Raw genomic sequence first — 115,343 nt, forward strand, 5'->3', positions numbered from 1 at the left:
GTGAAAGCAGCCAACAAAGCAGTAGCTTGAAAGATGAAGGGTATAAATAGTTATATTGGGTAATTGGCTAGTAACTCAATCTTATTTATTTAGTAAAGCCTTTCCTATTTGATTTTTATTAAAATGAGGAGTACGGAAATGTCAAGAACCGAAAGACTTATAGTATTATTGCAATACTTGAGACAAAGAAGGTATCCTGTCAGTGGTAAATTACTAGCGAGTGATTTAAATGTAAGCTTGCGCACGCTCTATCGAGATATTGCCTTATTAAATAGTCAGGGGGCAAATATAGAGGGTGAACCAGGTTTAGGGTATATATTACGGCCGGGCTTCATGTTGCCTCCTTTAATGTTTACGATGGATGAAATTGATGCCTTAGTTTTGGGCAATAAATGGGTTATTGAACAAAAGGATGTTGTTTTGGCTAAGTCTGCTCATAGCTTTATATCTAAGATTGCCGCAGTATTGCCCGAAGAACAGCGTGATCAGTTATATTATTCACCAATGTTTGTAAAAACAGAAGGTTACAGTAAAATTACGGATAATAATTTAATGTTATCTGATATCAGAAGAGCGATATATCATAAGTCAAAAATAGTGATAACTTTTCTTGATTTAAATAATACACATACTGTGAAAACTGCCTGTCCGCTGTCGATCTTTTTTAATAATGAATTCTTTTTAGTTTCTTGGTGTGAAGTTAGTCGTAAGTTTTTTAAGTTACAAGTAGAAAAGATAGAGAAATTGGAAGTGTTATCTGAAAGATATATACAAGATAGAATATTATTACTAAAAAAATGGAGCGAGAAAGAGGGGTTGTCTGATAATAATTTATCCTAAATAAATGATTGCGAATGAATAATTTATGTGGGTATTTATCCTGTACATGTTTAATTGTTCTTTTTATTAAGTATATAGTTGCAAATATATGGTAGATTCTGATGATTATCTGAACTTTTTGCTTTTATTTATACTGAGGGCTTGAAAAGTTTAGTGATTTTATTAGGTTTGCTAAAATTCGGTTTTGTTTACTAAAAACTAGGGATGAGATCCCTTAAAGGATCGAGTGAACAAGAACGATTATTAGGAAAAAGCCGCCCTAGAGTGCCGATTGTGAATGGTAGGATAAATCACTTAATTTGGTAATCTGGGGCAACGAACAACATAGGGCTGGCTTGAGATTGTGGAGAATAAAATTCAAGATAAGATTTTACGTCGATTGAACAAAGATCGTGATCCTATCATGATCTTTGTTTTGTCTACTTGTGAGCTTGTCTTTATGTAAGAGTGCTATTGGTATTTCCCACATGATGCATTTTACTGACGTAATAATGCAGTGGAAGAAACGCTACCATTTCCATGCATCTGGGCTGGTTCCTGTGGGTAATACACTAATGCCAAAATCACTAATGACGACAGCGACATAGATATCATTATCATAACAATTTAATTGATAACTCCTTCCCTTTGCCGTCCATTGCCAATAATCATTTTTCCAACTTTCTGGATAGAATTCTTGGATAAGTGAAGCGGTTGCTGGATGTAACCCATCAACATTGAGAGTACTCGTATTTCCAGAGCTGCTCCAAATCACATCACCGATTAAGTTTTCATTTGTAAGATTAATAACGAAAAAATAATGATTATTAATTCCAAGCATTTCACCTTTTTCTTTTTCCTCAGTCTCTCTCATCTTCGACTCCTGGTTCATGGATAAAATGGGTGATTATTATAGAAATAATAATAGTTTCTCTGATATTTCTATTTTTATTGTGATAAATGCAATAGCTTAACTAATAATTACCGCAGAAATATAACCATAATAAATATATTTTTATTTGATATTGTTTTTGTTTGGATGATTTTCATTGATCTGTTATTCACAGTATTTTATTATTGTTCTGGATGATTTGTTTTCTATAAATTAATTGTGTTTATGAGTAGTAGTCAGAAATTATATATAATATATTTTTATATTAGCGTGAAAGCACAGAATATAAAGTATATCATCATGAATGTTTTACATGAATATTAAATGAAAGTTAATTGTGCGTTGGAAAATGGTTTGAATAGCTATTTTATTGGGTTGATATCGCAGGCAGGAAAAATAGGCCATTATGATGTGGGTATTTATAATATATTGATTTTAATGATTTAGTTAATTGTTTTTATTTGGTTGAGTAAAATTTTTTGTGATATCTATCACGATTTTAATGCTAAAAATGCGCGCAAGTAACCGTATTGAACTAAAAATAGAACGTAAGGTGATAATTTAGTTTTATGATTATTTAGAATTGTTTGCTGTAGAGGGGATATAAATAGAAAATTGTCATGAAGTTATCTGAGAAGTTATGTTTTTAATCATGTGGCCTGAATGTAGGTTAGAATGGCTTTATTTTTTTCGTATAAGAATAAGAGGTGAGTTTGTATAAGTGTGAGGACAGCCATTATGGTAAAAAAGGTCTCTCGATTACAAATGGATTAATAGATTAAAAATAACTGCCAGTGAAATATCTTACGATTTTTAGATGGCAATAAATAGATTTATTGTCAAATGCCGTGAGAATTTATAACTCAAAGAGATGAAATTTACATAGGCGCATCCGTGATGAATGTTTTAATAAATGAATATAAGAAGAAAATGGACAGTGTAAGATTAGGTGATCCTGAGGGAAAGGGATTTTTTTACGATGTTAAAGAAGCAATATGGTATTGTTATTCGTATGATATTTGTTCTTATCTTCTGAATTCAGATTATGTTACAAAAAATAAATTGAGTATTCCGTTGGAAATATTTTCTGCATCAGATAAGCGTAGTGTTGCCAGATTCATTCTTTATCTTAATAATTCGCTCATTTTTAATGATGATAAACATAATAATGATGCAGTAAGTTTTATACGTAGAAAATTTAATGAGATAGATTTTGAAATAATCGCCAATGATCTTGTGTCTCCTTTAAAAGAGTTTGATGTTATAACTGCGAAGCATCTAAGGGGAGTGAATAACTTGCTGGCTGCTTCTTTAGTGGGATTGAAAGCTTCGACGTTCTTTGCTGCTCACGCCTTGAGTGTCGGTATGTTTTTTGATGGGAGGGTGAGGGGGAAGGCATATTTTGTATCGATTGCGGAATCTTTTATTGCCATATATCAGCAAATTTTACGGCAAATAACCATTAACGGTGAGGCAACGGATCTGATCTATGTTGAGAAATTTGTGGCTGATCTGTCGGTAATATTTATTGCCGCTCACGAAACGACGATGCAATTGATAGCTGCCACACTGTTTTATATCAAAAACCATGCAATCACAGTGACGGAAAACAATATTAAAAGCATTGTCACTGAAACTTATCGTATATCTAGCCCAGTGCTTTCCGTAGATAGAGTATTTAAAGAGAGATTGATATATAAAGATACCTGTTTCAATAAGGGAGATCGGGCCCTGTTTTATACCGGATTAGCCAATTTTGATGCTGCGGTTTTTGATCATCCTTACCAGTTTCAGCCTGATCGTGAAGGCTGCCCACTTTCATTTGGTGTAGGAGTAAAAAAGTGTATTGGCATGAGTATCTCGATACATTTTACCTGCCAGTTGATAACCAGAATACTCTCTTGTTATCAACTTGATGATGTTGAAATTCATGAAGTCACTGTTGGTTCGTCAGCTATTGGTTGTTCAAAATTTACATTGAGTGTATCGAAGAAATTAAAAGTCTCATTTTGAATGGATATGAAGTTTAATAGCTTTGCATATTCGGATTTATTTGCCCAAATCTTGATGATTTTTGTGAAAATCGATGTTAAATTCACTAGCAGTATATTCCGTGAGCTCCGCATAAATAATATAAGTGAGTAGTGGATGTCTATAGTGAACTAATAACCGTAATGCGGTAGGAGTAAGGCTGATGGCCACATTAGCAAATGAAAGAATCACCACAAGGGTGAATTCAGAAACGAAAGAGTTACTCGAAAGAGCATTATCAGGGTATGCAAGTTTGAATAGCTTTATTGCAAATGCTGCTGTAGCAGAGGCAAAAAGACTTATTGAACAAAATATGCGTATTCGATTGTGCCAAGAAGATGCATTGGTATTTGGTCATGCATTGGAAAGACCAGTCAAGGTAAATGAACGTTTCCTTCGTGCTGCTTGTAGACATAAGGAAACAATAACAGATGATGATAGAACGTTATAACGGCTAAATTATCGTGACACAGAATACTGAACGCCCTCGATAGCATGATAAAAAGGACTTATCAAGTGTACTAGCTCAGACTTGATCTGACATCCATTCTTGATAGCTGTCAGATCAGGTTTGAGTTCTAGTACAAGCGATTACGCCACAGAGTTTCTCCGTGTCATTCTTCGGTAATTTTCTACTCTTCCTGTCATGACATTTTCTATACCGGACAATATTCCAGAACAATTATGACAAGCAGGGAAGTCTTCATTTTTTGCACCAACGAGTCGTTGTGTGAATATATAGGTCTGACTCAAACTACTTGATATATTTTCTCCCTTTTTAGAAAGTTCAGTGACCATATAATTTAAGGATTGTACTTCAGCATGTAGGCCCGCAATACCCGCCATTTTCGGTAAAATGTTTTTGTTTTCCTTAATGTGTTCTCTGATCCTCTGCTCAATTAGAGGATGTAATGCAGTGCCTGATTCTTGATATGCTTTCTGTATACCAGATATAAATTTTCCTTCATTAGCAACACGATAGCTGCCAAGATCCATATTTGGTCTCCAGCGTTTGGATGTTTGGAGTTTATCGGGGTGGTACTGTTCGAAACCGGGCTTCGCTTTTTCGCTGATAAGTTGCACGCCAGGGAAAGTGTTTTTTGCACTCAAGCTACCACTCAGGTTTAAAAATTTATCTTTATAAGTAGTATCATGCATAATACCGGCATGGGCAGCATATCCTTTTAGTTTTGCATTTGTGAACGTCATTTCTTGGGATGTTTTTATTCTCTGTCTTTGTTTCTGTTTTATTTCCTTTTGTGTTTTCGCATCTTGCTCTTGCTGTTTCATTTCCTCTATTTTTTGCTCATTTCTTTCTGTTTCTTTTAATATTTCACCGGTACTTTTGGTGAAATATTGGTATCTCTGCTCAACCCTTGGATTTTGTTTATACAAAAGTGGCGGAATATTAGGTTTGTTTTGTGGAATGGCAAGATCAAGCCAATCTAAACTTGAGAGCCCCATATTATCCGCAAGCGTAACTGGGTTATTCATCACCATACAATAGAGATTTAATCCATCGATAGTACCGGCCGGGTCTGCACTTAACCATCTTCCTGCCCATGGCTGATAATACCGATAGCCGTAATAATACAGTCCAGTGGCATCCCGTTCTTTACCCGAATACCGGATCGTTTTGTAACTGGCTTCTGTCTGGTTTCTTGCGGCCCATAGCGCTGTACCGCCAAATGGATAGTACTCTTCTTGACTGATGATTTGCCCGTCACTATCTAGCTCAAGTTGGCTGGAGCCAATAAGATTGTCATAACTGTAACGTACCTGATTATTATTGATATTTTCCGGTTTGCCGCTTTCCCAGTGCAGAACTCGCACTTGCGCACGACCAGCTTCACCCACTGTAATGATCTGCAACGCTTCCGTTGTGGTAGCATCGTTTTGTGTTGTACGTAGTTCTAACCCTGACAGGTAAACGACTCGTTGTTGTCGGCGGATATTCTGCATTTGTTGTTCACTCACTTTTAGCAGCCGCATTCCGTCGTTGCCATAGCGATACCACTCTATGTCGTTGCCACTGTCGGTGCGGTTATCTCGTTTGACTGGTGTCATCTGTTGTAGTTCACCTCGTGCATTCCAGTTTAGGTTTTGTCCGGGTAGTAATGTCTCCTGATGACCGCCTGCCTGAAACAACGCATCCACTTTGTTCGGGTCAGTGGTTAAGGTATTCAGCACCGCCCGGTTGCTGCGGTTCGAGACGGTTATGTCTGTGGTGTAGTTGTTTTGGCTCGCGGGTGAGTTATGCCGGATTTGGGTCAGGTTGCCACCACGGTCATAGGTATAAGTACGAGTGTAATTGGTATAAGTGTTGTTATCGGAAGGGAGTGCTGGAGAGGGGAGCTTCTGATTCTGCTGGCCGATATTCGCCATTTCGCGCCCTGTTGCGCTGATAAGCTGATACAGGGAATCGTAGGTATAGATATTCTCCGGCACCATTTTCTGATTGCGCCAGAAGCGGGTCGCTTCTGCATCGTTACGGAGACTGATTATGTTGCCAACTGGATCATATTCATAACGTAAGTCTTGCAGGGCCTTGTTATTGGCTGAACGACGAGTAGTGATGCCAATCAGTCGCTGAGTTTCCGGCTCGTAAGTGTATTCAGTGATGATACCGTTACCGTGCTCTTCGCGTAGTTTTTGTCCTGCGGCTGAATAGGTTAGGGATTTGATAATCACCTGTTCACTCTGGCCTTTTACCGTTAGCCAACTGCCTTTTAACTGACCGGCTACGTCATACGCCAGACGCTGGATGTTTCCTTTGGCATCGGTTTGTGTCAACAGAGCGCCGGTGGCGTCGGTTCTGCTTTCGGTGGTGTATGCATCGCTATTTAATTTCTTATCCCAAACCTTTTTATCATCTCCGAACCAGTTTTCCTCTTGACCATCAGCCAGTAGCTGACGGGATTGTGATAAAACTGCTCCAGTCAGGGAAAGGCGATTCAGTTGGGTCACTCCTGCTGTGTCGTAGTGATGTACACACTGACCAGCAAGATTTTGGTCTTTTTCTGCTGGTGTGTTTCCAGCCCAGATAAGACGTTCAGTGATATGGGATGCCCTTTCCTTTGGTTCTTGTTCGGTTACGGATAACAGACGACCGGGCAGAGAGTTGTCTTCATATTGCCGGGTCTGCTTGACACCCGTTGCAGTTACCGTCAGGACAAGACGGTTTTCAATATCATGAAGCGTAACAGTATTGCCTGCATCGACACTCTCTGTACGCAGGACGTTGCCCGTTAAATCATACTGCCAGAGAAAATTGGGTTTCACCGAGTTATCTTTCTGCCAGGCGTCATACAGGCGTGGATCAATACTTTGGTGCAGATGTCCGAGAACATCATACTGATGACGGGTGATACGGATATCACTATTTTTTTCTGCGGTAGTTCGGTGATAACGGATTTCACGGACATCCAGCCCACGGTTATCGTGAACCGTGATAGTGGGGGTATGTTGATAAATTTTGGCGTCAAAGTTGTTCATAATTTACCTCTTTGTGGTGTTGAATAATTGTGGTGTTGAATAATTTTTTATCTGCATAGCAGCGAACAAATGCTAAGTACAGCTTCTCCATATAATGAGGATAACCTTTCTATTCGGTATACCAGCGGTATGCGAGATTTCAGGAGATAAGCAGGAATAATCTCATTCAGAAATGCTGCTCAAAGGTGCTGTTGCAACCGAATAACAGTAACAAGTATAGGCAGACGAGTACAAGTATCGTAGAAAACAGCGTTAGGATCTTTTGCTATCGCTCATGGCTGTTTTTTTATGTTAATTGGTGAATTTTTCAATAAAGGAGAAGTAACCTATCCTTATTTAACATACAGTTATGTATTGATGGAATGTTAATTGGAAGTTCAGTTATCTGTTATAAGTGTGAGTTATTTTATTGGCTAAGTAATTTTTGATGTTCGTCCATATACGAAATTCGGGTTAGTTAGTCTGGCGTCAATTAATGACGCCAGACTGCTCGGATGTATCGGATTCTCGTGTCAGGCAGATATTCCAATCAGTATCACTGATTTAAACTTCATCTTGTGCGTCAATTGCGTCGGAATAAATCTATTGTGCCTTCAGTATGATACTTTTATCTATCACATCATCCAGGTAGTTTTGCTTAATCGTCTGTCTGTTTCTTTATCTGCTGAATATTAATTGAATGCTCTAATGCAATAAAATATATACCCTTCATCTTTCAAGCTGCTGCTTTGTTGGCTGCTTTCACTCACCCCAGTCACATCGTTATCTATGCTCCTGGGGATTCATTCACTTGCCGCCGCGCTGCAACTCGAAATCTATTAGGTATAATTTATTAAATTCACTAATAATATTTTTCAGGAAGAACTATTCTATTGCAATGATTTAATTGTGTTTTTTTAAAGTAATATATGATTTTAATTCTTAATTAAATTATATAGATTAAATTTGATAATATCTGGTTGTCTGCTGAATTCCTTAAATAAAAATTATTTAAAATGAAAAAGCCAGATTTCAATTTGTATGAGGTTTATATTGCATTTATATAATGATATAAAATAATAAATTTGCTAAATAATGTGATTATTACATGGGTTAATATTGAAATACATTATGAGTCAGATGTTGGTTAATTTAACATTGTTATTTTAACAATACAAATAATATTGGATTGTAATTCTTGGTTAAATTGTGAAATAAAGCATGGATGTCGGCAATTATAAATGTAAATGTTATATTTTTAGTATTATAAATTGAGATTTCCTATAAAATTAAGTGTTATATTTTGTATATTTTGGATATTGATAAAATAAAAACTTTTGGTTTTTTATTGAAATATCATTATATATAATATTGCTTATTGGCAATTCTTATTTTGGTTGTTATTGAAATATTTTATTCTTCCCGGGAGTTATAATGGTTGATAAAGAAATATTAACATGAATGATTAGTAAGATAGGTAAATTAATTATATAAAAGCAAATTTCTATCATGTGTATAGAAATATGTTTTTTATTTTTAACTTTTTGATGGGTTTTTATTTTAATAAAAACTTGATTGGTGTTGGTAATATCATAAATTGCTTACTTTTAGGTATTGTAAATATCGATAATATAAATGTAGATCGTTAATCTGCTTTTCTTAAAATAATTCTGAAAATTTCTCATCATTGAATAGAAATAGACCATGTAATGTTTTACCCGAAATGGCTTTCGCGTTGAAAATAATAAGCTTGCTACTTTGAATTTGATGGTTTTATTTCGGGTTTGGCGACTTTACCTATTGGAAAAATTGACGAGAATAAAGAAGTAACATTGTTGATTATCATGCTAAATATTAATTACGTGAATATCTCAGTATTCTATTTGTTTTTTAAATGTTAAATATTGACTATAAATTCATATTTGATGAGTGATTATATGATCTTTTGCTGTTATTTGCGCATATACCCGTTATCTTTCAAGCTGCCTCTTTGTTGGCTGCACTCACTCACCCCGGTCACATAGTTCTCTATGCTCCCGGGGATTCGCTCCCTTGCCGTCGCGATGCAACTCGAAATCTATTAGGTATAAATAATGATGTAAAAATTCGTTGATAAGGTTATTAAATATAAATTGGTTATTACATTAGCGTTTATTAAATCATAATTGTTATGTTTTTATTATTTTTCTTACAAGGAATTAACAAAATTAAATGTTAGTTTTACCAGAACGGTGACCTGTTTTTATTTGGTTAAGGAGTTGTATTCAACATGTCATTATTTTTTCTTCGGCAGAATTTATTTGCCGGAGGTTGAAACAACGTACCTATTATTTTAAGGGAGTAAATGCCCTTTTTCTTTAATTTCTGGAGATGACTTTTGACCTCTCTTGCTTATGTTGACGCCCTTTGTGCGCTTGATCATCCTTATCGGGTCGATAGTGTTTGCGACCAACTATTTGATGCTGCCATGCGTGAGTTGACTCTGTACCACTGTGAAAATACTCCCGGTTACTCTCAGTGGTTGAAGGCTAACGGTCTGGAAGTGGAAAGACTGGAGAAACTGGATGATTGGTCGCGTTTGCCGCCTATTTTCGCTAATTATTTCAAACGCCGGTTGTTGCTCAGTACCACGGGTAGGAATGCATTGGAGTTGACCTCTTCCGGGACAACCGGCCAAAAGAGCCGTATGCGTTACGATGCACGTAGTATGCGTGCAGCTCAAAATATGGTTGAACGGATTTTCGAGTATTACGGTTGGAATACGCCGCAGCAGCCTTGTAATTACTTGCTACTAAGCTATGAGCCTGCCGGCACGGTTACGTTGGGAACCGCGTATACCGATCAGTATCTGTGTAAGTATGCACCGGTAAACCAAGCCTATTATGCATTGCGCCACAATGGAAAAAGCAATGAGTTTGATCCTTTTGGTGTGATCCGATCCTTACAAGAGTTTGCTGCACAAGGGTTGCCGGTGCGTATCTTGGGCTTTCCGGCATTCTTGTGGTTCACACTGGAGCGGATGCAGGAAATGGGGTTGCCGCCAGTGCAGTTGCATCCTGAGTCACTGGTATTTTTAGGTGGAGGCTGGAAAACGCACGCTGATAAAGCCATTCCAAAATCCTTACTGTATCAGCGTTTGGGGGAACAACTGGGTATTCCTGACGAGCGGTGCCGGGATGGTTACGGCTCGGTTGAACATCCTGTGCCTTATGTTGAGTGCCGAAATCACCATTTTCATGTGCCGGTCTATGCCCGTACCTATATCCGCGATACAGCTAACATGGCAGTTCAACCCTATGGTAAGCCAGGTTTTCTGCATCTGGTATCACCTTACATCACTTCCAGCCCGGCACACAGTATTGTGGTGAGTGATTTGGCGGTGCTGCATCCCTCTGCTGAATGTGGTTGTGAGTTAGCTACCGATTGGTTTGAGTTATTGGGTCGTGCTGGTACCAGTAAAAGCCGCAGTTGTGCGATTGCCGCTTCTGAGTTGATAAAGGAGTCCTGAAATGTATTTAGTGAATGGTAAGGTTATCTCTGACTTGGAGCCCGCTAGCGTATTGGCGGAACTTAAAGGTAATTTGGCTGAGGCGCTGGCGGGTCCTCCAAGTGTGCAACAGGTATTGACGTGTGCTGGGCGCTTTGTTGATGGTCTCGATGCTATTGCTGCTAAGCTTGAGTTGGATGCAGCCGCAATCACCACGTTACGTCACTTTTGTCATCGCGATTCTTTAGAGGCAAAGTTGCGGCACGAACTGGGGGAACAACCTTTTTCTCTGCGTCGTTTTGACTATACACAGCCCCGTTTTGAAACTTGGCAACCGTTGGGATTGGTGGTGCATATTACGCCGGCCAACGCGCCTTTGCTGCCATTTATGGCAGTGCTGGAGAGCTTGCTAGTGGGTAATGTCAACTGGTTACGTCCTAGTAGCAGTGATCACGGCCTTAATGCGCAGATACTGGCTGAATTCCTACGTCATGACCTGAGCGGCACGTTGGCACCTTATGTATCCGTGTTGCCTTTGCCATCTGATCAATTATCAGAATTACTGGCGTGTGCTGATGCAGTATCCGCCTGGGGCAGTAATGGCGCCCTGACCGCTATCCGTAGCCAACTACGGCCCGGTTGCCGTTGGATAGATTGGGGACATCGTATCAGTTTTGCTTATTTGGACCCAATGGTTGCCAGTGATGCTGATTACGATGCATTGGCTGATGATGTTTGCCGTTTTGACCAACAAGCGTGTTCCAGTCCACAGTGTTTGTTGGTAGATAATGCTGACGAGAACGTTTTACGGGCAGTCGTTGGTGCTGTGGCCGCCGCACTGGAACGGCGCGCGCCAGTATGGCCAGCCTTACAAACAGACATACAGGAAGCGGCGGAAATCAGCAGTCAGATGGCATTTTTAAAGTTGGATCACACTTTTGCTGAACTCTGCGGTTCGGTAGAAGAGGGCAATGGCTGGCGGATAGCCTGGATACAGCGTCAAGAGCTGGCACCCTCACCGTTGTACCGTACTCTGCAAATTCGTCCGGCACCGCAGGCACAATTGGTCGAGATTTTGTTGCCATGGCGTCCCTATTTGCAAAGTTGTGCTTTGATAGCGCAAGAAAAAGAGCTACCGATGTTGAGTCGTCAGTTGTTGGCCGCCGGTGTTAGCCGGATATGTCAAGCCGGGACGATGCATGATGGCTATGAGGGTGAGCCCCATGATGGTGTTTACGCATTGACTCGGCTGGCGCGGCGAGTCTCCGTCAGCTTAAAACCTGAACAACTACCAGGCCATGTCACGTTGGATAAATTGCCGGCCAATCCGCCAGAGTTGGCAGGGATTCCAGTGATGGATAAAGCCAAGTTTCAGAGCGGCGGTGTGACTGCAAAAGCACAGGTGTTTTTCCGTAGCGGTGGCAGTAGCGGCGAACCGAAGCTGGCGGGTTTCAGCCATCAAGATTATCACAGTCAAATGCAGGCTGCGGCAGATGGCTTATTTGCTGCTGGCTTGGACCCATCCCAAGACCGGGTCATGAATTTGTTTTATGGTAGTAACTTGTATGGCGGTTTGATGAGTTTCTTCACTATTCTGGATAAATTATCCGTGCCTCATTACCCGATGGGTGGCCCAATAGACGATGATTTTAGCCAAATCAGGCACTTTATTGTCACTCAAGGGGTCAATACGCTGGCGGGAATGTCAAGTACTATACACCGATTGTTTGAATGTGAAGAGGCTGCGTTGCGCGCTTATGGTGGGATACGCAAAATTTTTACTGGTGGTGAGCATATTGGTGAAGAGCGACGTCGGTTTCTGTCCAGTTTTGGCGTACAGGTAATTCGTTCGGCGATTTACGGTTCCGTGGATGCTGGTCCGTTAGGTCATGCTTGTGCTTGTTGCCAAGAGGGAGAGTTCCATCTGTTATCTGATATTCAATGGTTGGAAATCTTGGCTCTTGATAGTGATCAGCCTGTTCCGATAGGGGAAACCGGTCGACTGGTGTTTACCTCTCTGGCTCGCGAAGGGCAGGTGGTTCAGCGTTACGATGTAGGTGACTTAGGTTATTGGCTTTCCGACTCCTGTGCCTGTGGATTACCAACGCCGCGGTTTAAACTGGGAGGTCGTCATGGTGTGTTATTACGGGTAGGTTCTATTTTTTTGAACCCAACAGAATTATCAGCCGGGCTGCCATTTCCGATGCAGTGGCTGGTAGGGAACAACTCCAGTGGTTGTGATTATATCCATATATTAGCCGACGGAGATGTTGATCAGGTACGTGTGCATCTGCTGCAACATAAGATGATGAATCAGGTTGTCAGCGGTGGATTACTGCAATTGGACGTTATCCCTACACCTGTTGGACAGTTCCGCCGTCACCCGCAAAGTGGCAAAACGCCGCTAGTGCTGGATAGCCGATTCTGAGAACAATAATACTACTTTTTGGGTAAATCATGACACTATCATTACACGATTTGGTTGAGTACGCCCGCAATCATGCTCCTTTTTTTAAAGATCTTTATCGTGATCTGCCTCGATCTGGTTGGACGTTAACTGATCTGCCATTGATCAATTCTGCTGACTATTGGCAGCAATCGCAATCGCTGGAAAATTGGCCGGTATTAACCGGCCCTGTCAATGGTGGTCATGTTTTTAAAACCGGTGGCTCTACCAGTGATGGTCGATTGTCGGTATTCAGTTGTAGCGAATGGCGTGCTTTTGTACGCGCATTTGGTCAAGGGCTTGCACAGCAATTACAGCCTGGTGACCACGTTGCTAATCTGTTTGTGGCGGGTGATTTGTATACCAGTTTATTGTTTATTCACGGTGCCTTGTCCTATTCACCGGTGCCGGTGGTGGAGTATCCATTTACCTGGACAATTGATGATCGGGTACTGGCGGATGCGATTGTTAGCTTGAGGATTAATGTTCTGGCCGGGGTAACGGTGCAACTATTACGTTTTGCCAGTACCTTGCAGCAGTGCGGCCAGTCTATACCCGGCATTGATCGTCTGTTGTACGGCGGTGAAAGCCTGTTTCCAGAGCAATTGACACTGTTGAGTCGCGTATTTCCTAATGCGCGTATTGGTTCAGTTGGTTGTGCCAGCGTTGATGCGGGTCTCATTGGGGCAGCGTCTCCCGATTGTTGTTACGGCGAACATCGGGTTTTTGATACGGATACCATTGTCGAAATTATTGATGAATCCAATGGTCAGCCGATTACCGTGCCTGGACAAAATGGCCTATTGGTTGTGACCAACTTGCAACGGCGTCTGATGCCGGTTATCCGCTATCCTACCGGTGACATGGCCTGTTGGTGTGAAGCGCCAGGGCAGCCGCGCCGCAAGTTCGCTTTGCAGGGGCGAGCGGGCAGTGCTCACCGAGTTCGAGTATGCTCACTGTCCATTTTTCCTGACCATATTGCGCGTTTACTGCAACAGCAAGAGGGCATACTGGCTTGGCAGTTATTGCTGAGCCGTCAGGGTGGCATAGATAGGATAGAACTATTGTTAGCTGGCGATTCATCACTGGCGCCATCTACAACATCAGTACACCAGGCATTGTTGGTGGCACAACCCGCTATGGCAAAGTTATGTGATCAGGGGTTACTGCATGTGGAGGTCACTTACTGTGCTTTGGAAAATATGGTCACTCATCCACGCTCCGGTAAATTGATGCGGGTAGTTGATCATCGTGGTTATGGTGCTGAAGAGAAGGCAGCATGAGGATGAATTCAGGAATACCATTAATTCGATTATTCCGGGCAGAGGATGCTACCGGTGTTAGTGCGTTATTTCGGGCGGTTTATGGTGAAGATTATGTCTACCCGGAAGTCTATTTACCTACCATGCTTGGCCGCTATAACGCGGCAAAACAGTGGTATTCCGCTGTTGCGGTACAGGATGGACAAGTGTTGGGGCATGCGGCACTGTGGCGGGATGAACGTTGTCCATTAAGCGCTGAACTGGCGTTGATTGCGGTACACCCACAGGCACGTGGGCAGGGTATTGCCACTGTATTGGGTCGATATTTGTGTGATCAGGCTAAGAAAATGGGGCTAAGTATACTCACGATTAAGCAAGTATCGTCACATAACCACAGCCAGCGTCTGGCTCAAAATCTGGGTTTTCACACCACGGGTTTGCTGCCGGACTATGTAACATCACCATTTGATCAGGCACGACCGGAAAGCATCGTACTGGGTTGTTTGCCTTTGCAAAGCTGGCCGTTTCCAGAGTTACATTGGCCTTCCGGTTGGCAAGGGTGGTTGACATCGGTGACTCAAGTGTTTGGTCAAGAACCTCTGCAACCGGAGGAGTTGGCTGATGCGGATATCCGTATAACCAATCATGGATGCCGGCTGGAAGTGTGGATAGAAAAGCAGACAACCGAACGGGTAAAAGAGGTGGCGGAGTTACCGGCACATAAACTGGTATATGTGAAACTGCCGGTAGGGGAAGGGACGCTTCAGGCAATGGAAATCTTGCAGCAGGCGGGATTTGCCTGTACCGGGTTTGTGCCGGGTCATCATCACCATTGGGAAGCTTTATTGGTTCGGGGACATAGTAGGAAAGAGTTGACCTTAGATTGTCAGTTTGCTCGTCGTTTGCACCAGCAAAGCATGTTTGCTTGTGCAGGCGCATAGCCCTTGCCATTGTCAGAGGTAATCTAGTAAAGCCCATCAAAGCCTGAATAGTTTTGCAGATTATTGACAAAGTGTTGGTCTTTTGGTCAGCACTTTGAACGGATATTCAATTTATTCGTGATGCCCACCTTTGCTGCAAAATTGTATCCAACTTGTTATAAAACATGATGAATTACAGGCATTAATCAACCACATTTCTCTAAATTTCAGAATATTCCTATATATTTTTAAGTGAAATTCATTGCACTATTGAACACTTATTAATCCATAAGTGGCAATAACATGATGATGATTTTAATTAGAGCCACTCTTCATACGGTGAATCAATGGAGATGTGAATAGATGGCAATAGGGTATTTCCTGCTCGTAGGTGACAAAACAACCTGTGGCGGCCAGATTATTACTGGTGACCACACCATGACATTTGATGGACGGGCAACCGCTCGTGAAGGGGATAAGGTTACCTGTGGTAAACATCCCGGTACTTATATCATTGTCGGTGGTGTATCCGATGTGTTTGACATGGGGCGTAAGCTGGCTGGCACGCTGGATAGTGTCAGTACTTGCCCCTGTCGGGCCCGATTTATTAATTCTGAGATGGACAGCTATGAAAAGCAGGATAAGGCTGCTGACCGAGTTGTCGCTCCTGCGAATATAGTGATGCAGCGTTTCTCCTCGCCGACAAAGGAAGCGGGTGGTATTCAGCCAAAGCCGCCTGTAACGCCGACACCTCCGCCGCCGATACCGGTATTTACGAAGTCCTGTCAGCGGGGTAAAGGGTGTACCGATGCTGGAACTGAGGCTGAACCCGCAGATAACTTCGGCAGAATGGCGATATATCAGGTTCCGTCATCTCCTGCTCCTGCCACGCAGCAAAAACCAGAACAGCCTCCACAGGGCAAGCAACACCCGCCAGAACCGGATAAGCCGCGGGATAAAAAATTACCGTGGTATAAGCGGTGGTTTCGTAGTGGAAAAGATAATGCCGAAGCGGCTGCTACCGCTGTGGCCGCCACTGCCCGTAGCGCGGTAGCGGATGGCGAGACGCTGGCGATGCGTTACATTGGTGGTGGCGCTATCAGTGCTGGACGCTGGCTGGCAGCACCGAATCCGGTAACGGTTGGGTTAATGGGGCTGTTTTATTCACCCTCTTTGAATCAGGGTGAGGAGGATTACTTAGATCCGCATCGCTTGAGACAGATAGCGGAACAGTACGGTAAAGCGCCAACTCGAGTACGTTTTCGCTGGATCAGAGATGAAAAAAGCGGCAGGATGACGGTTCAGGGATATCATGTCAGCCCGGAAGGCGGTTTGGATAAAGTGCCGGTTCGCATGATGACGCTGAATCGGACCACGGGTAATTACGAATTCTGGGAACCGGGAGAAACCCGGCCGACAATTTTATGGACGCCGAACGAGCAGGAGTTTCAGGTTCCGGCGCATACCGGGAATGAAGAACAGCCGTTTATTCCGTCGCAAATAACTGTGTTGCCGATCCCGGATAAAGTAGGCAGTGATATTGAATCGTTGCCGATGCCGGAAGAGAAGGATTTCCGCGATTATATTCTGGTATTCCCCATTCCGAATATGCCGCCGGTGTATGTGTATTTGAGTAAACCGCCGGTGAAATTATTTGAAGTGGATTTGTATAGAAACTTTGCGGGCAGGCTAAGAAATGGAACACATGCGGATCATATGCCTTCGGCTGCTGCGATTCAGGCTAATTTAATGAAGTTATATCCAAATATATCACCTGCTGAATTAAATGAAGCAACTAAGGATGCTGCTACTATTATTATTCCGGCAGAGGTACATCAGAAAATCAGTGCCACATATGGAGGTCGAAATACTCCCGCTCAAATAGAGCAGGATTCAAAGGATTTACGGGCAGCTGTTGATAGAGACTTTGATACGATAACTCCAGCATTGAAGGATTATGGTGCAACAGAAGTACAGCTTAAAGATGCTCGGGCCAAAATGCACAAACTTAATGAAGAACAGGGGTTATACAAATGACAATTAATATAGAGGCATTAATAAATAGTCTGGGAAAATCTTATCAGGAAATTTTTGATGAAGGATTAATCCCTTATAAAACGAAACCAACAGGATATCCTGGAGCTTCGTTCATTGCTCTGAATATGGCTAAAGAGGGTATGCATTTAGCTTTTAAAAGAGATGGTAAGATTTTATTTGCTGTAGAGCTTTTTCTGCTTGATAAGAAGAGGCCTTTATATCAATTTCCTAATGAATTACCTTCTCCCTTGAAGCCTTTGATGTCTAGGGAATGGGTTCATGAGCAGTTTGGTAGTCCTGAAAAGGCTCTTCCGCCGAGAAAATTTCTCAAGAAAGACGTTGGCTGGACGGAACTGTATACGCTATTGGATTTTCGGATACCAACTAGTATGCAGGTTGATTATGACCTGTTTGAGCGTGTTGATTCTGTAATGTTTTTACCTACCTCAGAAGTGCGTTGGTAATCAACAATAGATGGACGGTTATCTTTGAACGTCAATTCATTTGCAAGCAGCTTGGAAAATTAAATTTCAGATGAATTGGCTAAATCAAGAACGGAGGTTATATAAATAATGACTATCAACGTTGAAGCCCTAATTAATAGTTTGGGGAAAACTTATCAGGAAATTTTTGATAAAGGATCTATCCCTTATAAAACCAAACCAGTTCTGTCTTCACTGATTTATGTTCACACATAACACCCATTAAAGGGGGTTTAATGTGGAGATGGAGAATTGGATAAGGTCACTGCAATTAAAACATTAGACGAATTCGGTAAGATGGGTAAAAACATCTTTCTTTTGCGGGATTTGGAAGTCATTTTTGCTGATGAAACATTACGAACATTGAAGAAATCCATTGACCGTCTTATCAAAGCTGGGTTATTGGTGCGCATCACCAAAGGGATTTATGCAAATGCTCGCGCGAGCTTGGGAGCGTATCCGCTGGAAAGTATTGCAATCAATATCAGGCGTGGAGAATACAACTACATCAGCCTTGAGTCTGCACTGTCCCAATATGGAGTTATCTCGCAAATCCCTATCGATAGACTCACAATCATGTCAACAGGCAGATCAGGGGAGTTTGAAACGCCCTGGGGTGTCATTGAGATTACGCACACGAACAGGAAGCCAAGCGAAATTCTGAAAGGAACACTGGAAAGCCGGGGGCCGATGCGTATCGCCAAAAAAGAAACAGCTCTTCGTGATTTAAAGCGAGTAGGCAGAAATACACACCTGATCCAACAGGAGGAATTGGAATATGCCTGATAAAGCTGATTTTAATATTATTGTCGATGAAATCGTTACTCAGGACGGGCTTGCCAACATTAGGCCCGTAGTTGAGAAAGAACTGCTCATTACAGTGCAAAAAGGGTTGTATGCAAAGGAAAACAACGACACTCCTTTTAAGATGTAAGGATTTTGGGCATAAAAAGGTCAGTTACAGCTCTGGCTGAGCTTGTAATTTGATTTATTCACTTCTCATTTCCTTTCAGTAAACTATATTGTTTAAAAAAATAATGAATATACACCAAGAATATTCATCACATTGATATAAAAGACTATTATCCTGCCATTATCTCCGTCATGCATTAATATTCCGGCACACTGGTATTACCTTATTCAAAGTGTGATCTCGCGAACTATTATTGATTATTTTGTGAATCAATCATCAATATAAGTAAATATTCACCCTGCATACTTACTCTAAATAATTATATAAAAGGTAAAGTTATTTTATTGTCTGTATCTTGTTTTTTAATGTAAGCAAGTTTTGTGATTTATTATATTTTTCCTCACACATCGTCACTGTATGTGACGTCTTTAGAGGGAAGTGACCTGATGTTCTAAAGGCGTGTGTTTGTTCTGGTACCTTTCTTACATATAACGACGGTGATTATTTGTTTGCACGAAAAAACTGTTTCTCATGATAAGCCTCAATTCAGGAGTCCGTATGAATCAACTTGTCAGTCCCCTGATTTCTCGCACCGAAGAGATCTATAACCTACCCGGTAAATTGACTAACCTTGGTTATGCCTCAGTGTTTGATGTGGTACGTATACCGCGTGAGCGTTTTATTCGTGAGCATCGTGCTGCTCTAGGGCGCAATGCTGAAAAAATGTATGATCTGGCGGTGGGCTATGCCCATCAGGTGTTACACCATTTTCGCCGCAATCCTCTTAGCCTGGCAGTTCAAGTTAGCCTGAGAAGCCCGTTCTCCGTATCAGGTCCAGATTATGCTAAACAGTTTTTGGATGCGAATACCGGCTGGAAAGATAAAGCACCCAACGGGTCACCAGAAGCCAACGATGCGCCGGTAGCCTATTTGACACACATTTATCAACTGGCCCTTGAACAGGAAAAGAATGGCGCCAGTGCCATTATGAATACGCTGGCGGAACGTCGTCCCGATTTGAGCGCTTTGTTAATTAATGATAAAGCGATCAATGAAGTTGTACCGCAATTGCAGTTGGTTAATGAAATTCTATCCAAGGCCATTCAGAAGAAACTGAATCTGACTGATCTGGAAGCAGTAAACACCAAACTTTTCACCACCCGTTACCCGAATAGCCTGCCATATCATTATGGTCACCAGCAGATTCAGACAGCTCAGTCAATATTGGGTACCACGTTGCAAGATATCACCCTGCCACAGATGCTGGATCTGCCGCAAAACTTCTGGACAACAGCAAAAGGAAAATTGAGCGATACGACTGCCAGTGCTTTGACCCGACTGCAAATCATGGCGAGTCAGCTTTCGCCAGAGCAGCAGAAAATCATTACGGAGACCGTTGGTCAGGATTTCTATCAGCTAAATTATGGTGACAGTTCGCTTACGAAGAACAGTTTCAGCGATATGACCATACTGACTGGCCGAACAAATTTGACTGTGCCTCAGGTAGAACTGATGTTGAGCTCAACTGTTGGGGGTTCTACGGTGGTTAAGTCTGGTAATGTCAGTTCTGGTGACACGACTGCGACGCCATTTGCTTACGGTGCCCGCTTTATTCATGCTGGTAAGCCAAAGGCGATTACCCTGAGTCGCAGTGGAGCAGAGGTGCATTTTGCTCTGACGGTTAACAATCTGACAGATGACAAGCTGGCTCGTATTAACTGCATGGTGCGCCTGCAAAAATGGTTGAATCTGCCCTATGAGGATATTGATCTGTTGGTGACTTCTGCTATGGATGCGGAAGCAGGAAATAGTGCGCTGTTGATGAACGACAATACGCTGCGTATGTTGGGGGTGTTCAAGCATTATCAGACAAAATACGGTGTTAGCGCCAAACAATTTGCTGGCTGGCTGCGCGTGGTGACCCCGTTTGCTATTACACCGGCAACCCCGTTCTTAGATCAGGTGTTTAACTCCGTCGGTACCTTTGACACACCGTTTGTGATAGATAATCAGGATTTTGTCTATACATTGACCATAGGAGGAGATGGTGCGCGTGTTAAGCATATCAGCACTGCACTGGGCCTTAATCATCGTCAGTTCCTGTTATTGGCGGATAATATTGCCCGTCAACAGGGGAATATCACGCAAAGTACACTCAACTGTAATCTGTTTGTGGTGTCAGCTTTCTACCGTCTGGCTAATCTGGCGCGCACATTGGAGATAAATCCAGAAGCTTTCTGTACTTTGGCTGATCGATTAGATGCAGGCACAGGAATTGTCTGGCAGCAACTGGCAGGAAAACCGACGATCACGGTACCGCAAAAAGATTCCCCGCTGGCGGCGGATATCTTGAGTTTGTTGCAAGCGTTAAGTGCGATCGCTCAATGGCAACAACAGCACGATTTATCCGTTGAAACCTTACTTTTACTGTTGAGTAGCAATTCTACCTTTACCGGTCAGGGCACTGACAATCAATTGAATTTTATCCGTCAGGTGTGGCAGAACCTGAGCAGTACGTTTGTGGATGCAACATTGTTATCCCGTAGTGGTGCGCCATTAGTTGATACCAGCGGTCACGTCATTGACTGGTTTGCTCTGCTCTCGGCAGGTAATTGCCCGCTTATCGATAAGGTTGGTCTGGTGACCGATGCCGGCATGGAAAGTGTCATGGCAACTGTGGTCAATGTACAAAGTTTGTCTGATGCAGATAAGAAGCTGGCAATCACTACTCTGACGAATACGCTGAATCAAGCACAGCAAACTCAGCAAGGTGTCGCTGCCAGTTTATTGGCGCAGACCCTGAACGTGAGTCAGTCGTTGCCCGCATTGCTGCTGCGTTGGAGTGGAAAAACTGTCTATCAGTGGCTTAGTGCGACTTGGGCATTGAAGGATACCGTTAAGACCGCAGCTGATATTCCTGCTGACTATCTAAATCAATTACGTGAAGTGGTACGCCGTTCCTTGTTAACTCAACAATTCACTTTGAGTCCTGCAATGGTGCAAACCTTGCTGGGTTATCCAGCCTATTTTGGCGCTTCCGCAGAAACGGTAACCGATATCAGTTTGTGGATGCTCTATACCTTAAGCCGTTACAGCGATCTGCTGCTCTTGGTGGGTAAAGCTGGTGGTACGGAAGATGATGTGTTGGCCTACTTACGCACAGCTAATGCTGCCACATCGTTGAGTCAGGCTGATGCGGCACAAACGTTGGCAACGCTACTGGGTTGGGAGGCTAACGAGCTGCAAGCCGCTTGGACAGTATTGGATGGGATTGCCAAAACCACACCGCAACTGGATACGCTTCTGCGTCTGCAACAGGCACAAAACCAGACTGGTCTTGGCGTTACACAGCAACAGCAAGGCTATGTTCTGAGCCGTGACAGTGATTATACCCTTTGGCAAAGCACCGGTCAGGCGCTGGTGGCCGGTGTATCCCATGTCAAGGGTAGTAATTGAGCATGGCGGAAGCTCACTACCTGAGTGGATTTGATTTTTCCGTATGGTCCCATGAGGCTGTTTTTAAACCGCCATTTAAGTAAGGCAGGTGTAATTATGTTATCGACAATGGAAAAGCAACTGAATGAATCCCAGCGTGATGCGTTGGTGACCGGCTATATGAATTTTGTGGTGCCGACGCTGAAAGGCGTCGAGGGTCAGCCAGTGACGGTGGAAGATTTGTACGAATACTTGTTGATTGATCCAGAAGTGGCTGATGAGGTTGAGACCAGCCGAGTAGCTCAAGCGATTGCCAGCATACAACAATATATGACTCGTCTGGTCAACGGCTCTGAACCCGGACGTCAGGCGATGGAATCCTCTACCGCTAACGAATGGCGTGATAGTGATAGCCAATATGCTATCTGGGCTGCGGGTGCCGAGGTTCGAAATTACGCTGAAAACTATATTTCTCCCATTACCCGGCAGGAAAAAAGCCATTATTTCTCGAAGCTGGAGACCATGTTAAACCAGAACCAATTGGACCCGGACCGGGTGCAGGATGCTGTTCTGGGGTATCTCAATGAATTTGAGGCAGTGAGTAATCTGTATGTGCTCAGTGGTTATATTAATCAAGATAAATTTGAACAGGCCATTTACTATTTTATCGGCCGTACCACCACCAAACCATATCGGTACTACTGGCGCCAGATGGATCTGAGTAAAAATCGTCAAGATCCGGCGGGAAATCCGGTGACGCCAAATTGTTGGAATGATTGGCAGGAAATCACCTTGCCGCTGTCTGGTGATACGGTGCTGGAACATACGGTTCGCCCGGTATTTTATAACGACCGACTATATGTGGCTTGGGTTGAACGTGACCCGGCAGTGCAAAAGGATGCTGACGGGAAAGATATCGGTAAGACCCATGCTTACAGCATAAAGTTTGGCTATAAACGCTATGATGATACCTGGACAGCACCGAATACTACCACGCTGATGACGCAGCAAGCAGAGGAAAGTTCAGAAACACAGCGATCCTACCTGCTGATTGATGAATCGAATACTACACTGCGGCAGGTCAATCTGCTGGCTACCACCGATTTTAGTATTGATCCGACGGAGGAAACTGACAGTAATCCGTATGGTCGCCTGATGTTGGGGGTATTTGTGCGTAATTTTACGGGGACTCCACATCAAAACAGTCCTGCTGTGTATGGTTACTTGTATTGTGACTCAGCCTTCAATCGCCATATTCTCAGGCCCTTGAGTAAGAATTTTTTGTTCAGTACTTACCGTGATGAAACAAATGATCAGAACTGCCTGCAATTTGCGGTATACGATAAAAAGTATGTGGTCACTAAAGTTGTTACAGGTTCTACAGAAGATCCCGAAAACACGGGTTGGGTAGGTAAAGTTGATGACTTAAAACAGGATACCACAGGCGCTTATGTGTATATTGATCAAGATGGTTTGACACTCCATATCCAAACTACGACTAATGGGGATTTTATTAACCGCCATGCATTTAGTAATTCTGACAGAGAAAACAATTCTACGTCTGGCTATGGTTTCACGTGGCAAAAGGATGAAAGTTTTTATCTGGATTACCATGATGGAGATTATTATACCTTTCATAATGCAGCAATAAATTATTATCCTGCCGGATATGGTGGAGGATCTGTTCCTAATGGAAAGTGGGATCTATTTCAGCTGATGAGTGATGGTCTTATATCTAGTGAATGGAGTGGTGCAACCCTGCTTTGTGATTATCAATCCGTGACTGTGATGGATAACTATATTGCTTGGAAAGGAGATACACCGGACAGTTATTACCTGCCTATCCCAGACGGTGCACGGTGGTGCGATGGGGTTGGTGCAATAAATAAAGCTATCGGAATTGATACATTTAAAGCTGCATTTGGAACTATATTCTCATCATCTTGGCCGGTACTAACCAGTATCAAAAACTTCAGTAAAATCGCCGATAACCGTAAATTCTCTCAGGAAATCAATGTTGACACTGCGGATGGCCGCAATCTGTTCAGACACTATGGTAGACAAATATTCGAACTCTCCAGCAGCGCAACTTACTCTACAACTCATACCTTGTCCGAAGCGGATTTCTCCACCGATCCGGATAAAAACTACCTACAAGTTTGTTTGAGCGTTGTATGGGATCATTATGACCGCCCGTCAGGGAAAAAAGGGGCTTATTCTTGGGTTAGTAAGTGGTTCAATGTGTATATCGCATTGCAGGATAGCAAAGCACCTGATGCCATTCCTCGATTGATTTCCCGTTACGATAGTAAACGTGGTTTGGTGCAGTATCTGGATTTTTTGACCTCATCATTACCTGCGAAAACCCGTCTTAACACTACTTTTGTGCGTACTTTGATTGAGAAAGCCAATTTAGGGCTGGATAGTTTGCTGGATTACACCTTGCAGGCAGATACTTCCTTGGAAGCAGATTTGGTTACCGATGGCAAAAGTGAGTCAATGGACTTTAACGGTTCAAATGGTCTCTATTTCTGGGAATTGTTCTTTCATCTGCCGTTTCTGGTTGCTACGCGCTTTGCCAGCGAACAACAGTTTTCACCGGCTCAAAAGTTTCTGCATTATATCTTTGACCCAGCGATGAAAAACAAGCCACACAATGCCCCGGCTTACTGGAATGTACGTCCGTTAGTTGAAGGAAACAGCGATTTGTCACGTCATTTGGGCGATCCGATAGATCCGGATACTCAGGCTTATGCTCATCCGGTGATATACCAAAAAGCCGTGTTTATCGCCTATGTCAGTAACCTGATTGCTCAGGGAGACATGTGGTATCGCCAATTGACCCGTGATGGTTTGACTCAGGCCCGTGTCTATTACAATTTGGCTGCTGAATTGCTAGGGCCTCGGCCGGATGTGTCGCTGAGCAGCACCTGGACACCTCAAACCCTCAATACCTTGGCTGCCGGGCAGAAAACGGCTTTACGTGACTTTGAGCATCAGTTGGCTAACAGTGATACTGTTTTACCCGCATTGTCGGGCAATAATATTAGCCATTTGAAACTGGCAGATAATGGCTACTTTAGTGAACCGCTCAATGTCCTGATGTTGTCCCACTGGGATACGTTGGATGCTCGGTTATACAATCTGCGTCATAATCTGACCGTTGATGGTAAACCGCTTTCGCTGCCGCTGTATGCTGCGCCTGCTGATCCGGTAGCTCTGCTGGCTCAACGCGCTCAGTCCGGCACTTTGACGAATGGTGTCAGTGGCGCCATGTTGACGGTACCACCATACCGTTTCAGCGCTATGTTACCGCGAGCTTATAGCGCCGTGGGTACGCTGACTGGTTTTGGTCAGAACCTGCTTAGCCTGTTGGAACGTAGCGAACGGGCCGGTCAAGAGGAGTTGGCGCAACAGCAATTGTTGGATATGTCCAGCTATGCCATTACATTGCAACAACAGGCGTTGGATGGATTGGCGGCGGATCGTCTGGCGCTGCAAGCTAGTCAGGCGACGGTGCAACAGCGTCATGACCACTATTACACCTTGTATCAGAACAACATCTCCAGTGCGGAACAACTGGTGATGGACACTCAAACGTCAGCACAATCCCTGATTTCTTCTTCCACCGGCGTACAAACTGCCAGTGGGGCACTGAAAGTGCTCCCGAATATCTTTGGTTTTGCTGATGGTGGCTCGCGCTATGAGGGGGTAACAGAAGCGATTGCTATCGGGTTGATGGCCGCTGGGCAAGCCACCAACATAGTAGCCGATCGTCTGGCAACCACGGAGAATTACCGCCGTCGTCGTGAAGAGTGGCAAATTCAGTACCAGCAAGCACAGTCTGAGGTAGAAGCATTACAGAAACAGTTGGATGCGCTGGCGGTGCGAGAAAAAGCGGCTCAGACTTCCCTGCAACAGGCGAAGGCGCAGCAGGCGCAAATTCGGACCATGCTGACTTACCTGACTACCCGTTTTACCCAGGCGACTCTGTACCAGTGGCTGAGTGGTCAACTGGCAGCGCTGTACTACCAAGCGTATGACGCGGTGGTCTCTCTGTGTTTGTCCGCCCAGGCTTGTTGGCAGTATGAATTGGGGAATTACACGACCACTTTTATCCAGACCGGTACCTGGAATGACCATTATCGTGGTCTGCAAGTGGGGGAAACACTGCAACTTAACTTGCACCAGATGGAAGCAGCATATTTGGCTCGTCATAAGCGCCGTCTCAATGTGATACGCACTGTGTCGCTCAAAAGCTTATTGGGTGATGATGGCTTTGGTAAGTTAAAAAACGAGGGTAAAGTCGACTTTACATTAAGTGAAAAGCTGTTCGACAACGACTATCCGGGGCACTATTTGCGCCAGATTAAAACCGTGTCGGTGACATTGCCGACGCTGGTTGGGCCGTATCAGAACGTGAAGGCAACGCTCACCCAGACCAGCAGCAGTACGCTACTCACAGCAGATATCCGGGGTGTTAAATATCTTAATAATCCGGCAGATAAAGAGGGTGATGCGACGCATATTGTCACTAACTTGCGAGCCAGCCAGCAGGTGGCGCTCTCTTCTGGTCTGAATGATACGGGTAGTTTTGAGCTGCGTTTGGACGATGAGCGCTATCTATCGTTTGAGGGAACTGGGGCAGTTTCCAAATGGACGCTTACTTTCCCGCGTGCTGTAGATGAGCATATTGATGGCAACATATTGAAGGCGGATGACATGCAGGTGTCACTGTTGGTGAATATGGACGATGTACTGGTACAGGTACATTATACCGCCTGCGACGGCGGTGCCAGCTTCGCAAACCAAGTCAAGAGAACACTTTTTTAAATCAACTTTTAATTAATACCTCCCACTCTGTTCGCCAGAGTGGGAGAGAGTCTGGTCATACCTGAAATTAATTGTGCAATCTTTCTCCATTTCATTGGAAAGGAAGCTTTAAAACAAAACAAAAGGAATATGATATGAGTACATCTGATACTACTCTTTATACTCAAACCCCAGCAGTCAGCGTGTTAGATAATCGCGGTTTGTCCATTCGCGATATCGGTTTTCACCGTGTTGTGGTAAGGGGAGATACTGACACCCGCGTCACCCGTCACCAGTATGATGCTCGTGGACACCTGAACCATAGTATTGACCCACGTTTGTATGATGCAAAACAGACTAATAACTTGGTGAAGCCTAATTTTGTCTGGCAGCATGATCTGGCTGGTAATGCCCTGCGGGTAGAGAGTGTTGATGCTGGCCGTACTGTCACATTAAATGATATTGAAGGTCGTCCGGTAATGACGATTAATGCGACAGGTGTTTGTCAGTCTCATTGCTATGAAGGCAACACGTTGCCCGGTCGCTTATTATCTGTGAGTGAACAAGTTTCCGATCAGGAAACTTCTCAAGTGACAGAGCGCTTTATCTGGGCTGAGAATACCACAGCGGAGAAAGAGTATAACCTCTCCGGTCTGTGTATACGCCACTATGACACGGCGGGAGTGACCAGATTGATGAGTCAGTCATTGGCTGGCGTCATGTTATCCCAATCTCACCAATTGCTGGCCGAAGGGCAGGAGGCTAACTGGAGCGGTGACGACGAAACTGTCTGGCAGCGGATGTTGGCGAGTGAGGTTTATACGACACAAAGTACAACCAATGCCGTAGGGGCTTTACTGACCCAAACCGATGCGAAAGGCAATATCCAGCGTCTGGCTTATGACATTGCGGGTCAATTAAAAGGGAGTTGGTTAACCGTGAAAGGCCAGCGTGAACAGGTGATTGTTAAGTCCCTGAGCTGGTCAGCCGCAGGTCATAAGCTGCGTGAAGAGCACGGTAACAGCGTGATTACGGAGTATAGTTATGAACCGGAAACTCAACGTCTGATAGGTATCACCACCCGACGCGCCGGAGAGAGTCAATCAGGCGCGAGAGTATTGCAGGATCTACGCTATGAGTATGATCCGGTGGGGAATGTCATTAGTATCCATAATGATGCGGAAGCCACTCGCTTTTGGCGTAATCAGAAAGTGGAGCCTGAGAACCGCTATGTTTATGATTCTCTGTATCAGCTTATTAGTGCGACAGGGCGTGAAATGGCCAATATCGGCCAGCAAAGCAACCAACTTCCCTCACCCGTAATACCTGTTCCGGCCGACGACAGCACCTATACCAATTACCTTCGTATTTATGCTTATGACCGTGGCGGTAATTTGGTTCAAATCCGACACAGTTCACCCGCGACTCAAAATAGTTACACCACAGACATGACTGTTTCAAGCCGCAATAACCGGGTGGTATTGAGTACATTAACGACAGATCCAACCCAAGTGGATGCATTATTTGATTCTGGCGGTCATCAGAAAACGTTAATGCCAGGACAAAATCTGGATTGGAATATCCGTGGTGAATTGCAACGAGTAACACCGGTGAGCCGCGAAAATACCAGTGACAGCGAATGGTATCGTTATAGCAGTGATGGAATGAGGCTGCTAAAAGTGAGTGAACAGCAGACGGGTAACAGTATTCAGGTACAACGGGTGATTTATCTACCGGGATTAGAGCTACGCACAACTGGAGTTGCGGATAAAATAACCAAAAATTTGCAGGTGATTACGGTAGGTGAAGCGGGTCGTGCACAGGTAAGGGTATTGCACTGGGAAAGCGGTAAGCCGGCAGATATCAATAACGATCAGGTGCGCTACAGTTACGATAATCTTCTTGGCTCCAGCCAGCTTGAGCTGGATGGTGAAGGTCAGATTCTCAGTCAGGAAGAGTATTATCCGTATGGCGGCACTGCGGTATGGGCAGCGAAAAATCAGACAGAAGCCAGCTACAAATTTATTCGTTACTCCGGTAAAGAGCGGGATGCTACTGGGTTGTATTATTACGGCTACCGCTATTATCAGCCTTGGGTGGGCCGATGGTTGAGTGCTGATCCGGCGGGAACCGTGGATGGGCTGAATTTGTACCGGATGGTGAGGAATAACCCAATCACATTGACTGACCATGATGGATTAGCGCCGTCTCCGAACAGAAATCGGAATACATTTTGGTTTGCTTCATTTCTGTTTCGTAAACCTGATGAGGGGATGTCTGCGTCAATGAGACGGGGACAAAAAATTGGCAGAGCTATTGCCGGCGGGATTGCGATTGGCGGTCTTGCGGCTACTATTGCCGCTACGGCTGGAGCGGCTATTCCTGTCATTCTGGGGGTTGCGGCTGTAGGCGCAGGGATTGGCGCATTGATGGGATATAACGTGGGTAGTCTGTTGGAAAAAGGCGGGGCATTACTCGCTCGGCTCGTACAGGGAAAATCGACGTTAGTGCAGTCGGCGGCTGGCGCTGCCGCCGGTGCGGGTTCAGCTGCGGCTTATGGTGCGCGAGCACAAGGCGTTGGTGTTGCATCCGCCGCCGGGGCGGTAACGGGAGCGGTGGGATCATGGATAAATAATGCTGACCGTGGGATAGGTGGCGCTATTGGGGCCGGGAGTGCGGTAGGCACCATTGACACCATGTTGGGTACTTCCACCACCTTGACACATGAAATAGCGGCCGCCTCGGGTGGCGCGGCTGGTGGGATGATCACCGGTACACAAGGGAGTACCAGAGCAGGGATCCATGCTGGTATTGGCACCTATTATGGCTCTTGGGTTGGTTTTGGTTTAGATGTTGCCAGTAACCCCGCCGGACATTTAGCTAATTACGCAGTGGGTTATGCTGCTGGTTTGGGGGCGGAAATGGCTGTCAACAGAGTAATGGGGGGCGGATTTTTGAGTAGGCTCTTAGGCCGGGCTGTCAGCCCACACGTTGCAGGTTTAGCCAGACAATTAGTGCATTTCGGTGTCGCCAGACCTGTTTTTGAGCCTATCTTTAGTGTTCTCGGCGGGCTTGCTGGTGGCATTGGAACTGGCTTGCACAGAGTGATGGGAAGAGACAGTTGGATTTCCAGAGGGCTAAGTGCTATCGGCAGTGGTGTAGATAATATTGCTGGCATGATTGGTAATCAGATCAGAGGCCGGGTTCTGACCACAACAGGGATCGCCAATGCGATAGACTATGGAACCAGTGCGATAGGAGCCGCCCGACGGGTTATCTCTTTGTAGTAAACATCGTTGGAGATCTTCGCCCAGTATTGGGCGGAGATATCAGGCCGGATCAGTGAATTACATTCGGCAATTAATTATCAAAGTCGCCTGCGATACGACAGGCGATAGTGTAGAAGAATTAATCGGGTGCGGACGGCTGGAGATTCCTCCACGCGATGCGATTGAATTTATGGTACGACTGGAAGCACTGTTCGACTGTACCTTGGGATGGTTGCGATATGAGCCTTTGTCAATAGAGATCGATGAATTTTCGGCAATCGTGAACAATGCTCTTAACGCGCACGTATCGACTGCATCAACATTATTCTCACCCCAAGAACAGGTAAAACAGCATGAAAAATTCTGAAATCCAAAGCGTTGAGCTACCGTTGGAGAAGAATGCCCTGTTGCCTGATGAAAACAGCGACTTATTAGCAATGCCGCCGTAAGCCCTTGTATCTTGAAAATTGATTACTATATAAACATGATTAGGTTTGGCACTAAGTACGATTAAAAAGGCTGAAAAAATTTATGAGAATTATTGCATGAGCTTGTAAATAGATTTTGCCATTGCTTGTTTTTGATAGGTTCAATCATCTTATGGCAGGTGGATTTATGAACGAATAACCGTTGCAGGTATTGGCTACAATGAAGGGCCGACTATTAGCTTGACTAGGAATTTTGTATCGCCAGAGATTGCTCATAAAGCAGCCAATTGTGCACGAGCCCTAGAGTTTCATCAGGAAATTAGCATGTGTACCTCCTTAGTTTTCGTGTCTTAACAATGGTGGGGAAATGTGATCTGGTATTACTATTCCGTGAGTTTTTTAAAAATATATTATTGTTCAAATAATAACTTTTGTTATTATATTTATAATAATAATAACTTTATTTTTAGTATTATATGTTGTGTTTTGTGTTTTTTTTATTTGTTTTTGAATTTAAATTTCATTTTTTTTTGTTTACTAAAAAATGATATTGATGTTATTATGTCCTTAGTTAATATTTACATGAATTTATTTTTATAAGAGTTAATTATTAAAGAGTTTGTGTAAAAGTATATCACTATTTGGGAGGGTATTTATAGAGTAAAAAATTCTTCATTCAAAGAATGAATGGGATTCGATTTTTATGTTGTTATGAAGTGCTCTTAATTCTTGCAGCACAAGGTGATGTGCAAAGTGATTTATTGTTTTTTACATACAAGGTATTAATTGTTTATCAAACTGAGCTGAATTTTATTATCTAAAAATAGGTGGGTGTTTTTCTTTGAGTTAAATATGATCTGGTGCTTTAATAACTACGCCAATGTGAAATTAAAATTGTTTTAATGTTATTGATTTATTCATTAAATGAGTGATTGTGTCCATTTAATGTAAATTTAACTGGTGCGTGGTTTTATATTTTATACGGAATTTATTCTGGGATAATGTTTATTATATTGATTGGTTAATGGTCCATGAGCAATAAATCTTCATCTTTATTATTTATCGTTTTAATGGCTTTTCTTTCTATGGGAGGGCTGGTTTCATCGGATATATTTCTACCCGCCTTGAGTAAAATGGGAAACTATTATCACGTTAGCGAATCTAGTATACAAAGTGCAATAGCTATATTTCTATTTGGTATAGCTTTTTCTCAACTTATTTATGGGCCATTAAGTGATTGTTTAGGAAGAAAAACGGTTCTTATTTCTGGAATGATTATATGGCTGATTTCGACAGTCGGTATTTTTTACAGTACGCATATTAATGAGTTGCTATTATTGCGTTTATTCCAGGGAGTCGGAGCTTGTGCTGGTATTACATTAAGTCGTGCCATTATTAACGATTTGATGGGGAAGGAAGAAGCAGCCAATTTGTATCTGATTATTTTCCCTTTTGTGGGAATGTCACCCGCTATCGCACCAATGATCGGCGGTGTGTTAAGTGAATATTATGGCTGGAAAGCCTGTTTTTTATTTCTTACTTTATTTATAACAGTCACGCTTATGTTGTGTTTGCTAGTTCTGAAAGAATCACTACCAATAAAAAAACGCCAAAAATTGAGTGTTAAAAATGTATTAGTCAGTACTTACCAGGTGATAATAAATAAAGAGTTTCTTTACTATGCAGCAATACCTTGCTTCGCTTATACGGCATATTTTTCTTATTTGATTGAATCTCCATTTATTCTTACAGCTATGGGATTACCAGAAAAATATGTTGGCTACACCTATATAATGCTCTCTTTGAGTTATGTGTTGGGTAATCTTACTGCTAAAAAATTAAGTCGCCAGCAGGGCATTAGAAAGACGATTTCTCATGGCTATCTCATCTTTGCTGTTGGAGGTATTGCTTTCACGATACAAATGTTTTTCAGTTCCTACCCATTGATAACTTCTGTACTAACAATATCAGTATTGACTTTCGGTAATGGTTTTTTGCTGCCACTAGGTACTGTATCGGCAATTGCCACTCATTCTCAAGCGGCCGGGACAGCTTCCGGCGTAATGGGAACATTGCAATTAGGTAGTGCAGGACTGGCATCATTGCTTATTGGTTATATATCTCACCATGAACCTATTAAAGTGGCATCTATCATCACAGTTGTTTCCTTGGTCGGTAGCATTATTTATATAACTGGTAATAGAGGCAATAAAGAAATAAGTAAAAAACAAACAATAGAAACTAAAATAGGAATGAAAAATGGTTAATAATATAGATGTCACATTACGTGATGGTGGATACCTGAATAATTTTAATTTTACAACAGAATACGCTATAAAGCATGTTGAAGCGTTGAATAAAAGTGGCGTGGAATGGTTTGAAATCGGTTATCGCAATGGTTCTTTCAAACCTATCTCTAATATTGGCCTAACAGGTATGTCGCCGGATAGTTATATCCGAGATATTCATCAATCGGTACCTGAGGCAAAATTGGTCGTCATTGCCCATCCTCACAATATCAATGCTGATGATATCTATGCAATGAAGACGAATGGCGTTAGCTTGCTTAGGTTATGTATTAAAGCTGATAACCCGCAGCCATGCTTAGAGTTGTGCGAGATTGCTCGATCTACTGGAATGGCTGTGGGTATTAATTTTACACGAGTGAGTCAGCTCTCTATCAGTAAAATTATTGAAGTTGCCAAACAGTGTGAACAAGCTGGTGCTAATATTATTTACCTGGCGGATTCAAATGGTAGTTTGTTCCCTGAACAGGTAGCGCAGATGTTTTATAAGTTAAAGTCTGCCACGCAATTGCAATTGGGATTCCATCCTCATGATAATCTGGGTCTTGCCACAGCGAACAGTATTGAAGCTATGAGAGCTGGAGCCAATTTTATTGATAGTTCTCTATCAGGGATGGGAAAAGGCGCCGGAAATCTCAATTTGGAAAGCTGGCTATCATTTCTCAATCTGAGCCAAAATAGTAAACAATATGACCTTGAACGAGTATTTAATCAACTCAATGAACTGCAATCCCATCATTTTTTTGCCGCCTCCAGGCGCGATCTTATCGATATAATGATGGGCATGTACAACTTGAGTGTGGAAAATAAAACAGCTCTCGAAGAAGGGTTACGAAATGGTATTAATTATGCGTTTCAGGTTGTTAAATCTTTGCGAGGAGCAACGGCATGACACGGCATAATAATGCCGGATGTTTCAGTCTCGAAGCGGTAATTCTTGCACCTGTAATGCCGCTTTGGGATCATGGCGATTTTTGCACTCCATTGCGCATATTATTACAGAAAGTGGGATATCAGGTGTCTATTATTGATACATTATCCTTAATTAATTCATCTGATCCCGACCACGCTATTAATATTATCGAATCTGAACTCAATCAACGTTTTTGCCAGCCTTATTTGCTTATCGGTTTTGCGATGTCAGGTACTCTGGTGCAATTGCTTGCGTCGCGCTTGAAAAATCTCACGGGAGTAATCTCAGTGAGTGGTCCTGGATATGCTGATTCGTTGCTGACCAATAGGCTGGAACAATTAATAGCATTACTGAATAGAAATCAGCTAGATGAAGCGATTTCTGTGTTACATGACTTTGTTATTCCTGAAGGTGGGACTCTACTTCCTAAGATGCCTGCGGTACCTGACCATTTAAGAAATACGGCTCGGGAACGCATGATAGTGGGATTTTCACTGTTGCTACAACTGGATGCCAGAACAATATTGTGCAATTACAAAGGAAAATTTCTGAGCATAGTTGGCGGATGTTCGCAATTAGCCACAGAATGTAATCAGGTGGTCAATACTAATTCTACGCACTGTTTTGTTGTCGTGGATGGAGCAGGAATGCGGCCCTGGGAAGATAAGCCGTCATTTATTAACAATGTAATTAACGATTGGCTCAAAATCTTATGAATAAAAAAATTCTTGTATTGCCCGGGGATGGTATTGGTCAGGAAGTATGCGCTGCTGCCCTTCCGGTTTTTCAGGCCCTAAATCTTCCTGTGACATTGGAAATTGGGGATATTGGTTGGACTTGTTGGGAAAGAGAAGGTAACCCAGTACCTGCCAGTACTTGGGAAAAAATAGCTTCAGTAGATGCGGTGTTACTCGGCGCTATTACTAGTAAAGGTAAAGAAGAAGCACAACAAGCGTTGCCGCCGCATTTGCGTGAGAAAACGAGAAATTATGTGTCACCCGTTATCCAATTACGCCAGCGTTTGGGATTATATGCAAATATCCGACCAGTACGTTATGTAGAAGGGGACCGTAAACCATTTCGCTGTTGTGTTATCAGGGAAAACACCGAAGGACTATATGCAGGGTTCGATTTTAAAGGAATTCCCGTGACTGCAACGACTTGGTTACAGCACCCAAATATAGATAAATATGGTCCTGAAGAAGCTGCATGGACAGTCCGTTTACAAACCCGTTTTGGTTTAGAACGTTTGTTTATCACTGCATTTGAATATGCAAAGGAAAATAACTACTCCCGTGTAACCTTTGCGGATAAACCAAATGTAATGCGGGAAAGTGGGCACTTTGCAAAAGGTATTTTCGATATCGTTGCGGCACGTTACCCTAAAATAAAAGCAGATATCCACAATGTGGATGCAGTGGCTTTATGGATGGTAAAAAAACCGCATGAATTTGGTGTCATTGTCGCTGAGAATATGTTCGGTGATATCTTGTCTGATTTGGCAGCGGGCGTAATGGGAGGGCTTGGTTTAGCGCCTAGCGCTAATATTGGTAGTGATATTGCATACTTTGAACCTGTACACGGTAGTGCGCCTGGTATGGCAGGTAAAAATAAAGCCAATCCGGCAGCGATGTTTTACACAATCGCATTACTACTGGAACATCTTGGCTTTGCTGATGCAGCACAGCAAATTAACGGTGCAGTAGATAATGTGATACGTGCAGGACGAACTGTTACTTATGATCTGGGGGGGGGCGCAACAACCCAACAAATGGCGCAGGCTATTATTAGTACTCTAAGTAAAAAATACACTAACTATTCTGCATCGGTTATTACTGTTGGTGATGAACTCCTGAGTGGTAAATATCCTAATACTAATCTTCAGGATATTAGTGAATATCTCACGGAGCAGGGATATAAGGTGAAGCAACATCAGGTTTGTGCTGATGATATTAACCAGATTGCTACCGCAGTGGTTCGCAGGCTGGGGCAGGATACTCTCATTGTTGTGTGTGGCGGTCTTGGCCCGACACCGGATGATAAAACCCGTGAGGCGATAGCAAAAGCGGCAGGAAGCCCTCTGGAAATACGTGATAACGTCTGGGTGGAAATACAGCAACAATTGGAAAAACTGGGAGTATATTGTGATCCCTCGAATCGATTCCAAGCCATGTTTCCGTCCGGAGCAAAGGTTATTCCCAATGTTACAGGTACAGCACCTGGTTTCAGCCTTAATGTTGATGGTAGCAAAATAGTTGTGTTGCCAGGGCCTCCGTCTCAAATGCGGTTAATGTTGTCAGAGGAACATTCTATCCCTCCAGTAGCTGGCATGAGAGAGCTAAACTACCATTGGACACTCATCGGCGTTAGCGAAAGTCAAGTAGGTATGATGGTGAACGCATTCTTTGATGGTGTTGAGTGTGATATTCACTATCTGTGGAAAGCGCCTTATGTAGTAGTACAAGTTATTACTCCTGCTGATTCCCCTCTTTCCGTACAGCAATTGGTTAACTTTGGCGCCATGTTTGAAAACAAATTGGTTAGTGATTGCCAGATGACTGCTATGGAAAAACTCAGTGAACAATACCGTATTAACTGGTTCACAGATGATGATGAATTAAATACATATCTACACACAACATATGCAGTAAATAATCCTTCAAAATCTCTTTCGGTGAATATTACAGCGTTTCCTTCTATAAGTTCATTTTTGTCTGGTGAAGAAATGCTTGGGCAGATGACCCTGACGACCATAGATGATAAAGGACGACAATATTCGGTGGATTTTCCATGTAATAAATTGCTACTGCAACAATCTATACCAGAGTATGCCGCCTGGAGTGTCCTGCGCGCACGTGCATCCAAAGAGGAAATGTAATGCAAACTATACAAATTGATCAAATCAAAAAGCGTTTAATGGAGCTTGATAGTGCGGCCATATCGGATGCAATGGATAGTTTGCATATTCCTGCTGGACTGGCTGGAATTGTGCCACGTAGTAATGTCGGGATTAAAATGGCCGGACCCGCTTTTACTGTGCGCTATGAACCTATCATTCCGGAACAGGGCAAGTTTCTTAATGCTGGAAACTACATTGATGAAGTACCTGCTGGATATGTAATAGTAGTTGATAACCAAGGGCGTACGGATTGTACCAGTTGGGGGAATATCTTAACTTTTAAGGCTGTACAAAAAGGAATCGCAGGTTCTGTGATTTATGGGTCAGCCAGAGACTTGTCTGAGGTTCGCAGATTGGAATATCCCTTATTCACGACAGGGGTTTATATGGTATCCGGAAAGAATCGTGCCAAGGTTGCTGCAAAACAATGCACTCTGGATATTGGCGGTGTAGCGATATCCCCAGGAGATTGGATTTTTGCTGATGATAATGGTGCGCTAGTCATCCCGCAGCAGCATTTGCTTACCGTTATTGAGCGTGCGGAAAATGTTGATAGAACTGAACAAGCTATTATTGAGGCTATAACTAATGGAGAAGATCTGGTTAACGCCCGCGAAAAACTAGGATATGCCGTACCTTGGAAAGCTGTGCAATGAGTCAGATGTTTATAGAATACTGGAAGAAAAAACTTCGTTTTTTGGATGTACATTATCATGCCCGCCCCGATAGTTACATTCGGCGGTACAATGTACTTGAAGCTGGAAGGGAATACGCCCGCCATGGTGGTGGAGTTGTACTTAAAAACCATCTGGGGAGTGTTACTGCTTTGTCGTCACTGGCTCAGGAGGCAGGGCTTCCGGTTTTTGGTTCGGTAGTATTGAATGCAACCGCTGGAGGGCTGGCAATTAAATCTGTTGTCCAGTCACTGAGTCAGTACCAGTTCTGTAAAGCTCCGCGGCTGCTGGTTCATCTGCCGACTATTGTCCCGACAAGCCATAAAAGTGTAATGAAACGTGCTTGGGCAAATACTTTCGCGCAAACTTTCGCACAGCAACCTTTGTCTGTTGTCGATAGCAATGGGCGGTTGCATAACGAGATCCATGAGTTAATTAGTTTTGCACAGCAGCATAATGTTGTGTTGTCATCCGGCCATGCTTCACGTAATGAAGTTATGCAACTTATTGATGCGATTACCACTGCGGGTGGTTGTAGGTTCATGCTGAACCAACCTGCCAGTCCTATGACAGGATTAAAAGCGAAAGATCTTAAGGAGTTGGGTGAACATGATTGGCTTTATGTGGAGCAAACGGCGTTAACTGTTTATCTTGGTTATCAGACAACTGAGGATTTTTTTGAAGTGTTATCGGAGGTGAATAATGTTGTCTATAGCTCCGATCTTGGACAGCCGGTTCAGCCAGATGTTGAGCAATGGTTGAGTGATAGTGAACGCTGGTTTAAAACTGCTGGCCTTGGTGAAGAACACATCCGAGATATCTCTTTACTGAATCCACTGCGGATGTTGGCTCCGGATTAGATGTTAGATTCATCGACTGAGAAGACGATAATTATCCGTTGTTGGTTGAATATGGAAAGTTGCAACAAGGATCTATGAAACTAGCCGAAATTATTTGGTTACAACACCACTAGAACATGACCATGCTCGCACTTTCAAAAATGATATAGCAATATCCAAATCATTTGTGAAGTTGACGGGTAATGGTCTTGATTTTGTTACAAGAAAAATAAATGCAGGCTCTGTGTGTGAGAACCCTCTGGTACAAGTTATAGATTATAGAGTGATGTGTATTAGTCGCGACTAGATCTGGCATAGCGCTTGAAAGGTTGAGAGTTACTGGTTTTGATATCGGTGTTGAATCTTTATGCAAAACACAAGAGGTCACTCTCATGATCCATGCTAACAACCCTATCATTAAACACAAAGCCGGTTTGTTGAACCCAACGTCGTGTTAATTTATTGATTTATTTTGGATGGCTTGACAGTTGCAATAGGACTTGTAAGTATTGCGTTCTAACAAAAAAAGGACATCTGATTTCTCAGATATCCTAATCTTAGAACCTTTATACTTATATCTAAGTAGCGCAAAGCTGATCAATCTACAATTATGCACTTTTAGGTTCCGGTATCGAACGCTCGTTGAGTTTTCTCATCTCTCAACCAACGCGTTTTGAATTGGTGCCCGGAGGCGGAATCGAACCACCGACACGAGGATTTTCAATCCTCTGCTCTACCGACTGAGCTATCCGGGCAACGGGGCGAATTAAACCGTATTCAGCCTAAGTCGTCAATGCCTTTCTGATAAAAAATGATAAAAGCGGATTGTTTGCTTTCTTTTTGCCCAGGATTTGTGTGGTTGTTCATCTTAGGCTGATTTTTGTTAACTTAACGCACCATTTTTGCGACATAAGGCAATAGCTAAAACATCTTCTGCCAGCAGTTTTGCCGTAGCGATATCATCAATATCCCGTTTAACTAGTAACTTACTCAGGCAACCTTCCAGAATCAGTTCCATCTGTTTGGCAACGAGTTCGCAATCTTCAATATCTAATTGATGTAATAGTTCGGTAGTGTAGCGGGAAGAGTTCTGTTTTTGTAATTCAGCTAATTGATGAATAGGGTGGTCAGGTTCAGGGAATTCGCTACAGGCCGCGATAAACAGGCAGCCTGGGTAGCGTTTCTCTTTTACTTTTTCATCAAGGGCTGCATAACGAGCCAGTAGCTTCTGTTCTGGTGTCAGATTTTCATCCAGTAATATTTGTCGTTGCCAGACTTCAATCTGTTGGCCGTGATAACGTAGACAGTCATAAAGCAGAGCTTCCCGATCGGGCCAGAACTGCTTGAGATATTCGATATCCATGTTAAGCGAGCCAAAAAGTATCTCAGTTGTGATGGATAAGCCATGTTGCTCCAGTAAGTTTAAGGCATGGCTAAGAACTTGTTCTCGTTGCACGGTGCTCTCCTTCAGATCATTTTGGTAGATGCTGCAAATGCTCGTTAAAACGGGTTGCATTCATAAAACCATTTACCCGTGAATCGGGGATCTCTTTTCCTTGAGAATCGAAAAACAGAATAGTCGGTAATCCCCGAACGCTAAGTTTTTCTAAAAGCTGTTTCTGTTGCGGGCTGTTGTTCGTGACATTGGCCTGTAACAGTAAGGTATCACCCAGTTGTGACTGGACTTGTGGATCGCTGAAAGTATATTTTTCAAATTCTTTACAAGCAGTACACCAGTCAGCATAGAAATCAAGCATAACGGTTTTATGGCTGTTTTGTGTCATTATCTGTTCTAATTCCTGCCAGTTATTTATCTGGCGGAAGTTGAGACTATGTTGCGATTGTTGTGTGACCGTTGTACCCCAAAACCAATCTTGCAATGGACGGGTAGCTATCAGCATCAGAATTAATAATATCAGTTGTATGATTCGTACCCAACCGTTTTGGCTTCTAATCGTCAGAGCAAATCCCCATCCCAGGAAGCTGACCGCCAGCAGGCTCCATAATCGTATTCCCCATGTATCACCGATAACCCTTTCCAGCAGGAAAACGGGTAGCGCAAGAATAATGAAGCCAAAAGCTTCTTTAACATACTGCATCCAAGGCCCACTGCGTGGTAGGAGTTTGTGACCAAATAGGGTGACGGCAATGAGCGGTAATCCCATTCCCAAAGCGTAAAGATAAAGGGTTAGGCCACCTGCCACGGTATTACCACTTTGAGCAATGTAGAGTAGAATTGCACTTAAAGGTGCGGTAGTACAAGGCGAGCAAATTAATCCTGCTAACGCACCCATAGCGAATACACCGAGAAGTGAACCGCTTTTTTGCTGGTTGCTCCAGTTGACTAAACGCGTCTGAACAGCGGAAGGCAATTGCAGAGAATAGAGGCCGAACATCGACAGAGCCAGCAGAATAAACAAGACTGATAAGCCAATCAGCACATATGGATGTTGTAGTGCGGCCTGAAATTGTAGACCCGCCGCTGCGACAATCAATCCAAGTAGCGTATAGGTGATTGCCATGCCTTGAATATAGCTTAGCGCTAACCAAAATATCTGTTTTAGGCTTTTAGGACGTTGGCTGCCAAGAATAATGCTGGAAATTAATGGATACATCGGTAATACACAAGGTGTAAAGGCGATACCGATGCCAATCAAAATTGCCCAGAGTGGTGAGAAAGGTAAATGGTGTTGGTCATTCGATGCACTTTCTGGCGTTTTCTGAACAGGTTCAGCAGGTGTAGCGTCAGTTGTTTTTGATGGAATAACTGCACTCAATGGAACAAGGCGGGTTTCAGGTGGATAGCAATATCCTGCGGCGGCACAGCCTTGATAAGTGACAACGATATTAGAATTATTGTTCGCCTCTGTAACAGGAACATTGACGATGAGTTGCTGGAAATAAACTTCAGTTTCACCAAAGAACTCATCTTGATGAGCTGTACCTTGTGGCAACGTGATTTTACCCAGTGTGGCCTGTTGTGGCTCAATATGAAGTTGTTTGCGATAAAGGTAATAACCCGGTTTGATCTGCCAGTCTAACGTCAATTTGTCGCCTGTTTGCTGAAAATCAAACATGAATGCCTGATCTACTGGCAAATATGGATTTTGCCCCGGTTGTTCAAACAGGGCGTTCGCTGCCATTGGGCTAAAGAGAGTGCTGCAAAGCAGCAAAAATAGCATCAGAGTACGTTTAATCATAAAGATAATGATCGCTAATCGAATGAAACAGATTCAGCACTATAACCGAAGGCAGCCAGACCAGAAAGTGCTCTGGTCAAGATTAAAACAGTTATCGAAGGTTTTCAGAGAAAATATATCGTTTAGGAGAGAGTATGCAGGGGCGGTATACGCCCCTATATTAAGCGGTTATTGGCAGGCAGAATTAGAGGATCATATTGCCGAATAGGAAGCCGAAGGCAACAGCTAGAGCAACCCCAATGGTGCCAGGGATAAAGAATGGATGATTAAATACGAAACGGCCGATACGGGTCGTGCCGGTGTCATCCATCTGAACTGCGGCAACCAAGGTTGGATAAGTAGGCAGAATAAACAACCCAGAAACTGCGGAGAAAGAAGCAATGGCGGTCAATGGTGTGACGTTCAGAGCCAAAGCCATCGGCATCAATGCTTTTGCGGTGGCCGCCTGAGAATAGAGTAGGGCGGAACAGAAGAAGAAAATAATCGCTAGCAACCAGGGTTGAGAGTGGATTAAGTCTCCAGCGGTGCCTTTAATCCAATCCATGTTCGCCTGTACAAAAGTATCTCCTAGCCATGCAACACCTAGAATACAGATACATGCGCTCATACCTGCTTTAAAGGTACTGGAGTTCAGAATGGCGTCAGTATCAACTGAACAGAACGTAGTCGTGATAGTTGCGACACTCAACATAATGATCAGAATGGCGTGAGTGGTGTTCATCAGGGGTTCTTCAACCAGACCGATGCTTGGGCTGTTGACGATAGCATAAATAACAACACTGATAACACCTGACAGGAATAACAGAACGGAAGCTTTAGCCTTTGGTTTAACTTCAATTTGTTTACTGCCCCGCAGAGTTACCAGGTTGTCTTCCAAGCGCTTTAAGTAAACGGGGTCATCAGACAACTTGGAATTAAACGTCCAGGAGATGATGAAAGACATCAGAACGATAGCGGCGAAAGTGGATGGTAATAGCACCATTAACAGATGGATATAGCTAACGCCGTGGCCTTCCATCAGAGAAGACATATAAACGACCGCCGCGGAAATTGGTGAGGCGGTGATGCCAATTTGGGCCGCTACAACCGCAGTGGAAAGTGGACGGCATGGCTTAATGCCTTGCTCTTTCGCAACTTCAGTAATAACAGGCAGTGCTGAGAGAGAGATGTTACCTGTACCTGCAAACAGTGTCAGGAAATAGGTAACGATAGGTGCGAGTATCGTGATGTATTTTGGATTTTTACGCAGCAGTTTTTCAGTTTGCTGAACCAGATAATCCAGACCACCGGCAACCTGCATTGCAGAGATAGCGGCAATAACTGCCATAATGATGGAAATAACATCGAATGGGATATGCCCTGGTTTAACGCCAATTACAGCCAGCACCAGAACGCCAAGACCACCGGCAAATCCAATGCCAATTCCCCCTAATCTTGCACCCAGGAAGATGGCCAGCAGAACGATAATCAATTCTACGGCTAACATAATAGTGACTCCTTGAAATAATTAAAAATTTGAAAATTTTAGGTTAATACTTTGTGCATGTAGGGAAGTAAAAAGGCACGCTATCCAGTTGGAGTTGCGTGCCTTGTTGCTAAGAGCTATTTTTTATTATATTCAACAACTTAATCGTCAAAACGTTTTGCCTTATAAGATGGGCATTTTAGGTTCTCTACAGAGAAGATGTCATCCAATTGAGTTTCGGTCAGTAGGCCGCGTTCCAGCACGACTTCACGGACACTCTTACCAGTTTCAGCACAAATCTTACCAACGATGTCACCATTGTGGTGACCGATGAATGGGTTCAGATATGTCACGATACCGATCGAGTTGAATACGAAGCTTTCGCAAACTTCTTTGTTAGCCGTGATGCCATTAACGCATTTTTCTACCAGGTTGCGGCAAGCGTTGCTTAGCAGGGAGATAGATTCAAACATAGCCTGACCGATAGCAGGTTCCATTACATTGAGCTGTAACTGGCCTGCTTCGGATGCCATAGTAACACAAATATCGTTACCAATAACTTTGAAGCAAACCTGATTCACAACTTCTGGAATAACCGGGTTCACTTTTGCTGGCATAATAGAAGAGCCTGCCTGTAATTCTGGTAGGTTGATTTCATTCAGGCCAGCACGAGGGCCAGAAGAAAGCAAACGCAGGTCATTGCAGATTTTAGACAGTTTGACAGCCAGGCGCTTCAGAGCACCGTGGACCATAACATAAGCTCCACAGTCAGAGGTTGCTTCAATTAGATCTTCGGCTGGTATGCAAGGAAGACCTGAAACTTCAGCCAGTTTTTCAACCGCCAATTTCTGATAACCTGGCGCGGTATTCAAGCCGGTACCGATAGCAGTAGCACCAAGGTTAACTTCCAGCAGTAATTCAGAGGTTCGGTTTAGGTTTTTAACTTCTTCTTTCAGCAGGATCGAGAATGCGTTGAATTCTTGCCCCAGTGTCATAGGAACAGCATCCTGTAATTGGGTACGACCCATTTTTAGGATGTCGTTAAATTCTTTAGCTTTTTTATCAAAGCCCGCAATTAACAGTTCAATAGATTCGATCAGTTTTAGGATGGCGTTATAAACTGCGATACGGAAGCCGGTTGGGTAGGCGTCGTTAGTTGACTGGCTTTTATTCAGATGGTCATTGGGATTCAGGTACTCATATTCGCCTTTTTTATGGCCTAACAGTTCCAGACCAATGTTTGCCAGAACCTCGTTGGTATTCATGTTGAGTGAAGTACCGGCACCGCCCTGAAACACATCGACTGGAAACTGATCCATGCATTTGCCGGTATAGAGCACTTCGTCACATGCTTTGATGATGATATCTGCAATTTTTTTAGGAATAGTTTGCAGTTCTTTGTTAGCTAGGGCTGCGGCTTTTTTTACCATCACCATGCCACGGATAAATTCGGGTACATCATTAATGGTGTTGTTACTGATATGGAAGTTTTCAATCGCACGTAAGGTGTGAATACCATAATAGGCTTCAGCAGGGACTTCTCGTTTACCTAACAGGTCTTCTTCGATACGAATGTTGTTTGACATGAGAACCTTCTTATTAGATGACGTTTTTACTGTCTAATTATGCATTTATTAAATCATTATGTTGCCAACAGCAATAGTTATGATATGAACTCTTCATCACCAGATTGCCCGCGTGATCATATGCTGGTTAGCAATAAATGCATTGAATCTGGATCACTTTATAGTGGTATTTGTTTAGTCTGATTTGATATATGTGATGTTTATCACAATTACGAATCTAATCGGTAAAATTTTCAGAAGATTGAAAACGATAACTGTGACCCCAATTATGTCTTTAATAAACTAAAAAAATGTTAATTTGGTTGTCCCTTGGATTTTGTTGATATGATTTATTCAGGATACAACCTGTTCATCCAAATCAATTGAAGGAGCACCAAGTGCGTTGGTTGCCATTTATCCTGATATTTTTGCTTGTCTATATCGAGTCAACCTTATTTGTGCGTGTTGCCTCTGAACTAGGTGTACTGTTAACCCTGTTACTGGTGCTGTTTACTTCTTGTTTCGGTATCTCTTTGGTACGCAGTCAGGGCATAAAGAATTTTATCCAGATCCAGCAGAGGCTGGTTAATGGAGAGAGCCCGGCAGCAGAAATGATAAAAAGCGTTTCCCTTTTACTGGCGGGTTTCTTGTTGCTTCTTCCCGGTTTTTTTACGGATTTCCTTGGATTGCTGTTGTTACTGCCACCGGTTCAAAAAAAATTAGTGATGAAACTGATGCCACATATCAATTTCTATCGTCCTCATAATAGCGGTGGATTTAGACGGGATAGTAATACTTTTGAGGGGGAATATGAGCGTAAGCAGGATGATCCCTCCCGAACATTGAAAGATCATAAACCCGATGATGACGAGCATAAGCCTCATTGATAAGCAGTCATTTTCTGAATGCTCGGTTTAATCATCGGTTTTTTTCCGTGGGCAAGAAAAAAGTAAAATATTTTTTTGCCTGCCCTTGAAGTACCATAAATAAGTCCCCATTTGATTTATTATGATACTAGTTTAATGAAAGCATACTGGTATCAATCCTCTTACCTGATATGGACTTTCTTATAGGAGAGTTATCAATGAATATTCGTCCATTGCATGATCGTGTAATCGTCAAGCGTAAAGAAGTTGAATCAAAATCTGCTGGCGGTATTGTGCTGACTGGCACTGCTGCGGGTAAATCCACTCGTGGTGAAGTTCTGGCTGTGGGCAATGGCCGCATCCTTGAAAATGGTGATGTAAAAGCACTGTGTGTGAAAGTTGGAGATATCGTTATTTTTAACGATGGTTACGGTGTTAAGTCAGAGAAGATCGACAACGAAGAAGTGTTGATCATGTCTGAAAGCGACATTCTAGCAATTGTTGAAGCGTAATTGTTGCGCTTAGATCTTCTTAACTGAACGAATTTAAAGGAAAGAAACAATGGCAGCTAAAGACGTAAAATTTGGTAGCGACGCTCGCGTTAAGATGCTACGTGGTGTGAATATTCTTGCTGATGCAGTAAAAGTAACCCTGGGCCCTAAAGGCCGTAACGTTGTGCTGGATAAATCTTTCGGTGCTCCTGCAATCACTAAAGACGGTGTTTCCGTCGCTCGTGAAATTGAACTGGAAGACAAGTTCGAAAACATGGGTGCTCAGATGGTGAAAGAAGTTGCCTCTAAAGCGAATGATGCTGCGGGCGACGGTACAACGACTGCAACTGTATTGGCTCAGTCTATTGTTACTGAAGGTCTGAAAGCCGTAGCCGCTGGCATGAACCCAATGGATCTGAAACGCGGTATTGATAAAGCCGTAGTTGCAGCAGTTGCAGAGCTGAAAAAGTTGTCCGTACCTTGCTCAGATTCCACCTTTATTGCTCAGGTAGGTACTATCTCCGCGAATTCCGACAAAACTGTGGGTGAATTGATCGCAAAAGCGATGGATAAAGTTGGTAAAGAAGGTGTAATCACCGTTGAAGAAGGTACCGGCCTGGAAGACGAGTTGGATATTGTTGAAGGTATGCAGTTTGACCGTGGTTACCTCTCTCCTTATTTCATCAACAAACCAGAAAACGGTTCTGTTGAATTAGAAAACCCATATATTCTTCTGGTAGATAAAAAAATCTCCAACATCCGTGAACTGTTGCCAGTTCTGGAAGGTGTAGCTAAGGCAAGCAAGCCTTTGCTGATTGTTGCTGAAGATGTTGAAGGTGAAGCACTGGCTACTCTGGTTGTTAACACCATGCGTGGCATTGTCAAAGTTGCTGCGGTTAAAGCGCCTGGCTTCGGTGACCGCCGTAAAGCTATGCTGCAAGATATCGCTGTCTTGACTAACGGTAATGTTATTTCTGAAGAGATCGGCCTGGAGTTGGAAAAAGCAACTCTGGAAGATCTGGGTCAAGCAAAACGTATTGTTATCAACAAAGATACCACAACTATCATTGATGGTGTTGGTGAAGAAGGTGCAATTGCAGGTCGTGTTGCTCAGATCAATCAACAGATCAAAGAGTCCACTTCTGATTATGACCGTGAAAAACTGCAAGAGCGCGTAGCTAAACTGGCTGGTGGTGTTGCTGTTATCAAAGTTGGTGCTGCAACAGAAGTTGAGATGAAAGAAAAACGTGCTCGCGTTGACGATGCTCTGCATGCAACTCGCGCAGCAGTAGAAGAAGGCGTGGTAGCGGGTGGTGGTGTTGCACTGGTTCGCGTTGCAGCTGCTATTGCTGATCTGAAAGGCGATAACGAAGATCAAAACGTAGGTATCCGTGTTGCAATGCGCGCGATGGAAGCTCCTCTACGTCAGATCGTTGACAACTCAGGTGAAGAGCCATCTGTTATTGCAAACAACGTGAAAGCAGGTGAAGGCAACTACGGTTATAACGCAACGACTGAACAGTATGGCGATATGATCGCAATGGGTATTTTGGATCCAACCAAAGTGACCCGTTCTGCACTGCAATTTGCAGCATCTATTGCTGGTTTGATGATCACCACTGAATGTATGATCACTGATCTGCCTAAAGATGATAAAGCTGATTTAGGTGCAGCAGGTGGTATGGGTGGCATGGGCGGTATGGGCGGCATGATGTAATAGTCGCGTAGGTTGCTAGCCGAGCGGGTTACACGTCCATATTGGTCACTAACTAATGTCGTAGTGAACAGTTCCATCCCGCTAAAAATAGCATTTAAGAAAATCCGATATTCGGGCTGAGGTCAGCCTGGATATCGGTCTCCGTATGGGCTCTGATTTCAGAGAGGGATGAAAGCCCGTATTCCCGTAATATATGAAAAATACACGTTGAAGCGATGTTGTTCCCTATGATGTTGTTCCCTATGATGTTGCTCCCAATATTGTGATGAATTGGTACCGTGTCTATCGAGTGATAAGTCCACTAGGATAGCTGAACTGCTTTCCCGTCAGCTTTGTTTTTGCTGACGTTCCGATAAACGACACAAGAGGCCGCTCTTGTTATAACGTTCTCTTTCCCTGCTTCCCTCTGTAATACCGCTGTATTCGTGATTAAAGTTTGTACAACACTGTTTATGTTCTTGCTCCTGCACCATGTGAAGCAGCGGCTTTACAAAGTGATTGTCCTCTTCATTAGCTTAAAAAACGATTCAAGGTGTTAAGTAATAAAAACGATTGAACATAGAAAATTCCTAAGAAAAAAATATCTCCTTAAGTTTAGAAAAAATGAGCTTATTAGACTAGAATTCATTTATTCATAGTACTTTGGAAAAAAATTCAAATATCTATGCACAAATTTAATCGATCCACGGAAATGGCTGTATTCGTTCAGGTAATTGAGTCGGAAGGTCTCTCTGCTGCCGCTCGTAAGCTCGACATGACGCCATCAGCAGTCAGTAAGCTTATCAATCGACTGGAGATGCGACTTGGTGTACGGTTGTTGAATAGAACGACACGTAAACTTCAGTTAACGGCTGAGGGTTCTGTTTTCTATGAACGTAGTGTCAGAATTTTGGAGGACATCATAGCCGCAGAACAAGAAGCAAATCAGGGAACCGCGCTACGTGGACGGATACGTGTGAATTGTCATGTTGCGTTTGGAAAACATTGCTTGATGCCTTTACTCCCGGATTTCCTGCAACGCTACCCAGAGATCACACTCGACATCTCATTATGTGATTTGATAGTGGATTTACTTGATGATCGTAGCGATGTGGCGATTCGTACCGGTCCTATGGACGATTCGTGTCTCATGGTACGCAAGTTGGGGGCAAGTCGAATGGTTGTGGTAGGATCGCCTTCATACCTTGAAAGGATGGGGATACCCTCTATGCCTAGCGACCTAGGGCGCTACAATCGACTTGGTTTTGGTTTTACCCGTCATATGAAAGTTTGGCCTTTCATCGATTCGGAAGAGTGGGGGCAACAATTGCCTTCAGGGAACTTGCTACTTGGTGATGGAGAAACCATGCGTAAAGCCGCAATAGCAGGACTTGGCTTAGCACGATTGGCTCGTTTCCATGTCAATGCTGATATTCAGGCCGGTTTGTTGTTACCTCTCCTTGAGAACTATAATCCTGGCGATAAGGAAGAAATATATGCAGTTTTTGTCGGCCAAGGTAGGCAACTCCCATCACGGGTACGGGTATTCCTAGATTATCTGACAGAGCGTATCCACATTGGTGATGGATGGTGATAGTTCGGAAAATATGATGCCACGAGAATGTTTGATGGCGCATTATCGTGGTGTCAATGGAGGTATTTCTATCCAAATGAGGCATAGTTTCTTGAATCCATGTTAAAAAAATATCATTATTTACACATAATAAGATTCACATGAAATTCATATAAGTATAATCTCTTAACCCTATTAATATGTGGAGTTTTTATGGGATATAACGTCAGATAATTGCTCAATAAAAAATTGTCGTGAGATATTATCAACTCAAAACTGTTGTCAGAGGTTTTAATAGTATTTTTAGCGAGGTAGGTTAAGTTTAATATCATGTACAACATGGGAATTGAATTTACCCGATAGAAAAAACATAAATATGCCAACGGGAAATTTAATATTGCGGATAAATTTTTTTTAAATTACAGGTGATAGGTTTTGCGCTTATATACCTAATAGATTTCGAGTTGCAGCGCGGCGGCAAGTGAACGAATCCCCAGGAGCATAGACAAACTATGTGACTGGGGTGAGTGAAAGCAGCCAACAAAGCAGCAGCTTGAAAGATGAAGGGTATAGTATTGTTAGTGTTCTATCTGGTCGTCAATATAATGGATAAAAGGCTTTTTGGATAGATAATTTATGTATTGATTAATGAGTTATGTTTTTTGAAGATAAAGTATTTATCAAACTTATTCATGTTATTTATTCGATCATTTTTATCTATTTTCTTACTGTATTCACCTTTGTATAAAATATTTTTGACCTAAACACTTTACTGAAGGATGACTTTATAAATTATTTTTTGCGATATTGGTGTACAACAAGGTATATTGATGATTAATTGTCGAATTTCCAACAATGAGTGAGGAAAAACATGGGAATTAAAGTTTTGTTCAGTGCTTCAGTATTGTTACTATTGGCAGGATGTACAACCACTAACCAATTAACTTCTGGTGGTTCACAGGTTCGATTTGTTGATACTAAGCCAGGCAGCGAGTGTCAGTTATTAGGTGAAGTAACAGGTACTCAAAGCAATTGGATGACTGGTGTCAGTAATGAAAGCAGCTCAATGCGTGGGGCAGCCAATGATTTACGCAATAAAGCCGCAGTCATGGGGGGAAATGTGATTTATGGCGTCACCAGTCCGAGTGAAAGTCTGTTATCGAGCTTTGCTCCATTGGACAGTAAGATGATTGGTCAGGTCTATAAATGCTAGTAATAGCATTCAGAATTTGAATGGTATGCCCGGCTGAAAAGTATCCGGGCATGAATTTTTTGTTAGTTTTGTCTTAATCCCAAATCAAGAGGTGTCTTACTCGGCTCTCCGCCGATTTCCCTTGCCAGACGTGGTACTAAATAACCTGAAATTTTTGTCAGCAATTCCCGGATAAGCCCCTTGGCTTCTTCATCACTGACCATAAAGTGAGCGGCTCCTTGTACTTTATCCAGCACGTGAATGTAATAAGGTAGAATACCTGCATTAAACAGAGCATTGCTCAGATCAGCCAGAGTATCAGGATGATTATTGATACCGCGTAACAGCACACTTTGATTTAGTAACGTAATACCTGCTTGTTTCAGCAACATCATACTGTTCCGTAAGGATTGGTCGATCTCATTAGCGTGATTGATATGTGTCACCATGATCACCTGTAATCTCGATTGTGCCAGTCGATCGCAAAGCGTTGTTGTGATCCGGGTAGGAATAACCACAGGCAGACGAGTGTGAATGCGTAGTCGTTTGATATGGGAAATCTTTTCCAGATTGCTGATTAACCAGTCAAGTTCGTGATCTTTTGCCATTAAAGGATCGCCACCAGAGAAGATAATTTCATCAAGTTCAGGATGTTGCTGAATGTAATCTAATGCTTGTTGCCAATTGCGTTTATTACCTTTGTTATCTTCGTATGGGAAATGACGTCGGAAGCAATAACGGCAGTTAACCGCACATCCTCCTTTAACTAGCAACAGTGCGCGATTACGGTATTTATGTAATAGACCGGGAACAGCACTGCGCTGTTCATCTAGAGGGTCGGTAGAAAAACCCGGCGTAAGCGTGAATTCCTCTGGTGTCGTTATGACTTGAAGTAATAGCGGATCGTTAGGATCGTTTGACTGCATACGGGCAGCAAAAGCTCTAGGTACCCGTAATGGAAACAGGCGACGTGCGTCGCTACCTTTACTCAATGTCGGGTGTTTATCTAAAGATAATAATTGTAATAATTCATCAGGATCGGTAATAACATCTGTCAGTTGTTTCAACCAGTCTTCTCTGATGAGGATCTTTGGGGTTATAATATGCGCCATTTTTTGGCTAAGCCATTTTGTTTAAATTAGAGGGTCTCCATGGCTACTTATAGTACCAACGAATTCCGTTCAGGTCTTAAAATCATGTTAGATGGCGAGCCATGCTCTGTTATTGAGAGTGAATTTGTTAAGCCGGGCAAAGGCCAGGCGTTTGCCCGTACTCGTATTCGTAAGCTGATTTCTGGCAAACTACTAGAAAAAACGTTCAAGTCTACTGACTCTGTAGATGCCGCAGACGTAATGGATATGAACCTGACTTACCTGTATAACGATGGTGAGTTTTGGCACTTTATGAACAACGAAACCTTCGAACAGTTAGCAGCTGATGAAAAAGCAGTTGGCGATAATGCGAAATGGTTAGTGGAACAAGCTGAATGTATCCTGACGTTGTGGAATGGTCAGCCTATTTCTGTAACTCCACCAAACTTTGTTGAACTAGAAATCACTGATACTGATCCAGGTTTGAAAGGTGATACCGCAGGTACGGGTGGTAAACCAGCAACCTTGAGCACTGGTGCTGTAGTTAAAGTACCTCTGTTCGTTCAAATCGGTGAAGTGATTAAAGTGGATACCCGTTCTGGTGAATACGTTTCTCGCGTAAAATAATTACCGACTGTATTTGATAAAAGCCGCAGTTCTGGAAGCAGACTGTGGTTTTTCTTCTGAACACATAATGCTGTGTTATTGATACTGCAACTTTTCGCGATTATAATTTGCCTCTATTTCTTTCTAATGGTTATCCGGGACGACTTGGATATACTGCCGTTTTCTGGGGACGACCTCTCAATTATTAGGGGCTTTGATATGTCCTGGTTTATTCTTGTTATTGCTGGTTTATTCGAAGTCGTCTGGGCGATTGGCCTGAAATATACTCATGGTTTTACCCGGTTGATACCGAGCCTTATTACAGCTAGTGCTGTAGCGCTCAGTATGGGGTTGCTTGCTTATGCAATGAAAGGCTTACCAATAGGTACCGCTTATGCGGTGTGGACTGGAATAGGTGCAGTGGGTACTGCTATTTTTGGCATTATAGTGTTCGGTGAATCTGCGAGTTTTGCCAGGATTCTAAGTTTTGCTCTGATTATCGCCGGTATTATCGGGCTGAAATTGTCCAGTTGATATTGAACCGCACTCCAAAGGTTTTATACCCTTCATCTTTCAAGCTGCTGCTTTGTTGGCTGCGCTCACTCACCCCGGTCACATAGTTCGCTATGCTCCCGGGGATTCGCTCCCTTGCTGTCGCGATGCATCTTGAAATCCATAGGGTATACATTTTGGCAGTGCAGCTTCTACACGTTTCATGTATTTACGCACATAAATCTTTACGCTCAGAGTATTTATAACTTCGGCTCGTTGCTATTCGATTACAGAGTAAAAACGCCGATGATAGCGACAATACTCAGAATCGCTGCCAGGCCGTAGAAAATCCATTTACTCGCAGGGATATGAATTTTCAGGTCATGCATACCGTGGTGGATACGGTGTGAACCGCACCATAGCGGTAGAATAATCATGAGTAATAGGAACGCACGACCAATAAAGCTCTGACAGAAAGCCAGAATTCGCTCGTAACTTAACGCTTCCGGTGCTACTCCCAATGGTAAAAGGATGGCTACCAGTAAAATAATGGCTGGAGCCACAATTGCGCCCCACATACCACCGGCACCAAATAATCCCCAAAAAATCGGTTCATCGGAACGTTTAGGTATTTGATTCATTAGATCCTCCTTGAAGTTAAAGTAAGGCTATACCTAAGATAATCGTGGTGACGATAATAGTGACGGCCCATAGCAGTTTGATTACTGGCTCAGGTCCCATCTTTTCGCCTTTTATCACTACGTTAGCTGCCTTCGGCGCTAGCTCAAACCAGGTTTTAGTATGCAGCAGAGCACCTAGCAGAGTGATGATATTAATCAGCAGGATGACGGGATTTTGTAGGAACGTGACAAATTCATCCCAGCTTTGGGCGCCACCTTTTAGAGCGAATAGACCGTATATCAGCAAGATACTGAACCACATAGTCGTAGCTGCGGTACTTTCGCGCAGAATATAGAAGCGGTAAAAGCCCAGTTTCTGCCACCAGTTGGGAGCCATGCTGCGGATATAAGGTTTGCGTTTAGTCGTCATTACTTTCTCCCCTTATTGTGGTTTTAGCATGGCGATCATGAAGTCTTTCGCGCTTTCGATCTTGCCTTGTTGGATAGACGCTGCTGGATCGACATGTTTCGGACAGACCTCAGAACAGTAACCAACGAATGTACAGCTCCATACCCCATTCTGGCTATTAAGTTGGGGCATACGCTTCTTCTTACCGTGGTCGCGGTTATCGAGGTTGTAACGGTGAGCCAGCGTGATCGCCGCCGGGCCGATAAATTCAGGGTTCAGACCAAACTGAGGGCAAGCGGCATAACATAAGCCACAGTTAATACAGCCGGAAAATTGATGATATTTTGCCATCTGTGCTGGAGTTTGAATATTTGGGCCTTCAGAAGGTCTACGGTCATTCCCGATGATGTATGGTTTGATAGCTTCCAGGTTTTCAATGAAGTGGGTCATATCTACTACCAGGTCACGTTCAATAGGGAAGTTAGCCAGCGCTTCAACTTTCATTCCTTGAGGATAATCACGCAGGAAGGTTTTACAAGCCAGTTTCGGCACACGGTTAACCATCATGCCGCAAGAGCCACAGATAGCCATACGGCAAGACCAGCGGTAAGAGAGGTCGGGAGCGAGATTGTCTTTAATGTAGCCTAGGGCATCAAGTAGAGAAGTCTGCTCATCATAAGGAATCTCATAGGTTGTAAAATGGGGTTTATGGTCACTTTCCGGGTTATAGCGCATGACCTCCATTCTCAAGGTGTTCATATCAACCATTCTCCTGCTCCTTATATTTTTTCTCTTGTGCTACAGCTTCACCGCCGTATACACGTTTTGCGGGTATGGATTTGGTGATTTTCACATCACTGTATTCTAGGTGAGGAACACTCTCAGGGTTATAGAAAGCAAGCGTATGTTTTAGGAAATTTTCATCGTCACGTTCGGTACACCCTTGATCCAGACGTTGATGAGCGCCACGGGACTCTTTACGGTTTATTGCAGAGTGAATCATACATTCAGCCACATCTAGGCTAAAACCTAGCTCAATGGTGTACAGTAGATCTGTATTGAAGACATTGGTGTTATCAGTGATCTTCACTCGTTTGAAGCGATCTTTTAGTTCAGCAATCTTATCGATCGTTTTTAGCATGAGTTCAGGGGTGCGATAGATACCGCAGCCTTCTTCCATCGAGATGCCCATTTCATCACGGATCTTCGACCAATTTTCCGTCCCTTTCTGTTTCAGTAAGTTGTTCAAACGTGCGACTACATCATGTGCCTGGGCATCCAATGCGCGGTCATTAACGGGTTTGGTTTGTTGAACATGTTTTACTGCTTCTTCACCAGCCAGACGGCCAAAGACCACCAATTCAGCCAGAGAATTGGAACCAAGGCGGTTTGCACCATGCAGGCCAACAGAAGAACATTCACCAACAGCGAACAGCCCTTTAATCCGGGTTTCACATTTCTGGTCAGTTTCGATACCGCCCATAGTGTAATGTGCAGTAGGTCGGACCGGAATGGGCTCTTTTACGGGATCAACACCGGCATACGCTTTTGCCAGTTCACAGATGAAGGGTAGGCGTTCAAGTAATTTCTTCTGCCCCAAATGGCGTAGATCCAGATAAACCACATTGCCACGCGGAGTTGAAATAGTACGACCGGCACGCCATTCATGCCAAAAAGCCTGAGAAACTTTGTCACGGGGACCCAGTTCCATATATTTGTTTTCAGGTTTGCCTAATGGAGTCTCGGGGCCGAGGCCATAATCTTGTAAATAGCGGTAGCTATCTTTGTTGACCAGAATTCCGCCTTCACCACGACAACCTTCTGTCATTAGGATACCGGAACCTGGCAGGCCGGTTGGATGATACTGAACAAATTCCATATCACGTAGTGGTACGCCGTGACGGAATGCCATGCCCATACCATCACCGGTCACGATACCGCCGTTGGTATTGTAACGGTATACACGGCCTGCACCACCGGTTGCCATAATAACGGCATTAGCCCTGATCTGGATTTTGGTACCTTCCATCATATTTAGCGCAACCAAGCCGCGTGCTTGCCCTTCATCCACCAGAATATCGAGGACAAAATGCTCATCAAAGCGTTGAATTTGAGGATACTTAAGAGAGGTTTGGAAGAGCGTATGTAACATGTGGAAGCCAGTTTTATCCGCAGCGAACCAGGTACGCTCTATCTTCATACCACCAAAACGACGCACGTTGACGGAACCATCTTCTTTACGGCTCCACGGACAGCCCCACTGTTCTAGTTGGATCATTTCTGTCGGGCAATGTTCGACGAAATATTCAACAACATCTTGCTCGCATAACCAGTCACCACCGGATACCGTATCGTTGAAATGAAAGTCATAGGAGTCGTGAGCTTGGGTGACTGCGGCTGATCCACCTTCCGCTGCCACAGTGTGGCTACGCATTGGGTAAACTTTTGAGATCAGAGCAATCTTCATCTGAGGATTAGCCTCAGCGGCGGCAATTGCGGCACGTAAACCAGCGCCTCCGGCTCCGATAATAGCGAGATCGGCATTAAAGATTTGCACTGTGCTTCTCCATTTTTTAAGTGAAATTAATTAGTAAGCAAAATCGTCGTAACTTTCCTAAGGATTGTTGTTATTTTTCATATGCAAAATTCTGTAGGTAAAATCCGGTGCTTTAACGATCAAGGGAAGCTGTTTATTACTGTTTGTATTAAATTAAGTATAGCGGGTTCCTAGTGAGGTAAATTTGATATGAAAGGGTATTTTGTCGGATTTGCTCACTAAAACTTGATCTAAGACAGGAATTAGTGACTTTATTTATCATTGACCGACAGAGCTATTACCTAGAGAGGGAAATAGTGAGGGATCACTTGTGGAGTTGACCATCAAGTCCATACAATCTGAATTTGGCTTGCTTGGTATTTTTTTGTCGATATTAGAAATTATTTAAATGCAACGAGATTTAAAATTTTTATTTTACCTTGGTAATATTGTAGTTAATGATTTTCAATCATTTTTTATTCTTAACTGAAAACCACCTCCGCAGGAGGTGGTTTTCAGTTAAGAATAAAATAGCACTTCGTGCAAGCAATGGCCTCTATTTAAATCGGGTCTCTCTGGCGGGTGGCGATTATATTGCGGCGACAAAATCAGATATTGATATTTATTCTACTTTTACTTTAGAATATATCGACGATAATGTAATAGCTTTGTGTGCAGATAATGGGAAATATCTGAGTCGGATCAATGCAGGTGGTATTTTTAACTATATTAGACCGGATAAGTACGACTTAGATCTGTATTGCCAGTTTAAAGTTATAAAATTGTAATTGGACAATGGATGATTTCTGTTTACATAGTATTGTGGTGGTCAAGTAAAACTGACCACTATTATTTTAATAATAAAACAATAGAGTTAGTCACTTAATACACCGGATAAGATATTAATTATATTTCATAATGATTTGATTATTAATTTATTGGTAATGTTATAATTATCGTTTTAAATTATTTTTCAGTTTTCTGATAATATCTTACTTTTAATTTAAATATGATAATTGCTTCTGGTTGTTTAATAATTATACGTGATAATTGGCTATATCTTACATAATAAAGAGAGAATATATTTTATTGTTTAACGCTAATAGTATATATTCAATAAGGGAGTTTTATTTCTATGGGCATAGAGAGTCGATATGAGGTTTAAATGGTATTCTATAAGTAATTAATTATATTTAAACGGAGGGTATGATGGCATTATCAGAGCACACTATCGCATTGATGGCAGATAATGGACTTTATTTGAGTCGATTCAGTCAAGGGAAGGTTAATTACATTCAAGCTGGAAGATATACACTTGGTACTTCTTCCCGGTATGTAGTGACGCTATTTAATGCTTATACGATGGCACTTCGGGCAGACAATGGGCTCTATTTGAGTCGGGTTGAACGGCCTGGTGGTAATTATATTGAAGCTGCAAAATTGAATATTGATGCTTCTTCTACGTTTACTGTAGAAGATGTTGACGATAATGTGATAGCGTTAAAGGCAGATAATGGAAAATATCTGACTAGGCTTAGCATAAAAGGTATTAATTATATTAAACCTGATAAAACCAATATGGATGGATTTTGCCACTTTAAATTGATAACTCTGTTAGAGTAAATAGTGATTTTGTTTGGTATTAGCTTTGTTGTGTCAGGCAAAATCGATCACTATTTTATTGTTTATCTGACGGTAATAATTTGTCTGATATGTGTGATGCAGGTAGACTGCACGTTTTGTTTTATTTTGGAGTCATTTACATGAGCGAAACAGCAAACTGGCAGCCAAGTGCACCTATCGCCAACTTGTTGAAACGAGCGACTATTTTAGCAGAAATACGGCGCTTTTTCGCAGATCGTGGGGTGTTGGAAGTTGAAACACCTGCGATAGGTCAGTTTACAGTGACTGATATTCAATTGTTTTCTTTTCAGACGGAGTTTGTTGGTCCAGGCGCTGCGGATGGTATGACGCTTTATCTGATGACAAGTCCGGAATATCACATGAAACGCTTGCTGGCAGCAGGAAGTGGCCCTATTTATCAGCTCGGTCGCTGCTTCCGTAATGAAGAGGCGGGTCGTTATCATAATCCTGAATTTACTATGCTGGAATGGTATCGGCCTCACTATGATATGTATCGTTTGATGAATGAAGTTGATGATTTACTCCAGCAGATCCTTGACAGTGAAAGTGCGGAGTCACTCTCTTATCAACAGGCTTTCCTGCGTTATCTGGATATTGATCCGCTATCAGCAGAGAAAGAAAAGTTGCGTGAAGTCGCCGCCAAGCTGGATCTGAGTAATATTGCTGATATAGAAGAGGATCGGGATACTTTATTACAACTTTTGTTTGCTGTTGGTGTTGAACCGCATATTGGTACCGAAAAACCAACTTTTATCTACCATTTTCCGGCTTCTCAGGCTTCTTTGGCGGAAATCAGCAAAGAAGATCATCGGGTTGCAGAGCGTTTTGAAGTCTATTTTAAAGGCGTTGAATTGGCAAATGGCTTCCGTGAGCTAACTGATGGTAATGAGCAGCGTCAGCGTTTTGAACAGGATAACCGTAAACGTGCAGAGTTGGGTTTACCTGTTCGACCGATTGATGAAAACCTGATTGGTGCCTTGAAACAGGGGATGCCTGAGTGTGCAGGTGTGGCGCTTGGTGTCGATCGTTTGGTGATGTTGGCTTTGGGGGCTGAAAAGCTCAGTGATGTTATGGCCTTTTCGATAAGTAAGGCGTAATTGTTAAGCAACAGGAACAGGGCACTAGATTAAGGCGCCCTGTTTGCATCTTATTTATGTTGATGCTGTTTTTGTAGAAATTTCACGCCTAAGTCAGGGAAATCGGTGAATACACCGTCTACACCCGCTTGGTTATAAATAATATCGAAAAGTTGATCGCCGCTGGTGACGTATTTAGGCAGTTGATCAACTCGAATCGAATATGGATGGACTTCCAGATTATTGGTGTGAGCTTCTTTTACCAGACTAGTTAACTTAATATTGGTTGGTGTGGAATACTCCGCCACAATCATATGGTAATCAGGGCCGATGCCATCAGCGTATTGTGCCACTTCTCTCATAGCACCTGGTTTGAACATCCAGTCATAGCTGTAATTTATCCATTTGCCGTCGGATTGTTTTTCATAAGTTTCATTCCAGTCGGTGTAGGCGATAAGTTGAACCAGTTTCAGATCCATGTCTAACTTAGGTTCCAGTTCGTTTTTGATGCGTTTGAGTTCGTTGGTATCAAAACATTGCAGGTAAACTTTGTCGCTTTTCTTGGTGTAACCATACGCTTTCAGCACGGTTAGCACTTTAGTGGAAATATCTTTTCCCTCCTTCTGGTGGAACCACGGTGCTTTGATTTCAGGGTAAATACCGATATTTTTGCCGGTAGATTTGTTCAATCCTTGAATAAATTCAATTTCTTCCTGAAAAGTGTGGATTCGGAAATCAGATTTCCACATCGGGAAACGATTGACGTAGCTCTGTACCTGCTGATTATTTTTAATATTGAAGCCTTCCGTGAATTTTAATGACTTGATTTCGGACAAGGTAAAGTCGATAGCATAGTAGCGTCCATCTTGACGAGCACGGCCAGGGAATTTATTGGCAACGTTAGTTACACGATCAAGGTAATGGTCATGTAAGACTATCAGTTCATCATCTTTAGTCATGACCAGATCTTGTTCCAGATAGTCAGCACCTTCGGCATAAGCCATAGCTTTAGCCGGTAGAGTATGTTCAGGCAGATATCCACTCGCGCCTCGATGGGCGATAACAATCTTATCTGCTGCTTGAGTGATACCTGACATCGATGAAGTCAAAATAATACCCATTATCATTGTTTTGATTGGAGCTTGCATATGTGTATCTCCGTTTTAGCGATGAGATAAAATTTATCTCATTAAACTGTGTGTTTGTCTGTGTTAATAACACTGACTGACATAATCTCTTAACTTAGATACTGAAAAAAGCCGCAGCATATATAATGCTGCGGCTTAATTAATATTATCAGTGATATGTCACAGTTTAATGACAGAGGTTAGCCATGTTGTTGGGCGATTTCTTGTTTATGTTTTTTTTCGGTAATCGTAACGATTAGCAATAGAATAACGGACAAGATACTACCACCAATCATCACCATAAAGCCGCTGTCCCAGCCGAAAAAATCAACGGTGTAGCCGATGATAGCACTTGCAGCAACAGAGCCACCTAAGTAACCAAATAAGCCGGTGAAGCCGGCGGCTGTACCGGCAGCTTTCTTTGGAGCCAGCTCAAGGGCATGTAGACCAGTTAGCATCACTGGGCCGTAGATAAGGAAGCCAATAATCAACATGCAAGCCATGTCTACAGTAGGGTTACCTGCTGGGTTCAACCAGAATACGATAGTTGCGATAGTCACCAGCGTCATGAAGAACACACCGGTTGCACCACGGTTACCTCTAAATACTTTGTCTGACATCCAACCACATAGTAACGTGCCTGGAATACCGGCATATTCGTACAGGAAATAAGCCCATGAAGATTTATCTAGTGCGAAATGCTTGGCTTCACGCAGGTAGGTTGGTGACCAGTCGAGAATACCGTAACGTAACAGATAAACAAATACGTTAGCCATAGCAACCATCCACAGTAGCTTGTTCGGTAATACATACTGCATGAAAATCTGTTTAGCTGTTAACTCTTTTTCATTTTTCTCTGTATAATCAGAAGGATAGTCGTTTTTATACTCTTCTATTGGTGGCAAGCCACAGGATTGTGGTGTGTCACGTATCAAGGCAAACACAATCAATGCAAGGAGAATGGCGGCGAAAGCCGGCATGTAAAGCGCGGCTTTCCAGTCATTGAACCACGCCATGCCTAACAGGAATAGCAATGGTGGTAAGCCACCACCAACATTATGTGAGCAGTTCCAGATAGAAACGATACCGCCACGCTCTTTCTGTGACCACCAGTGCACCATAGTACGACCACAAGGAGGCCAGCCCATACCCTGGAACCAACCACATAAGAACAGCAGTACGAACATGATAGTGATATTGGAAGTTGCCCAAGGGACGAAACCCATAAACAGCATAACAATAGCCGCGAGGATCAGACCCGCTGGTAAGAAGACTCGTGGGTTAGAACGGTCGGATACGGAGCCCATGATGAATTTGGAGAAGCCGTATGCGATAGAGATCCCTGATAGTGCGAAACCGAGTTCACCTTTGGAAAAACCTTGCTCAACCAGATAAGGCATTGCAAGTGTAAAGTTTTTCCTTACCAGATAGTAAGCTGCATAACCAAAGAAGATCCCCATAAAAATTTGCCAGCGTAAGCGACGATAGACTGGATCTATCTGTTCTGTTGACAGTCGGGACCTATGAGGTGCCGGCTTGAAAATACTTAACATATTTTGCCTCCGATGGCATTTTTGGTTATATAAACAGCTTGCCGGTTGACTGGTGACACCGGATGGGAAAATGAAAGGTTTTGTAAGTGGTTATTTTCCATAACGAAAATTATGATAGTCGAAATCACTCAACCTATCTGTGAAACAACACTCAGTTGTTAAAGTTGTTTTGCCCTGGCGGTAATTCTGAGTGATTTGTTAGCTTTTTAAAATGTGATTTACCAATGAAATTGTGACTGTTGTCACAATAACGATCTTTACTTAATTGTTGGTGAGCGTTTTTGGTTCGTTTTTGTTCTTTATCAAACAAAAAACATAGTTTTTATGCATCTTCTATTTATTACTCTGTATGTATCCTTCTAAACGAAGGGATTTTTTCAATTTATGGTGAATGGGTTGCTAATCGATTTTGATGATAAACATACTGTTTTGACGGTATGCCAATAATCTGCCAGACTCATAATTTATACAATTGTATAGCTGATATACCCAGTGGAGGAACCATGACGACACGTTATGACAGCGACTTTTATGGTTGGACGCAGGAGCAGGCAGGCTTGCTTCGTTCCGGTAATCTGAATCAATTGGACCGGGAAAACCTTTCGGAGGAAATAGAAAGTATGGGAAATAGCCAAAGAAACGAGCTGGAATCTCGTCTTGAGGTACTGTTTCTTCACCTCCTAAAATGGCAATTCCAATCTGAACGGCAAGGTCGGAGCTGGAAGCTCACGATTGAAGAACAGAGAAGAAAAATATTCCGTCGTCTTAAAAAAAATCCCAGCTTAAAGTCAGAGCTTGGCGAAATTTCCTCTGATGCTTATGGTGATGCCATTATTGCTGCGGAGAGGGAAACTAATATTAGGCGTAGTGTATTTCCTGAAACTTGTCCTTGGACGTTTGAGCAAATAATGGATGAAAATTTTTGGCCTGAATAGACTCGATAAATTTATTCTTCCAAATGAAAGGGTAAAACCCCCGGCTTTAAGCTGCAATACTGTGTTGTACCTTGTATGGTGAATGGGGTGCTAATCGATTTTGATGATAAATATACTGTTTTGACGGTATGCCAATAATCTGCCAGACTCATAATTTATTACAGTTGCATAGCTGATATACAAGTGGAGGAACCATGATGACACGTTATAACAGCGACTTTTATGGCTGGACGCAGGAGCAGGCAGGTTTGCTTCGTTCCGGTGATTTGAGCCAGTTGGATACGGAAAATCTTCTTGAGGAAATTGAGGCTATGGGGCGAAGCGAGCGTAGAGAATTACGATCCCGGTTGGAAATTTTACTCGCACACTTACTGAAATGGAGATATCAGGCAGATCGCAGAGGGCGGAGTTGGGAACTGACTATTGAAGAACAGCGTGATAAGGCAATTGACTGTTTGCAAGAATCTCCCAGTTTGAAAAATAAGTTGGATGAACATTTGGGAAAAGCTTACACCGCTGCTCGTCGATTGGCAGAAAAAGAAACACTCATTAATCGGAATATATTTCCTGAAACTTGTCCTTGGACATTTGAGCAAATAATGGATGAAAATTTTTTGCCTGAATAGACTCGATAAATTTATTTCCTAACGCACTGGTTTTGAACAGTGCGTTTTCTTATCGCTGTGGCTATACTCAAGACAATGGTAGGAGCTAAAATAGTAACGCAAAATGCCAACAGTTCTAATTTCTTATCGAAGAATATAATAATGAAGTAATAGTAAAGATAAAATATTAGCAAACTATTAATTTAGTTTTTTGATATGGATTTATAAAATTTCAGTAGTGATATTGATAATTATTTCCATTTGCAGTAAATTGTCTTCTCTTTAATTTGTCAAAGAAAATCATGGAAATTTTCAATAGGGAAATAACTATGCCAAGTAAAGACTATGGGTTAGTTGATAAAATTGTTAACGAAAATTTTAAAGGAATGCATGTAGAAACAATAACGGTAAAAATAGCACCTTCAGGTACTAAATATACTAATGCGGCAGGAGACGTTAGCAAATCTACTTTTGGACATGTATGGGTTGAATTTCAGGGTGAATCAATCGGGTGGGGCTTAGGTGATAATAAGCAAGTAGGAGGAATTGAGAATATAACTTTTAGAGACTCAATAGCATACGATAAATCAAAAATTTCCAGTGTTACATATCCAATATATTCAGAGAGTGTGGTTCATAATATGAAAGGCTACATCTCTGATTTAAAAAATGGAAATTTCTATGATTTTAAACCGAATTACAACCTCCTTACCAATAACTGTATAGATTTTGTAAACTCAATTATTCGAGTTTCACATTATGATAATGATAAAAATGGTATAGATTTTATTCAAGAATTACGAGGAATGAGTCCAAATGCTGTATTAGATAATCTTGAAGAAATTGTTGAAGGTCAGAAAGATACAGAAACACCACTTATTATTGATTTAACTGGAGATGGTATTATTACCATCGCGGAAAATGGTTCTATATATTTTGACCATGATAATGATGGTATTGTTGAAAGTTCAGGATGGATAGAAGCCAATAATGCATTTCTGGTATGGGATAAAAATGGAGATGGAAAAATAAATAACGGAAGTGAGTTATTCGGGAATAATTATATATTAAAAAATGGAAACAAATCAGCAAATGGGTTTGCTGCATTAGTAGATCTTGATGATAATTGTGATGGTATTTTTGATCAAAATGATAGTCTATGGAATTCATTAGAGTTATGGGTTGATGCTAATAAAGATGGTATAACTGATGACGGAGAGTTGTATAAATTAAGTGAGTCAGGAATTTCAGCTATAAATCTTACATATAAAGAAAATGGATTTAAGGATATCAATGGTAACATTCATGGGTTGGAAAGTTCAGTGCTCTGGAATAATGGGAATACGACTAAGATAGTGGATGTGTTTTTTACTGTGGATAAAAACATACAGATGGCGTCACTAAATTCAAATATTGACATAATAGGGATAAATGATACTTTTAGCGAGATTATGTTATGAATAATTTTTTTGTAAAAAATAAGAAATATTTTCTCTATTCAGTGTTATTTTTTTCTTTTATTGCTCAGAGTTCAGGCATGAACATACAAGATACCCCATCGATTGTCTTCAATCATTCGGATGATTTTTTAGCAGAATTTTCTATTCCAATGCCTAAAAATGAAAATGAATATCATGCGTTAATAAAGAAAGCAAATAATGGGAATGTAGATGCAAACTGGATGCTCGCTGTAATACAACAAACAGAAGGTTATCGTCAAGAAGCCAGTGAAAGATATAAGTTATCTATATCAAGAAAGGATAAATATAAGTTAAGATCTATGGTTAATTTGGGGTTTATTTTAGAGGATGAAAATAAATACTCAGATGCGAGAGCGCTTTTCGAATTGGCTGGAAAAAGTGGATATTTTGAAGGCTATCGCACCATTGGAACGAATTATTTAAATGGGATCGGTGTAAATCAAGATTTTAATAAGGCAAAAGAGTATTTTAATAAAGGAAGTCAAATTGGGTGTCATGAATGCACATTTCTTATTAATAATTGGAGTGATGTTATTAAATTGAAAAAATCAGAATAGTAAATTTATATTTTGAGTTAACCTGCTAGTACTCAGTGAGATCTTTTCAGGAAGAAAAATTTGGGAAGGCGGGGTTCTTAATATGGCGACAGGTTCTGTTTGATGAACGAAATTTCGTTAAAAAAATGGTTAGATAAAAAAATCGGTTTTTTATCAACAATTTGAGCGGACAATTTGCCCGCTCTTGTCAAATTTAATACAGCCAGTCGCGTCCCATCCGGTCAGCAGCCATAATAGCGGAATACACTTTTTCCGGTGTCACTTCAAAAGGCATATTGTGAATGGTTTCGTCCTCGGCGCAACTCGCTTTCGCCACTGCCATCACTTTTTCTTTCAGTTTTTCACCATCTTTCACACCAAGTTGATCCAGAGTAACCGGTAGTCCCATCTGTACACAGAAATCAAGTAAAGTATCTAATTCTTCATTTGGGCTATTTTCCAGTATTAGTTGAACTAATATCCCGAAGGCGACTTTTTCGCCGTGGTACATGTGGTGGCATTCTTCCAATACAGTAAAGCCATTGTGTACTGAATGAGCGGCGGCTACACCCGTATTTTCAAAGCCTAGGCCGCTTAAGTAAGTAATAGCTTCGATGACATTTTCCACCGCAGGTGTACTGACGTCGGCTTCAACAGCCAGTTTTGCTTTATAGCCTTCTTCCAATAAAGTTTCGTAACAGAGATGAGCGAGGGCTATTGCGGTACGGGATATCCCGCCATCTGTCATTCGAGGTTTATGGCCGGAGCCACAAACGCGGGCTTCGAAGTAAGTTGCCAGTGCGTCGCCAATTCCGGCAATGAGAAAACGAGTTGGGGATTTAGCGATAATGCTGGTATCGATTAGGACAATATCTGGGTTTGTTGGGAGAAACAGATAGTCTTCATATTTGCCATCATCGCTGTAAATAACAGAGAGAGCACTGGTTGGGGCATTAGTGGAAGCGATAGTGGGGGCAATCAGAACAGGTAATCTGGATTCGTAAGCGACCGCTTTTGCGGTATCTTGTACTTTGCCGCCACCGATACCAATAACGGCTTGGCATTCATGTTTTTTAAGAATGTCAGACAGGTGTTTAATCTCATTCCGACTACATTCGCCGCCAAACAGTTCAAAATGGCGGGTGATTTCATACTGTTCCAGACTGTTATGAACGGTATCTCCCACCAATTTCATCGCGGAATTACCGATGATAACCAAAACGTGATCAGCGATGGTTTTTGTGTATTTACCAATATGGAGCAGGGCATCAGGTCCTTGAATATATTTGGATGGGGATTGAATAATTTTCAGCATAAAACTACTCCTTTTGTGGAAACTCAATATCTGCTTGCTGTATAAATTTTCTTAACAAACAGGGAGCAATATGTGACAGGCCAGTAAACTGGCTTCGGATGAAAAAAGTACTTAAATTACTTAACAGACTAACACCACCTGTAAAAATTAATGGTTGGTTATGGATAAATAAAGTTGTTATGCCCGTTTTATAGTGGGAAATGTGTGTTTTTTTGATCTATGCCCGATCTCTGTACTGGAACAGGCCCTTCTTCTCCATTGGGCCTGGCTGCGTTTGGGGAAGCTAGCGGGTTGGACAGGTATTTGCTGGGCGTATAAAGATCAGCGAACTTGAATGTGGGTATTGTTAGTTTGATAGGCAAAGAAGTACTTGAGAATCAGGTTCAACAAAATGCCGTAAGCGGGTAGAAAAAAGAGTAAGCAGATTAATAATTTAAAGCAGTAATCTACTAGCCCAATCTCGATCCAGTTAGCCGCCATGAAAGCATCGGTACTGCGATAGAAAGCGATAGAGAAAAAGGCAATGGTATCAAGTAAGTTGCCGAAAAACATAGCCGCTGCGGGAGCGACCCACCAATTACGTCTCCGGCGCAGACGATTGAAGACGTATACATCCAGTATCTGCCCAAGGAAATAAGCCATAAAGCTGGCGCAGGCAATACGGGCAACAAAGAGATTGAATTCAGACAGCGCAGTAAACTCTTGCCACTTTCCTTGGAAAAATAGAGCAGAAATAATATAAGAGATCAGCAAAGCAGGGATCATTACGGTAGTGATGATTCGCCTTGCTAGTGGTGCGCCGTAGATACGAACCGTCAAATCGGTTGCAAGAAAAATAAATGGGAAAGTAAAGGCTCCCCAAGTGGTATGAAAACCGAAAATAGAGACAGGTAGTTGCACCAGATAATTACTGGAAATAATAATCAGAATATGAAATAACGAAAGCCAAATTAAAGCAGTAGCGCGCTGTTGTATAATTGTAGCTGATGAAAACATATTGTACCTTTTTGGATAATGGGGTGAGGGAACCCAATGAAAGATCTGCCGTTTTAACGGACGGCGCCTCACATGATACGTCGGTTATGCACAAATTCAAAACGCCTGTCTGTAAAGTTAATTTTTGCTAGCTTTTTTATAATATAATTCGGTCTAATAGACTGACTGAAGTAGAGATAAGTTATGCCCGATGTGTTTACTAATCCAGACAAGACCCTTGATACACAAGGGCTTCGCTGTCCTGAACCAGTAATGATGGTGCGGAAAACCGTGCGTCATATGGAAGCAGGACAGATGTTATTAATTCTTGCTGATGATCCGGCAACTACGCGTGATATTCCCAGTTTTTGCCGTTTTATGGAGCACCAGTTAGTTGCCCAAGAAACGGAACAAATGCCTTATCGCTATCTGGTTAGAAAAAAAGAGAATCAATTCTGAATATAACCACCGAGTTGAGAAATGAACGTTTTTGTTTTTCTACCGTGCCTTTGAATGCCAATGAGTTTTTACTACTGAACTTATCTGGCTATAGTACAGGATATGCGCCGGAAATAAGGCCCATATCCTTAAATAGCTAGACGATTTTCATTATTTCAGTTTAATCCTCAGTAACCTTACCGCGTTCGCTGTTACAAGAGCGGTTGCGCCAGAATCCGCCAGTACTGCCATCCACAAGCCTGTGATGCCTAATAGGCTGGTGACAAGGAAGATCCCTTTGAGCCCTAGGGCAATAGTAATATTTTGGCGGATATTATTGTGCGTTGCGCGGGAAAGGGTGATGATTTCCGACAAACCTGTCAGGCGGTTATGAGTTAATGCTGCGTCTGCGGTTTCCAGCGCAACATCGGTTCCACTTCCCATTGCTACACCGATACTGGAAGCTTTCATTGCGGGTGCGTCATTGATGCCGTCACCGACCATCATTGTGTTGTGATCTTTATTCAATGCAACGACAGCTTTGACTTTATCTTCCGGCATTAACCCGGCGCGGAAATCTATTCCTAACTGACCTGCAATTGCAGCTGCTGCACGTGGGTTATCCCCCGTCAACATCACTGACTTAATGCCTTGATCTTTCAGGAAACGGATAGCATCAATTGCATCTTGACGTAACGTATCTTGCATTGCGATAAGGCCAGTAAATTGTTCATCATGCATCACGGCAACAACAGTTTTACCGCAATCTTCTAATTGAACAATTTTTTGTTTCCAACGATCAGATAACGTGTTTTCCGGCAGTTTTCCGGGCGAACTAACGAGAATACGCTTACCGTCTAACTGACCTTCAACACCTACCCCCGCCAGCGCTTTACGGTGTTCAGCTTCGGTAATATTAACGTTTTTACTTTTTGCGTATTGCAAAATGGCTTTAGCCAGTGGGTGGTGGGAGCCGCTTTCTACTGCGGAAGCCAAAGTTAATAACTGAGATTCGCTGATATTTTCTGCTGGTTGTATATCTGTGACTTGTGGTTTACCGGCAGTCAGAGTACCGGTTTTATCGAAAGCGATTGTGGTAATTAGTCCCAATTGCTCCAGCGCCGCACCCCCTTTAATCAAGGCCCCTCGGCGGGTTGCTGCTGCAAGGGCAGAGGTAATTGCGGCGGGTGTGGAAATCACCAAAGCACAAGGGCAACCGATCAGTAGCAAAGTAAGACCACGGTAGATCCATGTTTCCCAAGGTTGACTGAATACAATGGGTGGAATAATGATAACCAACGCAGAGAACAGCATAATCAGCGGAGTGTAAATTCGGCTGAAACGGTCAATAAAGCGCTCAATCGGGGCGCGGCGTTCTTCGGCTTCTTCAATCAGTTGCAAAATGCGGTCAATGGCATTGTTGCCCTGTTCAGACAGCACTTTCATCTGTACTGAACGATCCACGGACAGACAACCTGCCGGGACTTTTTCTCCCTGTATGTGTTCAACCGGAATGGATTCACCTGTTAGCGCACTTTCATCAAAGCTGGCGAATGAACTGAGTAATTCTGCGTCAGTGGGTAAACGTCCGCCTGGTGCAACCTCAATAATATCTCCGGGGCGTAGATCTGCGACTGGGACAGTTTTTTTCTCACCATTTCTTACCAGCAGTGCTTCTTCCGGGACCAATGCCATCAATGCACTCACCCCTCGACGTGCACGGCCGGCGGCGTAGGATTCCAGCATTTCACCAAGCATAAACAGCAGCAGTACCATTGCCGCTTCGGCGGTGGCATCAATAAATAGCGCACCGATTGCGGCAACACTCATCAAGGTTTCAATGGCGAATGGCGTGCCTGATCGTATGAGTTTCCAGGCTTTGGTGACAATAGGCACCAATCCAATCACGGTGGTGATAATAAAGGCAATACGGCCAAATGAGGGGTTGGTGCTGGAGATTCCCCAACTTATCAGCATCATCAGTGAAAGAGTGATGATTGGTGCAAATTCTTTCCAACGGCTGCTTTTGGGCGCTTTCTGATTTGAATCTGGGTTGTGTAAGTCAAATCCAGCCTGATTAACGGCTTGGATAACTGCCGAACGTATATCTATATCGGCATCCACGACCAGTTTTTCAGTAGCAAATAGAACCTTGGCTTGTTTCACTTCTGGAATTTTGCTGACCGCGGTTTCAATTTTGCGCGCACAGCTCGGACAATCCATGCCATTAACAATCCAACTAAAACGCTGGTTTGCTAAAAGCTCAGGCGCTTGTGTTTCTTGTGTTCCATGAGAATGGTTGTGCTCATGTGAATAAGACTCATCATGTTCATGGTTATGTGAATGCTCACTAACTTGTTTAGCCTGATCTGGACAAGTGGTAGTAGCGCAGCAGCTTCCATGCTGGTGGTTATGCTGATGAGCACTATTTTTGTTTGAATTTGAGTACATGGGCTCCCCCTGGATAAAGTTTACTCAAAGATAATGATCAAACTCTACACTTTGGAGCCCACTCCAGAGTCAAATAAAAAAGAGAAAATAAGTTGGTAAATTGTGTGGCTGAATGTTGATATTCATTTTCAACTTAATTTTTTTATTAAAGATAAATAGAACGAATAATCAGAAAATGGCCGATAAAATAACAGGTTGCTACAACCGCCTTAGAAGATTTGAATTGGAAACGGTAATGGTTGATCAGCCAGAAACTATGTGACAGTAGCAACAAGATACTGCCTGCCAATAGGGAGAAACTGTATGCTGTATTGAGAGCGAAGTATTGTTCACCTGCCATCCACACCATGATCAGGAGCATGATGACTGAGGCAACGACCAGCCAGCGCATTTCCTCCAGTTTATTCCAAATAACCAGCAGAATAATGGAGCCCAGAACCAGTAAAATTAATGGCAATGGGAAGAAGAAACTGAAATTCATCTGTAATACAAAGCTTATCGTGTAGAGCAGATAACAGAGGAATAATGTGCTTATAGAGAGTAGTGAATACTTACTGGGGAGCATGCGCAGAGCATCTGATATTAAGGCAGTAAATAACCCAAGACAGATTAAATAGCCTGAAATATGCAGCTCAGGCGCTTGCCATGCCCATAATAACAACAATAGCAGAGTGACTGGCCTGAATAGCCATCTTTGCCAGTTTGGACCACGGTAAGCTGCATCAACATACAACCAACCAGAAAAAAACACCGCAATAAATGGCCAGCTCATATTTGTTCCTTAAAATAAGTGATGGGTAATGGATCTGCTCTTTTATTAGCAAAATATAGACTTAAATAATAGAGATTGGTTTAAGTATCTGTGCGGAAATAGGCAGTGAATTAGGAAATGATTTATTTGTTCAGCAAAGAAAGCAGGCACTAAGCTGTGCTGAGACAGATAGTGACAGCTTTTTAATGCATAACCGGAAGGGGGAATGAAATGAATCATTCCTCACATATTCACATAATTGTATATACTTTCCAGGGGTTAGGGCCGTGTCCACTATTTAAGGCGATGGCTTTTCTCTTTCAGTTGCTTTTTCTGCGTTGACAGTAGCTCAAAGACACCAAAAAAGAAGATTTTGGTTTGCATTAAGCCAGAGAGTTTTTGGTCTTTTGGCTGACTGGCTTTCAGAAGCAGCATTTGAAATGCATGCATGACCACCATGAAAATCATGGCGACATCCATAAAATACTTCAAGGGTTTTGGAAATGGATGGATCAGGTTAAAGATCAGAAATCCCCAAACGCAGATCATTAACAGCTTGCCCAGTTGAATAAACATCAGAGTGTACTCCTAGATAATAATTATGTGGGTAAGTAGCGGATATAGAGCCGGTATGCCACTTGCCCGGCAACTTTTTCGCGATGAAGTTGCCAGTTAACGGGCACATCAGTCGCCGCTGATTCAGATTCAGCCTCAACATAAATCCAGCTTTCATCTGCCAGCCAATTCCGTTCTTCCAACAATTTTATTGTTTCGGCAAGCATTCCTTTACGAAAAGGAGGATCAAGGAAGACTATATCGTAGGGTTTTCCTGGTTGAGATAAATAGGTTAATGCACTGTCGTTAATGACCTCGGTATTTTGGGCACTGAGCAGATCCAAATTCGTGGAAAGCTGTTTGGCTATATTACGTTCATATTCAATCAGGGTAACCTGTGCTGCATAACGAGAAAGTGCTTCTAATCCAAGCGCTCCGCTTCCTGCATAGCAATCCAGGCAGTGTGCTTCCTGAATAACCGGAGCTAGCCAGTTAAATAGCGTTTCTCTGACGCGATCTGTCGTTGGGCGTAATCCGGGACTATTTGGTACAGGTAATTTCCGGCCTCGCCATTTTCCACCAATAATGCGGATTTGTCCCATAGATTGCCGTTGTGGTTTTTTTGCCATAATTTGCGTAACAGTTGTTAAGACTTACAGGCATTAATTTACCACGAAATTCGTGATTGATATGTGTTGAGCTATTACGAAAATGTTAGACTGCTTCTAATTTCGTTATTATTCCCCGTTATAACGCCATGATTTAACCTTGAGGAGTGTAGTAGCTAATGGCAAAAGAGAAAAAAAGAGGTTTTTTCTCCTGGTTTGGGCGTGGCCGTCAGGAAGAGCAGCAAAAAGAAGAACAATTGGCAGCAGAGCAGGCAGAACAGCAACGTCTTGCAGAGGAAGCCGCAAGGTTGGCGGCAGAGCAGGCAGAACAGGAACGCCTTGCAGAGCAAGCCTCGAGATTGGCGGCAGAGCAGGCGGAACAGCAACTTCTTGTTGAAGAGTCTGCAAGATTAGCCGCGGAGCAGGCAGAGCAGCAGCGACTTGTTGAAGAGTCTGCAAGATTAGCCGCGGAGCAGGCAGAGCAGCAGCGACTTGTTGAAGAGTCTGCAAGATTAGCCGCAGAGCAGGCAGAGCAACAGCGCCTTGCCGAAGAGTCTGCAAAATTAGCGGCGGAGCAAGCGGAACAACAACGCCTTGTTGAAGAAGCAGTCAGATTAGCCGCAGAACAGGCAGAGCAACAGCGCCTTGTTGAAGAGTCTGCGAGATTAGCCGCGGAGCAGGCAGAACAACAACGTCTTGCAGAAGAAGCCGCAAGATTAGCTGCACAACAGGTACAAACTGAACAGCCAAGGCCAGTTATATTAAAAGAGCAAGAGCGCCCGACTAAAGAGGGTTTTTTCTCTCGTTTGAAACGCAGTCTGGTTAAAACCCGTCAGAATCTGGGTTCCGGTTTTCTTAGCCTATTCAGTGGCAAAAAGATCGATGATGATCTGTTTGATGAATTGGAAGAGCAGTTATTGATTGCGGATGTTGGTGTCGAGACTACCCGCAAAATCATTGGCAGCTTGACGGAGCATGCTAGCCGTAAAGAGCTAAAAGATGCGGAAGCATTGTATGCCAAATTAAAAGAAGAGATGTCTGGCATTCTGGTTAAAGTCGATAAACCGCTGGATATCGAAGGAAAAACACCGTATGTCATTCTAATGGTTGGTGTTAATGGTGTTGGTAAAACGACAACAATTGGTAAGTTAGCACGTCAGTTTCAGGCGCAAGGTAAATCTGTCATGCTGGCGGCCGGGGATACTTTCCGTGCCGCTGCGGTTGAACAGTTACAAGTGTGGGGGGATCGCAACCATATTTCGGTGGTGGCGCAGCATACTGGTGCTGATCCCGCTTCCGTGATTTTCGATGCTATTCAATCAGCTAAAGCGAAAGGGGTAGATGTACTGATTGCAGATACCGCAGGTCGTTTGCAAAATAAATCTCACCTAATGGAAGAGTTGAAGAAAATTGTCCGGGTGATGAAAAAACTGGACGAAGATGCGCCACATGAAATTATGCTGACATTGGATGCCAGCACCGGCCAGAATGCGATAAGTCAGGCTAAATTGTTCCATGAAGCTGTTGGGCTGACAGGTATCTCACTGACAAAACTGGATGGGACTGCCAAAGGTGGGGTGATTTTTGCCATTGCTGATCAGTTTGAAATTCCTATCCGTTATATTGGTGTCGGTGAAGGAATTGAAGATCTGCGACCATTTAAGGCAGATGATTTTATAGAGGCACTTTTTGCCCGAGAGGATTAATTACCATGATTCGCTTTGAACAGGTCAGTAAAGCTTATCTGGGGGGACGGCAAGCCCTGCAAGGGGTGAATTTTCATTTGCGCCCTGCGGAAATGGCATTTCTAATTGGTCACTCAGGGGCAGGTAAAAGTACCTTGCTGAAACTCATCTGTGGCATTGAGCGACCTAGCGCTGGGCATATTTGGTTTGCCGGTCATGATATCAGTCGGTTAAAAAGCCGTGAGGTACCTTTTCTACGTCGTCAGATTGGTATGATTTTCCAAGATCATCATCTGCTGCTGGATCGGACGGTATACGATAATGTGGCAATGCCGCTGATTATTTCAGGTGCAAGTTTTGAGGATATCCGTCGTCGGACTTCCGCTGCTCTGGATAAGGTTGGTCTGCTGGACAAAGCGAGAAATTTCCCAATTCAGCTTTCAGGAGGAGAACAACAACGTGTTGGCATTGCTCGTGCGGTTGTGAATAAGCCAACTGTTTTGTTGGCGGATGAACCGACCGGTAATCTTGATGGTGAATTGTCAGAGGGCATTTTACGGCTGTTTGAAGAGTTTAACCGGGTAGGGGTGACAGTGCTGATGGCGACCCATGATATGGCACTGATTGAAAGACGGAAATATCGTATTTTGACTCTGGGCCAGGGCCGTATGGTGGGAGAGCATCATGGTTAAAAATGTGCGTAAGGCAGTGGGGAAAGTAACAAGATCGAAAAGTAAAGTTTTACAAGGAGGATGGCGTGAACAGTGGCGCTATGCCTGGATGAATGCGCTGACAGATATGTTGCGTCAGCCACTGGCAACTCTGTTGACGATTATGGTTATTGCGATATCTCTGACATTACCAAGCGTTTGTTACATTGTGTGGAAGAATGTCAGCCAGGCTGCGGAAAAATGGTATCCCACCCCTCAATTGACGGTGTATCTCGATAAATCACTGGATGATAACAGCGCTCAAAAATTAATAAGCGAACTGAAAGCACTTGATGGGGTGGATAATGTTAACTATCTCTCGCGTCAGGAAGCGATGACAGAGTTCCGCACTTGGTCTGGTTTTGGCGGTGCGCTGGATATGTTGGAAGAGAATCCACTACCCGCAGTCGCTATCATTACGCCGAAAATTGATTTTCAGAGCTCACAGACTTTGACTACATTGCGTGACAGGGTTTCTCAGGTCAAAGGTATTGAAGAAGTTCGGATGGATGATAGCTGGTTTGCCCGTTTGGCGGCGCTGACGGGGCTTGTCGGTCAGATTGCGGCAGTGATTGGTATTCTAATGGTCATGGCGTTGTTTCTGGTCATCGGTAATAGCGTGCGCCTCAGTATTTTCAGCCATCGTGATACGATTAACGTGATGAAGCTGATTGGCGCGACTGATGGTTTTATTTTACGTCCATTCCTCAATGGCGGCGCTTTGTTAGGGGGGCTTGGTGCGATGTTATCATTGATACTCTCGGCCCTGTTGGTATGGAAGCTCTCTGATGTTGTCACACAGGTTGCCAGTGTGTTTGGTACCACGTTTAATTTACATGGGCTTTCATGGGATGAATCCCTGCTGCTAGTTTTAATTTCCGCGATGATTGGTTGGGTAGCTGCTTGGTTGGCGACAACCCAGCATTTGCGCCACTTTACGCCAGAATAATTGACTTAATGTTTGTTATGGCTGGTACAAATAAAGTTACTTGCATAAATATAAAACAATCTGCTATTTTTTGTTCCGTGATTCCACGGTGGATGTTATCTGTCCTGAAATTATTACAACCCCACGCATCTGTAACTTGAATATGCACATTCTGGTGATAGACTGTACCGCTGTATGTTGAGCATTGGTTTATAAATACTGATGTAATCTGTACTAACGATTTGAGCCTTATTTGAGAGGATTTGAATGGCCAAAGAAATGCAAACCTTAGCGTTAGTTCCTCAAGGAAGTCTAGAGGGCTATATTCGTGCCTCTAATACCTACCCAATGCTGACAGCAGAGGAAGAGAAGGAACTGGCTGAAAGGCTGCATTACCAGGGAGATCTGGATGCAGCTAAGAAGCTGATTCTGTCTCATCTGCGCTTCGTTGTTCATGTCGCTCGCAGTTATGCTGGTTATGGCCTGCCCCAGGCGGATTTAATTCAGGAAGGGAACATTGGCTTGATGAAAGCAGTACGTCGTTTCAACCCAGAAGTGGGGGTGCGTCTGGTTTCTTTTGCTGTTCACTGGATTAAAGCTGAAATCCACGAATATGTACTGCGTAATTGGCGTATTGTTAAAGTCGCGACAACTAAAGCACAGCGCAAGCTGTTTTTTAATCTGCGTAAAACTAAACAGCGTTTAGGTTGGTTTAATCAGGACGAAGTGGAAATGGTCGCCAAAGAACTTGGTGTGACCAGTAAAGATGTGCGTGAGATGGAATCTCGTATGTCAGCACAGGATATGGCGTTTGATATGTCTGCTGATGATGAGAGTCAGGAAGGCTTGCCGGTTGCCCCAGTTCTGTATCTTCAGGATAAAGCTTCTGATTTTGCAGATGGCATTGAAGAGGATAACTGGGAAAACCATGCCGCTGATAAATTGTCGGTAGCGATAGAAGGCTTAGATGAGCGCAGTCAGGATATTATCCGTTGCCGCTGGTTGGATGATGATAACAAATCTACCCTGCAAGAGTTGGCTGATAAATATGGTGTTTCTGCGGAGCGTGTACGTCAGCTTGAAAAGAATGCCATGAAAAAACTGCGTGTAGCAATTGAAGCATAAATAAAGTGATTTTGCGTTAATGTATTCATAATGAATAAGTTAAAAGGGCGATAATGATTTATCGCCTTTTTTATTCCTTCTTTCAGAGTCTTACAACCAAGCTAATCCGATGAAAATTGTTATTGCACCTGATTCATTTAAAGAGAGCCTTGGTGCCTTGCAGGTTGCTGAAGCGATAGAACAGGGATTTCGTGAAATCTATCCACAAGCTGAATACATTAAACTGCCGATGGCTGATGGTGGTGAAGGTACGGTTGAATCAATGGTAGCAGCCACCGATGGGCAAGTTATCCATTTGCCTGTTACCGGTCCGTTAAATCAGCCGGTGGATAGTTTTTTTGGCGTGCTGGGTGATGGAAAAACCGCTGTTATTGAAATGGCGGCGGCTTCTGGTTTACATCTGGTTCCGATGGAAAAGCGTAATCCGCTGATAACCACGACGTATGGCACCGGAGAGCTGATACTGTCTGCTTTAGATAAAGGTGTCAGTAAGATAATCCTCGGTATCGGTGGTAGTGCGACTAATGATGGTGGTGCCGGTATGATGCAGGCGTTGGGGGCTTGTTTGCTTGATTTTGATGGAAAAGAGTTGGCGGCTGGCGGGGCTGCGCTAAATCGGCTTGCTAAAATCGATCTTTCTGGTTTGGATGCTCGTTTGGATCGGACTGAAATTATCGTCGCCTGTGATGTGTCTAACCCGTTATGTGGTGAGTTTGGTGCATCTGCTGTTTTCGGACCACAAAAAGGGGCGACCCCAGAGATGGTGAAAGAATTGGATGCTGCTTTGCGTCATTACGGTGAAAAAATTGAATTCCTGACAAAAATGAAGGTCATTGATGTACCGGGTACAGGAGCCGCCGGTGGTATGGGAGCGCCTTTACTGGGTTGGCTTAAAGCGAAATTACAACCGGGAATTGATATTGTTATCTCCACGCTGGAACTGGAGAAAGTAGTACAAGGTGCTGATTTAGTTATTACTGGGGAAGGCCGGATAGATAGCCAGACTATTTACGGTAAAACACCCATCGGCGTTGCCCGTATTGCCAAAAAGTATGCTATTCCAACCATTGCATTGGTTGGCGGTATGAGTCAGGACTATAATGTCGTTCATGAGCATGGATTGGATGCTGTTTTCTCAATTATGCCCGGCGTTTGTTCTCTTTCGGATGCTCTTGCTTGCGGACGTGAGAATTTGCGGGTGACAGCCCGCAATGTGGCTGCCGTCTGGAAGATGAGTCAGCCCAAATAATAGCTTGAAGTGGTGTCATAATGAAAACCACAGGCGTTTATAAAACCTTTTAACGCTGGTTCGTTGGCATCAGGGAAACCCTTGAGACTTAGCTTCCACTGTTTAACAGCAGGATGCCGGGCCTTGATTTCATTGACCAGATATAAACCCACACCCCGGCGACGTGTTATTTCACGAACACATAAATCTTCAAGCAGGCCGGATTGATTGCTGAGAGTGATTTTTACTGCGGCCAACAATCTGTCATTGAAACGGGCGGCGAACAGTTTATTGCCGTTTTTTAGATGGATTTGCCATTGTTCTGGCGTTTGTTGAGGCCAGATTTTCCCCAAATCAATCATATCTTGTGCTGATAAAACAATCAGTTGTTCGATAGTTAACTTCATGGTTTTTCCATATCCATTGTAGATGCATAAATAGTCGGAATGTTGTGTGACTATTTTTATACGTTACTGGAAAAAATGTTTTTAATGTGATCGATCTTTCGAGTTAAAGATTGCTTTACTAATATTTAACCAGAATATCACACTATAATTAGTCTAAATTACAACCTGCTTTGGCGGTGTTTTATTCTGTATTTAATGCTTTTTGCTACCTTGTCAATTTGATTTTAAGCATGAAATGCTATTTTAATAACATGAAAAATAAAATCTTATTAATAAAAATCACTTTATCTAATCATTAATCACAAACGGTCATGATTTCCAGCCAGATAATGAAAGATCTTAAAGGCAAATACAATCAGCAGACCAATAACAATACGGGGATAAATAAATGAAAATCGTAACAGGTAAGGCATTATTAACCGGTTGTATTGCTATGGTGATGAGTTATTCACTGTGGGCAAAAGAGATTAAAATAGCGATTGTGGGGGCGATGTCCGGCCCGGTTGCTCAGTATGGAGATATGGAATTTACTGGCGCACGTCAGGCGATTGCGGATATTAATGCTAAAGGTGGCATCAATGGCGATAAGCTAGTGGGCGTTGAATATGATGATGCCTGTGATCCAAAACAGGCTGTTGCAGTTGCTAACAAAGTGATTAATGACAACATTCGTTATGTTATTGGTCATCTTTGCTCTTCATCGACTCAACCTGCATCTGATATCTATGAAGATGAAGGTGTCATTATGATTACACCCGCGGCAACTAATGCTGATCTGACAACTCGTGGCTACCAAATGATTCTGCGTACCACTGGGCTGGATTCTGATCAGGGCCCAACGGCAGCGAAATATATTGTTGAAAAGATCAAACCTCAACGGCTAGCAATTGTTCACGATAAACAGCAATACGGTGAAGGATTGGCTCGTTCTGTTCTCAATACACTGAAAAAGGTGGGAATCAATACGGTATTGTTTGAAGGTGTTACTGCCGGTGATAAAGATTTCTCAGTGCTGGTTGCCCGCCTGAAAAAAGAAAATGTGGATTTTGTCTATTTCGGCGGTTACTACCCTGAAATGGGACAAATTCTGCGCCAGGCTAAACAAGCGGGTTTGAATATCCGTTTTATGGGACCGGAAGGTGTCGGTAACTCTTCGCTATCTAATATTGCCGGTGTAGCTTCTGAAGGAATGTTCGTAACACTGCCTAAACGATACGATCAAGTTCCGGCAAACAAAGCTATCGTTGATGCAATCAAAGCTAAGAAAGAGGAGCCAACGGGCCCATTCGTCTGGACAACTTATGCCGCCCTGCAATCTCTGACAACGGCAATGAGCCGTACCGGCAGTATGGAACCTGCTGATTTGGTGAAAGACCTGAAAGCGAATCCAGTGGATACCGTGATGGGAACACTGAGTTGGAATCAGGCTGGCGACCTGAAAGGGTTCGAGTTTGGCATTTTTGAATGGCATGCAGACGGTTCTTCTACTTCTGTGAAGTAAAGCCATCCGAATGGCCGTCAGCCCCTGCTTGACAGGAGCTGCTATTCCAGAGGTACAAGGTATGTCAGAGCAATTTCTCTATTTTTTACAGCAGATGTTAAACGGGGTTACCCTGGGTAGCACTTATGCATTGATTGCCATTGGCTATACGATGGTTTACGGCATTATCGGGATGATTAACTTTGCTCATGGTGAAGTTTATATGATTGGCAGCTATGTCTCCTTTATTGTGATTGCTGCTCTGATGATGATGGGAATTGATCTGGGCTGGTTGCTGATTACTGCTGCTTTTTTAACATCAATTGTGATTGCCAGCGCTTATGGCTGGAGTATTGAACGGGTGGCTTACAAACCCGTTCGTCATTCCAAACGTCTGATTGCGTTGATTTCCGCAATTGGGATGTCCATTTTCCTGCAAAATTATGTCAGCTTGTCACAAGGTTCCCGCGATCTGGCATTGCCAAGTCTGATTACCGGGCAGTGGCTATTGGGTGAAAGCGATGGGTTTTCTGCCAGTATTACCGCAATGCAACTGACTATCTGGATAGTGACATTTCTTGCCATGCTGGTACTGACGATGTTTATCCGCCATTCCCGTATGGGGCGTGCCTGCCGTGCCTGCTCGGAAGATCTAAAAATGGCCGGTTTGCTGGGGATCAATACTGACAAAGTTATTTCTTTGACCTTTGTTATCGGTGCAGTAATGGCCGCAGTAGCCGGTGTTTTGTTAGGGCAGTTTTACGGCGTGATAAATCCGTATATCGGTTTTATGGCAGGAATGAAAGCTTTCACCGCAGCAGTCTTGGGAGGGATTGGCAGTATTCCGGGTGCGATGATTGGTGGCTTGGTCTTGGGAATTTCTGAAGCCCTGACTTCTGCTTATTTGAGCACCGAATATAAAGATGCCGTTTCCTTTGCTCTGCTCATTGTTGTGCTGTTGTTTATGCCGACTGGGATTTTAGGCCGTCCAGAGGTAGAAAAGGTATGAAACATGCCAATTGGGTGAATGCTGTTATTGCCTCAGCCGTTTTATTTGTATTGTCTGCCTTTATGATGGGGATGCAGTTGTCGTTGGACGGTACGAAGTTGGTTGTTCACCGCGCCGATGAAGTGAGATGGTTATGGATTGGTATTGGCTGTACGGTTGTTTTTCTGTTCCAGTTATTGCGCCCGGTTATTCAACAGACGATGAAAAAAATACCCGTTAAAAGCGGGTCGCTGCCAGATTTCGATGGCTCAACTAAAGGGCAAAAACGACTGATAATATTGCTCATTATTGCTTCGATTATCTGGCCGTTCATAGCCTCCCGTGGTAGTGTTGATATTGCTACGCTGACGTTGATTTATGTCATGCTAGGATTGGGTTTGAATGTGGTGGTTGGCCTGTCGGGGTTGTTGGTGCTTGGGTATGCAGGCTTTTATGCTATCGGCGCTTATACCTATGCTTTACTAACTCACTATTACGGGTTAGGGTTTTGGCAGAGCTTGCCACTGGCGGGGTTAACAGCAGCTTTATCTGGGCTTTTACTGGGCTTTCCTGTATTACGATTGCGAGGTGATTATCTGGCAATTGTTACGCTTGGTTTCGGTGAAATTGTTCGCATTCTACTGTTGAATAATACTGAAATAACAGGTGGTCCGAATGGTATCAGCCAGATCCCAAAACCGACTCTCTTCGGGCTGGAATTTAACCGCAGTGTGAAAGAGGGAGGTTGGGATACTTTCCACAACTTCTTTGGTTTGAAATACGATCCAAGTGATCGGGTCATCTTCCTCTATCTGGTGGTGTTGTTGTTGGTAATACTGACAGTATTTATTATTAATCGATTGCTACGTATGCCGTTAGGTCGCGCCTGGGAAGCATTGCGTGAAGATGAAATTGCTTGTCGCTCTCTTGGTTTGAGTCCAACCCGCATTAAACTGGCCGCGTTTACTATCAGTGCGGCATTTGCTGGTTTTGCTGGCACTTTATTCGCTGCTCGGCAGGGATTTGTCAGCCCGGAGTCCTTCACTTTTGCTGAATCTGCTTTTGTGCTGGCTATTGTGGTACTCGGAGGGATGGGCTCACAGATTGCGGTGATTCTAGCGGCCATTTTGTTGGTGGTTTCCCGTGAGATGATGCGTGATCTAAATGCTTACAGTATGTTGCTGCTAGGGGCAATGATGGTGTTGATGATGGTTTGGCGCCCTCAAGGGTTGCTACCGACAAAACGTCGTCATGTTAAATTGAAATGACAGGTACAGGGAGGAAAGCAAGCATGAGTGCAACACCATTATTGCAGGTTTCCGATCTGACCATGCGCTTCGGTGGCTTGCTAGCGGTCAATAACGTTGCCCTGAGGTTAAATCAGGGTGAAATTGTTTCTCTTATTGGGCCTAATGGTGCAGGGAAAACTACGATCTTTAATTGTCTGACAGGATTTTACTGTCCGACTAGCGGTACTATAAAGCTACGGGAAAAACATCTGGAAGGGTTATCTGGGCAGGCTATTGCTCGTATGGGCGTTATCAGAACATTCCAGCATGTGCGGTTGTTCCGGGAAATGACGGTGATTGAAAATCTATTAGTGGCGCAGCATCAGCATCTGAAAAGTGGCCTTTGGGCTGGTCTTTTTAAAACGCCGGCATTCCGCCGTGCGGAATCTAAGGCCGTAGATTGGGCCATAACTTGGTTGGAACGGGTTGGTTTGTTACCACTGGCAAACAGGCAGGCAGGTAATTTGGCATATGGTCAGCAACGGCGTTTGGAGATTGCCCGCTGCATGGTAGTACGTCCGGAAATTTTGATGCTAGATGAACCCGCTGCGGGTCTGAACCCGAAAGAGACAGGAGAGCTTAATATCCTAATTGCTGAACTGAGGGAACATCATCAAGTTTCTGTGTTGCTGATTGAGCATGATATGAAATTGGTGATGGGAATTTCAGATCGTATCTATGTTGTTAATCAGGGAATGTCTTTGGCGCAAGGACGGCCAGAAGAGATTCGTAACAATCCGGATGTTATCCGGGCATATCTGGGCGAGGTGTATTAATTATGTTGGAATTTAAGCGGGTATCTGCCCATTATGGGGAAGTTCAGGTATTGCATCAGGTCAGCCTGAATATTCAGCAGGGAGAAATCGTCACTCTGATTGGTGCAAATGGCGCCGGAAAAACAACATTGCTCAGTACCTTATGTAGTGAACCCAGAGCGACAGAAGGTTCCATTATTTTTCGTGGTAAGGATATCACCCAATGGCCGACAGCTCGTATTATGCGTGAGGCCATTGCGATTGTTCCTGAAGGTCGCAGAGTGTTTGCTCGTATGACAGTGGAAGATAATTTGGCAATGGGCGGCTTTTTTGCTGATAAGACTCAGTATCAGCAGCGCATTGAGCGGGTTTATGATTTATTTCCTCGCCTACAGGAAAGGCGTAACCAGCGGGCTGGAACGATGTCCGGTGGTGAACAGCAAATGTTGGCAATTGGCCGTGCTTTAATGAGTCAGCCACAGTTATTGTTGCTGGATGAGCCTTCATTAGGGTTGGCACCGATAGTTATCATTCAGATTTTCGACACTATTCAACAGTTAAGAGAAGAGGGGATGACAATCTTTCTGGTTGAGCAGAATGCAAATCAGGCATTGAAATTGGCTGACCGAGGATATGTATTGGAAAACGGTAAGATCGTACTAGAAGACAGTGGGGCTGCATTATTGGTTAATGAAGCTGTGAGAAATGCGTATTTGGGAGGATAGAGACGTATTCTTTTTCGCAGAAAGGGAATTCTGATGGTTGATTATCCTCGTAGTACTGGGAAGGTTGTTTTTCCCAAGGTGAGGACGCCATTAATGATGCTTTAAGTTTGGTATTATCTGGGGTCGGGGCAACGGGGGGTGGTTTCAAATGTTTTGAAATCTGCCCTCATTTTTTTCTGTGTTTTTTCGTCATATTTTAATTTAAGCGATATAGTTTATTGGTGGCGTAATGAAAGGCCAATGAGTTGTATTCAGCATATTTGAGTAGTTAAAATCTCCCGTCAAAATTGTTTTGTTATTATTAAGTTAATTTTATTTCATCAGAAAGGGAGCGCTTTTAAGAATATTCATCTGTTATCTTATAAGAGATATAATCAATTGGTAATGAAAGTATTATTTATTAGGATGTAATGAAAATATATGGTCAGGATAATAGACTGTTTTATTAATTGTCATTTTAACATTGTGAGTGAATTTGTGAATTATTATAGTCACTATATAAAGGCAAAGTTGAAAAATAAAAACTAGAATTATATAATGCTATGGAAACCAATATTAATATTATTAATTCCAGGTGAATAACGTAATTACAATAATTTCCATTTTAATGTTTTTGTATATATTGTTTATATCTCATATAATTTCAATAATTCTTAAATAATAGTGATTTCATTGAATCAGGAAGTTGATACAAACTATATCTCTGCTATAGTTTTATATTGTTGTGATTTGTTTTAGATATGTCTCATTAATAACTAACTTATAATATGGATGTCTTAATATTCTGGTGATTTATTGTGGTATGTAAAGTCCATGTAATATATTGGGGAATTAAGTTTCAAAGGTAATAGTGGTTCTATGATAGTTAAAGAGTATCTTTAATTAAGTGTAATACTGTTTTTTGAAAATATTTATATGTAAGTTGAGTATGTTTTATTTAAATCTTGATGAGGAAAATAAATATGTCTAGAATAACCATTGTTGTTGATTCAGATACACAGAAAGCAGAAGTTTATTCTGATTCTCCTGTTCCAGTACATAGAGATTTAAATGTAGTTGGTCCTTTGAGTGATGTGACTATATCACCTCATGCTAGTGTGGAAGTATTTAGAGTAGACACCCCAATAATTCCAGAGTCCAGAAGCTCTCTGAGAGTTGTAAATACAGGGCTAGCAAATAGTGTTACGGCTAAATTTTACTGGTCTCATAGTTTTACCTCTGAATGGTTTGAGGCTGGTTCTATAGATGTAGGATTAGGAGAAGATAAGGTATTAAACGTGCCTAGCAGCTCTTTTTATTATAGTAAATTTGTTATCTATAATAATACGGATAGAGTTGCTTATGTTACGGCAAATTTGGTTTAAACATCTTATTTTAATTTAAGGATTTCATTATGCATACAGAAAATGTTTTAGACCTCAGAACCATTGTGGCTAATGAATATGCGGTAAAAACGAGTGCATTAGAGTGGGATGTTACTGATATTGTAAAAAATTCAATCATAGGGGGATTATCTTTTATACCTTCGGTTGGTCCTGCTATATCTTTTTTAGTTGGTTTATTCTGGCCTCAATCGAAAGAAAATATATGGGAAGGGATTGTCAAACAAATTGAAAGGATGATAGAGGAGTCTGCATTAAAGACAATTAAAGGTATCCTTGCGGGTGATATTGCATATATACAAGAGCGAATGGCAACTGTTGCTGATCTTCTTGATAAGCATCCAGGATCTGAAGAAGCGAGGAGTGCTTTTAATAACTTGGCAGAAAGTATAGATGGTTACCACAAAAAATTTAATAATTTTTCGAATGATGTTAACTATCAGATATTACCCATGTTTTCTACTACGGTTATGATGCAGATAACATATTGGGTTGCTGGTTTAGAGAGAAGAAATGAAATTGGGCTTAGTGATATTGATATTGAAAAAGTCCGAGGTTTAATCAAAAAGACGGTAGAACAAGCTAACAGTTATATTAATAATCTCTATGATAGAGAGCTTAATGACGCTCTTAATAACTCGACGGCTGACACTGTCGCAAATAATGTTATGTCTGTTCATGGTCACTGTCGTTTACATGGAATTGAATATATCAGTATTTGGGATAGATTAAGTGAATCTGAGTCTGTAAATAATAGAATCTATGTTGATGTTTTAAGTTATTCTACTTTCTTTGACCGTCAAACAGCAAAAGCCAGAATTCAGGCATTGACTCCAGAGCAAGATATGGCTCCACCTCTCAAACCAGCTCTTAATGGAGGGAAGAGAAGAAAGATAGAGTCTTTGATGGGGCATATTGTGCGTATTGGAGGGGCTCCGAGAGTAGGAGGGCTGACAGTTGTATTTGATGATGGTAGTAGCCATCGATTAGGTACAATATCTGTTGAGACGGCATCTATTTCTCTGAATGGTAGTCGAATTACCAGTTTGGAAGTATGGGGCAATGGTGCTGTTGATAGAGCCGTATTTACTTTGAGTGATGGTCGGTTTTTGTTATTTGGCGATCCTGGAACATCTCGATATAGGAAATTTTATGTTGGTGATAGTCACTATATTTCAGGGATATATTTGTCCAGTGATTACAACCCATTAGCAGGTCAGGCAGCAAATATTGCTGTATCTTATCAGCTTATAAATGATGATGAAAAATAGTAGCTTTTAATAAGTATATTTTATGTATGTAGAATGTTATTAGCTTTTATACCCGTCATCTTTCAAGTTGCCTCTTTGTTGGCTGCACTCACTCACCCCGGTCACATAGTTTGCTATGCTCCCGGGGATTCGCTCCCTTGCCGTCGCGATGCATCTTGAAATCCATAGGGTATATTTGATTATCTTCTTTATTTGATGCACTTGCCGACGTCTATGTTCGTATGGTGAATAGTTCTTTTGATGTCGGCAATTTTTGTATATTATCTCAATAATTACGCTCCTTATAAGCAGACATATATTCTCTTGGTGATCGACCGGTCATTTTCTTGAAAAATATTGCAAAGGCGCTATCACTGGCAAACTCTAATTCATTAGCGACAGATGACAAATTACCCTGTTTTGCCAGTAATTCTATAGATTTGATCAGACGCCATTGTTGTCGCCATTGCTGATAATTGAGTCCTGTTTCTCGGCGAAATATCCGACTAATAGTTTTCTCACTGGCTCCGATATTCATTGCTAGTATTTTGAGCGGTGGTGGCAGTGTGGTCATGGGGATACAGGCTAAACGACGGTCGAAAGGGAACGGTAATAATGTCGGCTCTCTTTTTGCCAGGCGGATTTCATCAAGACAAACGGCCAATAAGTTAGCAGCAGATCCATGTAACCAGTCCGTGTTAAAAGGTGATAGCGCGATTCGCTCTAATACTTCACGTAATAGAGGTGTAACTTCCAATACTTCAATCTGTTCTGCTAAACATCCGGTCCGATTTATATTTAGATAAATCGAGCGATATCCGACGGATTCTTTTATCTCTGCTCTATGAATAATACGCGGTGGAATCCAGGCAACTCGAGTTGGTGGAAGTATGCATAAGTGATCTGCCAGGGTGATATTGATGCACCCTTGCTGGGTAAATAATAATTGCCCCATTTCATGTTGATGAAATCCTGAGTCATGTTGACCTAGTTCAGCCGCAATCCCCACTACTGGTACTCCAAGGCTATCAGGATCAAAGCTATCATCACGGGAAAGCCATGCCATATTTTTGTCCTATTTAATAAATAAATTGTCTTTATTATTGTAATACGACAATTGAGAGCATGCTAATTTACGTTTTATTGTCTAACTGATTCATAAAAATACAATGCAACGTAAACTTGGACTTACTCTGGCAACAGCGCTGATGATGTTTCCACAAATTGTAGAAACTATCTATAGCCCGGCATTAACCAATATTGCAAAGGAATTTAAGGTGAGCGCTGGACAGGCCGCTCAAACTTTATCTTTATATTTTTTCGCTTTTGCTATTGGTGTGGTCGTTGGGGGCGTCTGTGTGATCTCATAGGCAGACGGCCAACGATATTGAGTGGATTGTTACTTTATAGCGGTGCTTCGTTGATGGCATTACTAAACAGTCAATTTGAGTTATTACTGATTGCCAGAATGTTATCTGCATTTGGGGCCGCGGTGGGCTCGGTAGGAACGCAAACAATGCTGAGAGACTCTTACCAGGGAAGTGAATTAGCTCGGGTGTTTTCTATTATGGGAGTAGCCTTGGCGGTAAGCCCGGCTGTTGGCATGATAAGTGGTTCTATTTTGGTGTACTTCTGGGGGTATAAAGGTGTCTTTTCCGGCTTGTCTTTACTTGCGGTATTATTATCAGGTTGGTCTGCTGTTGGGCTGCCTGAAACCCGCCCAGTGTCAATGGTAACAATACCGCTAATAGGTACTTCAATTATAATGCTTAAGGATGTAGCAATTTGGTGCAATGCGCTGTTGATAGCCCTCTTTAACCTATGTTTGTTCAGTTATTATCAATTAGCTCCATTTAATTTCGAGCGGTTAGGATTCTCTCCTGAGATGTTTGGTTACACGGGATTATTTTTGGCATTGGGAGTAGGCATTGGTGCTTGGTTGAATAAACTCTTGCTGAATAAACAGTGGAATTCATCAAACTTAGTGTTACTGGCTTCTGTTATTGTCCTGATTGGAGGTGGGTTGATAATGGTTCTGGAAGATACTTGGTTGTTTATTCTGCCTATGATGTTGATTGTTGTGGCCTACGGAATTGCAATTCCTAACATCCTGGCTTCTGCATTGAGCAATTATACGGATAGATTGGGAACGGCAGGAGCATTATTGGGCTTGCTATATTATGTGATGTTAGGTGGAGGTTTGGCGCTAGCAGGTTGGAACCAACATCTTGGTGTTGTCTTGATATGTTGTGGTTGTTTTATCCTATTGTTGGCTGTAACCCATTATTCCATATTCATGAGAGCTGAAAATAACCTATCAGTTATGGAATAACCTGACATTGGCAAATTTAGAATTATGGTAAATCAGTCAATCAGGTAGGGTAAAAGAGAGATTGAATGCAGATGATGTAGGTTTTGGGGAACGAATATAGCGTAGACTTTGCCATGCATGTCAGATTCGTACATTTACAGGGTATTTTTGGTTTGGCAAAAAAGGCACTTTACCAAGAGGTACAGCGCCTTTTTTAATGAACTAACTTGAGTGATTAGTTCATGCCATATTTTTTCAATTTCTTACGCAGTGTGCCACGGTTGATGCCCATCATCAGGGCAGCACGTGTTTGGTTGCCACGGGTGTATTGCATCACCATGTCCAACAATGGCTGTTCCACTTCAGCCAGTACCAGCTCATACAGATCATTAACATCTTGACCGTTTAATTGAGCAAAATAGTTCTTCAGTGCTTGTTTAACTGAATCACGTAAAGGTTTTTGGGTTACCTGATCTTGTGAATTTACAGTAGCAACGGTTAGTACGTCAGAATTTACGCGTTGTTCGAACATAGTTCTGTCAGCTCTTTTCTTTATATTACGCAAAATTTTCGAAATATGCCCCCAACACCTCCAGCTGTTCGCTGGCATCCTCTATGGTGTTGAATGTGCGCCGGAACTGGTCATCAGGAGCATGCTCCCGGAGATACCAGGATACATGCTTACGTGCGATACGGGCTCCCTTGCCTGGACCATAAAAGTCGTGCAATTCCTGTATATGCTCGTTCATTAAATGCTGCACTTCGCCAATCGGCATCGGTGACAGCAGTTCTCCTGTTGCCAGATAGTGCTGGATTTCCCGGAAGATCCAGGGTCTTCCCTGAGCAGCGCGGCCTATCATCAGGGCATCAGCCCCGGTGTATTCAAGCACTGCTCTGGCCTTAAGCGGGTCAGTAATGTCACCATTGGCAATAACCGGGATGGCAACAGTCTGCTTAACTGTCCGAATATTGTCGTACTCTGCCTCTCCGTTAAACAAACAGGCACGAGTCCTGCCGTGGATCGTCAGAGCTTGGATACCACAATGCTCGGCCAATTGGGCAATCTTTACACAGTTTCGTTCTTCTGGCGACCATCCAGTGCGGATTTTCAGCGTAACAGGAACATCTACTGCGTTTACAACGGCAGAAAGGATCTTTTCGACCAATTCTGGGTAACGTAGTAAAGCCGAACCTGCTAGCTTACGATTCACTTTCTTGGCTGGACACCCCATGTTGATATCAATGATCTGAGCACCATTAGCGACGTTGATCTTCGCTGCTGCCGCCATTTCATCGGGATCACTGCCAGCAATTTGCACGGAACGAATTCCCGGTTCGTCGCTGTGAACCATACGTAGCCGGGATTTGTCTGTCTTCCAGACCTGAGGGTTGGAAGAAAGCATTTCCGATACTGTCATACCTGCACCCATTTTGTAACATAGTGACCGAAACGGACGGTCAGTTATGCCAGCCATTGGGGCCGCAATAAGACAGTTTTTCAGCTGGTATTGTCCGATACGCATAGACGAAGAAAGAGTGGCCATACTGTGACTGCAAGGGCGCGTATATTACGCATTTTTCGCAAAATATGAAAGGCCAAACTTTGAGCAAATCGTCATTTGTTACAACATTTTTCCAGCTTTTCTGCTGGGATAAATATAATTATTCATAAATAACATAGTGTTATATGTTATTGGTAAAGTTTATCACTCAGGATTTTTCTATCAGTAAGTTTGCTGATAGCACGGATTATCATCAATAAGTGATTAAAATCTACACCTTGAATTATAACAAAATAAAATAATTTCAATTTGTTGCTATTTTTACCCCAGATATCCGACACCATTCCTCCTGCTCCGCAACAGGATCGATTACGAATTTATCAGTATAGGCTTGAATAACACTTTCTGCCTGATTTGTTAAAATACCTGATAGACCTAACAGGCCACCCGGTTTTGGTAGTGCGCCAATTACAGGTGCGAGTTCACGCAGGGGGCCTGCTAAAATATTAGCAATTACTATATCAGATTCAAGATCGGTTGGTGTATTTTTCGCCAGATATAGTGTTAAACGCTCCAGAACGCCGTTACGTTCTGCGTTGTCTCGGCTGGCCTGAATAGCTTGTGGATCGATATCTATGCCAATGGCGTGCGTTGCACCGAGTTTTAGCGCAGCAATTGCCAGTATGCCGGAACCGCAACCAAAATCGATAACTGTTTTACCTTCCAGATTGAGACTGTCTAGCCATTGCAGACATAACGATGTGGTTGGATGAGTACCTGTACCAAAAGCCAGTCCAGGGTCTAGTATAACGTTGACAGCATCTGGATCAGGGACGTCGCGCCAGCTTGGACAGATCCATAGGCGGTTGCCAAAACGCATTGGGTGGAAGTTATCCATCCATTCACGTTCCCAGTCTTTGTCTTCCAATTGCTCGATCTTATGAATGAATCCTTTACCCAACTGAGGAACTTGTTCGAGCTGGCTGATAACGGCTTTCATATCTGTTTCAGCATCATAAAGCCCGATGACATCTGTGTCTCCCCATAAACGAGTCTCGCCTGGTAGGGGTTCGAATACAGGGTTATCGTGGCTGTCTTGAAAGGTGACTGATACTGCTCCATTTTCCATTAGCGTATCTCCAAGGGATTCAGCGAGCTGTCCTGTAGTATTTAATCGAAGTTGTATCCAAGGCATAAAAAATTCTCCTTATTGAAAATAGATTAAAAAGTGACCGAATTAGTGTGGTCTGACTGCTTTTGGCGGTAATCGCTGACCGATGGTATTGCCCATCCAGAAAGCCAGTAGGCTAAGTAGCAATGATGGCACGATCGGATGGAAGCCCAATAGATGGATATTGAAACTAGCGAGCAGAGTGTAACTTGTTGCCCCTGTGATCATCGAACTAATAGCGCCGTAGGCATTGGCCTTTTCCCAATACAGGCCGAGTACTAATGGCCAGAGGAATACCGCTTGTAAGCCACCGAAAGCCAGAAGATTCAGCCAGATAATCATCTCGGGTGGGCGCCAGGCGGCTAAAAGTAGCAACAAACTAAGAATCAGGGTAGAAAAACTGGAAATCCGGGCGAGTCTTTTTTCCCGTACGATTTGTTGTGGAAACAAGCTTAGGTAGAGATCCTTGACAATGGTTGCAGAAGATTGCAGTAGTTGCGCGTTAATTGTAGACATAATGGCAGCCATCGGTGCAGCTAGAAAAATTCCGGCAGCGAATGGTGGCAATACGGTGATCATCAATGTTGGGATCACCTGATCGGGAATGGTCAGATCGGGAATAATCGCTCGACCAAGTGCTCCTGCCAGGTGCATACCAAACATGAGGATCGTCATGACGATGGTTCCGATGATGATCCCACGGTGAACAGCTTTGCTATCGCGGTAGGAGATGCAACGAACGGCGGTATGAGGTAACCCAATTACGCCGAAACAGACCAGTATCCAGAACGATGCCATGAAAGGCCCGCTGAGGATATGGTCCGCGCCTTGTGGGGAAACCAGCTCAGGATTAATTGCTCGTAATGTGGTAACCGCTTCCGACAGACCTCCCGCTTTATAGATAATTGCTACCAGCAATAGAGCAGTGCCTAACAACATTACCAGCCCTTGTAGGGCATCATTGAGGACGCTCGCTCTGAAGCCTCCAAAAGCAGTATAAAGAGCGATAGAGATACCGAAAATCATTAATCCCGTGCCATAAGGGATACCCGCGGCAGTTTCCAGCAGGCGTGCACCGCCAATAAATTGAACGGTCATCGCGCCAATAAAAGCGACTAAAAGGCTTAGGCTGGCAAACCAAACCAGAAAACGACTGCCATAACGGGCATACAACATGTCATTAAGGGTGACGGCATTATAGCGACGGGCGAGAATGGCAAATTTTTTACCTAACACTCCTAGGGAAAGCCATATTGCCGGCAACTGAATCAGCGACAGTAATACCCATCCTAAACCATATTTATAGGCTGCTCCTGGCCCGCCGATGAATGAGCTGGCACTGATATAGGTGGCAGTAATGGTCATTGCCAATACAAAGCCACCCATTGAACGGTTGCCAAGGAAATACTCAGTCAGGAAGGCGCCTTTTTGGTGGCGTCGATAAGCGTAAACTGACAAGAGAAATACCAGTGCAAGATAGCCAAGCAAAGGTAAGATAACGTCACTTTGCATTCTCATCCTCCAGCGGGACTTCTTTGAAAATAAACGTCACCATTAACCAGCAGAGGATGATGAATACGACTGGTAGTAACAAACATGCCATTTCAAACCAGCGAGGTAAGCCGGTGACACCGGGAGCATCACTGGGTAAATAGGCAGTCAGTAGCCAGCCAATAAGGTAAGCAAGTGTTAGGAACACAGCCCAAAGTGCTTCTTTATGGGATTGAACAAATCGTCTGTCCATTCGTTCTTCCGGTAATTAAATAAATTAGGATGGGAAGGGAAGGATTGTACGGCAAGATGCGAATTTATTCAGGAAAAATGTGATATAGAGTAAATAATCTGAGTTTCGCTTAAATAAATTATCCATTTTCTTTTACCATAGCCATACATAAGAGAATTCATTTTCTTAAATATATTGATCGCATTTTCATCATATTTCTTCGGCAAGATAATTTGTAATGTTATATACACGTTTAGACTGTTTATTTATTGGTGCCTATTACTGTGAAATACAATCAAATCAAATTATTGCTGGTAGTAATCAGTCTGATATTTGTCATCATATATGCGCTCACTACACATTTGTAATGCGTCTTCACCAGCAGCAACTGCTTCAATTGAAATAGGTCGTGAAATCGTTCAGCAGTATTTGCCTGTGTGAATGCGAGATAATTATAGAAATAGTTATGATTCTGTGAAAAGGAGCGCTTAAACGCTCCTTAAAAGATATTGATGTTATTAAACCGGTTTTAAGTTTCCTGTAATCCCAGTTTTTTCTCCAGATAGTGGATATTAGTGCCACCATTCTGAAAGTTTTCATCATTCATAATCGTCTGTTGAAGCTCGATATTTGTCTTGATGCCATCAATGATCAATTCTGCCAATGCGTTTTTCATACGGGCAATGGCATTGTCACGATTTTCACCGTAAGTAATCAGCTTACCAATCATGGAGTCATAGTAAGGTGGTACGGTATAGCCGGCATAAATATGCGATTCCCAACGTACGCCAAATCCACCCGCTGAGTGGAAGCGGGTAATTTTACCTGGACTTGGTAGGAAAGTGCGCGGATCTTCGGCGTTGATACGACACTCAATGGCGTGACCACGAACAACAACGTCTTTCTGTTTAATTGAAAGTGGCATACCGGCTGCAATCCGCAATTGCTCTTTAATCAAGTCAACACCGGTAATCATTTCTGTTACTGGATGTTCAACCTGAATACGGGTGTTCATCTCAATGAAATAGAATTCACCGTTTTCATATAGGAATTCGAAAGTACCGGCACCGCGATAGCCAATTTCAATACATGCGTTGGAGCAGCGTTCACCAATGCTGCGACGCATTTCTGGCGTGATGCCTGGTGCAGGAGCTTCTTCGACCACTTTTTGGTGACGGCGTTGCATGGAGCAATCACGTTCAGCCAAATAAATGGCTTGACCTTGACCATCGGCCAGTACCTGGATTTCAATATGACGCGGGTTTTCAAGGAATTTTTCCATGTAAACCATATCGTTATTGAAAGCAGCTTTTGCTTCCGCACGGGTCATATTGATTGATTGTTCCAGATCTTTATCACTGCGGACAACGCGCATACCGCGACCGCCACCACCACCGGATGCCTTGATGATGACAGGATAGCCGATGCGTTTAGCGATGGCTTTATTTTTCTCTGTGTCATCAGACAATGGGCCATCAGAGCCAGGTACACAAGGAACGCCCGCTTTTTTCATCGCATTGATAGCAGAAACCTTATCACCCATCAGGCGGATCGTTTCTGCTTTTGGGCCAATAAAAATAAAGCCGGAACGTTCAACCTGTTCAGCAAAATCTGCATTTTCAGACAGAAAACCATAGCCAGGGTGAATGGCTACTGCGCCGGTAATTTCTGCCGCAGAAATAATCGAAGGGATATTAAGATAGCTTTTTGCAGAAGTTGCCGGGCCAATACAGACAGTTTCGTCTGCCAACAACACGTGTTTTAAGTCACGATCCGTAGATGAATGGACCGCAACAGTTTTTATCCCTAGCTCTTTACAAGCTCGTAGGATACGCAGTGCGATTTCACCACGGTTAGCAATTACAATTTTATCAAGCATGGGAGCGCCTCGTTACTCGATGACGACCAATGGCTGGTCAAATTCAACAGCTTGACCGTTTTCCATAAGAATCGCTTTAACCACACCGGCTTTATCGGCTTCGATCTGGTTCATCATTTTCATTGATTCAACGATGCAGAGGGTATCACCTACATTGACATATTGACCGATTTCGATAAACGGTTTCGCATCCGGGCTAGGAGTACGATAGAAAGTACCTACCAGTGGAGAGCGAACAATGTGACCATCGATTGCTGCCGATCTGTCGCTGATTGTTTCTGGTAGAGCTTGAGAAAGCGCAACAGCACTAGCCAGAGCAGGTTGTTGTGCTTGGACGGGGATATATTGTTGAGCTGCCGGAAAACTCTGGGGGGCTGCGCGGCTGATGCGCACTGACTCTTCCCCTTCAGAAATTTCCAGTTCAGAAATGCCAGATTCTTCAACCAGCTCGATCAGTTTTTTTATCTTACGAATATCCATGAGTGTGATTCCGTACTCTTCTTAATTTAGTTGAGTTTTGACAAGCGGTTTACCGCTGCCTGTAATGCAAAGCTATAGCCATCTACCCCTAAACCGCAGATTACACCAACAGCAAGATCTGAAAGATATGAGTGATGACGAAATGGCTCGCGTGCGTGAACATTGGAGAGGTGGATCTCAATAAATGGGATCTTCACTGTCAGCAATGCATCGCGCAGTGCCACGCTGGTATGCGTGAATGCAGCAGGGTTAATCAAGATAAAATCAGTATTACCCTGTGCAGAATGAATTCTATTTATCAGCTCAAACTCTGCGTTGGATTGCAGGTGACTGAATTTAACCCCTGATTGATGGGCTTCTTCAGACAATTTGCTGACGATATCATCAAGCGTTAAGTTGCCATAGATATCAGGTTCCCGGGTTCCCAACATATTCAAGTTAGGGCCGTTAAGGAGTAAAATGTGAAACTTTCCTGCCATTGTGCTGGTATCTCCGGCAATTTGTCAACAATTGCCCAACATAATCCTATATTAACGATTTGTCATCTTTTTATAACAGCTACAAGTTCATTTCGGCGACAAAGCGCGACATTATAATGATATCGTAGCATTTAGCAGCTAAATACTGGTCTTATCAGAAAAAATGTCAAGAATAAAACCATTGTACTTTAGAGGCTAATCACAATTCTTAACGAACTCTTACTAATGTACGTCCTGTAACCTGGTTAGCTATCAATTTATTGGCGTATTCCACGGTTTGTTCCAGTGTTATCTCCGTGGTTGCTTGCTGATAAAAAGAAGCAGGTAATAGCTTTTGCAGGCGTTGCCACACGGCGGGGCGTTTGACTGATGGAACAGTGACGGACTCTACGCCTTGCAGACGTACGTTACGTAAAATAAATGGCATCACTGTTGTTGGCAGATTTGCATTACCGGCGAGGCCACAGGCGGCAACGGTACCGTTATAGTGAGTTTGGGCCAGTATTGTTGCCAGTACATTATCGCCTACAGTGTCAATAGCTCCGGCCCAAAGTTGTTTTTCCAGTGGGCGAGGTGGTTGGCTAAATTCATGGCGTGGTAAAACCTTTTTTGCCCCTAGGGATAACAAATATTCATGATTTTCTTGTCTACCGCTAACAGCAACAACGGAATAGCCAAGTTGTGAAAGTAGTGCTATCGCCGTACTTCCTACACCACCACTAGCACCTGTCACAATAACATCACCATTTTCTGGCTTAACGTCACCTTGTTCCAGGGCGATAACGCATAACATTGCGGTAAAGCCAGCAGTACCAATGATCATTGCTTGTCTGTTATCCAAACCGGCAGGTAAAGGTGTCAACCATTCGCCTGAAACTCTGGCTTGTTCTGCCAGTCCACCCCAATGATTTTCTCCTACTCCCCAGCCGGTTAATAATACATGCTGACCGATATGAAAACGGGGATCTTCGGTACTGTGTACAATACCAGAGAAATCAATCCCCGGTATCATTGGGAATTGGCGGATAATTTTCCCTTTACCTGTGATTGCTAATGCATCTTTATAGTTCAGGGTTGACCAGTGAATATCGACGGTAACGTCTCCCACGGGAAGATGAGAAGCATCAATTTCTTCTATGGATGTTGATAATTGATTCTGTTGTTGTTTGAGTAGCAAGGCTTTCATTATCGTTCTGTTCTCTGTAATTGATTTTGTCATTAAATAAGGATAGATAAAAACGGGTAATTTACATAAGGTAGATAAGAAAAAATAAAGTGTTGATGGATTATAAAACAGAGTTTATTCGCATTTTTACCTGTAGTCTTGTTGTCATATTCCAGCTTAGTTGCATATGGTGCTCTATTTCAGAAAATTCTGTTTTTTATTATTTTTTAGCAGAAAGTATTGTATTTTAGTCGCAGTTTATTACATCATTAATTTGCTTACTACACAGACTACGTACTTGTAGTTAAGTATTGGTAATCGTGAGCAGAGGTATGGGTCTGATGTGAACTTACCGGAATAGCTACTGGTCAAAAAGCAGCAGTGAATTTAGCCGGTACGATACCAGTGGCTCCATCCAGTAGCACCATAATGTTGAATTATGCAAAATCAGGTGGTTTTTGCATTTCGTTATGGAACAATTGGTAAAATTAACCCATTTTTATGCAGTTTTTTTCTGCTCCGTTTGGGAGAAGTAACGTAGAATATTGCGTTGTTGATATGAATAACGTAGCCACTTTTTTATTGAAGCAGGTGCTTGTGCGCCTTGTCGCTGCTTCATGTGGTTGGTAGAGTAGACGGGTTTCGTTCCGTCCCCAGCTTGCAGGATTATCCTTTCGCTATGTTTAAAAAATTTCGTGGCATGTTTTCCAACGACTTGTCTATTGACTTGGGTACCGCCAATACCCTTATTTATGTCAAAGGTCAGGGTATTGTATTGAATGAACCTTCTGTTGTCGCAATCCGTCAGGATCGTGCTGGTTCATCGAAAAGTGTTGCTGCCGTTGGGCAGGAAGCAAAGCAAATGCTGGGTCGAACTCCGGGTAATATTGCTGCAATTCGTCCGATGAAAGATGGGGTGATTGCCGATTTTTATGTTACTGAGAAGATGCTGCAACACTTTATTAAGCAAGTTCATAGCAATAGTTTCATGCGTCCAAGCCCGCGAGTTTTGGTTTGTGTACCGGTTGGTGCAACTCAGGTTGAGCGTCGGGCAATCCGTGAATCTGCACTCAGTGCTGGCGCTCGTGAAGTGTTTTTGATTGAAGAACCTATGGCTGCGGCGATTGGTGCTGGCCTACCTGTTTCTGAAGCCACGGGCTCAATGGTTGTGGATATTGGTGGTGGCACTACGGAAGTGGCGGTTATCTCTTTGAACGGGGTTGTTTATTCATCTTCTGTACGTATCGGTGGTGATCGCTTTGATGAGGCTATTATCAATTACGTTCGTCGTAATTATGGTTCACTGATTGGTGAAGCAACGGCTGAGCGTATTAAGCACACGATCGGTTCTGCTTATCCTGGTGATGAGATGTTGGAGATTGAAGTTCGTGGTCGTAACTTGGCTGAAGGTGTTCCACGTGGCTTTACGCTTAATTCCAACGAAATTCTTGAAGCTCTGCAAGAGCCTTTAACGGGTATTGTTAGTGCTGTCATGGTCGCTCTTGAGCAGTGTCCACCAGAATTGGCTTCTGATATTTCAGAACGAGGCATGATCTTGACTGGGGGTGGTGCATTATTGCGCAATCTTGACCGTTTACTGATAGAGGAAACGGGTATTCCTGTCATTGTTGCGGAAGATCCATTGACGTGTGTTGCTCGTGGTGGCGGAAAAGCACTTGAAATGATCGACATGCATGGCGGTGAACTCTTCAGTGAGGAGTGAGTGTTAACTTGCAAGTGAGGGGGGGAATGACGGGCAGCTCAGACCTCCTTGCGATTGCTGTTTGGGAATTCCATTGTTTATGAAACAGTACAGTTTGGAATAGCGCAGCTTATGAAGCCAATTTTTAGCAGAGGGCCTTCCCTGCAATTACGACTTTTCTTTGCTGTTATTGTTGCCATTGCTTTGGTTGTGGCAGACAGCCGCCTTGATGCTCTCAGTAAAGTTCGTAATTATATGGATACGGTAGTCAGTCCATTTTATTTTCTCGCCAATGGCCCGCGTCAAGTGCTTGATGGTGTGTCAGAAACCCTTGCCTCCCGTGAACAACTTCGATTGGAAAATCGTGCTTTACGCCAAGAATTATTGATGAAAAATAGCAATATGCTGTTGTTAGGCCAACTTAAACAGGAAAATTCCCGCTTGCGTGAGTTATTGGGATCACCTTTACGTCAGGATGAACACATGATGGTGACGCAGGTGATCTCCGGTAGGACTAATCCTTATAGTGATCAGGTCGTCATTGATAAGGGATCAAGAGAAGGTGTTTATGAAGGGCAACCTGTTATCAGTGATAAAGGCATTGTTGGTCAGGTTGTTGCTGTCAGTCAGTTTACTAGCCGGGTATTACTGATTTGTGATACGACTCATGCTTTACCAATCCAGGTCTTACGTAATGATATCAGGGCTATTATTGCTGGTGCAGGTTGTACTGATGATTTGCAGTTTGAGTTATTACCAAGCAACACAGATATTCGGGTTGGGGATGTGTTGGTGACTTCTGGGTTAGGTGGTCGTTTCCCGGAAGGTTACCCAGTTGCTGTAGTTTCGTCAGTTAAAGTCGATAATCAGCGGGCCTATACTGTGATTCATGCTCGGCCAACGGCAGAATTACAACGTTTGCGTTATTTGTTGTTGTTGTGGGGGGCGGATAATAATCCATCCGAACCATTGCCTCCATCAGAGGTTTATCGTGTAGCCAACGAACGTTTAATGCAAATGATGCCTCAGGTATTGCCATATGCAAATGAAATGGGACCACCAGCACCATCGTCTGTTTCTGATGAAGCAACCAAGACAACAGAAAGAGTGAAAGATGCTGAATCGACAATAATGTCTGCTAAATTTATAAATTCGGGAAATCGTTAATGAATCAATACCGGAGTCATGGGCGTTGGATCATTTGGTTATCTTTCTTGGTTGCAATGGTGCTGCAAATTATGCCGTGGCCGGAGCAAATTTATATGTATCGGCCAACTTGGTCGGCACTATTGTTGATTTATTGGGTGATGGCGTTACCGCATAGAGTCAGTGTGGGTACCGGTTTTGTATTGGGGATCATCGTAGATTTGATTCAGGGAGCGACACTGGGTGTTAACGCTTTGGCTTACAGCCTTGTGAGTTATTTGGTGTCATTTAAGTTTCAATTACTTCGCAATATGGCACTTTGGCAGCAGGCTTTGGTTGTCATTGCTTTATCGGTACTGATGGATCTCAGCGTTTTTTGGGCAGAATTTTTGTTATCAAACGTTGCTTTTCATCCAGAAGTATTTTGGAACAGTTTGGTCAATGGTATTCTTTGGCCGTGGTTGTTCCTGTTAATGCGAAAAATCCGTCGTCAGTTTAATGTGCATTAGTGGCCGGATCGCAGTTTTTGACAGAGCTTATTCCAGTAGGCGTTACTGATGCAGGCCATTCTTTCCTATAACTTGAGGATACGAGTAGTGTGTATAACCAGAGCGTACTTAGAGTACGTGAGGATTAAGCTCTGCTCCAGGTTCAAAATGGCAAATGAAATAGCCTAATGAGATAGGTAGTAGTAAGGACGATATCATCATGAAAACCCTTTATCTGGCTTCCGGCTCACCAAGGCGGCGTGAGTTGGTTGAATTATTGGACTTTAAATTTGAAATTCTTTCTCCTCAGGTAAAGGAGCAATGGCAAGAGGGTGAAACTCCGCGTCAGTATGTTAGCCGATTAGCAAAAGATAAATCTCTAGCGGGAGTAGCTATTGCACCAGAGGATTTTCTGGTGTTGGGAGCGGATACTGTTGTTGTATTGAATGGTAAGATTCTGGAAAAACCGCACAGTGAACAACATGCTGTTGAAATGCTCGGGGCACTTTCCGGTCAGTGTCATCAGGTGATTACGGCTATTGCTTTATCAGATAGTCAGCGTACCTTAAGTGATATAGTCGTTACAGATGTAACCTTTCGCCAATTATCCTCGCAGGAAATTTTGGATTATGTAGCAACCGGTGAGCCGATGGACAAAGCGGGTGCTTATGGTATTCAGGGAAAAGCGGGTTGCTTTGTTAAAACACTGAATGGTAGTTATCACTCAGTTGTTGGTCTGCCATTGGTGGAAACGCATGAATTAATCACAAAGTTTTTTGCGTTAGTTGATGGAAAGGGGAACACATGACAGCAGAGTTATTAGTCAACATCACACCATCCGAAACGCGCGTTGCCTACATTGATGGTGGGATTTTGCAAGAAATCCATATTGAAAGGGAAGCCAAAAGAGGAATTGTCGGTAATATTTATAAAGGTCGTGTAAGTCGGGTATTACCAGGAATGCAGGCTGCTTTTGTTGATATTGGGCTGGAAAAAGCCGCTTTTCTTCATGCTTCAGATATTGTGCCTCATACGGAATGTATTGCCGGTGAGGAGCAAAAGAACTTTCATGTCAAAGATATTGCTGAGTTGGTTCGCCAGGGACAAGATTTAATGGTTCAGGTAGTGAAAGATCCTCTTGGCACCAAAGGCGCTCGGTTAACTACCGATATTACCTTACCTTCCCGCTATCTTGTATTTATGCCCGGTGCATCTCATGTCGGAGTTTCACAACGTATCGAAAGTGAAGAAGAGCGTAATCGCCTGAAAAATATTGTTGCTGACTATTGTGATGAACATGGTGGTTTCATTATTAGGACGGCTGCCGAAGGCGTTGGTGACGAAGAATTAGCTCAGGATGCGGCTTTCTTGAAACGATTGTGGAGTAAGGTGATGGAGCGTAAAAAGCGCAATGTCACTAAAAATAAACTTTATGGTGAATTGGCTTTGGCCCATCGTATTTTACGTGATTTCGCCGGAGCAGCTCTTGATCGTATTCGTGTGGATTCTCGTTTGACGTTTACTCAGTTACAGGAATTTATTTGCGAATATATTCCTAAAATGACAGCCAAATTGGAACTTTATAACGGTAGTCAGCCTATTTTCGATCTGTTTGATGTAGAAAATGAAATTCAGCGAGCACTCGATCGCAAAGTTGAATTAAAATCAGGTGGTTATTTGATTATTGACCAAACTGAAGCGATGACCACAATTGATATTAATACCGGCGCATTTGTCGGCCATCGCAATTTGGAAGAAACTATTTTTAATACCAATATTGAGGCGACGCAAGCTATTGCCAGACAATTAAGGCTGCGTAATCTAGGGGGTATTATTATTATCGATTTTATCGATATGAATAGCGAGGATCATCGCCGACGGGTATTGGCTTCTCTTGAGCAGGTGCTGAGTAAAGATCGTGTTAAAACCACGATTAATGGTTTTTCACAACTCGGACTGGTGGAAATGACCCGTAAGCGGACTCGTGAGAGTATAGAACATATACTTTGTGACGATTGCCCTACTTGCAAGGGAAGGGGAACCGTGAAATCTGTTGAAACTGTCTGTTATGAGATTATGCGTGAAATTGTGCGTGTGCACCGGGCCGTTGACGCAGATCGTTTCCTTATTTATGCCTCACCAGCAGTGACCGAAGCGCTGAAAGGGGAGGAATCTCATGCACTGGCGGAAGTGGAAATTTTTGTCGGCAAACAGGTAAAAGTTCAGACAGAACAGCTCTACAGTCAGGAACAATTTGACGTAGTTATGATGTAACCATCTGATTTGCTGACATAACAGCATTGGCAACCAAGGAGATGCGTGTGAGGCGACTGCCGGGAGTATTATTAGCGACAGCCGCAATAGTTATTATCATTGTGGCTTTGCTTGTGAGTGGACTACGTTTTCTACTGCCACATATTAATGATTACCGTCCACAATTATTCGCTAAAGTTGAGTCAATTATTGGTGTACCTATTGATGCTGGATATATTGCAGGAGAATGGGAATCTTTCGGGCCTGTTTTTGAATTACGTGATATCAGTGTAAAAACTGCAAATGCAGATGTGAAAGCCAAAAAGATCACGGTTGCATTGGATATCTGGTTATCTTTACTAAGAATGCGTTGGAATTTCCGCGATCTTACTTTTTATCAGTTACAAGTAGATTATTATCAACCGCTGTTTAATGATCAAAGCGGTAATATGTTTTCCCAATCGGATCTATTTTCTGATCTGTTTCTGGAGCAATTTGATCATTTTAATCTGCAAGATAGCCGTTTTACTTTTCTTACTCCCTCTGGTGAACGCGCTGATCTTCTGTTACCACAATTAACTTGGCTGAATAAAGATAATCGTCACCGTGCTCAAGGGAAAATTAGTCTCTCTTCGATCAATAATCAGCATGGGGATATACAAGTTAAATTTGATTTGCATGACACTAATGGCGTATTGGATAACGGTACCATTTATTTACAGGCAGATAATGTTGATGTTCATCCGTGGTTAAGCCATTGGTTGCAGGATAATACTGGGCTGAAGGATGCTGAGTTTAGTTTGTCTAGTTGGATTATGCTGAAAGATGGTCGGATTGATGGTGGTCAACTGCAACTCCGTCAGGGAAAAGCTAATTGGAAAGTTGCTAACAAATCCCACAACCTTTCTGTCAGTGATTTGGTGTTACGGATGCGTCGCCAAGAGGGTGGTTGGCTGTTTGATGCACCTGAGCTGGCAAATTTGATCACTGATGGTCAGCAATGGTTGTCGGGAAAAGTATCAGTGCTCTATCTGCCGGAAGCCAAGAGAGCTGATGGTCATGATTATTGGCGTATCCGAGCGAAAAACATTCAACTTGAACGGCTAAGTAGCATTTTACCGACTTTTTCTTTTTTGACGCCTGATTTTGTGAAGGATTGGCAGTATCGTCAGCCACAAGGATTGGTAAAGTATCTTGCCCTCGATATTACACCCAAAATGGCCGATGATTCCCGAATCAGTATGCAATGGCAGAATGTCAGTTGGCAGCGTTGGCAGGAATTGCCTTCTATTGATAATTTCTCTGGTTCTTTTAATGGTAGCTTGCGACAAGGCAAACTGAGTTTTGCATTGAAGGACAGTGTCGTTGATTATCGAGATATGTTCCTGGCACCGTTTGAGATATCCCAAAGTCATGGCGAAATACTCTGGCGGCAAGATGAGCTAGGCTTACAACTTTGGAGTCAAGGATTGGATTTGCAGGCGAAATCATTGTGGGTCAATGGTGATTTTCGTTATCAACAGCCCAAAGAACAACCTCCTGAGCTGAGTATTCTGGCGGGAATACGGGTTTATGATGCAGGTGATGCCTGGAGATATTTTCCAGAACCTTTGATGGGGAAACCTCTGACTGACTATTTGACAGCTTCAATTATTCAAGGGCAGATAGAAAACGCGACTTTTGTTTTTCAAGGCAATCCAAAAGATTTCCCATTTGCAAAGAATAATGGCCAGTTTCAAATTTTTGCTCCATTGCGTCATGCGACTTTTCAGTACCAACCAAACTGGCCGGCATTGCTGGATCTCAATATTGATCTTAATTTCCAGAATAACGGTTTATGGATGCTTGCTCCGCAAACGGCACTTAGTAGAGTGAAAGCGAATAATCTTTCAGCGGTAATTTCTGATTATAGTAGAAAGAAATTGTTAATCGACGCTAATATTCTGGGAGATGGTAAAGATATTCATGAATATTTTACCCGTAGCCCGTTAGCAAATTCTGTTGGTGAAACGCTGGATACATTGCAGGTTGGTGGCAAGGTCGCTGGTAATTTGCATTTGGATATTCCACTCAATGGTGGCAATGTGGATATCCGTGGTGAGGTGACTTTAAAAAATAATCACTTGTTGATTAAGCCTCTGGATAGCGAAATGAAAAATGTGAGTGGCCGGTTTCGCTTTGATAATGGTAATTTACAAAGCGGCAAATTATCGGCCCAATGGCTTGGACAGCCTGTTACGGTTGATTTTTCTACTAAAAGTTTACCCAAAAACTACCGAGTAAATGTTGGTTTGAATGCGCGTTGGGCTGTTGCAAAATTATCTAAATTTTCACCGGCGATTGCTAAAGCGTTTTCTGGCTCTGTTGATTGGGAAGGTAAGATCGGTATCAGTTTGCCGTTTCAGGGCAAGCCTCAATATGATATGAAAATCGATGTTGATTTATCACAAGTGGATAGTTATTTATCTGCTCTGAAAGTGGATGAACTGCGTGCTCTTCATATTCTGGCTGATGGTGATATGGAGCAGTTGCAAGTAAAAGGCACTCTGGATAAACAGTATGCATTTAATACTCAATGGCGTTTGGCTGGGAGAAGTACTCAACTGTCACGGGGAATTTTACAAAGTAACAGTAACAACATTCCTGACTTACCTGAAAAATCGCTATTGGAATTAAATCTTCCGGCAATTGAGGGGGAAGAGTGGTTAGGGCTGATTGCGCCTCTGACTTCTGGTTCTTCATCGGCAGGAATGTCAATGTTGCCACCGCATTTGCATATATCACTTCCATCACTGGATGCGGGAGGACAACGTTGGAATCAATTATCGTTGGATGTGGAAAAACAGCCTTGGGGAACGCAGATCACGGCTAATAGTCGGGAAGTTAACGGTAAACTTAATATCCGTAATAGTGGCCCTTGGCAAATGAATTTGAGCCATCTTTACTATGGTCCTCTACAAAATGGTCCTCTGCAACATAGTTCTCAGCAAGCTGAATTAGATTTATTTAAGCAATCTCAGGCAGGTACAACTCTGCGTTATTCGTTGAACCAATGGCCTTCATTAGACATCATCTGTTCTGAATGTTGGATTATGGGATTGAAGCTTGGGAAGGTGTCTGGTTCCCTGATTCCAGAAGGTAATTCGCTGGTATTAAGAGATGGGATAGTAGAAAACAGTGTCAGTAAACTAAATTTGGCAGGTCGTTGGCAAGAAGGGGCTGTAGGGAATAATACGCGTATTATGGGGCAATTTTCTGGTGAAAAGTTTGATGAGATGGCATCTTACCTTGGTATAGTTGTACCGATTGTTAATTCACCGTTTACCTTCCGTTTTGATTTTAATTGGTGGGATACGCCGTGGAAACCCAATTTCCAGACGCTGAATGGCAATCTTAAAAGCGACTTAGGCAAAGGTGCTATTGAAAAATTGGGTGGGGGAAGTGCTAGCCAATTACTAAAATTAGTCAGTTTTGATGCTTTGTTGCGTAAATTACAGCTCGATTTCAGCGATACCTTTAGCCAGGATTTTGAATTTGATTCAATTCGTGGTGATGTTTCAGTAAAAAATGGGATACTCAAGACTGAAAACTTACGGGTCGATGGGTTGATTGCCGATGTGATAACGAAAGGTGAGATCGATCTTGTTCGCCAACAGATCAATATAGAAGCCATCGTCACGCCGGAGATTTCTGCTACTGTGGGGGTAGCGACGGCTTTTGTCATCAATCCGATGGCGGGTGCTGCATTATTCGCGGCGACCAAGGTTTTGGGGCCGTTATGGAATAAGATATCCGTTATTCGTTACCGGATTACTGGTAATCTTGAACAACCGAAAATTGATGAAGTTCTGCGTCAGCTTAAGGAGAATAGAGGAACATGAGAAACGTTAATGTTGCACTCTTGCAGTTATGTAGCGGTGAGAATATCAAACATAATTTGGCGCAAATTGAACAACAAATTAAGCAGTTGCCAGATACTGTCAAGTTTGTCATGACCCCGGAAAATGCATTGTTGTTTGCTAGTGCTGATAGCTATCATAGGCATGCGGAACAGCAGGATCATGGGCCTTTGCAGCAAGCTGTCAGTGAGATTGCACGCCGTTATGGTGTTTGGTTATTAATCGGTTCTATGCCGCTTATCAGTCGTGAAAATCCTGAACGACTTACCAGTAGTAGTCTATTGTTTGATGATCAGGGCAAGATTTGCGCACGTTACGACAAAATCCATATGTTTGATGTCAATATTAATGATGAACATGGATCATATAATGAATCATCTGTTTTCCAGCGCGGGGAACATATTACCGTTGTAGATACACCTGTTGGTCGTCTCGGAATGACCATATGTTATGATCTGCGCTTCCCAGGGTTATTTCAGGCGCTACGTGAGCAAGGTGCTGAGTTGATATCTGTTCCGGCGGCATTTACTCGTTTAACAGGAAAAGCTCACTGGGAGCCACTGTTACGGGCTCGCGCTATTGAGAACCAGTGTATTCTGTTAGCGCCAGCTCAGGTTGGTGTACATGGAACCCGTCAGACGTGGGGTCACTCAATGGCAGTGGATGGTTGGGGGAAAGTGATTAAGAAAAACCCCGATGCAGTCAGTGCACTACAACTGAATGTCAGGGCAGATAGCTTGAAGATTATGCGTGAGCAGATGAAAGTGGTGAGACATAACCGCTTCCGGCCGCAGTTGACTTCCTTGATTGAAAAAATACCGCAAATTAAAGAGTAGCAATTATGAGTTTAACTTCTGTCAGTGAACACTTACTGGCTGCAAATAAATTAAGCCATCAAGATCTGTTTTCAGTACTCGGTCAACTGGCTGAACGTCGGCTGGATTATGCCGATCTCTATTTTCAGTCCAGTTACCATGAATCTTGGGTGTTGGAAGATCGGATTATTAAGGATGGTTCCTATAATATTGATCAAGGGGTTGGTGTTAGGGCAATCAGTGGTGAAAAAACGGGTTTTGCTTATGCAGACCAGATCACGTTGAATGCGTTGCAACAAAGTGCACAGGCTGCCCGTAGCATCGTCCATGAAAAAGGGAATGGTAAAGTCCATACCTTTGGCGAAGTGAACTATTCTCAGCTTTATGCAGCAATTGATCCGCTGCGAAGTTTCTCCCGTGAAGAGAAGATTGCGTTATTGCACCGAGTGGATCAGGTCGCTCGTGCCGAAGATCCGAGAGTGCAGGAAGTGAATGCCAGCCTGACAGGGGTCTACGAACAGGTCTTGGTCGCGGCAACCGATGGGACCTTGGCGGCTGATATTCGTCCTCTCGTTCGCTTATCTGTCACGGTACTGGTGGAAGATAACGGCAAACGTGAACATGGTTCTAGCGGTGGTGGTGGCCGTTACGGTTATGAATATTTTCTGGAAGTGGTTAGTGGTCAGATCCGTGCAGAACAATTTGCGCGTGAAGCTGTTCGTATGGCACTGGTGAACCTTTCCGCTGTTGCTGCACCTGCTGGTACCATGCCGGTTGTTCTAGGGGCTGGTTGGCCGGGAGTGTTGTTGCATGAAGCTGTTGGTCATGGGTTGGAAGGCGATTTTAACCGCCGTGGTACCTCCGTATTCTCTGGTCAGATTGGTAAGAAAGTCGCTTCTGAACTTTGTACGGTGGTTGACGATGGCACGATAAAAGGTCGCCGTGGCTCATTGGCAATTGATGATGAAGGTGTTCCTGGGCAATACAATGTATTGATTGAGAATGGCATTCTGAAAGGTTACATGCAGGACAAAATGAATGCGCGTCTGATGGGGGTTGCGCCGACAGGCAATGGCCGCCGTGAATCGTATGCCCATCTGCCCATGCCTCGTATGACTAACACCTATTTGCTGGCAGGTCATTCCACACCGGAAGAGATCATCGGTAGTGTAGAAAATGGTTTATATGCGCCAAATTTTGGCGGTGGTCAAGTGGATATCACTTCCGGTAAATTCGTGTTCTCGACATCTGAAGCTTATCTGATTGAGAATGGCAAGATTACCAAGCCGGTGAAAGGTGCGACCCTTATCGGTTCCGGTATTGAGGCTATGCAGCAGATCTCTATGGTAGGAAACGATCTTGAACTGGATAAAGGTGTTGGGGTTTGTGGCAAAGAGGGCCAGAGCGTACCTGTTGGTGTTGGTCAGCCTACTTTGAAACTGGACAACTTGACCGTTGGAGGAACAGCCTGATTTTTGGCTGGTTAGTCTTCTTGTTTGAAGAAGCGGAAAAGGCGCTGGAAGGGGAACTTAGTTTTAAAATTTTCCCCTAACAGAATTAGCGTCTTGTATGTTTTAGATAGTTAGGCTGATTCGGCCATATCTTTAAGATACTGAAAAATCTGACGATAAGATTTAGGTGGCTTATTAGCCGCCTTTTCTTTTTTTGCATTGCGGATCAGCGTGCGCAATTGCTGGCGATCGGTTTGTGGGAATAATTCCACAACGTCATCAATAACATCATCATTGCCATCAATCAATTTATCACGTAATTCTTCCAACTTATGGAACAAAATGATTTGCTGATTGTGACGATTTTTCAGTTTATCAATTGCCGTGGTAATAGGCTCGACATCCCGGGCACGTAGCATTTTACCAATTAATTGTAATTGGCGACGGCGGCCTTCTCTTTTTATCTTCTGTGCAAGTTCAATGGCTGCCAGCAGATCCTCATCCAACGGAATGCGTTCAAGCGCATTTTTACTGAGATCAACCAATTCTGCCCCCAGCTTTTTCAATGCCTCGGCATCACGTTTAATTTCGCTTTTACTGACCCAAATTATCTCTTCTTCTTCCTCTTCAGCAGGATAATCATTGAGCCAATCTTCAGGCTGCTTTGCCATGGTAGTTTTCCTTTTAAAAAGGCCGGATCTGGCAGGTTGATTTTTGGAACATGACCTGTAGCCCGGTGGGTGTTAACATCCTAATATTGGGTATTGTAACTGGGAAAAACGCCTGATTACCACTCGGCATTACTTTTGTGGATAAAATGGTTCTATTTTCCTGACAGATTTTCCCTTTATTCATCAAATTACGGGTAATTAATGAAAATCACTGATCAAATCGCGGAACAACGCAAACAACTGGAAAATGCAGTTTCACAGGCATTAGAACTGGCAACCGAAGGTTGTGATGCTGCGGAAGTTGCTGTTAATAAAACAACGGGTATTGGTGTCAGTACCCGCTTTGGTGAAATAGAAAATGTAGAATTTAATAGTGATGGTGCGCTAGGGATAACCGTATACCATCAGCAACGTAAAGGGAGTGCATCATCAACAGATTTAAGTCCGGATGCTATTGCCCGTACTGTCCAGGCTGCTATCGATATTGCCCGTTATACTTCTCAGGATCCCTGTGCTGGTCCGGCGGATAAAGAATTACTGGCGTTTGATGCGCCGGATCTTGATTTGTTCCACCCAACAGAATTGGATACTGATAAAGCAATTGAACTGGCTGCCCGTGCGGAACAAACGGCATTACAGGCAGATAAACGTATTACCAATACTGAGGGCGGTAGTTTTAACAGCCATTATGGTATCCGGGTGTTTGGCAACAGTCATGGTATGTTGCAAAGCTATTGCTCTAGTCGTCATTCGATGTCGAGTTGTGTGATTGCTGAATTTAATGGCGATATGGAACGGGATTATTCTTATACCATTAGTCGTCGTATTGAAGATTTAAAATCGCCGGAGTGGGTTGGACATGAGTGTGCTCGCCGTGTGTTATCCCGTTTATCTCCGCGTAAATTACCGACCATGAGGGCGCCTGTGCTGTTTGCTGCGGAAGTTGCAACGGGTCTTTTCGGACATTTGGTTGGTGCTATTAGTGGTAGCAGTATTTACCGTAAATCTTCTTTCCTGCTTGATCATTTGGGTAAACAAATCCTGCCATCATGGCTGACGATTGAAGAGCGCCCACATTTGCTGGCAGGGTTGGCATCTTCTCCATTTGATAGCGAAGGTGTGTGCACCAGTAACAGGGATATTATTAAAGATGGCGTATTACAGACCTGGCTTCTGACAAATTATTCTGCTCGTAAATTGGGAATGGCAAGTACAGGCCATGCTGGTGGGATCCATAACTGGTGCATTGCAGGGCAAGGTGAGGATTTTGCTGGTTTACTACGTCAGATGGGAACAGGATTAGTGGTTACTGAACTGATGGGGCAGGGTGTTAGTGCAGTAACCGGTGACTATTCCCGTGGTGCAGCCGGTTTCTGGGTAGAAAATGGTGAGATTCAGTATCCTGTCAGCGAGATTACTATTGCAGGCAATCTAAAGGATATGTGGGCCAATATGGTCACTATTGGGAATGATATTGAAACGCGTAGTAATATCCAGTGTGGTTCAGTCTTACTGCCGGAAATGAGTATCGCTGGTCAATAAGAGATACTCGTTTCCGATTACTTTAGTCAGCCCGGATCAAATGGGCTGGCTGAATTAACGGTGGAGCTCACCGGCAGCTTCTGGTTGGTAAAGCAATTCTAATACTTTGACTCGGGTTTCTTCGCCGTTTGGCAATTCCCAACTGATTTCGTCACCGATACGAAGGCCCAATAATGCAGCTCCCAGAGGAGCCATAACAGAAAGCTGGTCTGAACTGTCTTGCAGTGACGCTGGATAAACTAAAGTACGTACCCGCTCTTCATTGCTTGTCAGGTCAATAAAACGAACCCGGCTGTTCATCGTCACAACATCTGATGGAATTTCTGCTGGCGGTACAATCTCTGCACGATCCAGCTCCTCATTCAAAGCGTCAGCGATACTAGTATCTGCAAACGCTGGCTGTTCCAACAGGGAATCTAAACGTTCTGCGTCTAATTCGTTGATGATAATTGCTGGTTTAGTCATACCACACTCCAAATGGATTCCAATACAAAATAACACCCCGCACCATGAGGAGGGGGGTGTTATTTAAAATGATTAACCTGATAGTAGGCTGTTCTTACTGGAAAATAAAGAGATCATGATCACGAACTGTTTTGTGCTGCTAATGAAAACAGTGAAGGATATGATAATCCACAGGTGAGTGAGCGACGTTATTCTTCGTCAAATCCCGAATTAAATAGATCAATAATAGCTGCAAGAGCCTGTTCTTCATCTGGGCCACTGGCTTCAACTTCAATATAGCTGCCTTTTTCTGAATCCAGCATCAGCATAGCAATTACACTGCTGGCCTCGGCTTCAACATGGCTATCATTGCGTAAAATAACATGAGATTCAAAGAGCTGTACTAGATCATACAGTTTCATTGCTGGCCGGGCGTGCATTCCCAGCCGATTTTTGATTTCAAGTCTTTGCTTGACAGTCATTATTTTCGCTTTTCGAGAGTACGGTGGCGCGACTGTACGTTTTTTCCTCTGGAGCGAAAATAATCGGCCAACTGTTCTGCCACATAAACAGAACGGTGTTTACCGCCGGTACAGCCAATAGCCACGGTCAGATAGCTGCGGTTATTGGTTTCAAGCATAGGTAGCCAGAGTTCAAGATAACTGCGGGTTTGATAGATGAAGTTATGCACTTCCGTATGACGGTCGAGGAAAGCGGCTACGGGGCGATCAAGACCGGTCATTGGCCGTAATTTGGGGTCCCAGTGTGGGTTTGGCAGGAAACGTACGTCAAAAACATAGTCGGCATCAATTGGAATGCCATGTTTGAAGCCGAAAGATTCAAAGACCATTGTCAACTCACGTTCCCGTTTGCCTAGCAGACGCGTTCTTAGCATCTCAGCCAATTCATGGACTGACATTTCGGAGGTGTCGATAATCAGGTCAGCTCTTGAACGAAGGGGCTCCAGCAGATCACTTTCTTGATCAATCGCGCTTTCCAGAGAAAGATTTTTGCTTGATAGCGGATGCAGACGGCGGGTGTCGCTATAACGGCGGATCAACGTATTACGTTCAGCATCAAGGAATAGTAATTGCGGTGAGAAACTCGCTGGTAGTTTAGTCAGGGCTTCTTCGAAAATCTCAGGTGATTCCGGCATGTTTCTTACATCAATACTAACCGCAGCAGAAATATCGCGGTCAGCTAGCGTATTTGCTAATTCCGGTAGTAATACTACCGGCAAGTTGTCTACACAATAAAAACCCATATCTTCCAGTGCGCGTAAGGCAACGGATTTACCTGAACCGGAACGGCCACTGACTATCATCAGCACCATGAGGCGACTCCCCTTAATTTCTTAGTGGTTATTATGAGCCACTCTTATCTATTGCTATCCATGCATTGCAACAGTTATTCAGTGATAATTGCGTATAGTTCTTCATCACTTTGTGCCGATCTTAAACGACGGCAGAGATTTTTATCTGCAAGACGTTTGGCAATCAATGACAATGTGTGTAGGTGTGTTTGGCATTGATCGTTTGGAACCAGTAAAGCAAACAGCAAATCGACTGGTTGATTATCAATGGCATCGAAAGCAATAGGTTGTTTCAGATTTAGGAAAACGCCAACCGCTTGATTTGAGCTTTCTTCATCCAGCTTACCGTGAGGGATAGCAATACCACTGCCAATTCCGGTAGTACCTACTTTTTCTCGGGTTAATATTGCTTCGAATACGACATTTTCTGGTAACTTAAGCTGCTTAGATGCTAGCTCACTGATAATCTCTAAAGCCCGTTTTTTGCTCGAACAATGTACATTATTACGCGTACATGCGAGGGAAAGCACAGAGCTTAGTAGTAAATCTGCTTGATTATTCATTTTCCTATTCACTTAGGTGCTTATTGATACAGGATGCCGTAGGTTATCTGTGGCACCCTGTATTTGCACACTGTTTTACAGCAAAACTCCGCTGTTGTTACTACATTCTTTGTTAAATAACTGTCAATGATGTCTCAGTTTGTCTTTATGTTTGGTTAATTGACGCGCTAGTTTATCGACCAGTCCATCAATTGCTGCATACATATCTTCATGTTCTGATGATGCGTGCAACTCACCTCCGTTAATGTGTACAGTAGCTTCGGCGATTTGTTGTACCTTTTCCACTCGGAGGATTACCTGAGTCAGGTTGATCCTATCGAAATATTGATCCAGTTTGCTGCATTTTGCAGTGATAATCTCGCGTAATGCATCAGTAATTTCAATATTGTGGCCGGTTATTTTGAGTTGCATATTGTCTTCCTTCTCTGTTCATTTCAAACCAGACGCTTACGTTGGCTTGATGGCGGAATGGATAACGACTCTCGATATTTTGCGACAGTCCGTCGGGCAACCATGATGCCTTGATCGGCTAGTATGCTCGTCAGTTTGCTGTCACTTAATGGTTTGGCGGGGTTTTCCGCTGCTACCAGTTTTTTCACCAAAGCCCGTATTGCAGTTGAAGAGGCTTCGCCTCCACTTTCTGTATTGACATGACTGGAGAAAAAATACTTCAATTCAAAAATACCACGTGGGCTGTGCAGGAATTTCTGGGTAGTCACCCTGGAAATGGTGGATTCATGCATATCAACTTGGAAAGCAATGTCTGCCAAAACCATAGGTTTCATATATTCTTCACCATGTTCAAAAAATTCCTGTTGCTGCTCTACAATGCAGCGCGTAACTTTCAGCAGAGTATCATTTCGGCTTTCCAGGCTTTTGATAAGCCACTTGGCCTCTTGTAGATTATTGCGGATAAACTGACTGTCACTTTCATTGCGCGTATGTTGCCCAAGCTCTGCATAATGCTGATTAATGTGTAAACGGGGGATACTATCTGTATTCAATTCTACTTGCCAGTGTTCACTCTCTTTTCGAACCAGTACATCGGGGATGACATATTCTGATTCGCCGGTGTTTATTGCCAGGCCAGGCTTCGGTTCAAGTGACTGGATTAAATTTATGGCCTCTTTCAGTGTATCTTCTTTCAAGCGACTCAGGCGGATTAAATTGCGGAAATCCCGATGACCTAATAGCTCCAGATATTCGCAAGCGATCAGTTTTGCCTCTTCCAGATAAGGTGTTTCTGGCGGAAACATGGATAGCTGGACTAGTAGACAATCTTTTAGATCACGAGCGGCGACACCGATAGGATCGAAATGTTGTACCTGTTTTAGCACGGCTTCCACTTCTTCCAGAGTGAGTTGATCGTCTCCAATGCTGGCAAGGATATCTTCTAATGGTACAGTGAGATAGCCAGTGTCATCTACGGCATCAATGATTGATGTTGCAATTGCTGCATCTGTTTCCGTGAAAGGAGTGAGTTCTGCCTGCCACATCAAATAGTCTTGCAGGGTTTGAACGGTTTCACCTTGGTAAAGTGGCAGTTCGTCGTCGTTATAGTCGTTGCGTGTCCCGGAAGGTGTGCCAGCGGTGTAAATTTCATCCCAACTGGCATCCAGGGGTAACTCATCTGGCATATCCTTTTGTTGCAAGGCATCAAGCGTATCCATAGCTTCCGTTTCGTTATCGGGAAGTTCCTGATTGCTGATTTCTTGATGATCTTCATCCTGTTCAAGCAAAGGGTTCGCTTCTAACGCTTGCTGTATCTCCTGTTGAAGTTCAAGCGTAGAAAGTTGCAACAAACGAATAGCTTGTTGGAGCTGTGGTGTCATAGCCAGTTGCTGACTAAGCCTGAGTTGCAAACTTTGCTTCATAGCGTTAAATCAATTCTCCTGGCCAAATTAGAGCCGGAAACCTTCGCCTAAATAAACGCGCTTCACCTGTTCATTATTAAGAATATCATTAGGTGTGCCGTGAGCAATCAGATGCCCTTGGCTGACAATATAAGCACGTTCGCATACATCCAATGTTTCACGGACATTGTGGTCTGTGATAAGGACCCCGAGCCCATAATCTCTCAAATGCTGAATGATTTTTTTGATATCGATGACTGAGATCGGATCTACGCCGGCGAAGGGCTCATCCAGCAAAATAAATTTCGGATTAGCTGCCAGTGCTCTGGCAATTTCTACGCGGCGACGTTCA

The 115,343-nt window shown here is 43.0% G+C and carries 95 protein-coding genes, 1 tRNA gene and 2 pseudogenes (1 of these 98 cut by a window edge); 59 read left to right on the forward strand and 39 right to left on the reverse strand.

Features of this window, described 5'->3' with window-relative positions:
* Positions 1-138 precede the first annotated feature (138 nt).
* Positions 139-840 carry a helix-turn-helix transcriptional regulator gene (locus tag KZ793_RS12075; protein ID WP_225815570.1) on the forward strand — a complete coding sequence of 234 codons (702 nt, stop codon included), beginning with the start codon at positions 139-141 and terminating at the stop codon, positions 838-840.
* A gap of 508 nt (positions 841-1,348) precedes the next feature.
* Here the strand turns inward: KZ793_RS12075 and KZ793_RS12080 are convergent.
* Entirely contained in the window at positions 1,349-1,693 is a 345-nt protein-coding gene (locus KZ793_RS12080; protein ID WP_225815571.1) for a hypothetical protein, read from the reverse strand.
* Between the two features lie 915 nt (positions 1,694-2,608).
* Between KZ793_RS12080 and KZ793_RS12085 the strand changes: the two genes are divergently transcribed.
* Together KZ793_RS12085 and KZ793_RS12090 are read left to right on the forward strand one after the other, a co-directional pair.
* Positions 2,609-3,724 (forward strand): cytochrome P450, encoded by a 1,116-nt coding sequence (locus tag KZ793_RS12085; RefSeq protein WP_225815572.1) that lies wholly within the window; start codon positions 2,609-2,611, stop codon positions 3,722-3,724.
* A 181-nt stretch (positions 3,725-3,905) separates the two neighbouring features.
* Positions 3,906-4,193, forward strand: a complete 288-nt coding sequence (locus KZ793_RS12090; RefSeq protein ID WP_225815573.1) for a type II toxin-antitoxin system TacA family antitoxin — start codon at positions 3,906-3,908, stop codon at positions 4,191-4,193.
* A gap of 140 nt (positions 4,194-4,333) precedes the next feature.
* Here the strand turns inward: KZ793_RS12090 and KZ793_RS12095 are convergent, their stop codons facing one another.
* Complete coding sequence (locus tag KZ793_RS12095) at positions 4,334-7,237, reverse strand: RHS repeat-associated core domain-containing protein (protein ID WP_225815574.1); 2,904 nt, start codon at positions 7,235-7,237, stop codon at positions 4,334-4,336.
* A 2,356-nt stretch (positions 7,238-9,593) separates the two neighbouring features.
* On the opposite strand from KZ793_RS12095, the gene KZ793_RS12100 reads away from it, so the two are divergent.
* From KZ793_RS12100 to KZ793_RS12190, 19 genes and pseudogenes are all read left to right on the forward strand, one after another.
* Positions 9,594-10,724 carry a LuxE/PaaK family acyltransferase gene (locus KZ793_RS12100; protein WP_225815575.1) on the forward strand — a complete coding sequence of 377 codons (1,131 nt, stop codon included), beginning with the start codon at positions 9,594-9,596 and terminating at the stop codon, positions 10,722-10,724.
* Between the two features lies 1 nt (position 10,725).
* A complete protein-coding gene (locus KZ793_RS12105; RefSeq protein WP_225815576.1) occupies positions 10,726-13,131 on the forward strand; it encodes an acyl-CoA reductase in 2,406 nt (801 codons plus the stop codon).
* Positions 13,132-13,160: 29 nt separating this feature from the next.
* Positions 13,161-14,432, forward strand: a complete 1,272-nt coding sequence (locus KZ793_RS12110) for a phenylacetate--CoA ligase family protein (protein ID WP_225815577.1) — start codon at positions 13,161-13,163, stop codon at positions 14,430-14,432.
* Positions 14,429-15,352, forward strand: a complete 924-nt coding sequence (locus tag KZ793_RS12115) for a GNAT family N-acetyltransferase (RefSeq protein WP_225815578.1) — start codon at positions 14,429-14,431, stop codon at positions 15,350-15,352. Before KZ793_RS12110 ends, KZ793_RS12115 begins: the two co-directional genes overlap by 4 nt.
* A 342-nt stretch (positions 15,353-15,694) precedes the next feature.
* Complete coding sequence (locus KZ793_RS12120; protein ID WP_225815579.1) at positions 15,695-17,368, forward strand: S-type pyocin domain-containing protein; 1,674 nt, start codon at positions 15,695-15,697, stop codon at positions 17,366-17,368.
* The gene (locus KZ793_RS12125) at positions 17,365-17,832 is read left to right on the forward strand and encodes a DUF6392 family protein (RefSeq protein ID WP_225815580.1); all 468 of its coding nucleotides are present in this window, start codon (positions 17,365-17,367) and stop codon (positions 17,830-17,832) included. Before KZ793_RS12120 ends, KZ793_RS12125 begins: the two co-directional genes overlap by 4 nt.
* Before the next feature lie 108 nt (positions 17,833-17,940).
* Positions 17,941-18,033, forward strand: a pseudogene (locus KZ793_RS12130) (DUF6392 family protein); the annotation flags it as partial.
* A 69-nt stretch (positions 18,034-18,102) separates the two neighbouring features.
* Complete coding sequence (abiEi, locus tag KZ793_RS12135; RefSeq protein WP_225815581.1) at positions 18,103-18,636, forward strand: type IV toxin-antitoxin system AbiEi family antitoxin; 534 nt, start codon at positions 18,103-18,105, stop codon at positions 18,634-18,636.
* Entirely contained in the window at positions 18,629-18,784 is a 156-nt protein-coding gene (locus KZ793_RS12140; protein WP_225815582.1) for a hypothetical protein, read from the forward strand. The genes abiEi and KZ793_RS12140 overlap by 8 nt, the downstream gene beginning before the upstream one ends.
* Before the next feature lie 537 nt (positions 18,785-19,321).
* Positions 19,322-22,219, forward strand: coding sequence for an insecticidal toxin complex protein TccA (tccA, locus tag KZ793_RS12145; RefSeq protein WP_225815583.1), 2,898 nt, complete (start codon positions 19,322-19,324; stop codon positions 22,217-22,219).
* 96 nt (positions 22,220-22,315) lie between these two features.
* Positions 22,316-27,031 (forward strand): insecticidal toxin complex protein TccB, encoded by a 4,716-nt coding sequence (gene tccB / locus KZ793_RS12150; RefSeq protein ID WP_225815584.1) that lies wholly within the window; start codon positions 22,316-22,318, stop codon positions 27,029-27,031.
* 134 nt (positions 27,032-27,165) lie between these two features.
* Entirely contained in the window at positions 27,166-30,297 is a 3,132-nt protein-coding gene (tccC, locus tag KZ793_RS12155; protein WP_225815585.1) for an insecticidal toxin complex protein TccC, read from the forward strand.
* Between the two features lie 55 nt (positions 30,298-30,352).
* On the forward strand, positions 30,353-30,646 hold the full coding sequence (locus tag KZ793_RS12160) for a DUF6137 domain-containing protein (RefSeq protein WP_225815586.1): 294 nt from the start codon (positions 30,353-30,355) through the stop codon (positions 30,644-30,646).
* Positions 30,647-31,738: 1,092 nt separating this feature from the next.
* Positions 31,739-32,974, forward strand: a complete 1,236-nt coding sequence (locus KZ793_RS12165) for a multidrug effflux MFS transporter (protein WP_225815587.1) — start codon at positions 31,739-31,741, stop codon at positions 32,972-32,974.
* A complete protein-coding gene (locus KZ793_RS12170) occupies positions 32,967-33,905 on the forward strand; it encodes a beta/alpha barrel domain-containing protein (RefSeq protein WP_225815588.1) in 939 nt (312 codons plus the stop codon). Before KZ793_RS12165 ends, KZ793_RS12170 begins: the two co-directional genes overlap by 8 nt.
* On the forward strand, positions 33,902-34,642 hold the full coding sequence (locus KZ793_RS12175; RefSeq protein ID WP_225815589.1) for a hypothetical protein: 741 nt from the start codon (positions 33,902-33,904) through the stop codon (positions 34,640-34,642). Before KZ793_RS12170 ends, KZ793_RS12175 begins: the two co-directional genes overlap by 4 nt.
* Positions 34,639-36,804, forward strand: a complete 2,166-nt coding sequence (locus KZ793_RS12180) for an isocitrate/isopropylmalate dehydrogenase family protein (RefSeq protein WP_225815590.1) — start codon at positions 34,639-34,641, stop codon at positions 36,802-36,804. The genes KZ793_RS12175 and KZ793_RS12180 overlap by 4 nt, the downstream gene beginning before the upstream one ends.
* Positions 36,804-37,481 (forward strand): RraA family protein, encoded by a 678-nt coding sequence (locus tag KZ793_RS12185; protein WP_225815591.1) that lies wholly within the window; start codon positions 36,804-36,806, stop codon positions 37,479-37,481. Before KZ793_RS12180 ends, KZ793_RS12185 begins: the two co-directional genes overlap by 1 nt.
* Positions 37,478-38,359, forward strand: a complete 882-nt coding sequence (locus tag KZ793_RS12190) for a DUF6282 family protein (RefSeq protein WP_225815592.1) — start codon at positions 37,478-37,480, stop codon at positions 38,357-38,359. The genes KZ793_RS12185 and KZ793_RS12190 overlap by 4 nt, the downstream gene beginning before the upstream one ends.
* A gap of 658 nt (positions 38,360-39,017) precedes the next feature.
* Here the strand turns inward: KZ793_RS12190 and KZ793_RS12195 are convergent.
* The 5 genes from KZ793_RS12195 to aspA all read right to left on the reverse strand — a co-directional run bounded on the left by KZ793_RS12195 (position 39,018) and on the right by aspA (position 44,589).
* Positions 39,018-39,093, reverse strand: a tRNA-Phe gene (locus tag KZ793_RS12195).
* Between the two features lie 128 nt (positions 39,094-39,221).
* Positions 39,222-39,794, reverse strand: a complete 573-nt coding sequence (gene dicD, locus KZ793_RS12200; RefSeq protein ID WP_225815593.1) for a division control transcriptional repressor DicD — start codon at positions 39,792-39,794, stop codon at positions 39,222-39,224.
* A 16-nt stretch (positions 39,795-39,810) separates the two neighbouring features.
* Positions 39,811-41,538 (reverse strand): protein-disulfide reductase DsbD, encoded by a 1,728-nt coding sequence (locus KZ793_RS12205; RefSeq protein ID WP_225815594.1) that lies wholly within the window; start codon positions 41,536-41,538, stop codon positions 39,811-39,813.
* A gap of 184 nt (positions 41,539-41,722) precedes the next feature.
* Positions 41,723-43,024 carry an anaerobic C4-dicarboxylate transporter gene (locus KZ793_RS12210; protein ID WP_118985649.1) on the reverse strand — a complete coding sequence of 434 codons (1,302 nt, stop codon included), beginning with the start codon at positions 43,022-43,024 and terminating at the stop codon, positions 41,723-41,725.
* A 140-nt stretch (positions 43,025-43,164) separates the two neighbouring features.
* On the reverse strand, positions 43,165-44,589 hold the full coding sequence (gene aspA / locus KZ793_RS12215; protein WP_225815595.1) for an aspartate ammonia-lyase: 1,425 nt from the start codon (positions 44,587-44,589) through the stop codon (positions 43,165-43,167).
* Positions 44,590-44,966: 377 nt separating this feature from the next.
* Between aspA and KZ793_RS12220 the strand changes: the two genes are divergently transcribed.
* The 5 genes from KZ793_RS12220 (at position 44,967) to KZ793_RS12240 (ending at position 50,407) form a co-directional block, all read left to right on the forward strand.
* The gene (locus KZ793_RS12220; RefSeq protein WP_118985647.1) at positions 44,967-45,455 is read left to right on the forward strand and encodes an FxsA family protein; all 489 of its coding nucleotides are present in this window, start codon (positions 44,967-44,969) and stop codon (positions 45,453-45,455) included.
* A 197-nt stretch (positions 45,456-45,652) separates the two neighbouring features.
* The gene (locus KZ793_RS12225; protein ID WP_036809429.1) at positions 45,653-45,946 is read left to right on the forward strand and encodes a co-chaperone GroES; all 294 of its coding nucleotides are present in this window, start codon (positions 45,653-45,655) and stop codon (positions 45,944-45,946) included.
* Positions 45,947-45,995: 49 nt separating this feature from the next.
* Entirely contained in the window at positions 45,996-47,642 is a 1,647-nt protein-coding gene (gene groL / locus KZ793_RS12230; protein WP_225815596.1) for a chaperonin GroEL, read from the forward strand.
* A 691-nt stretch (positions 47,643-48,333) separates the two neighbouring features.
* Positions 48,334-49,215 (forward strand): LysR family transcriptional regulator, encoded by an 882-nt coding sequence (locus KZ793_RS12235; protein WP_225815597.1) that lies wholly within the window; start codon positions 48,334-48,336, stop codon positions 49,213-49,215.
* A gap of 850 nt (positions 49,216-50,065) precedes the next feature.
* On the forward strand, positions 50,066-50,407 hold the full coding sequence (locus KZ793_RS12240) for a DUF4156 domain-containing protein (protein ID WP_225815598.1): 342 nt from the start codon (positions 50,066-50,068) through the stop codon (positions 50,405-50,407).
* 62 nt (positions 50,408-50,469) lie between these two features.
* Here the strand turns inward: KZ793_RS12240 and epmB are convergent, their stop codons facing one another.
* Complete coding sequence (gene epmB, locus KZ793_RS12245) at positions 50,470-51,498, reverse strand: EF-P beta-lysylation protein EpmB (protein WP_225815599.1); 1,029 nt, start codon at positions 51,496-51,498, stop codon at positions 50,470-50,472.
* 39 nt (positions 51,499-51,537) lie between these two features.
* On the opposite strand from epmB, the gene efp reads away from it, so the two are divergent.
* Entirely contained in the window at positions 51,538-52,104 is a 567-nt protein-coding gene (gene efp, locus KZ793_RS12250) for an elongation factor P (protein ID WP_118985642.1), read from the forward strand.
* Between the two features lie 198 nt (positions 52,105-52,302).
* Entirely contained in the window at positions 52,303-52,617 is a 315-nt protein-coding gene (sugE, locus tag KZ793_RS12255; protein WP_225815600.1) for a quaternary ammonium compound efflux SMR transporter SugE, read from the forward strand.
* Between the two features lie 245 nt (positions 52,618-52,862).
* Here the strand turns inward: sugE and frdD are convergent, their stop codons facing one another.
* From frdD to frdA, 4 genes are read right to left on the reverse strand one after another with little or no spacing between them, the layout of a single operon-like run.
* Complete coding sequence (gene frdD / locus KZ793_RS12260) at positions 52,863-53,216, reverse strand: fumarate reductase subunit FrdD (RefSeq protein WP_225815601.1); 354 nt, start codon at positions 53,214-53,216, stop codon at positions 52,863-52,865.
* Positions 53,217-53,232: 16 nt separating this feature from the next.
* Complete coding sequence (frdC, locus tag KZ793_RS12265; RefSeq protein ID WP_225815602.1) at positions 53,233-53,625, reverse strand: fumarate reductase subunit FrdC; 393 nt, start codon at positions 53,623-53,625, stop codon at positions 53,233-53,235.
* Positions 53,626-53,637: 12 nt separating this feature from the next.
* Positions 53,638-54,372, reverse strand: coding sequence for a succinate dehydrogenase/fumarate reductase iron-sulfur subunit (locus tag KZ793_RS12270; RefSeq protein WP_225815603.1), 735 nt, complete (start codon positions 54,370-54,372; stop codon positions 53,638-53,640).
* Positions 54,365-56,161 carry a fumarate reductase (quinol) flavoprotein subunit gene (frdA, locus tag KZ793_RS12275; protein ID WP_225815604.1) on the reverse strand — a complete coding sequence of 599 codons (1,797 nt, stop codon included), beginning with the start codon at positions 56,159-56,161 and terminating at the stop codon, positions 54,365-54,367. The genes KZ793_RS12270 and frdA overlap by 8 nt, the downstream gene beginning before the upstream one ends.
* A gap of 437 nt (positions 56,162-56,598) precedes the next feature.
* On the opposite strand from frdA, the gene KZ793_RS12280 reads away from it, so the two are divergent.
* From KZ793_RS12280 to epmA, 3 genes are all read left to right on the forward strand, one after another.
* On the forward strand, positions 56,599-56,928 hold the full coding sequence (locus KZ793_RS12280; RefSeq protein ID WP_225815605.1) for a fascin domain-containing protein: 330 nt from the start codon (positions 56,599-56,601) through the stop codon (positions 56,926-56,928).
* Between the two features lie 421 nt (positions 56,929-57,349).
* Positions 57,350-57,763 (forward strand): fascin domain-containing protein, encoded by a 414-nt coding sequence (locus KZ793_RS12285; protein WP_118985635.1) that lies wholly within the window; start codon positions 57,350-57,352, stop codon positions 57,761-57,763.
* A 140-nt stretch (positions 57,764-57,903) separates the two neighbouring features.
* Complete coding sequence (epmA, locus tag KZ793_RS12290) at positions 57,904-58,881, forward strand: elongation factor P--(R)-beta-lysine ligase (RefSeq protein ID WP_225815606.1); 978 nt, start codon at positions 57,904-57,906, stop codon at positions 58,879-58,881.
* 50 nt (positions 58,882-58,931) lie between these two features.
* Here the strand turns inward: epmA and glpQ are convergent, their stop codons facing one another.
* Together glpQ and glpT are read right to left on the reverse strand one after the other, a co-directional pair.
* Complete coding sequence (gene glpQ, locus KZ793_RS12295; protein ID WP_225815607.1) at positions 58,932-60,008, reverse strand: glycerophosphodiester phosphodiesterase; 1,077 nt, start codon at positions 60,006-60,008, stop codon at positions 58,932-58,934.
* A 179-nt stretch (positions 60,009-60,187) separates the two neighbouring features.
* A complete protein-coding gene (glpT, locus tag KZ793_RS12300) occupies positions 60,188-61,540 on the reverse strand; it encodes a glycerol-3-phosphate transporter (RefSeq protein WP_225815608.1) in 1,353 nt (450 codons plus the stop codon).
* A gap of 503 nt (positions 61,541-62,043) precedes the next feature.
* Here glpT and KZ793_RS12305 point away from each other — a divergent pair.
* The 4 genes from KZ793_RS12305 to KZ793_RS12320 all read left to right on the forward strand — a co-directional run bounded on the left by KZ793_RS12305 (position 62,044) and on the right by KZ793_RS12320 (position 65,118).
* The gene (locus KZ793_RS12305) at positions 62,044-62,475 is read left to right on the forward strand and encodes a DUF29 domain-containing protein (protein ID WP_225815609.1); all 432 of its coding nucleotides are present in this window, start codon (positions 62,044-62,046) and stop codon (positions 62,473-62,475) included.
* 194 nt (positions 62,476-62,669) lie between these two features.
* Complete coding sequence (locus KZ793_RS12310; protein WP_225815610.1) at positions 62,670-63,101, forward strand: DUF29 domain-containing protein; 432 nt, start codon at positions 62,670-62,672, stop codon at positions 63,099-63,101.
* Between the two features lie 308 nt (positions 63,102-63,409).
* Positions 63,410-64,540, forward strand: a complete 1,131-nt coding sequence (locus KZ793_RS12315; RefSeq protein ID WP_225815611.1) for a hypothetical protein — start codon at positions 63,410-63,412, stop codon at positions 64,538-64,540.
* Entirely contained in the window at positions 64,537-65,118 is a 582-nt protein-coding gene (locus tag KZ793_RS12320) for a tetratricopeptide repeat protein (protein WP_225815612.1), read from the forward strand. The genes KZ793_RS12315 and KZ793_RS12320 overlap by 4 nt, the downstream gene beginning before the upstream one ends.
* 193 nt (positions 65,119-65,311) lie before the next feature.
* Here KZ793_RS12320 and KZ793_RS12325 read toward each other — a convergent pair whose 3' ends face one another.
* Positions 65,312-66,412 carry a glycerol dehydrogenase gene (locus KZ793_RS12325; protein ID WP_225815613.1) on the reverse strand — a complete coding sequence of 367 codons (1,101 nt, stop codon included), beginning with the start codon at positions 66,410-66,412 and terminating at the stop codon, positions 65,312-65,314.
* Positions 66,413-66,733: 321 nt separating this feature from the next.
* Positions 66,734-67,408, reverse strand: a complete 675-nt coding sequence (locus KZ793_RS12330; protein ID WP_225815614.1) for a 7-cyano-7-deazaguanine/7-aminomethyl-7-deazaguanine transporter — start codon at positions 67,406-67,408, stop codon at positions 66,734-66,736.
* Positions 67,409-67,591: 183 nt separating this feature from the next.
* On the opposite strand from KZ793_RS12330, the gene tusA reads away from it, so the two are divergent.
* Positions 67,592-67,846: a sulfurtransferase TusA gene (gene tusA / locus KZ793_RS12335; RefSeq protein ID WP_049582752.1), complete on the forward strand. Its 255-nt coding sequence runs from the start codon at positions 67,592-67,594 to the stop codon at positions 67,844-67,846.
* Between the two features lie 150 nt (positions 67,847-67,996).
* Here tusA and KZ793_RS12340 read toward each other — a convergent pair whose 3' ends face one another.
* The 4 genes from KZ793_RS12340 to rsmD all read right to left on the reverse strand — a co-directional run bounded on the left by KZ793_RS12340 (position 67,997) and on the right by rsmD (position 72,211).
* Positions 67,997-70,276 carry a zinc/cadmium/mercury/lead-transporting ATPase gene (locus KZ793_RS12340; RefSeq protein ID WP_225815615.1) on the reverse strand — a complete coding sequence of 760 codons (2,280 nt, stop codon included), beginning with the start codon at positions 70,274-70,276 and terminating at the stop codon, positions 67,997-67,999.
* 145 nt (positions 70,277-70,421) lie between these two features.
* On the reverse strand, positions 70,422-71,048 hold the full coding sequence (locus KZ793_RS12345) for a lysoplasmalogenase (protein WP_225815616.1): 627 nt from the start codon (positions 71,046-71,048) through the stop codon (positions 70,422-70,424).
* 273 nt (positions 71,049-71,321) lie between these two features.
* Positions 71,322-71,603, reverse strand: coding sequence for a DUF1145 family protein (locus tag KZ793_RS12350; RefSeq protein WP_225815617.1), 282 nt, complete (start codon positions 71,601-71,603; stop codon positions 71,322-71,324).
* 23 nt (positions 71,604-71,626) lie between these two features.
* A complete protein-coding gene (rsmD, locus tag KZ793_RS12355) occupies positions 71,627-72,211 on the reverse strand; it encodes a 16S rRNA (guanine(966)-N(2))-methyltransferase (RefSeq protein ID WP_225815618.1) in 585 nt (194 codons plus the stop codon).
* Positions 72,212-72,369: 158 nt separating this feature from the next.
* Between rsmD and ftsY the strand changes: the two genes are divergently transcribed.
* The 5 genes from ftsY to KZ793_RS12380 all read left to right on the forward strand — a co-directional run bounded on the left by ftsY (position 72,370) and on the right by KZ793_RS12380 (position 77,887).
* The gene (ftsY, locus tag KZ793_RS12360; RefSeq protein WP_225815619.1) at positions 72,370-73,896 is read left to right on the forward strand and encodes a signal recognition particle-docking protein FtsY; all 1,527 of its coding nucleotides are present in this window, start codon (positions 72,370-72,372) and stop codon (positions 73,894-73,896) included.
* A gap of 5 nt (positions 73,897-73,901) precedes the next feature.
* Positions 73,902-74,567, forward strand: coding sequence for a cell division ATP-binding protein FtsE (gene ftsE, locus KZ793_RS12365; RefSeq protein ID WP_225815620.1), 666 nt, complete (start codon positions 73,902-73,904; stop codon positions 74,565-74,567).
* Positions 74,560-75,534, forward strand: a complete 975-nt coding sequence (gene ftsX, locus KZ793_RS12370; protein WP_225815621.1) for a permease-like cell division protein FtsX — start codon at positions 74,560-74,562, stop codon at positions 75,532-75,534. The genes ftsE and ftsX overlap by 8 nt, the downstream gene beginning before the upstream one ends.
* 246 nt (positions 75,535-75,780) lie before the next feature.
* Positions 75,781-76,638 (forward strand): RNA polymerase sigma factor RpoH, encoded by an 858-nt coding sequence (gene rpoH / locus KZ793_RS12375; RefSeq protein WP_225815622.1) that lies wholly within the window; start codon positions 75,781-75,783, stop codon positions 76,636-76,638.
* A 109-nt stretch (positions 76,639-76,747) separates the two neighbouring features.
* On the forward strand, positions 76,748-77,887 hold the full coding sequence (locus tag KZ793_RS12380) for a glycerate kinase (RefSeq protein WP_225815623.1): 1,140 nt from the start codon (positions 76,748-76,750) through the stop codon (positions 77,885-77,887).
* Here KZ793_RS12380 and panM read toward each other — a convergent pair.
* Positions 77,875-78,273 carry an aspartate 1-decarboxylase autocleavage activator PanM gene (panM, locus tag KZ793_RS12385; protein ID WP_225815624.1) on the reverse strand — a complete coding sequence of 133 codons (399 nt, stop codon included), beginning with the start codon at positions 78,271-78,273 and terminating at the stop codon, positions 77,875-77,877. The two genes, KZ793_RS12380 and panM, sit on opposite strands and share 13 nt — an antisense overlap.
* Positions 78,274-78,661: 388 nt before the next feature.
* On the opposite strand from panM, the gene KZ793_RS12390 reads away from it, so the two are divergent.
* The 7 genes from KZ793_RS12390 to KZ793_RS12420 all read left to right on the forward strand — a co-directional run bounded on the left by KZ793_RS12390 (position 78,662) and on the right by KZ793_RS12420 (position 86,163).
* Positions 78,662-79,774 carry a branched-chain amino acid ABC transporter substrate-binding protein gene (locus KZ793_RS12390; protein WP_225815625.1) on the forward strand — a complete coding sequence of 371 codons (1,113 nt, stop codon included), beginning with the start codon at positions 78,662-78,664 and terminating at the stop codon, positions 79,772-79,774.
* Between the two features lie 61 nt (positions 79,775-79,835).
* Complete coding sequence (livH, locus tag KZ793_RS12395) at positions 79,836-80,762, forward strand: high-affinity branched-chain amino acid ABC transporter permease LivH (protein WP_225815626.1); 927 nt, start codon at positions 79,836-79,838, stop codon at positions 80,760-80,762.
* Positions 80,759-82,009 carry a high-affinity branched-chain amino acid ABC transporter permease LivM gene (locus KZ793_RS12400; RefSeq protein ID WP_225815627.1) on the forward strand — a complete coding sequence of 417 codons (1,251 nt, stop codon included), beginning with the start codon at positions 80,759-80,761 and terminating at the stop codon, positions 82,007-82,009. The genes livH and KZ793_RS12400 overlap by 4 nt, the downstream gene beginning before the upstream one ends.
* A gap of 23 nt (positions 82,010-82,032) precedes the next feature.
* Positions 82,033-82,806, forward strand: coding sequence for a high-affinity branched-chain amino acid ABC transporter ATP-binding protein LivG (gene livG / locus KZ793_RS12405; protein WP_225815628.1), 774 nt, complete (start codon positions 82,033-82,035; stop codon positions 82,804-82,806).
* Between the two features lie 2 nt (positions 82,807-82,808).
* Positions 82,809-83,510 (forward strand): high-affinity branched-chain amino acid ABC transporter ATP-binding protein LivF, encoded by a 702-nt coding sequence (gene livF / locus KZ793_RS12410; protein WP_225815629.1) that lies wholly within the window; start codon positions 82,809-82,811, stop codon positions 83,508-83,510.
* A 962-nt stretch (positions 83,511-84,472) separates the two neighbouring features.
* Positions 84,473-84,874, forward strand: a complete 402-nt coding sequence (locus KZ793_RS12415; protein WP_225815630.1) for a hypothetical protein — start codon at positions 84,473-84,475, stop codon at positions 84,872-84,874.
* A gap of 29 nt (positions 84,875-84,903) precedes the next feature.
* Positions 84,904-86,163, forward strand: a complete 1,260-nt coding sequence (locus KZ793_RS12420) for an insecticidal delta-endotoxin Cry8Ea1 family protein (protein ID WP_225815631.1) — start codon at positions 84,904-84,906, stop codon at positions 86,161-86,163.
* Positions 86,164-86,428: 265 nt separating this feature from the next.
* Here KZ793_RS12420 and KZ793_RS12425 read toward each other — a convergent pair whose 3' ends face one another.
* Positions 86,429-87,208: an AraC family transcriptional regulator gene (locus tag KZ793_RS12425; protein ID WP_225815632.1), complete on the reverse strand. Its 780-nt coding sequence runs from the start codon at positions 87,206-87,208 to the stop codon at positions 86,429-86,431.
* A gap of 103 nt (positions 87,209-87,311) precedes the next feature.
* Between KZ793_RS12425 and KZ793_RS12430 the strand changes: the two are divergent.
* Positions 87,312-88,474 (forward strand): annotated as a pseudogene (locus tag KZ793_RS12430) (multidrug effflux MFS transporter).
* Between the two features lie 214 nt (positions 88,475-88,688).
* On the opposite strand, the gene fis reads toward KZ793_RS12430, so the two are convergent.
* The 9 genes from fis to acuI form a co-directional block, all read right to left on the reverse strand.
* On the reverse strand, positions 88,689-88,985 hold the full coding sequence (gene fis, locus KZ793_RS12435; RefSeq protein WP_010847912.1) for a DNA-binding transcriptional regulator Fis: 297 nt from the start codon (positions 88,983-88,985) through the stop codon (positions 88,689-88,691).
* Between the two features lie 25 nt (positions 88,986-89,010).
* The gene (gene dusB / locus KZ793_RS12440) at positions 89,011-89,976 is read right to left on the reverse strand and encodes a tRNA dihydrouridine synthase DusB (protein ID WP_118985609.1); all 966 of its coding nucleotides are present in this window, start codon (positions 89,974-89,976) and stop codon (positions 89,011-89,013) included.
* Between the two features lie 283 nt (positions 89,977-90,259).
* Positions 90,260-91,150, reverse strand: a complete 891-nt coding sequence (gene prmA / locus KZ793_RS12445; protein ID WP_225815633.1) for a 50S ribosomal protein L11 methyltransferase — start codon at positions 91,148-91,150, stop codon at positions 90,260-90,262.
* Between the two features lie 42 nt (positions 91,151-91,192).
* Positions 91,193-92,638 carry a sodium/pantothenate symporter gene (panF, locus tag KZ793_RS12450; RefSeq protein ID WP_225815634.1) on the reverse strand — a complete coding sequence of 482 codons (1,446 nt, stop codon included), beginning with the start codon at positions 92,636-92,638 and terminating at the stop codon, positions 91,193-91,195.
* Positions 92,628-92,870, reverse strand: a complete 243-nt coding sequence (locus tag KZ793_RS12455; protein WP_118985606.1) for a YhdT family protein — start codon at positions 92,868-92,870, stop codon at positions 92,628-92,630. Before KZ793_RS12455 ends, panF begins: the two co-directional genes overlap by 11 nt.
* A 508-nt stretch (positions 92,871-93,378) precedes the next feature.
* Positions 93,379-94,728 (reverse strand): acetyl-CoA carboxylase biotin carboxylase subunit, encoded by a 1,350-nt coding sequence (gene accC / locus KZ793_RS12460; RefSeq protein ID WP_225815635.1) that lies wholly within the window; start codon positions 94,726-94,728, stop codon positions 93,379-93,381.
* Positions 94,729-94,740: 12 nt separating this feature from the next.
* Positions 94,741-95,208 carry an acetyl-CoA carboxylase biotin carboxyl carrier protein gene (gene accB / locus KZ793_RS12465; protein ID WP_225815636.1) on the reverse strand — a complete coding sequence of 156 codons (468 nt, stop codon included), beginning with the start codon at positions 95,206-95,208 and terminating at the stop codon, positions 94,741-94,743.
* 26 nt (positions 95,209-95,234) lie between these two features.
* Entirely contained in the window at positions 95,235-95,687 is a 453-nt protein-coding gene (gene aroQ, locus KZ793_RS12470; protein ID WP_225815637.1) for a type II 3-dehydroquinate dehydratase, read from the reverse strand.
* 208 nt (positions 95,688-95,895) lie between these two features.
* A complete protein-coding gene (gene acuI, locus KZ793_RS12475; RefSeq protein WP_225815638.1) occupies positions 95,896-96,873 on the reverse strand; it encodes an acrylyl-CoA reductase (NADPH) in 978 nt (325 codons plus the stop codon).
* Positions 96,874-97,531: 658 nt separating this feature from the next.
* Here acuI and mreB point away from each other — a divergent pair.
* The 8 genes from mreB to tldD all read left to right on the forward strand — a co-directional run bounded on the left by mreB (position 97,532) and on the right by tldD (position 108,627).
* Positions 97,532-98,575, forward strand: coding sequence for a rod shape-determining protein MreB (gene mreB / locus KZ793_RS12480; RefSeq protein ID WP_011148194.1), 1,044 nt, complete (start codon positions 97,532-97,534; stop codon positions 98,573-98,575).
* Positions 98,576-98,686: 111 nt separating this feature from the next.
* Complete coding sequence (gene mreC / locus KZ793_RS12485) at positions 98,687-99,721, forward strand: rod shape-determining protein MreC (RefSeq protein ID WP_225815639.1); 1,035 nt, start codon at positions 98,687-98,689, stop codon at positions 99,719-99,721.
* Positions 99,721-100,209, forward strand: a complete 489-nt coding sequence (gene mreD / locus KZ793_RS12490) for a rod shape-determining protein MreD (RefSeq protein ID WP_118985602.1) — start codon at positions 99,721-99,723, stop codon at positions 100,207-100,209. Before mreC ends, mreD begins: the two co-directional genes overlap by 1 nt.
* A 199-nt stretch (positions 100,210-100,408) precedes the next feature.
* Positions 100,409-100,996, forward strand: coding sequence for a Maf family protein (locus tag KZ793_RS12495; RefSeq protein WP_225815640.1), 588 nt, complete (start codon positions 100,409-100,411; stop codon positions 100,994-100,996).
* Positions 100,993-102,462 (forward strand): ribonuclease G, encoded by a 1,470-nt coding sequence (rng, locus tag KZ793_RS12500; protein ID WP_225815641.1) that lies wholly within the window; start codon positions 100,993-100,995, stop codon positions 102,460-102,462. Before KZ793_RS12495 ends, rng begins: the two co-directional genes overlap by 4 nt.
* 47 nt (positions 102,463-102,509) lie before the next feature.
* Positions 102,510-106,322, forward strand: coding sequence for an AsmA2 domain-containing protein YhdP (gene yhdP / locus KZ793_RS12505; RefSeq protein ID WP_225815642.1), 3,813 nt, complete (start codon positions 102,510-102,512; stop codon positions 106,320-106,322).
* Complete coding sequence (gene nit1 / locus KZ793_RS12510) at positions 106,319-107,176, forward strand: deaminated glutathione amidase (RefSeq protein ID WP_225815643.1); 858 nt, start codon at positions 106,319-106,321, stop codon at positions 107,174-107,176. The genes yhdP and nit1 overlap by 4 nt, the downstream gene beginning before the upstream one ends.
* Positions 107,177-107,181: 5 nt before the next feature.
* Positions 107,182-108,627 (forward strand): metalloprotease TldD, encoded by a 1,446-nt coding sequence (gene tldD, locus KZ793_RS12515; protein WP_118985597.1) that lies wholly within the window; start codon positions 107,182-107,184, stop codon positions 108,625-108,627.
* Positions 108,628-108,737: 110 nt separating this feature from the next.
* Here tldD and yjgA read toward each other — a convergent pair whose 3' ends face one another.
* Complete coding sequence (gene yjgA, locus KZ793_RS12520) at positions 108,738-109,277, reverse strand: ribosome biogenesis factor YjgA (RefSeq protein WP_118985596.1); 540 nt, start codon at positions 109,275-109,277, stop codon at positions 108,738-108,740.
* 201 nt (positions 109,278-109,478) lie between these two features.
* On the opposite strand from yjgA, the gene pmbA reads away from it, so the two are divergent.
* Positions 109,479-110,819: a metalloprotease PmbA gene (gene pmbA / locus KZ793_RS12525; RefSeq protein WP_225815644.1), complete on the forward strand. Its 1,341-nt coding sequence runs from the start codon at positions 109,479-109,481 to the stop codon at positions 110,817-110,819.
* 54 nt (positions 110,820-110,873) lie between these two features.
* Here pmbA and rnk read toward each other — a convergent pair whose 3' ends face one another.
* The 7 genes from rnk to lptB all read right to left on the reverse strand — a co-directional run.
* Positions 110,874-111,284, reverse strand: a complete 411-nt coding sequence (gene rnk, locus KZ793_RS12530) for a nucleoside diphosphate kinase regulator (protein WP_112879249.1) — start codon at positions 111,282-111,284, stop codon at positions 110,874-110,876.
* Positions 111,285-111,472: 188 nt separating this feature from the next.
* The gene (npr, locus tag KZ793_RS12535) at positions 111,473-111,745 is read right to left on the reverse strand and encodes a PTS phosphocarrier protein NPr (RefSeq protein WP_011148174.1); all 273 of its coding nucleotides are present in this window, start codon (positions 111,743-111,745) and stop codon (positions 111,473-111,475) included.
* Complete coding sequence (rapZ, locus tag KZ793_RS12540; RefSeq protein ID WP_225815645.1) at positions 111,745-112,596, reverse strand: RNase adapter RapZ; 852 nt, start codon at positions 112,594-112,596, stop codon at positions 111,745-111,747. Before rapZ ends, npr begins: the two co-directional genes overlap by 1 nt.
* A 74-nt stretch (positions 112,597-112,670) precedes the next feature.
* Positions 112,671-113,138 carry a PTS IIA-like nitrogen regulatory protein PtsN gene (gene ptsN, locus KZ793_RS12545; RefSeq protein WP_225815646.1) on the reverse strand — a complete coding sequence of 156 codons (468 nt, stop codon included), beginning with the start codon at positions 113,136-113,138 and terminating at the stop codon, positions 112,671-112,673.
* 123 nt (positions 113,139-113,261) lie between these two features.
* Positions 113,262-113,549, reverse strand: a complete 288-nt coding sequence (gene hpf, locus KZ793_RS12550; protein WP_118985592.1) for a ribosome hibernation promoting factor — start codon at positions 113,547-113,549, stop codon at positions 113,262-113,264.
* 23 nt (positions 113,550-113,572) lie between these two features.
* Positions 113,573-115,012, reverse strand: a complete 1,440-nt coding sequence (gene rpoN / locus KZ793_RS12555; protein ID WP_225815647.1) for an RNA polymerase factor sigma-54 — start codon at positions 115,010-115,012, stop codon at positions 113,573-113,575.
* 27 nt (positions 115,013-115,039) lie between these two features.
* Positions 115,040-115,343, reverse strand: partial view of an LPS export ABC transporter ATP-binding protein gene (gene lptB / locus KZ793_RS12560; RefSeq protein WP_011148169.1) — the end only. The gene runs 422 nt beyond the window's last position; 304 of the gene's 726 nt are visible here — the last part of the coding sequence; its start codon lies off the right edge, out of view — the gene reads right to left on this strand; its stop codon occupies positions 115,040-115,042.

It is taken from the genome of Photorhabdus antumapuensis, assembly GCF_020387775.1.
GTDB classification, from domain to species: domain Bacteria; phylum Pseudomonadota; class Gammaproteobacteria; order Enterobacterales; family Enterobacteriaceae; genus Photorhabdus; species Photorhabdus antumapuensis.

Excerpts from the sequence above, each read along its gene's own strand:
- KZ793_RS12270 (WP_225815603.1), bottom strand. The coding sequence starts at position 54,372 with ATGGTTGATATGAACACCTTGAGAATGGAGGTCATGCGCTATAACCCG.
- tldD (WP_118985597.1), top strand. The coding sequence starts at position 107,182 with ATGAGTTTAACTTCTGTCAGTGAACACTTACTGGCTGCAAATAAATTA.
- KZ793_RS12240 (WP_225815598.1), top strand. The coding sequence starts at position 50,066 with ATGGGAATTAAAGTTTTGTTCAGTGCTTCAGTATTGTTACTATTGGCA.
- KZ793_RS12455 (WP_118985606.1), bottom strand. The coding sequence starts at position 92,870 with ATGGACAGACGATTTGTTCAATCCCATAAAGAAGCACTTTGGGCTGTG.
- mreD (WP_118985602.1), top strand. The coding sequence starts at position 99,721 with ATGAATCAATACCGGAGTCATGGGCGTTGGATCATTTGGTTATCTTTC.
- KZ793_RS12120 (WP_225815579.1), top strand. The coding sequence starts at position 15,695 with ATGGCAATAGGGTATTTCCTGCTCGTAGGTGACAAAACAACCTGTGGC.
- yjgA (WP_118985596.1), bottom strand. The coding sequence starts at position 109,277 with ATGGCAAAGCAGCCTGAAGATTGGCTCAATGATTATCCTGCTGAAGAG.
- KZ793_RS12140 (WP_225815582.1), top strand. The coding sequence starts at position 18,629 with ATGCCTGATAAAGCTGATTTTAATATTATTGTCGATGAAATCGTTACT.
- KZ793_RS12190 (WP_225815592.1), top strand. The coding sequence starts at position 37,478 with ATGAGTCAGATGTTTATAGAATACTGGAAGAAAAAACTTCGTTTTTTG.
- rpoH (WP_225815622.1), top strand. The coding sequence starts at position 75,781 with ATGGCCAAAGAAATGCAAACCTTAGCGTTAGTTCCTCAAGGAAGTCTA.
- ftsY (WP_225815619.1), top strand. The coding sequence starts at position 72,370 with ATGGCAAAAGAGAAAAAAAGAGGTTTTTTCTCCTGGTTTGGGCGTGGC.
- rapZ (WP_225815645.1), bottom strand. The coding sequence starts at position 112,596 with ATGGTGCTGATGATAGTCAGTGGCCGTTCCGGTTCAGGTAAATCCGTT.
- KZ793_RS12390 (WP_225815625.1), top strand. The coding sequence starts at position 78,662 with ATGAAAATCGTAACAGGTAAGGCATTATTAACCGGTTGTATTGCTATG.
- KZ793_RS12340 (WP_225815615.1), bottom strand. The coding sequence starts at position 70,276 with ATGTACTCAAATTCAAACAAAAATAGTGCTCATCAGCATAACCACCAG.
- dusB (WP_118985609.1), bottom strand. The coding sequence starts at position 89,976 with ATGCGTATCGGACAATACCAGCTGAAAAACTGTCTTATTGCGGCCCCA.
- KZ793_RS12305 (WP_225815609.1), top strand. The coding sequence starts at position 62,044 with ATGACGACACGTTATGACAGCGACTTTTATGGTTGGACGCAGGAGCAG.
- panF (WP_225815634.1), bottom strand. The coding sequence starts at position 92,638 with ATGCAAAGTGACGTTATCTTACCTTTGCTTGGCTATCTTGCACTGGTA.
- KZ793_RS12080 (WP_225815571.1), bottom strand. The coding sequence starts at position 1,693 with ATGAGAGAGACTGAGGAAAAAGAAAAAGGTGAAATGCTTGGAATTAAT.
- KZ793_RS12180 (WP_225815590.1), top strand. The coding sequence starts at position 34,639 with ATGAATAAAAAAATTCTTGTATTGCCCGGGGATGGTATTGGTCAGGAA.
- mreC (WP_225815639.1), top strand. The coding sequence starts at position 98,687 with ATGAAGCCAATTTTTAGCAGAGGGCCTTCCCTGCAATTACGACTTTTC.
- KZ793_RS12320 (WP_225815612.1), top strand. The coding sequence starts at position 64,537 with ATGAATAATTTTTTTGTAAAAAATAAGAAATATTTTCTCTATTCAGTG.
- livG (WP_225815628.1), top strand. The coding sequence starts at position 82,033 with ATGAGTGCAACACCATTATTGCAGGTTTCCGATCTGACCATGCGCTTC.
- KZ793_RS12345 (WP_225815616.1), bottom strand. The coding sequence starts at position 71,048 with ATGAGCTGGCCATTTATTGCGGTGTTTTTTTCTGGTTGGTTGTATGTT.
- hpf (WP_118985592.1), bottom strand. The coding sequence starts at position 113,549 with ATGCAACTCAAAATAACCGGCCACAATATTGAAATTACTGATGCATTA.
- KZ793_RS12235 (WP_225815597.1), top strand. The coding sequence starts at position 48,334 with ATGGCTGTATTCGTTCAGGTAATTGAGTCGGAAGGTCTCTCTGCTGCC.
- KZ793_RS12225 (WP_036809429.1), top strand. The coding sequence starts at position 45,653 with ATGAATATTCGTCCATTGCATGATCGTGTAATCGTCAAGCGTAAAGAA.
- rsmD (WP_225815618.1), bottom strand. The coding sequence starts at position 72,211 with ATGGCAAAAAAACCACAACGGCAATCTATGGGACAAATCCGCATTATT.
- accC (WP_225815635.1), bottom strand. The coding sequence starts at position 94,728 with ATGCTTGATAAAATTGTAATTGCTAACCGTGGTGAAATCGCACTGCGT.
- KZ793_RS12185 (WP_225815591.1), top strand. The coding sequence starts at position 36,804 with ATGCAAACTATACAAATTGATCAAATCAAAAAGCGTTTAATGGAGCTT.
- livF (WP_225815629.1), top strand. The coding sequence starts at position 82,809 with ATGTTGGAATTTAAGCGGGTATCTGCCCATTATGGGGAAGTTCAGGTA.
- npr (WP_011148174.1), bottom strand. The coding sequence starts at position 111,745 with ATGACTGTCAAGCAAAGACTTGAAATCAAAAATCGGCTGGGAATGCAC.
- KZ793_RS12400 (WP_225815627.1), top strand. The coding sequence starts at position 80,759 with ATGAAACATGCCAATTGGGTGAATGCTGTTATTGCCTCAGCCGTTTTA.
- livH (WP_225815626.1), top strand. The coding sequence starts at position 79,836 with ATGTCAGAGCAATTTCTCTATTTTTTACAGCAGATGTTAAACGGGGTT.
- epmB (WP_225815599.1), bottom strand. The coding sequence starts at position 51,498 with ATGGCGCATATTATAACCCCAAAGATCCTCATCAGAGAAGACTGGTTG.
- KZ793_RS12125 (WP_225815580.1), top strand. The coding sequence starts at position 17,365 with ATGACAATTAATATAGAGGCATTAATAAATAGTCTGGGAAAATCTTAT.
- KZ793_RS12330 (WP_225815614.1), bottom strand. The coding sequence starts at position 67,408 with ATGTTTTCATCAGCTACAATTATACAACAGCGCGCTACTGCTTTAATT.
- ptsN (WP_225815646.1), bottom strand. The coding sequence starts at position 113,138 with ATGAATAATCAAGCAGATTTACTACTAAGCTCTGTGCTTTCCCTCGCA.
- KZ793_RS12350 (WP_225815617.1), bottom strand. The coding sequence starts at position 71,603 with ATGTTTATTCAACTGGGCAAGCTGTTAATGATCTGCGTTTGGGGATTT.
- sugE (WP_225815600.1), top strand. The coding sequence starts at position 52,303 with ATGTCCTGGTTTATTCTTGTTATTGCTGGTTTATTCGAAGTCGTCTGG.
- KZ793_RS12310 (WP_225815610.1), top strand. The coding sequence starts at position 62,670 with ATGATGACACGTTATAACAGCGACTTTTATGGCTGGACGCAGGAGCAG.
- KZ793_RS12165 (WP_225815587.1), top strand. The coding sequence starts at position 31,739 with ATGAGCAATAAATCTTCATCTTTATTATTTATCGTTTTAATGGCTTTT.
- KZ793_RS12280 (WP_225815605.1), top strand. The coding sequence starts at position 56,599 with ATGATTTTCAATCATTTTTTATTCTTAACTGAAAACCACCTCCGCAGG.
- accB (WP_225815636.1), bottom strand. The coding sequence starts at position 95,208 with ATGGATATTCGTAAGATAAAAAAACTGATCGAGCTGGTTGAAGAATCT.
- tccA (WP_225815583.1), top strand. The coding sequence starts at position 19,322 with ATGAATCAACTTGTCAGTCCCCTGATTTCTCGCACCGAAGAGATCTAT.
- KZ793_RS12095 (WP_225815574.1), bottom strand. The coding sequence starts at position 7,237 with ATGAACAACTTTGACGCCAAAATTTATCAACATACCCCCACTATCACG.
- panM (WP_225815624.1), bottom strand. The coding sequence starts at position 78,273 with ATGAAGTTAACTATCGAACAACTGATTGTTTTATCAGCACAAGATATG.
- pmbA (WP_225815644.1), top strand. The coding sequence starts at position 109,479 with ATGAAAATCACTGATCAAATCGCGGAACAACGCAAACAACTGGAAAAT.
- tusA (WP_049582752.1), top strand. The coding sequence starts at position 67,592 with ATGCCCGATGTGTTTACTAATCCAGACAAGACCCTTGATACACAAGGG.
- epmA (WP_225815606.1), top strand. The coding sequence starts at position 57,904 with ATGAGCGAAACAGCAAACTGGCAGCCAAGTGCACCTATCGCCAACTTG.
- KZ793_RS12380 (WP_225815623.1), top strand. The coding sequence starts at position 76,748 with ATGAAAATTGTTATTGCACCTGATTCATTTAAAGAGAGCCTTGGTGCC.
- tccB (WP_225815584.1), top strand. The coding sequence starts at position 22,316 with ATGTTATCGACAATGGAAAAGCAACTGAATGAATCCCAGCGTGATGCG.
- KZ793_RS12170 (WP_225815588.1), top strand. The coding sequence starts at position 32,967 with ATGGTTAATAATATAGATGTCACATTACGTGATGGTGGATACCTGAAT.
- KZ793_RS12090 (WP_225815573.1), top strand. The coding sequence starts at position 3,906 with ATGGCCACATTAGCAAATGAAAGAATCACCACAAGGGTGAATTCAGAA.
- KZ793_RS12495 (WP_225815640.1), top strand. The coding sequence starts at position 100,409 with ATGAAAACCCTTTATCTGGCTTCCGGCTCACCAAGGCGGCGTGAGTTG.
- KZ793_RS12115 (WP_225815578.1), top strand. The coding sequence starts at position 14,429 with ATGAGGATGAATTCAGGAATACCATTAATTCGATTATTCCGGGCAGAG.
- KZ793_RS12420 (WP_225815631.1), top strand. The coding sequence starts at position 84,904 with ATGCATACAGAAAATGTTTTAGACCTCAGAACCATTGTGGCTAATGAA.
- KZ793_RS12205 (WP_225815594.1), bottom strand. The coding sequence starts at position 41,538 with ATGATTAAACGTACTCTGATGCTATTTTTGCTGCTTTGCAGCACTCTC.
- frdC (WP_225815602.1), bottom strand. The coding sequence starts at position 53,625 with ATGACGACTAAACGCAAACCTTATATCCGCAGCATGGCTCCCAACTGG.
- tccC (WP_225815585.1), top strand. The coding sequence starts at position 27,166 with ATGAGTACATCTGATACTACTCTTTATACTCAAACCCCAGCAGTCAGC.
- nit1 (WP_225815643.1), top strand. The coding sequence starts at position 106,319 with ATGAGAAACGTTAATGTTGCACTCTTGCAGTTATGTAGCGGTGAGAAT.
- KZ793_RS12425 (WP_225815632.1), bottom strand. The coding sequence starts at position 87,208 with ATGGCATGGCTTTCCCGTGATGATAGCTTTGATCCTGATAGCCTTGGA.
- KZ793_RS12110 (WP_225815577.1), top strand. The coding sequence starts at position 13,161 with ATGACACTATCATTACACGATTTGGTTGAGTACGCCCGCAATCATGCT.
- KZ793_RS12210 (WP_118985649.1), bottom strand. The coding sequence starts at position 43,024 with ATGTTAGCCGTAGAATTGATTATCGTTCTGCTGGCCATCTTCCTGGGT.
- mreB (WP_011148194.1), top strand. The coding sequence starts at position 97,532 with ATGTTTAAAAAATTTCGTGGCATGTTTTCCAACGACTTGTCTATTGAC.
- KZ793_RS12085 (WP_225815572.1), top strand. The coding sequence starts at position 2,609 with ATGAATGTTTTAATAAATGAATATAAGAAGAAAATGGACAGTGTAAGA.
- KZ793_RS12315 (WP_225815611.1), top strand. The coding sequence starts at position 63,410 with ATGCCAAGTAAAGACTATGGGTTAGTTGATAAAATTGTTAACGAAAAT.
- frdD (WP_225815601.1), bottom strand. The coding sequence starts at position 53,216 with ATGAATCAAATACCTAAACGTTCCGATGAACCGATTTTTTGGGGATTA.
- efp (WP_118985642.1), top strand. The coding sequence starts at position 51,538 with ATGGCTACTTATAGTACCAACGAATTCCGTTCAGGTCTTAAAATCATG.
- ftsX (WP_225815621.1), top strand. The coding sequence starts at position 74,560 with ATGGTTAAAAATGTGCGTAAGGCAGTGGGGAAAGTAACAAGATCGAAA.
- KZ793_RS12075 (WP_225815570.1), top strand. The coding sequence starts at position 139 with ATGTCAAGAACCGAAAGACTTATAGTATTATTGCAATACTTGAGACAA.
- rng (WP_225815641.1), top strand. The coding sequence starts at position 100,993 with ATGACAGCAGAGTTATTAGTCAACATCACACCATCCGAAACGCGCGTT.
- aspA (WP_225815595.1), bottom strand. The coding sequence starts at position 44,589 with ATGTCAAACAACATTCGTATCGAAGAAGACCTGTTAGGTAAACGAGAA.
- prmA (WP_225815633.1), bottom strand. The coding sequence starts at position 91,150 with ATGCCTTGGATACAACTTCGATTAAATACTACAGGACAGCTCGCTGAA.
- rnk (WP_112879249.1), bottom strand. The coding sequence starts at position 111,284 with ATGACTAAACCAGCAATTATCATCAACGAATTAGACGCAGAACGTTTA.
- fis (WP_010847912.1), bottom strand. The coding sequence starts at position 88,985 with ATGTTCGAACAACGCGTAAATTCTGACGTACTAACCGTTGCTACTGTA.
- KZ793_RS12415 (WP_225815630.1), top strand. The coding sequence starts at position 84,473 with ATGTCTAGAATAACCATTGTTGTTGATTCAGATACACAGAAAGCAGAA.
- ftsE (WP_225815620.1), top strand. The coding sequence starts at position 73,902 with ATGATTCGCTTTGAACAGGTCAGTAAAGCTTATCTGGGGGGACGGCAA.
- rpoN (WP_225815647.1), bottom strand. The coding sequence starts at position 115,012 with ATGAAGCAAAGTTTGCAACTCAGGCTTAGTCAGCAACTGGCTATGACA.
- glpT (WP_225815608.1), bottom strand. The coding sequence starts at position 61,540 with ATGTTAAGTATTTTCAAGCCGGCACCTCATAGGTCCCGACTGTCAACA.
- KZ793_RS12105 (WP_225815576.1), top strand. The coding sequence starts at position 10,726 with ATGTATTTAGTGAATGGTAAGGTTATCTCTGACTTGGAGCCCGCTAGC.
- aroQ (WP_225815637.1), bottom strand. The coding sequence starts at position 95,687 with ATGGCAGGAAAGTTTCACATTTTACTCCTTAACGGCCCTAACTTGAAT.
- glpQ (WP_225815607.1), bottom strand. The coding sequence starts at position 60,008 with ATGCAAGCTCCAATCAAAACAATGATAATGGGTATTATTTTGACTTCA.
- acuI (WP_225815638.1), bottom strand. The coding sequence starts at position 96,873 with ATGAAAGCCTTGCTACTCAAACAACAACAGAATCAATTATCAACATCC.
- groL (WP_225815596.1), top strand. The coding sequence starts at position 45,996 with ATGGCAGCTAAAGACGTAAAATTTGGTAGCGACGCTCGCGTTAAGATG.
- KZ793_RS12285 (WP_118985635.1), top strand. The coding sequence starts at position 57,350 with ATGGCATTATCAGAGCACACTATCGCATTGATGGCAGATAATGGACTT.
- KZ793_RS12325 (WP_225815613.1), bottom strand. The coding sequence starts at position 66,412 with ATGCTGAAAATTATTCAATCCCCATCCAAATATATTCAAGGACCTGAT.
- KZ793_RS12175 (WP_225815589.1), top strand. The coding sequence starts at position 33,902 with ATGACACGGCATAATAATGCCGGATGTTTCAGTCTCGAAGCGGTAATT.